Genomic DNA, 112,986 nt, shown 5'->3' on the forward strand with positions numbered 1-112,986 from the left:
CTCAGCTGTCGCCCGACGCCCTCGAGAGTGACGTCCGGAGTGCTCGAGATATCTGATTCTCGATACGGCGTCTCACACTCGGTAGCAGTTGATTTTCGGTCGCTCCCTGATGGTTCACTTGAAGAACGTACGAATCCGTCGAATCAGAACCAGAGGGGAATCCTCGAGCGACTCCCCAGCTACCCTATGCGACACGAAATCCGGGCTGTTTCAGGGATAACACCCCTTCCGTGGATAACGAATATAACAACGCAAACGCTAGTAACGGGCAGAGATGTCGATTGATCGGGAAACGTTCGAACGATCGAGTGAGGAGGAGCTCGAGGAACTCTCGTCGGTCGACCGGGTGCTCGGATTCCTCGCGACCAACGACGACAGAGCGTTCAAGGCCCGAACGATCGCTCGAGAGATCGAGCTGGACGTCGGGGCGGTGAGTACTGCACTCACCCGTCTGAAAAGCCGCGGTCTCGTCGAGCACAAGGGGACGTACTGGGCCGTCACGAGCGACGAACGACGGCTCACGAGCCACGAGGGGTACGCACGCGCAACAGCGTTATTCAACGAGCAGTTCGGCGAGGAGGATCGCGAGGAGTGGAAGGAGCACGCGCCCGACGAGCCGCATCCGAGCGTCGCGGACGAAGACCAGTGACGGGAAACGAAATGCCGGTTGTCGAACCCGGAGACGTCTCGAGTCCCTCGGGCGTAGCTTCGCCCGTAGCGGGCGTCCCTCGTTCACGTGCTCGCGTCGGGATCCGACCCGATATCGGACGTCGTTGGGCTATTCGGCGTCCCGCCGATACCGCTACTCGGACGGACCCTTCGACTCCGTCGAGTTCGACCCCGAAATCCACTGTGAAACCGGCGTGAGCTCGAGCCGCGGCCGAATCGCGAACCAGAACAGGACGAGCGTCGCACCGAGTGCGTTCGCGACGACGTCGCCGGGGTCGAACCCTCGGTCGGGAACGACGGACTGGCCGAGTTCGATCCCGGCCCCGTACAGGGACGTCAGTGCGACCACCAGCACGAACGCCCGCCACCGACGCCCGTCCCAGGTCGTACTGGTCGCGTACGCGAGCGCGTATCCGAGCGTCGCGTAGGCCACGAAGTGACGCCACTTATCCAGCGGGAGGAAACCCGGTTGTGCGGTGTCGACGACCGTCTCCGGCGGGGGCGAGAGGATCGACGCGTAGAAGATGAATGCCGCGACGCCGGCGACGAGCCCCCAGCGAACGACGGGAGGAAGGAGCGGAATCCGAACTGTCATGGCAGTAGTCGGCTTCGGAGCGTTTCACTGTCGGCTGGAATTAGACTTCGAGTCCGGTTCGTTCCGGCGGTCGCTCCGATTGGCCGGTCGATCCCGTGCCGATTCCGGCGGCTCCGGCGGTCCGAACGCCGCCCCAAGCGCCCGTGCGATCCTCGTCTCGAGCAACTCGTCCAGACTCGCACGCGAGCGAAGGCCGACCACAGCGAGACTGGCCGCGAGCAGGTGTGCGAGCACGAGGTCGCTCGAGAGCGAAGCCGCCGACAAGGTAGCCACCAGCGAACCGACTGCCGCCGCGAGGACGAACAGACTCGCGACCCGAATCGGGCGCTCGCGAACGCTCGAGGCGAACCGACGAGCGCCGGCGACGAGCAGCGACGTCCTCGCGGCGACCGACGCCTCGCGTTCGATTCGGTCGACGACCCGAATCGCGGGGCCGACGGTCCACGTCTCCCGGAGGTCGATCACGATCACGTCCGGCTCGGGTTCCGCGGTGAGCCAGCCGTAGACGAACGACGATTCGACGGCGCGTTTTCCCGCCTTCCCCAGCCCGACTAGCTTCGACGCCGATCCGATCCGGACGAGCGTCTCGCCGGAACGCGAGACGGCCGAGACGCCGGCCACGAGTCGGGAGCCGGCGAAGGGGGCCTCACGAGTCCGAAGACGCCTCACTCCTCCTCGAGACGAACGGTCGTCGGCGCGTCCGTCCAGTACGGCTCGAACTCGAGTGCGCACGCCGCTCACCGCCTGTATCAGGATCGATCCGTCGCGCGCACGGTGGAGCACAGTTTGCACGGTCGATCACCGACTCGAGTCGCTCGCCGGACCGTCGTCGATCCGGGTGATCTCGCCCTCGACGGTGATCGTCTCGAGCGCGAGTTCGATGGTGGTTCCGATCCCGATCCGTTCGTCCCGGAAGGTGAGTCCCGTCTCCGACTCGACCGTCTGCAGCGTGACGGAAAGCGTCACGTCCTCGTGTCGCGGATGCTCGCGCTCGTGGACGGTTCCGTCGTCGCTCTCGAGGACGACCGTCGCGGGCTCCCGGTCGACCGCCTCGAGCGTCGCGATCGTCTCGCCGCGCACCGTCTCGGTCAGACCGACCTCGAGTCCCTCGGCGACGGCGGGAGAGACGTCTCGTGCCTCGAGTTCGGCGGTGGTCGTCGTCGCGTCGATCGGGAGAGTCGGGTCGACTCCGACGTCGGTAACCGTTCCCGAAATCGCGTACGCGCCGAAGTCGAGACGCAGTTCGCGACCGAGTTTGAGCGGAACGCCGGCGAAGCGTTCCGTGGTTCGACCTCGATCGTTCTCGAGCACGACGTCGTCGAGTTCAGTCTGGATCGTCACGAGGGGGCGATCCGCGACGGGCGTGGCGTGGACGTCCGTCACCGTGATTTCCTCGTCCGCGTCCTCGAGGCGGGCGACGTCACCCGCCTCGAGCCGATCCACGACGTACGCCGGCTGCTCGCCGAGGTCGACGGTCGCGTATCTGGTCTCGAACTCGGACCCGTTGCCAGAAACAACCGCGACGCCAGCGAGCAACACGACGAGGAGCAATCCAACGGCGAGCGCGCCGGTAGCGCCGAGGTTCGTTCCCGGTCCGTCGCCGCCCGAGACGACTGCGATTCCCGCGACAATGATGGAGACGACCAGAACGATCGCGATCGCGTCGATGACATTGACGACGCCGAGGAGATTGCCGTCGTCGTCTATCATTAGTATCATTCGCCAGGGCACAGTTCGATGCGTTCACCATCGGCGGGTCGATGGCATCGTTCGTTCGAACGGTTCTCGTCCGGCGGCCGTGATCGGGGTCGGATCTTGAGCTTCGATGCGACGGGGAACATAGGCCGTTCCACAGTATTGGTCGCTAAATAGCTTGCCCGCTAGTTCGTCGTTTCGACGCTCCGTACGCTGGTACGTATCGATCCGTTGTGGTCAGTACGCCGTCTCGACGTCTCGCACTTCAGACGCTTTCGGTTCCACTCCGCGGAAGGCGGCGGCAAACCGACTCCCGTAGAGGGTACAGCACGCTTGAGCGAGAACGACAGAACGGATACGGCGCGAACAAAGAAGACGAAAACGAAAGCTCGAATACGTCAGGCGAACGGGTGCGAAGAGTTACGATGCGGCCCAGACGTTCGTCGCGGCAACGGAGCCGAACTGGACGTTCTCGTTCTCCTGCATGGTGATCTGGGCTGTGCCCGCATCACCGTCTTCAGCGATCGCGATTGCGCCCTGGTGTTCGACGATGTTCTCCTGCGTGATGAACTGACTCTGTGCGATCTGTGCGGTGGCGTACTGCTCGGCATCGTTCGTCTGCATCGCGTTACCTGCGTAGTCGAACGAGAGTCCCGGTGCACCCTCGACGTCGTCGCCGCCGACGTTCACGCTCGAGGTTTCGGTGTGGACGACGTCCTCGTAGACGTGAGCCGGGCTCGCGTACACATTGAGCGCGTCGGCGTATCCGACCTGTGCGTTGATGTTCTGCTGGTAGGCGAGCTGGACTGCGGTGGCGTTGTTTCCGTTCGTCGCGATCGCCATCGCGGTGTTCTGGAGGTTGACGTTCATCTGTTCGGCGCTCTGTTCCTGTGTCACTTCGGCGGTTGCAGACTGGATCTCGTCACCGTTTTTCTTGTGGTGGTCGTCTTTCTTATCACCGTGAAGGTCCGTTATCTCGCGTTCGACCTCGACGATCGAGCTGTCGTCACTGCCGGCGGTTGCGACGTGCATCCCTGCGAGTGAGGAGATGACGTTTTCGGCATCGGCGACACCGATCTGTTCGTTGAAGTTCGTCTGTTCTGTGATCTGGATGGCCGTTGCCGTGCTGTCCTCACCGACGGCGATGGCGACGGCACCGTCCTGTTCGTTGTAGTTCACCTGATCGGCTTCCTGGCCCTGTTCGACAGATGCGGTCGCGGACTGATCCTCGAAGGTTCCGTCGCCCGCGTAGACGTTGGTCGCGTTCGCAACGCCCTGTTGCAGGTTCTGGTTGGACTGTTGGGACTGCTGGAGAGCGGTCGCTTCGCTGCCGTCCTCTGCGATCGCGAACGCCGTGTTCTGTTCGTTGTAGTTCAGCTGGCCGACGACCTGGCTCTGGGTCACCTGCGCGTCAGCGGCCTGGTCGGGGTCGACCTCGCCTTTATCGCCTTTCTTGTCGGCGACGCCCCAGCCATCGAACTGCTCGCCGTCACCGTTGCCGATGACGACGTGGACAGTCCCGACGTCCTCGAAGTGGGTTTCCTGGACGTTTACGGCTGACGCATCAGCGAACTGTTCATTATCGTTGTACTGTGTGGCCTCCTGTACGGCGGTTGCCTCGCCACCGTCGATCGAGATAGACACCGCGTTTGACTGCTGGTTGATGTTTACCTGATCGACATCCTGGTACTGATTGACCTCCGCGTCAGCGACCTGGTCACCCGAGGCCATCTCCTCGATATACTCATCGAGCGTCATGTCCCCGAGGTCGGCACCGAACACCAGATACAACTCTTCACCGTTCTCGAGCGCGTGAACGCCATTGGAATCGGGGTCTTCACCTGCCGCGGCTGCCGGAGCGCCGGCAGCGATCATCGATAGGGCAACGATACACGCGAGAAGGACCGTCGTACACTGTGAACGTAACGTCGTCGTGGTAGTCATGGTTCGTTTGACATGAGCCGTGAGAGTCTTTTGTTTCTGTATCTCATCGGCGCAAACCGTCATATCCTGATGAGAGACTTTGTTATCTGTAAATTGAAGCGTCTGTGAACCGGCCTACTCGTTCGAAGTCGGATGCTTCGACATCGAAACCGAATACTTACGCCGAGAACGTACGAGTAGGCGGCGTGTGAAACGGTGGTGGCGCATCTCGAATGCAACACTCCTTCGGCCGAAAGCGGAGAAGGCTCGCGGCGGACCGATCGGATGTCGAAACTGTTTTGCCGGTCAACCGTCGTCTGTGATCGAGTGTCTCCTGGTCGCTCAGTCGACATCGACGGACTCGATTTCGCGACACAGTGGAGAACACTAACAATCGAGCGCAGCACAGCATAGGGTCGCCGTACCGACGACGAAAACACCGTCACCAGCTCTGGAATCTCCTGAAAAGCGACTGTACCGTCGTTCAGGCCCGCTAACCCGGTAATTCGGGCTGAAACTGTTCTTCGGGTTGAAGTGGGACTCTGTGTTGACTCCAATCGGGCAACGCGTCATAGCGGGAGAGTTATAGCCGGAAGACGGTGTTTATCGGGGCGAAACGGGCCTCTTCGGTCGGCTCCAGTTTCGTCACGGCCCGCGAAGGTGATGCGTGCCTATTGGATAACTATGACAACGAGAAAGCGCGCACTCACGATGACACTTACAGTAGCAATGCTCGGCAGCCTCATGTTTATGGGGTTCGCCGGAACTGCAGCCGCGTCGAACCACGACGTCGATCAGGAGACGGGCGATGCAACGGTCACCATCGAGACCGCCCAGCAAAACAACAACGCACAGGTCGGTATCGCTGAGTCCTCCTCGAGTTCGTTCTCATTCGGATCAGCAGCATCCGACTCGAAGTACGGAAACACGATCGGTGCCTCATCTTACAGCAGCTCGAACGCTGAAGTGAATCAGGTCCAGGTCGGTAGTCAGAGCAACTCCGCGAACATAGAGAACGTCGGAGCAGAGAGCGGCGATAACGTCAACTTCAACTTCGGCGGCTTCAACGGATAATCGCTGGACAGCCTTTCTGTTCGGATAAATCCACCTCATTTTTGACCAAAAAATTCCACCTACCAACAGCCGCCGGCCTGAAGGAATCGCACGTGTCGTTCCGCCGGATCGGGCATTCGTACGCTCGGCCATCGGTAGAACCGTGATTCACGTAACTACACCGGAATCGTTGTCATAGCTGGAGCTCATGTCGCACCCCTCACTACTGGTTCGAACGCTTTTGACCGACCCTCGAGAACTCTTTCCCTCGAGCTCGACGCAACGGTCGTGAAACTATCACTCGACGTTCAGCGGAAGTATTTCTGACGACGTAACCGTCGGAGTGCCGGTCGCTACCGGCGAGTAGTTCGCATTCACTCCCACCAGTCAGTTGCCGGCCGGGAAATTCACCAGATGTCGTGGGTGACAGAGACGGTCGGCCGGGCCTTTCCGGTTTCGAAAGTGCCACCCTAATCCACCGATGCCGACACTCCTATGTATTTCCCGGCCGAACTTAGAGGTGATAGCATCTCACACAATGGGGGCTAGCAAAAAACCTATCCGATCACGAATCGGAATCACTGACATCGCCGTCCATCCCGAATCATGAACGAAGTTCAACTGGAGGTTGCCAAGGCGTACCCGAACGACTCGGGCCGTGGTATCGCCCGACTCGATCCGGACACTCTGTTACATCTAAAGCTCAGTCCGGGCGACATCATCGAGATCGAAGGTGCGGACACGACCGCTGCGAAGGTGTGGCGTGCGGACCGACAGGACTGGAACACGGACACGGTACGTATCGACGGTTTCACCCGACAGAACGCCGACGTGGGGATCGGTGAACGGGTGACGATCCGAAAGGCGGAAGCGACCAAGGCGGACACGCTCGTGCTCGCACCGCCCGAGGAGGCGTCGGTCCAGTTCGGCTCCGACGCCGCCGGCATGGTGAAACGGCAGATCTTGAAGCGGCCCGTGGTCGGCCGGGACATCGTTCCGGTCATGTCCTCGACGAACCACCCGTTCATGCGCTCGCCGGGCCAGGCGATCCCGCTGATCGCCGTCGAAACAGAGCCCGAAGGCGTCGTTCTCATCACCGAGGACACGGACGTCGAGTTGCGCGAAGAGCCGATTTCCGGCTTCGAGAAAACGGGCGGCGGCATCACCTACGAGGATATCGGCGGCTTACAGAGCGAAATCCAGCGGGTCAGGGAGATGGTCGAGCTCCCGATGAAACACCCCCAGATCTTCAAGAAGCTGGGTATCGAGCCACCGCAAGGTGTCTTGCTCCACGGGCCGCCGGGGACGGGCAAGACGCTACTGGCCAAGGCCGTCGCCAACGAGACGTCGGCCAGCTTCTTCTCCATCGCCGGCCCGGAGATCATCTCGAAGTACTACGGCGAGTCCGAACAGCAACTCAGGGAGATCTTCGAGGACGCGAGCGAGGAGGCACCCGCCATCATCTTCATCGACGAACTCGACTCCATCGCGCCCAAACGCGAGGACGTCACCGGCGAGGTCGAACGCCGGGTCGTCGCACAGCTTCTGACCATGATGGACGGCCTCGAGGCCCGCGGACAGGTCATCGTCATCGCGGCGACCAACCGGGTCGATAGCGTCGATCCCGCGCTACGCCGACCGGGGCGGTTCGACCGCGAGATCGAGATCGGCGTCCCCGACGAGACGGGTCGCGAGGAGATCCTCCAGATACACACGCGCGGAATGCCGCTTTCGGACGACGTCAATCTCTCCCATCTGGCCGACGAAACGCACGGTTTCGTCGGTGCGGACATCGAGAGCCTGACCAAGGAAGCCGCGATGAAGGCGCTGCGACGGTACCTACCGGAGATCGACCTCGACGAGGAGGACATCCCGCCGAGCCTCATCGATCGAATGATCGTCAAGCGCACCGACTTCCGGGGTGCGCTGAACGAAGTCGAGCCCTCGGCGATGCGGGAAGTGTTAGTCGAGTTGCCAAAGATTTCCTGGGACGACGTCGGCGGCCTCCACGAAGCGAAAGACCAGGTCAAAGAGTCCGTCGAGTGGCCGCTGAACAATCCCGGACGCTTCGACAGGCTCGGAATCGATCCACCGGCCGGCGTCCTGCTATACGGTCCGCCCGGAACCGGAAAGACGCTCATGGCGAAAGCGGTCGCCAACGAGACCAACGCGAACTTCATCTCGGTCCGTGGACCACAGCTGCTCTCGAAGTGGGTCGGTGAATCGGAGAAGGCGATCCGTCAGACCTTCCGCAAAGCGCGGCAGGTCTCCCCGACGGTAATCTTCTTCGACGAACTCGACGCGCTTGCTCCGGGGCGGGGCGGCGAAGTCGGTTCGAACGTTTCCGAGCGAGTCGTCAATCAGTTGCTGACCGAACTCGACGGCCTCGAGGAGATGGAGAACGTGATGGTCATCGGCGCGACCAACCGTCCGGACATGATCGATCCCGCGCTCCTCCGATCGGGCCGGTTCGATCGACTCGTCATGATCGGCCAGCCGGACGTGGACGGACGCGAACGGATCCTCGAGATTCACACGGCGGACATGCCGCTTGCCGCCGACGTCACGCTGCGTGAAGTCGCAGAGATCACGGACGGCTACGTCGGCAGCGACCTCGAGTCGATAGCCCGTGAAGCGGCGATCGAGGCCCTGCGTGAGGATCACGATGCCGACGTCGTCGAGATGCGACACTTCCGACAGGCGATGGAGAGCGTGCGGCCGACCATCACCGACGACATCCTCGACTACTACGAGCAGATCGAAGAGGAGTTCAAAGGTGGCTCGAGCGGTCCGGACCCGACCGGCCGTCGCGGCAGCCGCATCGGCTTCCAGTAGGAAGTCGTTATCGACGGTTACGGCGAACCGCGTTATCGGTAATGCGATTTTACGAACCGGACAGAAGTCGTTTCTCCCGAGAGCGATCGGTGTAATCGAGTCTAGAACGGTCGTACTCGAGTGAATCACTCGCAAGCGATCGAAACGGTGTGGGTCGTATATCAGACGAGGTTCCCAACCGAGGGGGCAACACGGGTGTTTGGATGACCGATCCCTCGACGGTGCGTGAACGACAGGCCTCCGAAGAGGGAGGGCAGGCAACTGACGCCGATTCTCCCTCGAGAGCCGAGCGCGACCCAGCTCACGGCGCGCTCGAGCGCACCGTTCCGAACCTCGCTGGAGCGATCCGAAAGACGGGCTTCTGGACTGCGATCGTCGTTCCGTTTCTGTACGTTCCGATCCTCCTGAACGGATTGACGACGTGGATCGAGTCGACCACGTTTCTGGTGTTGCTCGGCATAAACCTCCTTGCACTCTACGTCGGCCACACTCACTGTCAGTGAGAACTCGAGTCGTCGAACACCGTACTCGAGCGGAGTGGTTCCGCGAGCGATCAGAAACGGATCCGATGGCGACGAACGCGTCCATCGTACACGTCGAACTGCTGTGCTCGGTATCGAACACGGGCGAGGCGTATTTATTCCGGGGTAGTCACCCTCTCTAGCCCAGATCGTCGTCTCTCGTGGCGAGCCAGCCGTGCACAGGAGGCGGATTAACCGATAGAAGGGGATACAGACGTTGAATAACCCGAAGCGCGCACAACACCTTCGCAGATCGGTACTCTCGCGTCCACGAGAGCTGGACTATCGCGAGGATAATGGACTGCGAACTGTCTCGGGGACTGAGGGCGGTTTTCGAGGACCAGAGAGCAGGACCGATATCGGAGCTGATCGGCTGGTCGGTACAGGAGCGCGGTCTCCGTTACGACCGGTACGGGTCCCGAACGGTCGGCACGTGACGATTGTACAGCGCCTCGAGACTGGTGAGTGGGCGGCGCCTCGAACGCGCGGCAGTACTTTTCTGTGCGTGAGTTCCCTATTCGGCTCCGGTCGGTGATCGAGTACCGAACTTACAAGGCCGGCCGCTGACGGATTTCCGGAACCTCCTCGGTCTGTCTGAACTGCTCGAGGAGCGGCTTGATGTCGTCGAATCCGTCGGCCAGAACGATCTCGTCGCTTCTGAGATCGTACTCGATGATGCCGTAATCAGCGAGACGCGGAAGGTGGTTGTGGACGAGGCCAGCGTAGATTCGCTGGCGACCCTCCGAATCTACCGTCGCCGCCGGTTGTTCGAGCTCCCAGGCCGCAACCTGCGTGACGAGATCCTCGAGGGACGATCCTCGACCCTCCGCAAGGAGGTAGAGCAAATACCGCCGCTCGGATTCGGCTAACAGGGAACACGCAGCTTCCATTCGAGTTGTGCTCCGTGGGTCCATACGGGGCAGTTAGGACGTCAGCCCTATACGCCTGCTGCCAACACAGATAGGGGAGCCGAGCACGACTATCGTAGATTTCGTAATCAGGAAACAAGAATACAGGCGGTAGCCGCTCCCTATCGGGACTCGTGGCATTTTTCTCGGAACCGTCGCGGACGAATCTCGATGTGAGGTGGTTTACGAGCACCGATTCGTCAGCTATCGATCTGTGTCTCTTACGAACACACCCGTTCCCCGCGTACCGATCGGTCCGCAATCGTGATACGCTGGCACAGGTTTAAGGTCTCGAGGATACCAACTATCGATCATGGCCGCTCATGGCCGGCCCGCTCTGCGAAACCTGTTCGACGAGTCACCGACACCTCACATCGCTCATCCTCCACGGACGCATCATCGAGACTTCTACGTCGCGACCGATGGATCGTTCCGGGAGTCAGGCGGCGGTCTCGGTGCCGTCATCGAAACGCGCGATGGGACCCGTGTCGCGCGCGTTGCGGCGGCGGATACACCGCCGGATAACAACGTAGCCGAGTACCGGGCGTTGCACCTGGGTCTCGACATCCTGGCTGCACGTGCCCCTCGAGACGCGTCCATCGGTGTCCTCGTCGATCACGACGCGCTCGCGAGCAACGTCAATAACTCCGTTCTCGCGACCAGACACCCCGACGGAAAGCCTCCGCGGCCCGTCTCCGTACCCACGGCGACGGGCTATCACTGGCGAGGGATTCGGGCCCGACTCAGCGGCTTCGACGAGGTTCGTGCCGCACGCATCGACAGCGACCAGAACCCCGCCCATCCGCTTGCGAACGAACCCGACCGGTATCGCCACGTCAATCGCGAGCCGGACCGCTGTGTCCTGCCTGATCCCCTCGAGTCCGCCACAGGCGAGTTTCCGCCGCCGTCGCGGGCCGACCGGAACAACGGCGGCAGTCGGGCGTCGGATTAGGGCCGTCGCTCCGAACCGTCATCGTTTTCTCATCGCTACAGAGAGTCGTGTTCGATGAGCCTTCGCGTTGCAGTCGCCGCACCGTTCATCCAGAACGGGACCGAACGCCTCGAGGAGAGCGAGTTCGTCGTTTCCCTCTCGCTCGACCGGGACTGGTTCTCGCCCGATCAAGCGAAACGGCTGATCGACGTCGCGACCCTCGAAGGACTGCTCGAACACGAGGAAGGCGACCTCGTCGTAGCGTTCGATCCAGCCGCGGTCACCGTTCCCGAGGAGTTCGTCCCCGACGAGGAACTGTTGTGCGAACGCTCCGCGTTCGAGCGGGTTCTCGATACCCTCGTCGCCGACGGAACCGAAAAACACGACGCCGTCGGGGCGATCAACTCGCTCCAACAGGAGCTCGGACTCACGATCGAAGCTGCGGCCGTGGTCTACGCCAGCCGCGAGGGCGTCGACGTCTCCGATCTCGTGCCGATCGCACGCTCGACGCTTACCGACGACGACGCCCACTGATCGTCGTTCATCGGCTGGCGACGTACCGACGAATCCACTCGTTGGAACTCACGATCGATACCGATCGATCAGTAACACTCGCCAGAGATACCCACGAACCGGCGAAATCACTCATTCACACTCACCGGCGATAACGGGCGCTCACCGATCAGTAACGCTCGCCGCGACATCCACCGACGGCACCTACGGACGGTGCCTGATCCAGCGTCGTCGGACGACACACGAAAACACCGACTCGAGGTCGAAGAGCGTTAGTCGGTGCCCGCTCGAGAGTCGGCATGGTCGAAGACCGGATCACCGACGGTCGGCGGATCGCACAGCTTCTCGCGTCCGAACTCGACGGCCGAGAGGACGGTGAACTCGACGCGGTTGCGGTCACGAACGTCGACCGCGACGTCGAGCCAAGCGCCGACGGTGCCCGCGCGTACGACGTCACTCGAGTACGGGACGGTTCGGAAAGTGGCCGTCTCGCTCGCGTCTTCGTCCACGAGGATCGCGTGCGACTCGAGTTCGAGATCGAACAGGAAATCGCGGCCGAGGCTGGCGAAGCCGTCGAATTACGGGTCAGACCAAAAGCGAGCGATCCGCCACGGACGCTCGTCTTCGTCGAGAGCGCCGCGGCGGTCAAGAGAGCGACCGACGTCGTTCAGGCGGTTCTTCAGGAGAGGCCGTGATCGCGTCTCGAACGGATCGTCGTCCGTCCCGAAAGTCGGTCACTCGAGGTCCGCAACGACGTCCGGAAGCGCCGTCGCGAGTTCGTTCTGGGGAACGTATGCGACGGCTCGTTGATCGGGATCGGGGCCGTCCTCGAGGAGAACCTGTATCGCCCGCATACCGGCGTTCGTCGCCCCGGAGACGTCGGCTTCGACTTCGTCACCGACGTAGACGGCTGCCGCGGGATCGACACCGAGTTCGCCCGCGATCGCTTCGAACGCCCGCGGATCGGGTTTCCCGGCCTCGAGTTCGCCCGTGACGAAGACGGCATCGAAGGCGTCGTTCCACCCGAGAACGTCGAGTTTGTCCCGCTGGGCGCGGATCGGTCCGTTGGTGAGCAACCCGACGCGATACTCCGCCCGGAGATCCGCGAGCATGGCTTCGACGCCGGAGAGCGGCTGGATCGTGTTCGCGATCGTCTCCCGGTAGACCGCCGCGAGCTCGGCCGGATCGACGTCGCTCTCGCGATCCGCGAGCAAGTCAGCGAAGATCGGCTCGCGCGTCTCGCGCGTGAGATTACTTCGATGGGCCTCGAGGTACTCGTCCCGGGTCACCTCCGGTGCGCCGGTGGCGTCGATCGTCTCCCGGAGGATCGTTGCTCTGTCGCGGTCCGGAACCGCGAGCGTGTAATCGAGATCGAAGACGATCGCCTGGAGCATGGTCGCCAGGGGGGACTCGAGGGAGTTGAAGGTGTCTGTTCTGATCGTCGACATCGCGTGTTGTCCGGTCGCAAAACGACCCCCTCCAGCCCCGAACCGAGTGGAGACTGTTTATTCACGGTTCGACCACAGACGAGTCCTGTTCTGAGACTGCGTTGGTTTCGGTGGAGGCGACATTGTCCGGCTCTACATTGAAAGAAGCAACATATATACGGCGGTTCGTCCAAGCGCCGAACAGATCGACTCTCCATGAACCAGATCGCTCTCGCTGCCGACTTTGCTATCATCATCGTCGTCGCGACTGCGATCGGTTTGATTGCGCGCCAACTCGGCCAGCCAACGATCATCGCGTACATCGTGACCGGCGTCGTCCTCGGTCCGGTGATGTTCGACGTCGTCACCGACGAGGGGCTCGTCGACGTGATGGCCGAACTCGGGCTCGGGTTCTTGCTGTTCTTGCTCGGGATGAAGATGCGATTCGACGATATCCGCGAAATTTTGAAGCCGATCACCAACATCGCGATCGGACAGACGGTGCTTCAAACCGCTCTCGCCTTCCTTATCGCCTGGGCTCTCGGCGTCTTTGGCACCGTCGAGATTCTCGTCATCGCCCTCGCGACCGTCTTCGGGGCGACCCCCGTCATCGTCAAGGTGCTCACCGATAAGGACGAGATTACCTCGCTTCCCGGAAAGATCGATGTCGGGGTGCTCATCGTTCAGGACATCTACCTCGTCGTCGTTCTCGCGCTCTTCGCCGCCGATTCGCTGGACAACGCCGGCGAAATCGCCCAGACGCTTGCAGTTATCTTCGTCATGATGGGCTTCATCGGCCTCTTCTCGATCGCCTCCTCTCGATACCTTTTGCCCCGCGTCTTCCGCCGAATCGCGGATAACAAGGACGTGTTCCTCATCGTGGCGATCGCCTGGGCGTTCTTTTTCATCGCGATCGCGGAAGGCTTCGACCTGTCGGTGGAAGTCGGCGCGTTCCTGGCCGGGATCAGTCTCGCTCAGCTCCCATACAGTAAGGAACTCGAGGATCGAATCACGCCGATTACGGACTTTTTCATACTCGTATTCTTCGCGAGCATCGGCCTCCAGATCGAGAGCGCGGCCAGTCTGTTCGCCTACTGGCGGGAAGCGATAATCGCCTCGCTCGTACTGATGATCGGCAACTTCTGGATTATGTTTTACCTCATCGACCGAGAGGATTTCAGCGTCGAGACGTCGTTCCTCGGCTCGATTAACATGGTGCAAGTGAGTGAGTTCTCGCTCGTCGTCGGAGCCCTCGCGATCACACAGGGATACATCGGCGACGATGTCCTCGGGTACCTCACGCTGATGGCGCTGTTGACGATGACGGTCTCGACGTACATCATCGCGTACAATCACGCGATCTACGAGCGAGTCGCACCGTGGTTTAGCCGGTTCGAATCCGCCGATCAGGAGGATCGGACGCTCCGGGAGTATCGTGACCACGCCGTCGCGATCGGGTACGACGAAGTGACCGAACGAGCCCTCCCCATTCTCGAAGAACGGTACGGGACCGTCGTCGTCGTCGACCGAAAAACGAGCCACATCGCTGAACTGGAAGAGGAGAGCCGGTACGACTACGTCTTCGGTGACTTCCGACACACCGAGGTCCGCAAGGCGGCCGGGCTCAAGAACGCGAGTTTCGTCCTGAGCTCGAGCGTCCAGACGGAGGTGAACGAGGCGCTCCTCGAGGAGGTAGACGACGACGCGACGGTCTTCGTCGAGGCCGAGCGAATCAACGACGCTCGCATGCTCTACGATCGTGGCGCGACCTACGTGATCATGAGCACCTACCTGACCGCGATGAAGTTGAACGACTACCTCGAGCAGTACTTTACCGACCGGGAAGCCTTCGACGAATCGATCGCAGCGGATATCGAGAGAATCGAACGCCGCGGCGGAACGATAGCCGAGCGTGAGGACCGAGAGACCGGTCTCGACGTCGACATCGACCCGCGAAAGCTCGGAGGGGGTGACTGAGCATGGCGGCCGAATTCATCATCACGCTCTCGGCGATGTTCATCGCTGCGGGGGTGCTTTTGTTGGTCGCGAACCACTTCGGGCTCTCCCCGATCCCGTTCTACATCATCGCCGGGCTGATTACCGGAACGTTCTTCGAAATCTCGGATCTCGTCGAACTCGCCCAGTGGGGAATCGCCTTCCTGGTGTTCGTCTTCGGGATACGCGTCGATATCGAGGACGTCCAGTCCGTCTTTCGGGACGCGGAGATCGTGGCGTTCATGCAACTTCTGATCGTCGGGACGATTGCGCTGGGTATCGGATACGGCTTTTCGGTCGTGTTCGGCTTCGAGTATCCGCTGCGAAACGCGATCTACTTCGCAGCGGCCGCGACGTTGAGTTCGACAATCGTCGGCGCTGGCGTGTTCGAACAGGAGATCCGAACCAACCTCGTCCACGGCCGGCTGGCGTCGTCGATCCACTTTTTCGACGACATAGTCGCCATCGGAGTGATCTTGATCCTCTCGGCCGAGACGCTGGGTGACCTCCAACTCGTCACGTCGAACATCGGATACGGTGTGTTGTTCCTGCTCGCCGGGCTCCTGATATATCGTCACGGCTTCCCGCTGCTGGTTCGGCTCGCGGAGGGATTCGAAGAACTCGTTCTGATGGGGAGCATCTCGATCCTCATCGCGTTCATCGCGGCCGCGGAGGCCGTTGGGCTTTCGATCGTCATCGGCGCGTTCGCCGCCGGGATCGCAATCCGAAACGAGGGGGCACAGGCACTGGGCGTTCGAAACGGGATCGAATCGATCAAGGACTTCTTCGTGGCCATCTTCTTCGTCACCGTCGGTGCGCTGGTCCAGGTCCCGTCTCTCGACGTACTCGTGCTGGCGCTCTCCTTGCTCGTGCTCGTACTCTTCGTTACGCCGCTGATTCACATGCAGGCGTTCCTCTTCGAGGGGTATGACGCGAGAACGGCGTTTCTCGCGAGTTCGAGACTCAATCAGATGAGCGAACTCTCGCTCGTGATCGCGATTCAGGCGTGGTTGATGGGAACGATATCCAGCCGACTGTTCGACGCGATCATCCTGGCTACGGCCGGAACGATGATCCTCACCGTCGTCGCAAAGCGGTACGAGGACGCCGTGTACGATTCCGTCGTCGAGCGGGTCGTCCGTGGCACGCAGACCCGTCGAATCGACGAGCGAAGCTACGTCGACGAGGAACTCGAGGATCACGTCATCGTGGTTGGTTACGGCAGACAGGGACGGTTGCTGGTCGATCGACTCGAGGAAATCGAGGTTCCGTACGTCGTCGTCGAGAACGATCCGGTGATCTCGGACTCGCTCGGACGGGAGTGTCAAAATTACGTGTTTGGCGACGCGATGGCGACGCATCCGATGAAGCGCGCCCGCGTCGACGATGCGAGACTTCTGGTTTCGACCGTGAATCACGAGCCGCTCTCCGAGCGACTTCTCGAGTTACCGACCGACGCGGAGATCATACTCAGAGCCGACACCTCCCGCGAGGCCACGCGTCTGCTCGAGGCCGGGGCGACGTTCGTCAACGTCCCGAGCGTACTCGCGTCGGACCAGCTCGTAGAGAACGTGGCACGCGTCGTCGCGGACAGACGAGAGTCAGCGACGTTGAGAGACGAACACCTCGAAACGCTCAGGGATCTCGAGCGTCACGGATTTACGACTCGATACGGGGGCGATTGACGTCTCTCCCCTCGACGAGCGATAGACGCGAACTCCGCGGAGACCGACTCTCGTCGATCGAATCTAACTAAGTGAGTTAGATCGGTCCGCCGAAAAACTCGTGGACGGCGACGACGAGCGCCAGTCCGAGAACGAAGAACGCACCCGAGAGCACGATCGAGAAGTCGATCGCATCCGCGAGTCCGAGCGCGCCAACCGCTGCGAGACCGACACCGATCGCGTACACGCCGAGATTTCGAATCGTTCCCAACGTATCGACGGACTCGAACATACTCCTGCGTAGGAGTAGCGGCGGTGATAATCCTGCCGGTCTCTCCATCGGAGTGGCCTGTTTTCGCGGTGTTCTCTGCGTGCGGTCGCCGTTTTCCTCGAGTACCGGCGTACGGTCGCGATCGGAGGGATCCGGTCCGACCGCCGAAAAGCGTCGGCGCTACACAGTAGCGGCTTCGACCGTTAGTTTGTGAGTCCCTCGATCAGAAACGCAGCCGACGAGAGATTCGTCGCGAGTGCCGTGTCGTGGACGTCACAGATTCGTAGCAGAGCCGAGATATCGGGCTCGTGTGGCTGTGCTCGCAAGGGGTCACGCAGGAATACGACGCCGTCGAGTGCCCCTTCTGCGACCTCCGAGCCGATCATCAGGTCGCCCCCGAGCGGACCGGACTCCTTGCGTTCGACCTCGAGCTCGGTCTCGTCCATCAGTCGTTTCCCGGTCGTTCCGGTCGCGATCAGCTCGTAGGAATCGAGCTGGGATTCGTGCGTTCGTGCGAAGTCGACGAGATCCGGTTTCTTTTCGTCGTGGGCGATGAGCGCGAGACGCGTCATACTCGTCCCATCAGTCCCGGTGAAGTTAACGGTGATCTCCGCCGGTCCCGTTCGCGACCGGCTACTTCCGTCGGTCGTCGACTCGGGATGAAACCGTTTACCTCGGTGGCGACTCGAGCCGACGTATGTCCGATTCGAACCTCAGCGCCCATCACGTCGGTATCGCAGTCGACGACCTCGAAGCAACCCTGGCGTTCTACCGGGACGCCCTCGGACTGTCGATCATCGACCGCTTTAGCGTCTCCGGCGAGGCGTTCTCGGACGGTATCGGCGTCGAGGACGCTAGCGGGAGCTTCGTCCACCTCGAGGCCGACGGGATCAGGGTCGAACTCGTCGAATTCGATCCGAAAGCCAGGGACTCCCCGGCGACGGGACTCAACCAGCCGGGAACCACCCACGTCGCGTTCGCAGTCGACGACCTCGAGGTGATCGCGAACGAACTCCCGGACGACGTTCCGACGATCAGCGAGCCGCGAACGACCGCGAGTGGGACCTCGATCCTCTTCGTTCGAGATCCGGAGGGGAACCTGATCGAACTCCTCGAAGCCTGATCGCGTGTCTCGAGGGTGTTTTAAGCCGTCTCCGTGGGTCGAAAATCAGCGGCGGATACGTCACAGCGCCGCTCGAGCCGTGCGTCGTTACTTCAGTGGATCGAACCCGCTCTCCTTGACATTGAACACGACTCATCCGTACGCTCCATATTTAGTACGGACAGCATTATTGACGGTCGAACAGGTGGCAGTGTATGCTGGATTGGGACGTCGGACGGCGTCACGTGTGCGGTACGACGACCTCGAGTCTCCGAGGAGAGCCACCGACAATTGAGGCGGATCCGGAGAGCGATCAGTCTCATTCGGTGACGGCCATCACCGGAATCATGATGGCGACCCCCAGTGCGACTCCAAACGCGAGTTCACGTCGCCCGCCGCCGGGGAGTTCCGAGCCGTGGTCGAGCGCTTCGGGGAACATATCGTGTACCACCAGATAGATCATCGCTCCGGCTGCAAAGCCGAATCCGAACGGAAGGAACTCCCTGGCGAATGTCACGAACAGGTACGCGATACCGGCACCGATCGGCTGTGGAATACTCGAGAACACCGCCCAGCCGAATATCTTCCAGTTGGACACGCCGTAGGTGTGAAGCGGAATCGCGACCGCAAGGCCCTCCGGGACGTTCTGGATCGAGATGGCGACCGTGATGAAGATCGCGAGTGCGGGAACCGTCAGCCCCGCGAGGACCAGATCACCGTCGACGCCGAGGTCTGCAAACGCCACGCCGAGTGCGACGCCCTCGGGAAAGCTGTGGACGGTCAGGACGCCCACGATCAGAACGAGTTTTCGGAAGTCGGCATCGGGCATCTCCCGCGGCGAGAACTCGTAGTCAGCGATGATCCGATCGGCCGCGATGACCAGTGCGATTCCCACGAGAAGCCCCAGTCCGACCTGGGTGAGCGTTCCTTCCTCGAGCCCTTCGACGACGAATCCGAACAACGACGCGAACAGCATGATTCCGCCCGCGAGTCCCCACAGCGCGACCGTCACCCGGTCGCTGATCTCGTCGACGAAGAAAAACGGAAGCGTTCCGAATCCACAGACGATCGCGGTGAACACGCCCGCGGCGACGACGAGACCGAGCCCGTCCGGGATCATACTGGCGGTCTCTGATACGGTCCGTTATGATTCGGTACCGGTGATCGCTCGGACGGGGGAGCGATCACCGGTGAAACGTTATAACGATCCGTACGAGTGGTGGGTACCGTCATCGTTCCGTGCTGGTGGACTGTCAACTGGGCCACCGTTACTCGACGCCGAGCAAGAGCGACTCACAGAGCGCATCCGGGCCCGTCGTCTCGAGCAACCGGCGCTGGCGTTCCGCTCCGCTCTCGCGCTCGTACACTCGTTTGATGCCGTCGATACCGAGCCGTTCGCACTCGCGGTCGACGAGTTCGCCAAGCGAGATCGTCCCCTCGAGATCGCGGTCGATGAACGACGCGTCGTGACCGTGACGGATCGCCCGCCACTTGTTCTCGTCCAGAAGCTCGCGTCGGTGGTCCGGTGCACGGCCCGTCGCGCCGTCTTCGTACTCCGCTGCGAGCGCTTCGACCAGCGCGTGGGCGTACTCGACGAACGCCAGGACGACGTCGGGATCCGCTTGACCGTCCGGCGTCCGGAGTTCGACCGTTCCGTGGGCCGTGTGCGGACGGACGTCGTACCAGAGTTCACCGCGGTCAGCGATCGAGTCGGTTTCGAGCATCCGTCGCTCGAAGCGATCGAAGGCCTCGTAGTCCTCGAAGTACGTCGGCATTCCGGTGTTGGGTAACGCCTCGAAGATCTTCGCGCGGGCAGATTCCAATCCGGTATCGAAGCCGTTCCAGTACGGCGAGTTTGCCGACAACGCGAGGATGATCGGGACGTACCACCGCAACTCGTTTGCGATCCAGACCGCCTTGTCGGCGTCATCGACCCCGACGTGGACGTGGACGCCGGCGGTCGTGTTGCGGTGTTGTGGGTACTGAATCCGATCGAGTTGCGAGCGGTACCGGGGCTTTTCGGCGTGTTCGAGTTCGCGCCACTTCGCGAGCGGGTGGAGGCCGGCAGCGGCGATCTGGTAGCCGTGTGCGTGGGCGTGTTCACTGAGCGCGCGGCGGATCTCGAGCAGCGCGTCGCGCGCATCATCGGGTTCTTCGATCAGGGGTGTCTGGGTTTCGATGACGAACTTGAACAGTTCGTGATCGAGGCGCTCCTCGAGGATTGCGGGTGGATCGTGTTCGTAGACTAGCTCGTCGGTACCGCTCGTCGGACGGCCCGTTTCGTCGACAACGAAACACTCCTCTTCGACCCCCAGCGTGCCCATGCGCGTGAACGATTCCGGCGACCCGCGTTCCATCGTCTCGGCGTTTCGGCTGCGACAGTAAATACCGTTTGGACTCGGCAGTACGCGGGCCCAGTCGCGCGTGACCTCGAGTCGCGTTCGATCACGGTCAGAGGGAGACCCCGACCGAACGCGGAAGTCGGTGACTTTTCCCGAACGGATCGCGCACTGTCGCGTATGATCGACGACGAGACGCCGGTCCTCGACAACCACCTCCATCTCGATCCGGACAACCACCGCGGCATCGACGCGGTTCGCGACTTCGCACGTCTCGGTGGCACTCACCTGCTCGTCGTCAACAAGCCGTCCTGGCATCTCGGCGTCGAGGCCGAGTCGGGTGCCGATTTTCGGCCGGTGTTCGAACGAACTCTCGAGATCGTCGCCGCGGCGACGGACGAACTCGAAGGGCGCGCCTGGCCCGTTCTGGGAGTTCATCCGGGACTCATCTCGCGCCTCGTGGACGAGCGAGGATACACGGCCGACCAGGCCCGCGAGATCATGCAAGGCGGAATCGAACTCGCCGCCGAGTACGTCGAAAGCGGCGACGCACTCGCAGTGAAGTCGGGACGGCCCCACTACGACGTCGACGACGAGGTCTGGGAGGCGTCCAACGCCGTCATGCGACGCGCGTTCGAACGCGCGGCTGATCTCGACTGTGCCGTCCAGCTCCACGCCGAAGCCAGCGAGGATATGACCGAAGTCACGGAGTGGGCCGACGACGTCGGTCTCCCGGCACACCGGGTCGTCAAACACTACGCGGGGGGCCGACTCGAGGGGCCCGTTCCGAGCGTGACGGGTCAGAAAGATCCGCTCGAAGTCGCCGCCGATCGAGGCGAGCCGTTCCTGATGGAGACCGACTACATCGACGACCCGGATCGTCCGGGAGCCGTCCTCGGACCCAAGACCGTCCCCCGGCGGGTCGCCTGGCTCCTCGAAACGGGGTACGACGACGCCGTCCGAAACGCTCACGTCGAGACGCCAGCGATGGTGTACGACATCGATACCGAAGGGACGCTCGAGCGCTCTCGAACGGAGTAGGGAGCCACCGGTCGCTCTCGAACGGAGTCGTCGACTATCGGCCCTAAATCGGCCGAACGGTCACGATCGGGCCTGTCCGGCACGTGCTCGGTTCGGTTGGATCGACGTACAGGTAGAGAAAGGCATTTCAAGCGGCCGGTGTAGGTGTCTGTATGAGCAATCCGCCGACCGAGTTCTACTCGGAGGAGCGCTGGCAGAACTGGATCGACCGAATCAAGGACGAAGAGATCGATCCAGAGGACGAGTCGTCGGCCCGCCTGCTGTTGAACCTCCAGGACGACACCGCGATCGCGATCGCAAAGATCGTCGCCGCCTACGACGACGACGAACTCGAGCGGGAGGATGCACTCGGTGAGATCGACGACGTTCGAACGATCGTCCTCGACGAGGTAGACATCGAAGACGAAGAGAAACTGATCCTCGTCGACGGCGTCCAGACGAGTCTGGTCTGTGTCTTCTTCGCGGCCGAAGAGTACATCGCGAACGGACCCGCCGAGGACGGAAGCGTCGGTGACTACCTCGGGGCCGCGGCCGACGCCGAAGCCGAAGAGGACCTGGATGCGGCACTCGGCTACGCCGCACAGGCCGGGACGCTCATCGTCGACGGCGACGACCTGGATATCTCGATCGCAGAGGACCTCGAGTACGGTCTGGTGACCGAATGGATCAACGGACTGGATAGCCTCCAGAGCGCGATGAGCGATCCGGAAGTCGTCGAAGAAGACGAATAGCGACCGGACCGGGCGAATTCTCTCGTCGACTCGACCCATCAGACGTTTACGCCGCTAGAACTATCCACGGATACGATTCGTGGCGGGGACGATCGGGCCGTTACGGTTCAGATCGGGGCAGTGTTACTGCTCGCGATCCACGGGAGAACTCTCGTTGACGATCCCGTCGTGCTGGACGAATCCGCCGAAAGCGTCTCGATCACGATGACGGCGACCGCCGCCGACGATCCGCTCGAGGCGAGGCGTGTCCGACAATCGTCGAACATTCGAACGACAATACCATATGGCTCGGCCAACAGTATCCGGGCATGACTGCAGTCGGTATCGACGCCATCGAAATCTGGACCGGGAACCTCAAACTCGATCTACCCGGGACGTTCGCTCCGGAGAAGGGCGAAGACCCCGAAAAGTATACGAAGGGGCTCGGCCTCAACGCCAGTTCGTTTCCCGACAGCTACGAGGACATCGTCACGATGGGGGCGAACGCGTCTCACCGGCTGATGGAACGCAAGGGCCTAGAGCCCGACGGTATCGGTCGTATCGACGTCGCGACCGAGAGTTCGTTCGACAACTCGAAGCCGGTTTCGACGTACGTCGCCGGCTGTCTCGAGGGAGTCTTCGAGGGTGACTTCCACCACGCGAACAAGGGTGAGCGGAAGTTCGCCTGCATCGCGGGGACACAGAGCCTCGACGACGCCTACAACTGGATTCGAGCGGACCGAAACCGCGGACGGTCGGCGCTGGTGATCGCGACCGACACGGCGCTGTACGCACGCGGTGATGCCGGCGAGGCGACGCAGGGAGCGGGTGCCGTCGCGATGTTGATCAGCGAGAACCCGGATCTCGTCGAACTCTCGACCGAACAGGGCTACGGCTCCGCCGACGAAACCGACTTCTTGAAGCCGAACCAGCAGTTCCCGAGCGTCGACGGCAAGCGGTCGGTTCAGGTGTATCTCGCTCGCATGCGCGAGGCGCTTACGGACTACGAGAGCGTCGCCGGCGACGTCCATCCGGACGACATCGCGTTTATCCCGTTTCACACGCCGTTTCCGGGGATGGTACGCAAAGCCGGCCTGCTGGGCTATCGCCACATCACTCGCGATACGACGATCGAAGACGATCTCGCTGACGAGATCGGCCGCCAGCCGCGTCGAGAAGCGTTCGACGACGACGAGGCGTTTCGTGACTCGGTTCGCGAGTACATGGATCTGCTCAAAGGAACTGACCGGTACAAAGCGTGGTACGATGCGACGATCGACCCCACGCTCACGCTCTCGAGGGAGGTCGGAAACTGGTACACCGGTTCCGTCCACATCGCTCGGGTGAGCGCGCTGAAAAACGCACTCGAAGCAGGGAGAGACATGGCCGGCGAGACGATACTCGTCGGCTCCTACGGCAGCGGTGCCCAGGCGGAGATTCACGCCGAGACCGTCCAGGACGGCTGGACGGACGAGATCGAGGCGCTGAACGTCGACGACCAGCTCGCAGACCGCTACGATCTCAGCTGGGCGGACTACGAGGAGGTTCACGACGTTCACAACCACGAGATGGACGTCGACGTCGAGGAGTTTACGACGCCAGACGGCGAGTTCGTCTTCGACGGCTGGGGGCGGATGGGCGAGCGCAAGTACCGCTACGTCGAGTGAGGGCGACAAGCGAACTCGATGCGGACGACAAGCGCCCCTTCGTGAGACCGACGGAGAATACCGAACGCCGAACCGGTTCGGCAGATATCGGCCTCCCGCCTGGACGGCCGGACAACGAAGGGCGGTTTCGGCGTCTCGAGCCGAAACACACTACCTCATCGGCTGACTAGGCCCGCTAAGAGCGAGCCTCGAGAGTCACTATGGACCCCCTTAGCCTCCTCGGTATCGACGTCGTCCTCTTTCTGGTCATCGGCCTCCTGGCCGGTGCACACTGTATCGGCATGTGTGGACCGCTCGTGACCATCTACGCGAGCCGGATGAGCGGCGAGGAAACGAGCGACGTCCCATCGGCCGGATCGACCGGAGCGTCCTCGAACGGACGGGCGGGGCATCTCACATCCTACGAAGTCCGTCAGCACGCCCTGTTCAACATCGGCCGAACGGCGAGCTACACGCTCCTGGGCGGTGCCTTCGGCGCGCTCGGTGGCGTCCTGTTCGTGACGACGGCGCAACTCACGCCGATCGTCGACCTCGCCCGCGGCGGAGTCGGCCTCCTCATCGGCGGCTTCGTCATCGCGACGGGCATCTACTACCTGCTCGGTCGAACTACCGGCGGCATTTCGTTTCCCGGCCTCGAGCGGGTCAGCGGCTGGCTGGCCGCCCGCGTCGACCGGCTTGCCAGCGGACCCGGAATCGTCGGTCTCGGCGCGGCACACGGATTGCTCCCGTGTCCGATCCTCTATCCGGCGTTCCTGTACGCGTTCGCGACGGGGTCACCGACGAGTGGTGCGGTCGCACTCGCCGCGCTCGGGATCGGAACGATTCCGGCGGTCTTCGCCTACGGAACCGTTATCGACGCGGTCGACGTGGTCCACCGTCGGCGCGTCCACCGGTTGCTCGGAGTCGCCTTCGTGGTGCTCGGATACGTCCTGTTCGCACACGGGCTGATGGCCGTCGGAATTCACGTTCCACACCCGGAACTCCCGTTCTACGAGGGGATCGACGCGCCCGGCGGACACGATCATCACTGAGACCCACGACTCGAGTACCGATCGATCACGAACCACGACACGGAACTTACGACAATGGACGAACGCTCCGACGAGGCCGGCTGTACGCTCTGTGACCTTCCCGTCGACGGAGGTGGGATCACCGACGGTGAAAACGATTTCTGCTGTGCGGGCTGTCGCGACGTCTACGACGTGCTTGGGGCGGTCGAGACCGTCGACGTGGACGACGTTCGACAGCGTCGGGCCCAGACACAGCCCGAGCGGGAGGTTCCGCCCGATCACGAATCGACGTTCCTCGAGGTCGACGGAATGTACTGTGCGAGCTGTGAAGCGTTCATCGAGTCGGCCGCGATGGAAACGGACGGCGTCAGTGCGGCCAGTTCGAGTTACGTCACCGAGACGGTCCGAATCGACCACGACCCCGAGGTCGTCTCGCTCGAGGAACTCGCTGAAGAGATCAGTCGGCTCGGATACAGCGCCTACGCTCGCGACGACACGTTTAGCCGCCGTCAGGCGGACAACTGGGAGATGGGGAGGGTCGCCGTTGGCGTCCTCATGGGAATGATGGTGATGCTCCAGTACGTGGTCTTCATCTATCCGATCTACTTCGGCGGGCTGTTTTACGACGAGCGGACGACGGAGTTCTTCGAAGCGACGCTCGCGAGCGATCTGGCGACGCCGTTTTACCTCATGATCGCCGCGCTCACGACGATCGTGTTGGCCGTGACCGGCAAGCCGATCCTGCAGGGAGCCTACGTCGGGATCACGACGCGGTCTCCGAATATGGATCTCCTCGTCGCGATCGCCGCCGTCAGCGCCTACCTCTACAGTACGCTCTCGATCGCCGTCGGCGGCGAGCACATCTACTACGACGTCACCGTCGCGATCATCGTCATCGTCACCGTCGGTGGCTACTACGAGTCAACGCTGAAACGGGAGGCGACCGAGCGCCTCTCGGATCTCACCACCGTCCAGGTCGACGACGCCCGGCGCGTTCTCGAGGACCGTGACGGGTCGGGCCACGAGGACGTTCCGGTCGGAGAACTCGAGGCCGGCGATCGAGTGCTCGTTCGGGCGGGCGAACGCGTACCGATCGATGGCGACGTCGTCGACGGCGAAGCCGCGATCGACGAAGCGGTCGTCACCGGCGAATCGCTGCCGGTTACCAAGTCGGTCGGTGAGGAGGTGGTCGGCGGATCGCTGGTCGCAGACGGCGCGATAACCGTCAGCGTCGGAGAAGACGCGACCAGCACCATAGACCGGATCACCGAGCTCGTCTGGGACCTCCAGAGTTCGAGCCACGGCATCCAGAAGCTCGCGGACAAACTGGCGACGATCTTCGTCCCGCTCGTGCTCGTCCTCGCTCTCGTCGTGACGGCCGCGTATCTCGCAGTCGGTGCCGGCGTCGCCGCCGCACTGCTCGTCGGACTGACGGTGCTGATCGTCTCCTGTCCGTGTGCGCTCGGGCTCGCGACGCCGCTCGCGGTCGCCGCGGGAATCCGGGACGCCCTCGAGCGCTCGATCGTCGTCTTCGACGACAGCGTCTTCGAACGAATTCGCGACGCCGACACCGTCGTCTTCGACAAGACGGGGACGCTGACCACCGGCGATATGACCGTCGTCGACGTCGATCTCGAGGACGATCTGCTGGAACAGGCAGCCATCCTCGAGCGTCGATCCGCACACCCGGTTGGACGGGCGATCGCCGCACGAGCGCCGGTCGCGGACGGCGGAACGACACCGGCAACGTCCGTCGGTGACGACGACCCCGACCGTGACGAACCCGACGATTCTTCCGGGGAGACCGACGACCGAATCGGATCGTTCGAAAGCCATCGAAACGGCGTCTCGGGCGTCGTCGACGGCGACGAGATCGTCGTGGGCCACCCGGACCTGTTCCGCACTCGCGGCTGGGAGGTTCCAGAAGCGATCGCCGATCGAATCGACGACTGTCGCGACACCGGCAGAGTTCCGGTCGCCGCGGGTCGGGACGGAACAGCCGACGGTCTCGTCGTCGTCGGGGACGACCTTCGGGAGGGATGGGGAGAAACACTGACCACGATCTCCGAATCGGGCGCGGACGTCGTCGTCCTCACGGGTGACGACGCTCGGTCGACGGTCCGACTCCGCGATCATCGAGCAGTGGATCGCGTCTTCGCCGGCGTTCCGCCGGAGGGGAAAGCCGAAACCGTCGAGCGCCTCAGTCGGACGGGCCGAACCGTGATGATCGGAGACGGGACCAACGACGCCCCGGCGCTCGCGGCCGCCGATCTCGGTATCGCGCTCGGCGGTGGAACGGCGATGGCCGCGGACGCGGCGGACGTCGCTCTCGTCGACGACAATCTGTCTTCGGTCGAGACCGTCTTCGAACTCGCCAGATCGACCGACCGGCGCGTCAAGGGGAACATCGGCTGGGCGTTCTGTTACAACGGAATCGCGATCCCGTTGGCCGTCACCGGGCTGCTCAATCCCCTGTTCGCCGCGATCGCGATGGGACTGAGCAGTTTGCTGGTGGTCACGAACTCCTCGCGTCCGCTCCTCGAGGAGTGAGATCGCTCGAGCGCCACGGTTGGTCGGCGGACTGATACGGATTACTGTAACGATTTACCGGCGAACCCGCCGCCCGGGTCGCGGGTGCGCCGGCAATGATTTACAGTAAACCGTATGAAACTCGGGAGCGATCGTTCATCGACCGAATCCATCAGTGGAATAATACGTTCCGACGGCGTAGCCTCGCGCATGTCCGACCGATCCGAGCTATCGGGGTGGCTCTCCGAACGGCCTGGGCTGACCGCGGTCGCGGCCGCGAGTGCCACTCTCGGTCTCCTGATCGTTCTCCCCTATCTCCAGTACGTTCTTCTCGGCCTCATCCTCGCGTACATCCTCGTTCCCGCCCAGCGACGGCTCGAACGGTACGTCGGGGCGATGATCGCCGCACTCACGCTGGTCGTCGTCGCGGTGCTCGCGATCATCCTCCCGCTCGCGTACGTCCTCGCGATCGCGTTCCGCGAGGCGCTCGAGATCGTAACCGCCGTCGAGGAGGGGAGTCTAAGCGTCGACGCGATCGAATCACGGCTCGAGGAGACGGGATACGCCGTCGATCTCGTCGAACTCTCTCAGACGTACCAGGAACCGATCGCGGGCGGGCTCCAAGGTGTCGTGACTCGCGGGATGGAACTGGTCACCGGACTTCCGAACGTCCTCATCGGACTGACGGTAACGCTGTTCGTCCTCTTTGCGCTGTTACGAGACCGCGAGGCGCTCGTGACCTGGTTCGAACGCGTTCTCCCGATGGACGACGACATTCAGCGCGAGCTACACACGGAGCTCAACCAACTCATGTGGGCCTCGGTCGTCGGAAACGTCGTCGTCGCCGGTATCCAGGCCGTGCTGCTCGGGGTCGGGCTGGCACTGCTCGGCGTCCCCGCCGTGATCTTTCTTACCGTCGCGACGTTCGTCCTCGCGTTGCTCCCGCTGGTCGGCGCGTTCGGCGTCTGGGTGCCGGTTGCGCTCTATCTGGTGGCGATCGATCAGCCGCTCGTAGCGCTCACGCTCGTCGTCTACGGCTCGCTCGTCAGCGCGTCGGACACCTACCTCCGGCCGGCGCTCATCGGACGCACGAGCGCGTTCAACTCCGCGATCGTCGTCGTCGGGATCTTCGGCGGAATCGTCGTCTTCGGCGCCGTCGGGCTGTTTATCGGTCCCGTCGTTCTCGGCGGTGCCAAGATCACGTTAGACGTCTTCGCTCGAGAACGCGCGAACGCGATCGGTCTCGAGGCGGAGGAGACGGCCGCCGATCCGGCCGTCGACACCGCCCCCGGAACCGGCGTGGAATCGGAGACGACGGCAACCGACCGGGATGAAGACGGTACCGAGACCGGCGACGACCCCGGAACCACGTCCGGCGGAGGCGGGACACGCGAAACGGATTCCGACCGCGGTCCCAAATCCACAGAGCGGGCGAGCGGAGATCACGACGAAGGGTAAAGCGAGGACGAACCGGCAGAAGTGAGACGGATACGACGGCGATCGAACGGGACGTCCGCCAATCTCGCACGGACCGCTGTCAACGCGACACGCGAGACGGAGTCGGACCGCTTCGGAGGGATCGCAGACAGTTGCCGGCCCCGTCACCGCCGGTACAGCAGCCCGTATCAGGCATCAACGCTCGAGTCGACGGCCGTTCCGTTGTCTCCGATCCGAACGAAGCCGTAATCACAGTCGGGACAGTGCCATTTGACCTTCTCACCGAGGTGGAGAGTGGTGCTCGCGGCGCGGTAAAACGTCCGTTCGACCCCACAGTCAGGACACTCGTGATCGAGTTCCAGAGCCATACTCGTAGCTTGTGCGTTGGGGGTGTTTAATGTATTCGTTCGCGATGACGTCGTCCCGCGACGGCACCAACGGGGAGACCGATCTCGTCGCTGGTCACGAGGTTCCGCGATCAACGCCAGTGAAACCGGCCGCGGTAATCGGCGGCCGACAGTATAAGTATCGCTCTACCGTCGAGTCAAGCATGTCTATCTACACCGGCCGCGGCGACGACGGGAAGACCGACCTCCGGGACATGACCCGCGTCTCGAAGACCAGCCCCCGAATCGAAGCCTATGGAACCATCGACGAACTCAACGCCCTGATCGGAACGATCCGATCGACCGGTTACGACGACATCGACGATCGACTCCGGACGATCCAGAACCACCTCCACGTCGTTCAGGCGGATTTCGCGAACCCGGATCCCGACGACGACGATCCGGCGATCGGTACCGACCACGTCGAGACGATCGAACGCTGGATCGACGAGTACGACGAGGAACTCGAGCCGCTGACCTCGTTCATCCTCCCGTCCGGGAGCGATCACGGATCCAGACTCCACCACGCCCGAACGGTCTGCCGACGCGCCGAACGGCGAGCCGTCGATCTCGCGATCCACGAGGAGGTCAACGAGAACGCCGTTCAGTACCTGAATCGACTCTCAGACGGACTGTTTACGTTTGCTCGCGTGGTCAACGTTCGGGAGGGAGAGCCCGAAGAAGCACCGGCGTACTGACCGCGACGGAACCGACGGCGATTCACCTGTCTCGATTCACCTGCCTACCCGCTGGCGTCGTCGACCTCGAGCCCGACCAGTGACTGGCCGAGCACGTCCGCGTATCCCGACGGCGTGAGCTTCAACGCGGGAACGCCGAGAAACGTCAACGTCTGGGCGGTCACCAGCGGCCGCTCGAGATCGCTGCCGCCCGCCGCGATCGCTTCGCGAAGCGTCTCGAATCGAGCGGCGATCTCCTCGAGTGGCATGTCAGCCGCGGTCGCCGCGACCGGCGCCGGGAGATCAGCGACGATCGCTCCCTCGCGGGCCACGGCGAAGCCACCCCCCATCGAGGCAACTCGATCAGCGGCGACGAGGCCGTCTTCGACGTCGGCTGCGATCGTCAGGAGCCCCGGCGTCTCCCAGGTCCCCGTCGTCGCGACGGCTCCGGCCTCGAGGCCGAATCCGGCGAGAAATCCCGTGAATCCGCGGTCCGCCGTTTCCGGGTCGCGGTCGATCAGCGTCGCCGTGAGCACGTCGGCCGCGGGATCGGGTGCCAGTCGCCGGTCCTCGGTATCGTAGCGACGTTCCGAGACCACGGCGGGCGATGCCGTCGTCTCCGTCGTCACGAGACCGTTCCCGACCGCCATCGCACGGACGACACCGTCCGGAGCGACCTCGTACGGCGCTGTAAAGCGATCGGCGGAGAGGTCGACCGCGACGGTGTCGTAGACGTAGTCGGGGTACGGCTCCGTCCGGGGCTCGACGGTCGGCCGTCCGCCAGCGACGACGACCTCTCCCCCCGTCAAAACCGTTTCGACGCCCATCGACTCGAGGTCGTCCACGAGGACCAGATCCGCGATCGAACCGGGCGCGATCACACCTCGGTCCTCCAGGCCGAAGTGGTCAGCGGGATTCCGCGTGGCCGCGTCGATCGCGTCCGCCGCCGGGACGCCGGCATCGATCAGCCGCCGAACGACGTCAGCCATCCCGAAGCCGTCGAGGAGATCGTCGGGCCAGACGCCGTCGGTGGATAGCGAAACGCTCGCGCGGTCGACGTCGGGAAGCGCCTCGACGAACACGTCGAGGTCGTCGCGAATCGAGCCACAGCGTCCGACGACGTGAAGGCCGTGTTCGGCCCGTCGTCGAACACCCTCGGCCGTGATCGCCTCGTGATCGTTGTCCACGACCGTCGCGAACGCCCTGAGCCGGTCGCCGCGACAGCCCGCCCCGTGGCCGACGATCGTCTCGCCGGCGTCGCGAACCCGCTCGTAGAGCTCCTCGACCGGCGAGTCGCGCCCGACAACGTGAACCCAGTCGATCTCACCGACGCCGACGATCCGATCGCGCTCGAGCAAGCCCGCGAGCGCCTCGAGTTCGTCCTCACCCCCTCGGGCCGGCTCGAACGTGTCGACCAGAACCTGCGGCGGTAGCGTGAGATACACCGACAGCGGCAGTTCGGCCGTCCGCTCGAGGGACGTCTCGACGCCGCGGCTCCCGAAGAGAACTCCCAGACCGGAGGTTTCGCTCACGATCGACGTCGTTCCGCTCGCGAGCAACGCCGGGACGGCGCGTTGGGGCGTGAGATAGATGTCGACGTGCGTGTGGGCATCGATCAATCCGGGAACGACGGTTCGACCGCCGGCGTCGACGATGGTCGTCTCGGAACCGGTAACCTTCGCTCCGTCTTCGAGGAGCGCTGCGATTCGATCACCGACGATCGCCACGTCGCGATCCAGAAACTCTCGACGGTTCGAACAGTAGACCCGACCGTCCCGAAGAATCGTATCGGCGCTCGCCCCCGTTCGCTCGAGGGCGACCTCCTGTAGCTCGTTCATGAAGTGGTGATTCTCGCGCAGGTTCTTAACTGGATTGCGCCACGGTAGTCTCGTTTCCACGACCGGTCGAGGTCGTGTCTGACTCTCGGACCTATTCTGTTTTCTGCGAAAGGACTATATTTACAGATCACCTTCCTCTCTCCGAGAGACGATGAACAAACACTTCCACGACAGTCTGTACTACCTCAAACGGGCGGGTGAGCACGCGAAACTCGGCGTCGAATCTCAGCTCGAGCCGGCCATCAAGCGGGTGCGCGAACGACTCGGCAACGAACCCGAGCCGGAACAGAGTCGACTCGAGGCGGTTCGAAGCGAGGTCGCCGGTCTCGAGGAACGGACGCGGGGAACCATCGGGGGACTTCGAGAGCGAGTTCCGGCCGTGCGTTCGACTCGAGAGTCGACCGGCGAAAGGAACGCTTAAGTCCGACGCACCGGAACGTCACCGTGCGGGTTGGTGATCTAGTCTGGTTATGATACCTCCTTCACACGGAGGAAGTCGGCAGTTCAAATCTGCCTCAACCCATTTTTGACGACACAACGACGACGAGCGTAGCGAGGAGTCCGTGTCGTCAAAAATGGTCGGAGATTTGAACCAGACGAGTCGCGCACAGCGAACACTGTGAGCGAGCACGTCTCGGCGAGGTTCAAATCTGCCTCAATCCACTGGCGTTCCTACTCCTGACGAGTTACGGGACGGCAGAGAGGTCCTTATGGAAGGTATGCGAACCGTTCTATGACACCCACTATATGGTATACTCCTAGATCTAACCACTGCTTCTTCCCAAACAATCAACCTACTACGTACTGAACTACTGTGTATGAGCGCTGACGGAACACATACCGTGACCGAGATTCCAGTGGAAGACGTGGCACTCGAGGGGGAGCTGTCGGTTCCGACGGAATCAGCCGGACTCGTCCTCTTCGCTCACGGTAGTGGCAGCAGCAGACATAGTTCGTGAAACAACCTCGTCGCGGAGACATTGCGTGAACACGGTCTCGGCACGCTCCTGTTCGACTTGCTCACCGAGATCGAAGACCAGGATCGGGAGAATCGATTCGACATTCCGCTGCTAACGGATCGACTCGTCGAGACGACCGAATGGGTCCGCGACCAAGCGGAAACAAGTGATCACTCGATCGGTTATTTCGGCGCCAGTACAGGAGCTGCGTCGGCCCTCCGTGGAGCGGCGCGCCCGGTTACGGAAATTGATGCGGTGGTTTCGCGCGGTGGACGTGTCGATATGGCGTCCGAAGTTGTTGACGCCGTGACGGCACCGACACTGCTGATCGTCGGCGGCGAAGACGAGTCGGTATTCGAACTGAATCGAGAGGTCCACGCTAAGCTCTCGTGTGAGAAAGACCTCCGGGTCGTGGAAGGTGCGGGCCACCTCTTCGAGGAACCAGGAGAACTCGAGATGGTCGCCGATCATGCTTCCGATTGGTTCACGGGACACCTCGGGTGAAACTCCGGCACCGGTCCGGAAGTACTTCTGAACGGAATCGGGTCGGCGAAACGATGAATCACGATGAAACAGTGATTTGCCCGCGATGAGGCACATTCAGGGTCGGAATTTAGGCACGGTGCAGGGGTATTGTCTGATATGGCTGAGATTCCAGACGTCGACAGCGTGGAATCGGAAGACGAGTACATTCATGTCCTGTTTCGTGATCCCGATAGATACGACGAGATTCGAACGCCGGACTGGGCGGACGATCCGGCGGAGTCGGTCTCAGTGGGCAGCGAGGTGCGTACCGGGGAGCTGGAGGGGAGCGACGATTGGGAGGTTACGAGTGTGCTGATTAAAAAGAACGTCGGCGAGGAGAAGGCCGAGGAGCAAGCGCGTGAGATCATCGAGAAGATCGAATCGTAGCACGCAAGCCACCTGCATTGAGGGGAGACGGTGAGTGATCGAGTATGGACGTCACCGAAGCCATCGAAACGCGCATCGAACTGAGAGAGTAACGCCGACGAGTCCGTCAACGAGGAGACGAAGCGCGCGACCCTCGGGCGGCACCCGCGGAATCAGGAACCGATCGGTTCGAGACTCTCGTGGTTGGCGTTCATGGATTCTCACGGACCCCGAATGAGTGCCGGTAGTACCTGAAACCGGCCGCGAAGACCTCGTTCGAACTTCGAGCGAGACCCGCCTCAACCCATACGAACTACGTACGGTCTGTAATCGTGCTTTCTTGGGCGTTTCAAGCGTTGTGCTGAGCGGACATAATTTTGGGTAGAGGATCAGGACCGTAGAACCCACTCGGTTGTTGTACGAAGGTCGTCTTCGTCTGGGAATTCCGATATAATTTCCGTCAGGGGATATATGGATTCGGCCCTCACAGGACATCTCCACCCGTACTCACGGCAACGTCGAAAGCTGGGAAGCACTTCCGGGTGGGACGAGTCGACTTCGATGAGCGGTCGATTAGCGGAAACTGGTTAGGGACTTTGAACGGGTTTATTACATATTAAATGTTTTACTGTATATGGATGGATTTACGTCGACAATCTCGTTTGAAGAGTTCGTCGATATGCCGGAGTTCTACGGGTCGGGCGCGGCAACGTATCGCCTGGCGATGGTAAAGGACCGTCGTGACTTCCTTGACTTATTCGAGGGCGCGCGTCACGTTGATGCAGTGACCTACGCGGAAACTCCTGAGTTACTGGTGGAGATGCTAACCGAGTACGAGATCGGCTCGTTGGACGTTCTTATTGGCAACTCCGACGATTACGCTGACCGAGTCAACGAAGTTTCGACGGCGCGCTCACTGGTGCAGCTTCGCCAGGATGGTCGGCTCACGGTTCGATTGAAAAACCAGAAGACCGTTCACTCGAAGATTTACCGGATCGTGATGCCAGACGACACGGTGAGGCTCGTCCACGGTTCCGCAAATCTCTCGCGGAACTCTTGGGAGTACCACACGAACCAGATATCTGTGTTTACAACCGATGTGGGAACCGAGCTAGATGAAGAGTTTGAGAAGTTTATCGACCAGTATCGGGAAGCGTACAGCGACCAGACGCTCCTCGAAGGACTCGTTGAAGCGCTTGAAGAGGCTGATTCGACCGAAGAACGAGAAAATCACATCGAGTACTGGGTCGGAGTCGGAGATCTCGACGTGAGCGACACGGCCGCACTGAATCAAGATGCTGTAGAGGACCTGAAAGACGCCGCGGACCGAGTCACTGCCGTCGTTGATGATCCGAAAAACGCCGACGAGACGGTCGCGTTCATCGAGGAACCCGAGAACGCAGACCGAACCATCGTCGGGCCAGAGGAATCAACAAGCGATGACGGAACAACCGAGTCAGACGACGGTAACGAGTCACCAGATTTCGGGCTCGTGGAATCCGATCACGAAACGAACCTAACTGAGACACTCGATCGCCCACGGGTCAAAGCACCGGATGAGAAGATCCGGATGGGAACGAGCAAAGTGGATAAGGCCACAGCTGATGAGTTCGGAGTTAGCCTCCGTGACCGTGGCGCGACCGTTGAGGATCACAGTATCACCGCACCGTTGAGCGCGTACAACAACCAGGTGAAAGAATCTACAGCGATCCCGACGATGTCTGTCCTGCCAGAGGCAGAGCAAGTCGTGATCGGCGAAGACGACGAGATGATTCTGGTTGCCACTGACGAACCAACGCCTGAGGTTCTGAACCACTGCCTCGAAACGATCGAGAACTACATCGAGACTGTCGAGAACCACGGTTACACGCAGTCTGAAACCGCAGTAATGGCACAAATGTACGAGGCGTTCCTCTACGGGTTCTGGGCTCCATTCGCTAACCAGTACGCCGAGGCACTCTCCTCGCCGTCACGGACACTGGATAACGTTCTTCAACACCTCTATATCGAAGGGAAAAGCGACGCCGGTAAAGACAAACTCACCGAATACATCCTTCGACTCATCTCCGATAACACGGTCATCTCCGGCGTGGATGCGGACGACGTCGGAGTCGGTGAGATCCGCGGCATCCGCGAATGGGATACGTGCTTCCCGTACGCCATCATCGACGCCGAGAAACGCAAAATCCAGAACTGGAGTCCGATCCGGAACTACTGGGGGGACTGGACACCGACCAGCGTTGACCAGCCGTGCTTGATCTTCACGACGAACGACGCGCTACCCAAGTCGGAGTTCCGGAACCGAATGAAGATCCTGAGTATGGACGTCTCGTTCCCGTCGAACCCAGAAGATCCGGGATTCCAGGAAGCTCAAGAAGACCTCGCGGCCGTGTTAGAGCGACAGAACCCGATCTTTAGTTACGTCGCTCGACGGATGCTCACCGAGCAACCGTGGACCGACGGTACCGGTACTATCGAAGACGTGCGCCGTATCGTTCGGGATTTCTACGAGGAAGCCGACCGAGACCAACCGGAGTACTTCCCTGCTGAGGAACCAGCCGAAAAAACGTACGACACGGGCCGGATAAAATGGCAGCGTGATATCCAGGGCGGCCGGGTCTCCTTCGAGCCCGAACCCAGTGCGATCACCGCAGACTTCGACCGGGAAGAGTACGAAGTATACGACTACGAGAAGCGTCTCCCGAAACGGTTTATGTCCGACAAGTCCGGATCCAGCGTCTACATCGGAGCCCCAGACGACTTTGCAGAGTGGATCGGATACCCGGTTGAGGAACTGTTGAACGGTGGTGCTGGAGAAACAGGCGACGGTGTTTCTCAGTTAGGAGACGGGGACGGAGACCATGAGAATGAGAGCGGTACTGAATCCAGTGGTATCCTCGCGCGGTTGCTCGGTAGATGACCATCGTTTGATACGGTCTATTGTACCGATTTACCGGTGGGACCGCAGACGGGCCGCGGTCCCACCGGCAATGGCTTACAATAGTCTACCCTGGTGTGCGAGGGCAATTCGAGCGTCGGAAGGTGCTACGGAAGCAGGAAACCAATTACCTCGAACGGGGTGAAGAAGAACGATACAGCCTCGAGGAATTCTGCCGAGTCATCTTTGACTCGCCCGAGTCCGTCCAGGAGAGATAACACGGTCAACGAATCAAATCGTGTCTCTCCCTCGGCGCCTAGCGCGAGCATCTCGACGACCACGACGAAACCGAAGAACTGTATAGACGTTAGAAGTGGTCTCCCATTCCTGGGACAGAAAGCTGGTCGAACGCTGTATCGATCACGGTCGGTAGCTCGTCGAATGAGTCAAAGAATCGATCGCTCAGAGCCGCTTGAAGCGATCTTCAGCACTCTTTAACTTGGGTGAGTACGGGAGAGTACACTGGTAACGCCACGAACGTAAGGTCGTCCCGCCAGATCCGTGGCGGCCGACACGTAAAAGTACGGTAATCGAGCCATCTTCGAATTCATCACATAACGGTACGATGAACTGTTTTGCGTGTTTTGCGGTCACGTACTCTTCGAGCCGGGCGAAAATCGATCGTCATCCCCGTGAGCGCGCTCAACAGACGCGTCCAACCGCGCTGTTCGGAGGGCTCGACGACCGACCGCCTGTCGCGGGGAAACCACGCGGCACCCGGCTCAACTTGCACAGGTTTCTGGTCTGATCGATGCAGACTACTGTGACGTCCATCTCCGTTCACGTTTTTTGAAGCCGTCGTTGAACTCACCTCGCTCCGCTTCGTGGGCATCTACGTCTGAACGCCGCGGTTTTTGATAGCTCAGCCCCGCCTCTTTCAGCAACCGACGACAACTCGGATAAGAGTACGTCACGCCGTACGTGTCTTCGAGAAAATCTTGGACCAGCGCCGGCGTCCACGCCGGTGCGTCGATACCGATCTCGGTCGGTGGTTCGTGGACAGTTTCCTCGAACTCTTGCTGCTGTATTTCCGAGAGCTTCCGTTTCCTTCCAGTTCGCTTGTCATCAGAGACGGCTTGCTCGAGCGGTTCGTCCGTGTCGAGTCGCATCAACCAGCTGTAGATCGTTCTCCGACCCGTACCGTACCACTCAGCGAGTTCAGTCTGTGTGACACCGTTTTTGTACGCAATTGCCGCCAACAACCGTTTCGTCGGCTTGTTTCCGTCAACACGGTCGAGAGCGTCTTGAAGTTCTTCGATGGAGATCTCATCGAGGTGGTCCATTACTGGAGTCTACGCTTTCTGGGCTGAAAGTTCTAACGACTACAATATTATGCGGAATTCGTAGATCAGATGTCTGAATGTTCCGGCATCACTGCGCTACGACCCGACAGTTCTACTATTGGTCGATTCAGTCGGTACCGAGAAAACCCGTCCGTTGATCCGAAAAGGCCAGAGAGTGTCTAGTGAACCAGCACGAGGCGACTCTGTTAGTCAGTCAGATGTGGTCGGTCGATTCGCTCCCTATGAACGGTCCGAACCAGCAGTTCCGGGATCGTCGAGAGGAACCAATCCAGTTGCCATCAATCGACGCACGATTGCGACGAGACCGTTATCGAATCCCCGACCAAACACCGCCTGTTCGTGCGACCGTTCACCCGTCTCTGCCTCGTGAAACGAACTCACGAGGATCGTACTCCGATCTACTAGCAGGATCCGGCTGATTTCCGTCTCGTCATCGGTCAGTGCTGCTCCGCTTAGCCATTCCAGGCCAGAGACGAACACCTCCGCGTTCGGAAGGCGGTCCTGCACGCGCTCGCGTAACGTCCCGGATATCGTGCCGACGATGATCGTGACCCCACGCTGCTGGGCCGCCTTGAGGGAGTCGAACAGGGTGTCGGTGACAACAGAATCGTGTCCGATCACGAAGACGAGTTCGTTTTCGGCTTCATCGAGTAACTGGTGTGCCCGATTCGTGATCGGAACGTTCCCGGATAATGCCCACACTTCGTGTGCGGTCCCCGCGTCACTATCGAAGTTCGCCGGTTCGAGATCTTGTAGCGTCTCGTGTAATAACTCGGTTCGCGATTCGTATTCGTCCCGAAGCGTTTCAGTCGCTTCAGCGAACGAGACGGAGCGAAACTGCTGAGGATTCGAGTGTTGGACTTCCACGAGTCCTTTCGTTTCTAAGACGCGAATCGCGTCGTACACACGAGTTCGCGGGACTTCGGAGATCTCACTGATGTCCTTGGCTGTCCCTCGTGGAAGTCGTGATAGCGCCACGAACGCCCTGGCCTCGTACTCTTTGAGCCCGAGCTGCTGGAGGAGTTCGACCGCCTGTTGCTGATCTGTAAGTTCATCCATAGGTCCCAACCTGGGCTACCAATTACTGGTAGCTCGTCTACCGTGTGGCGCTCTATCGGGAAGATGTTTCCCCTCCTCACTCACACGTCAGTTCTCGATTACGCAATCGGATTAGACGGTGTTCAGTGATTTTTCAAAACTCTGCAGGACAGGATGAGTTCGATTGTGATTCGTCGAGTGACAAAGCCGTCAAAGAATCGACCACCAGAATCGGCGTTTCGCTCTGTAGTCCATTCTTCACCCAGATAATCACAGTAAGTGTTTAGGGCACGGGCACCAACCTCGTACTGGCGCACAGTTACAGAGTAGGTCCCAACCACGCTGGCGCTGTGTGCCACCTCTCGAGGCAGATTCCCCGCCAGCAACATCGAACTGTACTCATGAACGAAAACCCATCAGATGAACCATATAAAGTCGCGATCAGTCAGCTCGAAGCGGTGGGACTGAGTGCGTACGCTGCTCGGACGTTTGTCGCTCTCGCCACACTCGGGGAAGGAACCGCACAGGACGTGAGTGACATCTCAGAGGTGCCCAGAACGCGCGTCTACGATGCCGTTAACGAACTGGAAGATCGAGGACTGGTCGATGTCCACCAGTCCACGCCCAAACGGTTCTGGGTGATTTCGTCGGAAACCACCGGACGAATCTTCGAACAGGAGTACTCACAGCGGGTTAGTGAACTCGTTGCCGCACTCGATTCACTCGAGCCGGTTGCGCGCTCGGACGAACAACGCGGAGTCTGGACGGTGACGGGGCGTAAGACGGTTGCAACCAGAGTGATCGACTTTATCGAGAGCGCAGACGAGGAAGTGGTCTACATGACCGTTGGAGACCTCCTTACTGGGGATACAATTGACAGCTTGCGCGCAGCGAGTGAGCGAGGCGTTTCGATCAAATTGGGGACGATGGAACAGACAATACAGGAGGACATTCGTGAAGCGATTCCGGAAGCTGAAATGTTCGAGTCGCTCTGGGTCTGGTCGGATACTCCTGCCGGACGGCTGCTCATGGTGGATAACGAGAAAACGCTCGTAAGCGTCCTCGCCGATGGAACCGGCGACAACCAACTGGAACGGGAAGATGAGACCGCAATCTGGGGGTCTGGAGGGACCAATAGTTTAGTTATCGTCCTCAAAGCGATGTTTACGTGGCAACTCAATGGGAATCGGACGTGAGCGAAGAGACTCCTGTCACCCGCCGGATCACGAAATGATTATGACCGATGTTAGCATACGGATTGCCACGGTCACTCTCCCGGTGGTCAGTGCGTGTCCATAACCCAGAGCCGGAGGGTGAGCACTGTCCAGAGGTGTATACAATGAATGAGGAGGATACTTCCGGGGGAACGGATGTACCGATTACAGAAACGACCCATAGTTCTGAGCCACCCGTCGGAACTGTGCGCGGTAATTGGATGGAGTCAGAGCACTCGAGTGTGGCTGTCGTCGAGGCGGTTGCTGCGGCGACGAACCGTGATCTCTTTTCGATACCACCGTTGTACGAACAGGTAGATCCCGACGCGCTAGATAGACTCGTGACAGCGGCGGAAACGGACGCTCAACGGACGCTTCACGTCTCGTTTCGGTACGAGGGGTGGAAGTAACCGTTTGGACAAATGGGAACATCGAGGTCTCCGTCGACGTAGATGGACGGGAATGAACGTGTCACACGTCTGCTGTAAGTCAGTACCGGCGCACCCGGCACCCGGTCTCCGGATACGCCGGTACTGACTTACAGCAGACCGTATCAGTCGCGACGATCCGTCACCGTAGTTCGTCGGTGATGAAGGCAATGAGTTTCTCTACGCGTGTGGTAGCGTGATACCGAACAGTATCACTTTGTGCATCATAATCAATAACGCCTGCTTCCGCTAGCTTTGGAAGGTGGGCGTGGTACAATGTCATCTTGAGGTGAGAGGGAGATCGATGAGGCCGCTCTGTACGTACGTTTGCGCTATTGATCCGATCCACCAACTCGTCGATATCCACGGCACCATCTTCGTTTTCGATGAGGTGGTGGAGGATCTGTTGTCTGCACTGGTCGGTGACCAGTTCTAGTGCTACCTCGGTCGTGACAGTTTGGGTGTTGACATTCATAGTAAGGTCCACCATGTTTCGTCTGGACCTCGGTACGCACGAACATGGATGCATACCGTAACAACGGCCACGTGGTAACCCCTGTCGTTAATCCAGATCATCACACAAACACTTTTCCGCTCGTCAACGGACACCACTCGAACGTACCGCTGATTCGGGTATCGCTTCCAAATCGCGTCCTCTTGAATTTAGATCTGTCCGAGATGGACGAGTGTGACGTTCATGAAACGATCAGAGATGATCCACAACTCCGATGAATACCTGCAATCGTACTCACGGGTTCCGAGGCAACAGAGGATATTACGAAGGGTAATAACGTAAGCATGAACGCGTATCTCACGAAGTCGACTGATCCAAACGAGTTCGACTAGATTGTGAGAGTCATGGAAAATCCCGGCTCAGACAGGTCCCACTTCCGCCGATTCGAGAATGATTTCTACAGCCCTCGGATAGGTGCCACTTCTGCTGAGAGATCCACATAAATCAGGAACTGCCGAAAGGTTGCGGGTTGTTCTGAATAAGAGGGTACACAGAGCGATCCTGAAAGAAAATTTTGGGTAGCGGTTACTGAATCATCCGTCGTACACATGTATTCAAACAGTAACGAGAATCAGTATACAGTCTGAGAACTGTGGAAAATATCCGTTGTAAAGAGAAGTGTCGGGAACTCATCAATTATTGGGTGCTGACTGGTGAACAATCGCAAGCCAGAACTCCTCGACTGACTGGACGAAGTCGATAAACTCATCCGGTTCAACCGGCTTCTGGATGTATTGATCTGCGTCGAGACCATGCGATTTAGCGATGTCTTCTTCCGTCTCTGAACTCGTGAGGATGACGATGGGGATCGCAGAGAACGCTGGCTCGTTGTTCAACTCGGCAAGGACTTCCATACCGCTCTTTCCGGGTAACCGTGGTTCAAGCAAGATCAGATCGGGGCGGGGTCTATCTGCATAATCATCGCGCTGGTTGACGAAATCGAGTGCGGCCTCACCATCGGAGACGACGTGGAGATTATTGACTATTTTTGCATCTTTGAACGATTCCGTAAAGAGACGACTATCTCCGGGATTTGGTTCAACTAACAAAATTTCAATCGGTTCCTGTGATTGTTCGTCCGCTGAATCTGAAGGCATTACAGCGGCTATCAGTCGAAGCGTTAAAAAGCTTAATTCACTCGTATTGATCGTTTATTTCCGCTGTCTTGAAGTGTAATACGGAAGTCATTCATGAAAGGTGGGATTCCCAGCGAAAAGTTCCCACATGCACGTGTCACAGCAAGAAAGACGGTACTCCCACCCGATGTGAGAGCCGTAGCGAAAGCGTTGGTCTGATGACGGAGATCGCGGGAAAGTGGTGAGATCGTTCGACTTACTTCGGAACCGGTCAGCGATCGAAACGAGCGATCGTGTATTTCGCCAGGTGCGGGTGGTAACGACGACACAGGATCCAGTCATTCGGTTCGCGTTCGTCCTGGTTGGGTTCTCGATAGAGAACCTCTAGGAGGTACCTCGATTGGCCTTCGTTTCCGGGTATCTCTGGCGCTCGGAATCGCGACGCCGTTGTACAGATTCGTGGCGACGGGAAGGCGGCCGCCCGTGGAATCTTGATGCGGAACGGGGACGTCTTCCATATCCTCACCGGCGAGGGGGTACGTTTCGCGTGGCATCTATGAGTGAGCAGTCCGTACTGCGTTCTATGGGCCGAAACATGCTCGTCGATGGTGAGTGGAAGACCGACATCGAACCGCACACCGACGAAGACGGAGCGTTCGACCGAGTCGAGACCTCGTTTCGCGACTGGATCCGCGACGAATCCGACGCACGGTTCCAGCCCGAGGACGATCGGTATCATCTGTACATCGCGCGAAACTGTCCGTGGGCTCACGGCACCGCGCTCACTCTCCAGTTGACCGGTTTGACGGACGCCATCTCGATAGATATTGTCGATCCGTGGCGCGAGGACGACGGCTGGAAGTTCACGCCCGAAAAAAACGGTTGCACCCCCGACACAGTCAGCGGCTGCGAGTACCTCCGGGAAGTCTACGTCAACGCTGATCCAGAGTTCACCGGACGCGTTACTGTGCCGGTACTGTGGGACAAACGGGAAGAAACGATCGTCAACAACGAATCGATCGAAATCATGCGGATGTTCGCCACCGAATTCGACGAGTACGCCGACGGAGTTGACCTGTATCCCGAGGGCTATCGAGACGAGATCGACCGGATCATCGACGACGTCTACGACTCGATCAACAACGGCGTCTATCGCGCCGGATTCGCCGACTCACAGGGGGCCTACGACGAGGCTGTCCGGGACGTTTTCGACGGCCTTGACCACTACGACGAGGTACTGGCCGACCGGCGGTATCTCGCCGGCGATCGCCTGACGCTGGCGGACGTTCGGCTGTTTCCGACGCTGATCCGCTTCGACGCGGCCTACCACACGGCCTTCAAGTGCGACAAACAGTACCTCCACCAGTACGACAACCTGTGGCCATATCTGCGCGATCTCTACCAGACGCCCGGCGTCGCCGAGACCGTCGTGATGGATCACATCAGGGACGAAGGGTACTTTCAGGGGGAGATCACGTCGATCGGCCCGGATCTCGACTTCGAGGCACCACACGACCGGGACCGGCTGCCCAGCCGCGAACCAGACACACGCTATGAACAGTAGCGATCGACACTGTCTCGGCGATGTTCCCGGACAGGATACTTGACCTTCGAAGATATCGCAACCGTGAACCCCGACGAGTGGACGATACCAGGTAAGCACGATGCGATCGATGTCGTACAATAAAACTTCTCGGAGTCGGGAGCGTTGCTGGTCTTGCAGGCTGTCTCGGCGGGGAAGACGACGATATCCCCGACGGCACCGACGACGGTAACGGGGACGACGAGATTGCCGTCTCGTTCGTTCCGATCAGTCCTCGTGGCACCGACGGTTCGGTCCTCACTGTTCGAGCGAGCGCGCAACGTCTCGATCAGAACGACTGTTGCTTTCGGACGTACTCGAGTTCGTTCGGACTGTCGCCACGATCGCTGTACCGGGGTCGTCCGATGGCGTCACGACGGACCCCGTTTAAGATCGCGAGTTCGAGGTCGCTCTGGCTCTCGTAAGTCTCGTGTCCGGAGGTCTCGAGGACGGCTTCCAGCGAATCGGTGCGATCTGGGTAGCTGATCGTCACGTCCGCGAACTCCGCTATGAGTTCGGCCGTCGTCACCGGAAACGTCGCCTCATCGAAGAGCCGACTGGCCGTTCCGACTCCCAGCGATCTGACTTCGTCGGTCGGGTCGCTCTCGGTCATCGGGGAGACTACTTCGATCACCTGGATAGATCTACAGCCTGCAAGCGAAGATACCCGTCGTCCGCGTTCGACTAGAGATCTCTCTCTCTCCTGCGATCTCGTTCCTATCGAGTCTCTTTTCGTCAATTTATGAGAAGACATATATCACGACAAAAACACGATCGCGTATGAACTATCGAGCGCTCGGTTCGACCGGTCGAGCCGTTTCTGAGGTCGGCCTCGGAACGTGGAATATCGGCGGCGACTGGGGCGAAGTCTCCGACGAGACCGGCCGCGAAGTCGTCCGTTCCGCCATAGAATCCGGAATCACGTTCATCGACACCGCGGACGTCTACGGTGACGGACGCAGCGAGCGCCACATCGGCCACGTCCTCGAGGAACGTGACGCCGAGGACGTGTTCGTCGCGACGAAAGCCGGACGTCGTCTCGAGCCACACGACGCCGAAGGATACGAGTACGACCGACTCTCTCCGTTCGTCGATCGGAGCCGTGAGTATCTCGGCCGGGGGACGCTCGATCTGCTCCAGTTGCACTGTCCACCGACGGAAGCGTACTACCAGCCGTCGACGTTCCACGCCGTAGAGCGCCTGGTGGACGAGGGAAAAATCGCCCACGCGGGAGTAAGCGTCGAACGGGTCGAAGAGGCGCTCAAGGCCATCGAGTACGACGTCGTCGAGACGATTCAGCTCATCTTCAACCCGTTTCGCCAGCGCCCACGCGAGCAGTTTTTCGATCGAGCGCGCGCCGAAGACGTCGGCGTGATCGTCCGCGTCCCCTACGCATCGGGGCTGTTGACCGGCGCGCTCGAGCGCGATCAGACGTTCCCCGAGAACGACCACCGAAACTTCAACCGCCAGGGGGAGGCCTTCGACGTCGGTGAGACGTTCGCCGGCATCCCCTACGAGAGTGGGCACGACGCCGTCGAGGCGCTCGATCCCCACGTTCCCGAGGGACTGTCGCTGGCCGAACTCACGCTCCGGTGGATCCTCGACCACGAGGCCGTCTCGACGGTCATTCCGGGGACGACGTCCCCGGAGCACGTTCGATCGAACGCGGCGGTTTCAGGCTCCGACCCACTCTCGAACCGCGTTCGCGGCGCTGTCCGGGACGTCTACGAAGAACACGTCTTCGATCACGTCCACCATCGCTGGTAGCGCTCGCCGCCATCAGCCGCTCCCCGCGAACGATCTCGGCGGAGGGAGATGCACCGGCCGGCGCTAGTCCGCGGATCCCCGGCCCCGCGACGTCTCGAGACTGCTGTTCGTTCGTCCGGACGGTCAGGCCGAACTCGAGCCCGACGGCCGACCGGCTCGAAGCGCTTTAATAACGCCCTGGGCCGCCAGGCCAATGACGGTCCACTTCCAGGCCACGACGGCGACGCCGAGCAAGACGAGCCCACGGGTCCGTCGGCCGCGAGCGAGCGCTCGTTTCGCTTCCATCAGAACGGAAACGACGGTCAACGATCGGGTCGCTTTCGAGCCGAGGAATCTCTGAAGTACCATACCCGTTCTAGCGAGGGCGACGGCAAGACGGATCGGCCGGAGGGCGCAAGGTCACCGGTTCGGGGGGTTCCGACGAACGGCCCGTCCGAGCGCTCGAGTCGAAACCCAAACGCCTACTGCCGTTCCTCGAGTCCGTTACGTATGGTCAGCTACGACATCGAACGCTACCTCAACGTTCGAAGCGCCTACGGCGCATCGTTCGACCCCGACGGGGACCGCCTGTCCTTTCTGATGGATACGACGGGGACGCCACAGGTCTGGACGATAGCGGAGCCGCGCGAGTGGCCCGAACAGCGGACGTTCTTCGACGAGCGGGTGACGTTCGCCTCGTGGTCGCCGGAGCGTCCCGAGTTGATCTTCGGCATGGACGACGGCGGCAACGAACGCGCCCAACTGTTCAGACTCGGCGCCGAGACCGGCGAGATCCTGAACCTGACGGCCATGCCCGACGCCAAACACCGGTGGGGCGGCTGGAGCCACGACGGCGAGCGGTTCGCGTTCACGTCAAACCGTCGCGACGAGTCCGTCTTCGACGTCTACGTCCAGGGTCGAGACGACCGCGGCGACGACGCGCGACTCGTCTCCGAGGGCGACGGCTGGCTCTCCCTGTCGGGCTGGAGTCCCGACGATTCCCGGCTGCTCGTCTCTCAGGCCTACTCTAACTTCGATCAGGACCTCTCCGTCCTCGACGTCGACACCGGCGATCTCGAGCACCTGACGCCGCACGAGGGCGATGTCCGCTATCAGAGTGCACGCTGGGCACCCGACGGCGACGGGCTCTACCTCGTCACCGATCACGGCGACGCGGACACGCTCTACCTCGCGTATCTCGACCTCGAGAAGGGGGACCTCGAGACGGTCGTCGACGGCTCCGGCTGGAACGTCGACGGGATCGCACTGGACGACGAGACGGGTCGGTTCGTCTACTCGCGAAACGTCGACGGCTACACGGAGTTGACCGTCGGGGAGTTCGAGGCGGACGAGCCGACCGCCTTCCGGACGTTTCCCGAACCCGATCTGCCGGGCGGCGTCGCGGGCGGGGTGAGTTTCGGTTCGGACGGAGACCGGTTCGCGATCTCGACCAGCGGAGACGCCGTCAATACGAACGTCTTCGTCGTCGACGTCGAGACCGGCGAGGCCGAACGCGTTACGGACGCGCCGACGGCCGGTATCCCGCCCGAGACGTTCGACGAGTCCGAACTGGTCCACGTCGAGAGCTTCGACGGGCTCCGAGTGCCCGCCTTTTTTACCCTTCCGGACGGCTCCGACGGCGAGCGATCGATCGACGAACGCGACAGCGACCGATCACAGTCGGACCGCGACGGCGTTCCGGTCATCGTCGACATTCACGGCGGTCCCGAGAGCCAGCGCCGACCCTCGTTCTCGAGCGTCAAGCAGTACTTCCTCGATCGGGGCTACGCCTATTTCGAGCCGAACGTGCGCGGCTCGGCGGGCTACGGTGGCGAGTACGCGGCGCTCGACGACGTCGAAAAGCGGATGGATTCGGTCGCGGACGTCGCGGCCTGTGTCGCGTGGCTCCGAGAGCATCCCGCCGCCGATTCGGATCGAATCGTCGCCAAGGGAGGCTCTTACGGCGGGTTCATGGTTCTTGCCGCACTGACGGAGTATCCCGACCTCTGGGCCGCCGGAATCGACGTCGTTGGCATCGCGAACTTCGTCACCTTCCTCGAGAACACGGGTGAGTGGCGTCGCGAACTCCGCGAGGCGGAGTACGGGAGCCTCGAAGAGGATCGGGAGTTCTTAGAGGAGATCTCACCGACGAACAACATCGAGCGGATCGACGCGCCGCTGTTCGTTCTCCACGGCGAGAACGATCCGCGCGTTCCGGTCGGTGAAGCCGAACAGGTCGCCTCTCGAGCCAGCGAACAGGGCGTTCCGGTTCGAAAACTGATCTTCGAGGACGAAGGTCACGGCTTCTCGAAGCTCGAGAACCGTATCGAGGCCTACTCGTCGATCGCCGACTTCCTCGACGAACACGCTTGATTCGCCCGACCGATCGGTTCAGAAGCCGGTCACCGTTGCCGACTTGCGGGTGTTAAGGGTTTCCCGTTCCAACCGGGCCGTATGCGCTGGCGACGAGCGGCCGGCGGGCTTGCACTCGCGGTCGGGGTCGTCGTCCTTCTCGTGTACGGAATCGGCTGGGAGACGGTCACCGAGACCGTCAGCGAGGCACACCCCGGCTTGTTGGCCGGTGCGATCCTTTCGGGACTCTGTATGCTCGCGCTTCGCGGTCTCGTCGTCGGACGACTCCTCGCCCCGGTTCAGGGCGGCGCTCGCGGGAACGCGTTCGTCGCGGCCTATCTCTCGGGATACTTCGCCCGGAGCGCGCTGCCCTGGGGACGATCGACGGGGACGCCGATCACGGCCTATCTCCTCGCTGAGGGGTCCAACTCGCAGTTCGAGGACAATCTCGCCGTCGTCGCCGCAGCCGAGGGCTTCAACGCCATCGCTAGCGTCGTCGTCGCGGTGACCGGATTCGTGGTTTACACCGCCGCAAGCGACAGCGATGCCCTGAACGCCGTGTCGGCTGCGATCACCGTCGCCGGCATCGTCGCAGTGGCTGCGACGGTCCTCGTCGTCGTCGTGTTCAACCGCGGCGTGGCTCGAAGGGTCGTCGCCAGAATCGCAGCCGGCGGGGAGGCGATCCTCGAGAAGCTACCGAGAGTCAACGACGTGAGGGGACGTCTCACCGATCGAATCGACGGCTTTTTCGACACGCTCGAGACGATCGGTGCCTCGCGACGCGCGCTGGCCGCCGCCATCGGGATCGCGATCGCGAGCTGGGTGTTCAACGCGTTGCCGCTGTACCTCTGCTTGCTCGCCGTCGGCGTCGACGCACCGCTCGCGGTGGCGTTGGTCTGCGCGCCGCTCGCCTCGTTCGGCGGTGTGGTTCCGCTCCCGGGCGGTAGCGGGGGAATCGAGGTCGTCCTGACGGCGCTGCTCGTCGCCACCCTCGGACTACCGACCGGCGTCGCTGCCGGCGTCGCTGTCCTCTATCGGCTGACGACCTACTGGACGCACCTCGTTATCGGGGGCTGTGTCGCGTCCGCCGTCTCGATGGTCGGAATGTCTCGATTCGGATGAACCGATCTCTCCGTCACGACCGCGTTCGGCTCAGGAGATCACGCCCGTCTTCCGTGCGACCTCTCGAGCCGCGCGCTCGTTCATCCCGTCACCGAGGATCGTATACCGGTCTCGAATCGCGTGACAGGTCGTCAGCGACTCGATTACGGTTTCGTCGTCGATGCCGAGTTCGTCGGCGGTCGTCGGCGCATCGATGCTCGAGAGCGCGTCCCGAATGTCGCGCCAGACGCCGCGTTCGCCGCCGTGGAGATAGGCGGTCATGATCGAGCCGACGCCGACTTGATGGCCGTGGAGAGCCGCTCCGGGTGCGAGACGATCTAGCTGGTGAGAAAAGAGGTGTTCGGCACCGCTCGCCGGTCGCGAGGAGTCCGCGATGGACATCGCGACGCCGGAGGACATGAGCGCCTTGGTGACGACCCACGCCGATTCCTCGAGCCCGGGCCGAACCATGTCGGCGTTGTCGACCAGAATTTCCGCGGTCATCTCCGCGAGTGCGGCGGCATACTCCGAATACTCGACGTCTTTGAGTCGCTTGGCGAGTCGCCAGTCCATCACGGCCGTATAGTTCGAGATGATGTCGGCACAGCCCGCCGTCGTTAGCTCCCACGGCGCGTCGGCCAGGATCTCGGTGTCAGCGACCACCGCGAGCGGCGGCTCGGCCGCGACGCTGTGGCGCGTGTCGCCGTCCGGAACCGAGCCGCGGTTGCTGACGATTCCGTCGTGACTCGCCGCTGTCGGAACCGAGAGAAACCCCATACCCAAGCGATCGCTCGCCATCTTTGCGATGTCGATGGCTTTCCCCCCGCCGATTCCCACGAGGTAGTCGACCGCCTCCGCGTCGGCTGACTCAACGACGGTTTCGACCGCCTCGAACGTCGCCGCTTCGATCGTCACGACGACAGGCTCGATCCCGGCGTCCCGAAAGTCTTCGACGACGGGGTCAGCGACGACGTCCCGTGGCGTGGGGCTCGTGACGAACAGCGGTCGTCCCTGTAAATGCAGATCGTCCACGACGTCGACGACCGCGGACCGAACGCCGTGGCCTACGACGACGTTTCGCGGGAGGCGAATCCACGTCGATTTCTCGAACATACCTCTACGTTCTCACGGAAGCGATAATAAATGCAGTTCCTCGATCGTTGCGTCGGTAGTGCATAATTCACCGGAGTTGTCACGTTGCTCGCCGTAGCTGTAACGCTACTTCGGACAGCTGTTCCCAGTACTTCTCTCGATCATTTGGCTCTCTCGTCATCACGGAAGATGAAAAGATCTTCCGAACGACCCCGAGGCACTCGGCCTGTTCCGCCTGTAGACCAGTGTGGATCCGCAGGCGGTGTTCGGGTGCGTCGGAACCGACCGACAGCAGTCGGTCTTAGTCCATCGCGATGTACGTTTTGGTCTCGGTTACGCCCTCGAGACCCTGCATGTTCGTCGAGACCGCCTCGAGAATATGGTACACTTCGTCGGCGTCGACCTCCGCGATAATGTCGTAGTTGCCGGCGACGATGTGGGCACTCGTGACTCGCTCTAAGTCCCTGATCGACGACAGGAGCTCTTCGGACTTTCCGGCAGCCGTCTTCACCATAATAAACGCGTGAACCATCGGTCGCCGGTGTGGTACACTCTGTCACGACTAAAACCTTTGCCCTGGGACTCTCCGTGCGGTGTGGTAGTCGGGGACAACCTTATTGACAGCGGACGCCGTACCGAACGTCATGCGCTTCGTGATCATCGGTGCTGGACGGGTTGGGCTGCGCACGGCCCGGGTTCTGCGGGACGAAGGCCACGAGGTGACGCTCATCGAACGCGACGACGGGATGATCAGGCGCGCCCGTAACGAAGCGTTTTCCGTCGTCGAGGGCGACGGCTCTCAGGAAACGGTCATAGAGGAGGCCGGCATCGCGAACGCGGACGTTCTGGGTGCGTTGACCGGCGATCTGAACGTCAACTTCACCGCGTGCATGATCGCCAAACACCACGGCTGTCGGACGGTCATGCGGATCGACGAGGCATATCGCGAGGGGATCTACCGCAAATACGCGGACGAGGTCGACGAGGTGATCTATCCCGAACGCCTCGGTGCTCTCGGTGCGAAAAACGCCCTTCTGGGTGGGACGATTCGTGCGATCGCGGACGTCGCCCCTCACCTGCAGGTCCTCGAATTGACGATCACCGACCAGGCACCCGTCAACGGCTACGCGATGGGCGAACTCCAACTCCCGGCCGACGCGACCGTTCTCGCGTTCGGAAAGCAAGACCGGACGCTTGGAATCCCGTCCGAAGACGAATCTCTCGAGGTCGGTGATCGACTCGTGGTATTGGCGGATTTCGACGTGTTGAGCGAGGTCAGACAGTTACTCGTCGGAGAAACTGCGAGCCGAGCACTCGTCGGCGCGGACGCGAGCGGCGACAGCGGAGGTGTCAACTGATGGTAACAGCATTCGTCATGATAAAGGCAAACACGGGCGAGGCGGATCGACTTCGGGACGAGATCAAGGCGATCGACGGCGTCGAATCGGCACACATCGTCGCGGGCGACGTCGACATCATCGCGAAAGCCGACGTCGGGACTCCTGCGGAGGTAAAAGACATCGCGGCGACCCGGATCCAGTCGATCGACGGAATCGAGGACACGCAGACGTACATCGCGATGGACTGAATCGGAATCTGCAGAGAACCATCCGGTTGGACCTCGTCCGGAGTATCTACTCCTCGCTGACCCGGAGTCAACCGGGGAGCTAGATTGTCGTTTCTCCCCTCGGGACTACTCGACGCGGACGGCCGGACCGTCCGCCGTATCGTTGTTGCGCACGGTGACCGTCCAGCTGCGAAACGGAAGTGTGTCGTCGGATCGGAAGCGTGTAGTCTCGGTACGGACGTTCAGGGGAGTGTGAACGCATGATCATACCCCTGGAGACCGTACGTTCGATATGGGCCTCGAATCATACTTCGACAATTTCGCACGTCGGGACTGGCAAGAGACCGATCCAGACGGAACCGTCAGAATGGCGATCGTCGGAATCGGGGGCTTCTCCCGGAACCGTGCGCTTCCCGCCATCGATACGGCTGACTACTGCGAAACGTCCGTCCTCGTGACCGGATCACCCGACTCGTCCGCCGAGATCGCCGACGAGTTCGACGTCGACACGCTCCTCAGCTACGAGGAGTTCCTCGATGGTCGGGCGACGGATGCCTACGACGCGGTGTACATCGCGACGCCCAACGCAACCCACGGCCAGTATGCCACTGCCGCAGCCGAATTCGGGAAACACGTCATCTGTGAGAAACCCCTCGAGACGACCGTCCAGGACGCACGGGAAGTGATCGATGCCTGCGAGGACGCGGGCGTTACGTTGATGACTGCCTATCGGCTCCAGTTCGAGCCGTCCATTCGACGTACCCGCGAGCTGATCACCGACGGCGTCATCGGCGACGTCGTCCAGATCCACGCCGGGTTCTCGAATCCGCTTCTCGAACACGCCGGAGCGGATACGTGGCGGCTCGACCCCGACCTCGCCGGTGGCGGTGTGCTCGTCGATCTGGGGGTGTATCCGCTGAACACGATTCGATTCTTGCTCGATTGCGACCCGACCGTCGTCACGGCGTGTACGTACTCGGTCGACGAGGCGTTCGCGGACGTCGACGAGCACGTCGCGTTCCAGCTCGAGTTTCCCGGCGCGGTGACGGCCTCGTGCACCGCGAGTTACAACGCACACGCTGCGAGCGGTCTCAGAGCGGTCGGGACCGATGGAATGGTCTCGGTTTCGTCCCCGTTCGGCGGCGTCGTCCCGCACGACATTTACGTCGAGTGCGGCGACGTCGGAATGGAGTACAGGGGCGCACCGAGCGACGAGGTCATCGAAGAGTTCGACTACTTCGGATACTGCGTCCTCACCGGAACTGATCCGGAACCGGACGGCGTCGATAGCCTCCGAGATATCGTCACCGTCGATTCGACCTACGAAGCGGCTGAGTCCGGCGTATCTGTCGAGATTCCGTATATTAGGTGAATCGAGGTGCTTTTGATCGGGCCGCTCGAACGAGTGTACGTGCTGTCGGTCGAACTCCACGTCCACTCGGAACTGTCCTACGACGGGCGAGATCCCGTCGACCTCATCCTCGAGCAGGCCGAAGGGATCGGTCTCGATGCGATCGCAATCACCGACCACGACGAGATCGACGCCAGTCTCGAGGCCGCCGAGCGAGCCTCCGAGTACGGACTCGTGGGCGTTCCGGGAATGGAGATCTCGAGCAAAGCCGGTCACATTCTCGGACTCGGGCTCGAAGAGCCGGTTCCGCCGGGGCTGTCCTACGAGTCGACGATCGAGCGGATTCACGCCCAGGACGGGCTCGTCGTCATCCCCCACCCGTTTCAGGAGTCGCGCCACGGCGTGATGGCGCGAATTTCACGCGACGAACTCTCCGAGGGGGATGCGATCGAGGTCTACAACTCCCGGCTCCTGACCGGGCGGGCGAACCGCCAGGCGGAACGCTTCGCCCAGTCGCGTGGCTTGCCGATGACAGCGGGGAGCGACGCACACATCAGCGAGATGGTCGGTCAGGCGGTCACGCGCGTCGACGCCGACGATCGATCCGTCGACGCGATCCTCGAGGCCATCCGGGAGGGCAAAACCTCCGTCGAAGGGAAGCGAACGCCCTGGCACATCAGTTTCAGACAGGCCGCAGGCGGGGTTCGACGCCGGTTCAGAAACGGCGTCGTGGGGCTGTTTCGATGACGAACGCTCACCCCCTCCGTGGTGGCGATCCGACGACGGTTCGACGGGCGCTCACCGATGGCGACCCGCTCCCGGGAACGAGCGGGTTCGCCGGCGAGGTCGACGGCCGACTCGTCCGGGACGTCCTCGGACGGGTTCCGCTGTTCGTCGAGCGAACCGGCGGCTCGGGGACTCGAGACTGGGAGTTCGAGCCGACCGAGCTCGAAGAGCCCGTAGCCGTCCCCGCCGGAGCCGTCGCGGACGTCGACGCGCTGGCGAAAGAACCCGACGTGAGCGCCGCCTTCGAGCGGCGCTGGTCCCTTCCCGACCCCGATCCAGATTCCAGCCACGACGACGCACTCGAGCGCCTCGAGAGCGCGATCCGAAGCGCGGCCGAGTCGGTTCGGTCCACGGATCGAGACGTCGCGGTCGCCTTTTCGGGCGGCGTCGACTCGGCGCTGGTCGCAGCGTTGCTCGATGCGCCGCTGTACGTCGTCGGCTTCCCCGACAGCCACGACGTCGAGGCCGCACGAACGGCGGCAGCCGCGATGGACCGCGAGCTTACCGTCGTCACCCTTGAGCCGGCCGATCTCGAGCGAGCCGTTCCACGGATCGTTCGAGCAACCGGGCGGACGAACGCGATGGACGTCCAGATCGCGCTCCCGCTGTACCTGGTCGGTGAGCGCGTCGCCGCCGACGGGTTCGACGCGCTCGCGGTCGGACAGGGAGCCGACGAACTGTTCGGCGGCTACGAGAAGGTCGTCCACCTCGATCACCGCGTCGAGGCCGAGACGACGCGCGACGCCGTCCGAGAACAGATCCGAAGCCTTCCCGATCAGCTACCGCGCGATACGCTCGCGGTTCGAGCGGCTGGCCTCGAGCCCGTTTCTCCCCTGATTCACGACGCCGTCGTCGATGCGGCGCTTCGGCTGCCGGACGGCCTGCTGGCCGACGAGGAGACCCGAAAGCGAGGGTTCCGTCGGGTCGCTGCGAGCCACCTGCCCGAGACGGTCGCGATGCGAGACAAGAAGGCGGTCCAGTACGGCAGCCTCGTCGCTCGCGAACTCGACCGGTTAGCACGGCAGGCGGGCTACAAGCGGCGGATGGACGATCACGTCACGAAGTACGTCGAATCGCTCTGTTCCGAGCGATCGGACGATCCGGAAGCGCTTCGATCAGGACGGTAACGGACAGAGACTCGCGGTGAAGACCACCGTCCCGTCGGTCTCGTTTTTCGCGCCGTGTTCGACGCCGCGGTCGTGACGGACGACGCCGGGTGCGTCGATCCGTTCGCGTTCGCCGTCTCTGATGACGGTCACGGTTCCCTCGAGGACGTGAAAGACGTTCGTGCTGTCGCCGTGTTCGTGGGGCTCGAGCGTGGCGTCCGGTCCGAGTGCGAAGGCCTTGACGAGGACGTCGTCGGTGACGACCAGCTCCGTGCTTTCGATCTCGCCGTCGGCCGGATCGAGATCGGCGATCGCGTCGGCGTAGCAATCGAGCGACATACCGCGTCGTTCGTGGTCCATCACCTAATACTTCGAGGATCGAATGAGGCGAGAGTCGTAGTTGGAGCGGAAGATCCGAGTCGAACTCGGACAGAATCGCGAACGTCAGCTAGTCCTCGAGGTCGGTCGGAAGCGCATCGTCGGGCGTATCCGAGGTGTGCTCGTCGACCGTCCGGCGGTTGATCTCGCCGATGCGGTTCGAGATCTCGGCAACGAGCGCTTCGACCGGTTCCTGGGCGGAGCTCTCGTCGTTCTTGACGATCGCGCCCGTGCTACCGTCGGCACCGAAGTCGGGGTTGATCGGAATGCGTCCGAGCAGCGGGACGTCGTAGGCGTCGACGATGCTGTCTGCGCCTTCGGTTCCGAACAGCCCGTGCTGGTCGCCACAGCTCGGGCAGATGAACGAACTCATGTTCTCGACGACGCCGAGGACGGGCGTGTTGTGCTTGTTGAACATCTGGATACCCTTTCGAGTGTCGTCGAGCGCCATCTCCTGTGGCGTCGTGACGACGACGGAGCCGGTGACCGGCATCGATTGTAACAGGTTCAACGTCGCATCGCCGGTTCCGGGCGGAAGGTCGACGATGAGGTAATCGAGACGGCCCCACTCGACGCCCTCTAAAAACTTCATCATGAACTTGTTGACCATCGGGCCGCGGAGGATGGCCGGGTCATCTTCTTCTTCCATCATGAAGCCCATGCTGATGACTCGAACGCCGTCGGATCGTGGCGGAACGATGTCCTCGTTCGGCGTGACGCCGGGTTCGCTCTCGATCGGAAGGATCCGCGGGACGTTCGGCCCGTGAATGTCTGCGTCGAGAATGCCGACCATCGCGCCGCGTTTCTCGAGGCCTGCAGCGAGGTTAGCTGCGACGGTCGTCTTGCCGACGCCGCCTTTCCCGGAGGCGACAGCGATGACGTTTCGCACCCGTGGGAGGACCTCGTCGTCGAACCCGTGTTCCTGGCCGACGTGGGCTCGAAGGTCGGCCTCGAGGCCGACCTCGTCGCAGAGTTCCCGAATCCGGTTGCCCAGTTCCATCTCGGACGGTGCGTAGGGTGCGTTGAACGCGAGCGAGATCCGTGCCGTCTCGTCGTCGATGGTAACGTCGTTGATCAGCCCGAGTGAAACGATGTCATCTCCGATATCCGGGTCCTCGATCCCCTCGAGTTTGATCTTGAGTTCGTGTTCGGTGATGCTCATAGTGCGTCGATGTGTTCTGTCCGAATGGACGGGACCGAACGGGATACGTGTGATGGTTCGGGTGGGCTATCGTCGGACGGTTTGGCCGGCGTCGGAACGCGAGCCAGCGAACGGACCCGCTACGGTCCCGGCGAACTGAACGGCTCGGGTGAACCGCCGAAAAAGCTGATTCCGATCAAGATTGTCAGTATCAGCATCGAAACCCACATCGTGACCGTGATTCCGACGAGGTAGCCGACACCGCGAACTCCGGCGGTGGATTCTCGAGGCGTTCCGACGAACCACGCGATCACCATCACGTAAACGGGGAGCAAGACGACGCCGAAGATGAGCCACGTGCCGACGTTCGGAAAGCCGGTGAGCCCTTCGGTTCCCTCGAACCCGTGGTAGAGAACGACGAAAAGTGCGGTTGATAATATCATTCCACACTCGAGAGTTCCACGTCGGCGGGAGTCGTAATACCGCCTGCACACTCATGGTCGTCGAATGCCACGGAGAAGTCCTACCCGAAAGAATCGACAAAACGGGCCGATCCGATTACGGCGGGCCGACGACACCGAACGGTTCGGGGAGTCCGCCGTAGAAGACGAGACCGATGATCATCGTCAGGAAGAACATCCCGATCCACATCTGTGCGGTGATTCCGACGAGGTAGACGACGCCCATCAGACCGGTCTTGGAGTTCCGTGGTTCACCGACGAACCACGCGACCACCATCACGTAGACGGGAACCAGGATAACCCCGAAGATGAGGTAGGTCCCGATGTTGGGGAATCCGGTCAGTCCCTCAGTCCCTTCGTAACCGTGATAGAGCACGAACGAGAGGGCGGACACGATCGACGCCGGCGCGATCATGCTTCCACCTCCGGTTCGGTCGCGGCGTCATCCGCGGGCTCGTGGTCGCCGCCGTGGCCGTGATCGCCACGAAGGTGTTCGACGGCGTGGAGTTCGACGACCGGAACCAGCTTCGAGACGACCAGGAAGATCAGCGTGACCATCCCGATCGTGCCGGCCAGCGACATCAACTCGATGGCGCTCGGGAAGTAGTCACCGGGGGTTCCCTCGTAGATGCCGAACGCCGGATACCAGAAGCCGGAGATGACGAAGTAGGTCTTTTCGACGAGCGTCGCGAACAGCACGAACACGCCGGCGACGATCGCGCGCTTCTTGCTGAACAGCGACGGTCGAATCGTCGTCGCGAAGATGTACGCGAGGACGCCGAGTACCATCACCATCGGGACGATGTACATCGGGTGCGAGAGCTTGGAGGCGGTCGCATCCGCGTGGTCGACAGTCGGCGCGAAGCTACCTGCGGTGAGCTGTTGGAGTTGCAACCAGAGGAACAACAGCGAGAAGAATCCGAGCCACAACAGGAGTCCACGGAAGACGTCGTCGGTGATGATGTGATCCCAGTCGTACGCGCGACGGAACGCGTATGAAATCAGGATAACGCCGCTGATAGCCGACGTCAGCGCGATCGTCAGGAACTGTGGTCCCTGGATCGCACCGAACCAGCCCGGATAGCTCGGCAGGACGGCGAACAGCCACGGAATCACGCCACCGTGGAGCAACAGCGGAGCCATGATGATGATGGCCAGCGCGAGCCACCAGACCATCCGCTGGATGATCTCGTCTTCTTTCTCGCTGTAGCCGACCGTCATCCCGTCGTAGATCAGTCCGTACACGTCCGGAAGCTGGCGGCCGCCGACTTCCGGCGCGAACGAGGGAAGCTGATCGCGAAGTCGCGAGATGTCGTATCGAAGCGTGAGACCGAGATAGGTCGCCGTCAGCACGAAGTACGCCGTGATGACGGTCACGTCCCACACCAACGGCGAGTTGTTCACCGTGATGTGATAGTGGCCCAGCACGCTCGTGACCATCCGGTCCGGACGGCCCATGTGAACGAGGATGTAAAACCCGGCCGCCGACAGGCCGGCGATCGTCAACAGTTCCGCGAGTCGGGCGACCGGCATGTACCGGTCCATCCCCAGCAGGCGAACCGCGGCCGACAGGATGATCCCGCCGTGGGCGATCCCAACCCACCAGATGAACGCGCCGATGTACAGTCCCCAGGTAACGCCGCCTCCGGTACCCCAGTCGGAAAGACCAGTGACGACCAGCCCCTGTTGAAGCTGGTACATCCAGCCGACCAGGAACACACCGAACACGAGGGCGCAGGCGCCAAACAGCGCGACGTACTTCTTCGTGAACGTGTGGGTCGGACGAAGGATGTCCTCCTCGGTCGGCGTCTTCGTGCTCATAGGGACACCCCGGCGTCACCGACGGTTCCCTCGTCGACGACCTCCTTGCGGTTGTCCGTCAGGCCGACGTCGTCGTAGGCGACCGGACCGTCGACTTGCTCCGCGTTCGGGCCGGGTTCGTTACCCAGGTAGACGACGTTCGGGTTGGTCCCGATGTCCTCGAGCAGCCGGAAGTTCGACTCGGGTGCACCAGCGAAGTTCTCGAGTGCGGTCTGAGCGTCGCTTTCGCTCGCGCCGTCGAACTCCTCGTCCTCGTCGGGTTCGTCAGCGAGACGCAGTTCAACGAGAACCTCTTCGCTCTCGAGGTCGAGGCCGTGCGCCTCGAGGACGTCGATGACCTCGAGGAGATTTTGTTCGTACGCGACGTACTCGGCATCGCCCTGTCCCATCTCCTCGGAGACGGTGTCGATCGCGAGAATGACCCTGAGCATCTCCTCGTCGAGATCCTCCGCGGCCTCGAGAACCGATTCGAGATCGTCGTCGGCACCCTCGAGTTCTTCTGTGAGCGCGTCAGCCGACGGTCCTTGCGAATCGACCTGAACGAGCGCACGGCCGCGGCTCGGATTATCGACGTACGTTTGTGGGTCGCTGTCGGGATCGTTCATGTCTCCGAACTGGATCGCATCCGGTGGACAGGCCTCCTCACAGGCCGTGGTTCCGACGTACTCGTCGCCTTTGAATCCGTCCTGACGGGTCGGACACATCGTACACTTGCTCATCACACCGCGTGGCGCGCGACTGTCGACCCAGCGATCGCGCTCGTCGTACATGTGCTCGTTCTCCGCGCCCATCTGCTCTGCGTGTTCGCGAACCTCCTCGACGCTCGCATCGGGTTCGTCCCACTGGAAGTAGTTGACGCCGTAGGGACAGGCGACCTGACAGTACCGACAGCCGATGCAGACGTCGTAGTCCGTCAGAACGAGCCCGTCGTTCTCGCGGGTGTGGCGGGCCGTCGTGGGACAGACTTTCTCACACGGTGCGTCGGTACAGTGCTGACAGGGACGCACGAGTCGGTTGCGACTCGTATCCGCGCCACCCCGTGGCTCTTCGTAATCGAGGATGTACATCCAGTTGACACCCTGATCCAGGTCGTTCTCCTGGGAACAGGCGGTAACACAGGAGAGACAGCCGTCACAGCGCTCGAGATCGATCGCCATTCCCCACTGAATATCACCTTCACGGGAGGATTCGGTCACCGAGTCCGCGTCAGCGACGTTCGGTTCGGGGTCGCCGCCGTCGGCGGTACCCCAGGCCCCGAGTCCAACAGCGGCCGCGCCGGCACCCATCTTCTTCATCGCATCCCGGCGACTGTCCTCGCCGTCACCCTCGAACTTCGAGAGCATCCGGGACATGGTCCCCTCCTCGGCCGCCTTCATCTCTTCGAAGGCTTCCTCGGTCGGACGGTCGTCAACGCCGAACTCATCCATCACGTCGTCGTGATACATCTCGTGGAATTCGGCTTCGGATAGTTCGCCTTTGGTGACGCGCATCGCGTCTTTGGCCATCTCCAGTCCGAGATCGCTGTCGTACTCGGTGTCGTCCAGCATGGCCTCGAGTTCCGTCTCCCACTCCTTGCCGAGCGGATGGAACGATTCGTCGTCAGTGCTCATCGACTCAGAACACCCCCTGGGAATTTCATATCTCTCACAGAAGGGATACTCAGCGACAGATACTTGAATACGTTCATTTGTGATCCACTGGTCCGGACTCACAACTAGATCGGGTTGAAGTGTGGACTCGATTTCCACGACGTGAGAATTGCCACGAACATGTTCGATAATATAAATTGAACACTCGCTCCCAAAGCCGGTAAATGTCCGATCAAAGCGTCGAGCCGACGTCAGCTCGGTGCGAGCTGTTCTTCGAGCGAATCGTCATCCTCGAGTCCGGGAACGTCCTCGAGGAAGCGCTTGACGATCGCTTCCTCGGCCCGGTGGAGAGTCTCACTGCAGGTCGATTTTGCGATGTCGAGATGGTTGGCGAGTTCCGTAAGCGACGAGCGGCGGGGAGTATCGTAGTAGCCGACCTCGACGGCGGCGGCGACGACCTCGAGCTGTCGGTCCGAGAGGAGTTGGCCGTCGTGAAGTCGTTCGCTCACGCTCTCGATGCGGTACTGGAGCCCGAACTGCTCGAGCTGTCCGGCGAGTTCCGCGAGACGGTCTCGCGAGCCGGCCACCTCGAGCGTCGCTCGCCCGTCGCGAATCTCGACCGGAAGTTCGATCGGCATTCCCGACGCCCGCGAGGAGAATAAAAGCAGGGGAGCCGTCGTCTCGAAGTGGATCGTCGCTTCCTCGTCACTCCACTGAACGATCGACAGTTCCAGAATCTGTGAGTGATTCTCGATGTCGGTGACGATCTCTCGAACGGCGGGTCCAGCGATCCGGACGAGCGCGAAGCCGGTCTTGGCGTCCGGGACGGCAGCCAGCACTCGAAACGTCGCGTCCGGATATCGCGTAGAGATCTGTTGAACCCACACCTGCTCTGGCAGCGTGACCGTGAGTGTCGCCTGGGCCATGTGAATACCTTCTGTGCGAAATGACGACTCGTGTCCACGAATAGATTCCCGGGATTCCTACGAAGTGGGAATGCGACCGGGACGGCTCCGGCCGCTCCATCAGCCGTCGAAGCGCTCGAGCAGGACAGCAACCATCGGTGAATCGCCTCGAGATCAAGCCCCGGGGCAGTCTCCCTGTACTCCGTAAAACGGTACAGCGCTCTCGGGCAGCAAGAGCGACGTCCGACACGGGAGATCGTCTCGAGCGGGCGGCGATCGGCATTCGAACGGGGCAACGACGGTGTATCAACGGCCGAACGAACATGTTCGCAAGTGTTCTTTGAGGGAGGGAATCGTCGGAGAAGTTGATTAGATAGGTACCATTGTCCCAAACGAGGTGGAATACAATGACGATATCCACAGCAACTCGACGAACGTTCATGCAGGCGGCAGGCGCAACCGGTGCCGTCGCAGTCGCGGGCTGTCTCACCGGTGAACGCGTCGAAAACGATCCGGAGCCGGAAGCGAGCGACGCCGACGAGGGACTTCGACCGGCGGAGGCGGTCGACGTCGACCGCATCGGTGCGGATCCGGCGGACGTACCGCCCCCTGTCGACTGGAACGAACCGCGAACCCACGAGTTCACCCTCGAGACGGTCGAGGTGACGGCCGAGATCGAACCGGGCGTGACCGTGGAGTACATGACTTACGAGGGACAGATTCCGGGTCCGATGATTCGGGTTCGGGAAGGAGACACGATCGACCTCACGTTCGAGGTTCCGGACGATCTCAACAGGACCGTCCACAACGTGGACTTCCACGCGGTCTACGGCCCCGGCGGCGGTGCAGAGGCGACGACGATCAGACCCGGTGACGAACCGGCCAGACTCCAGTTCGAAACGAGGTATCCCGGAGTCCACATCTACCACTGTGCCGTCCCGGCGATGGATCAGCACATCAGCCTGGGAATGTTCGGGGCGATCCTCGTCGAGCCGAAAGATGGTCTCCCCGAAGTCGACCGCGAGTTCTACTTCGGCCAGCACGAACTGTACACCGACGGTGAGATGGGCGAGGAGGGACACCACCACTTCGACTTCGACGCCTCGGCCGACGAGGAGCCGACGTACGTCCTCCTGAACGGCGAGGCGTACGGCTTCACCGAGGACGGCCAGCACGGCCCCGTCGAGGCCGAAGTCGGGGAAACCGTCCGGGTCTACTTCGCCAACGGCGGCCCCAACTTCACCAGCGCGTGGCACCCGATCGGCAACGTCTGGTCGCGGCTCTACCGCGACGGCGACCTGCTGACGGAGCCGGCCAGATACGTCGAGACGTCCCCCATCGCACCCGGGACCGTCGTGGCGGGCGAGATGGAACTCCCCGTCCCGGGTCCGATCAAAATCGTCGACCACGCACTCTCGAGAGTGGTCCACAGGGGCGCACTCGCGACGATCGACGTCGAGGGCGAGCCGAACCCCGACGTCTACGACGAAGATCCGTGATCCGTCGGTACCCGCCACCGCGACGCGTCCCGTTTGAACGTCGGTTCTGGAATTTCTCCGCACCGACCCGTCGCGAACGGTTGCCGAACCGCGCCGGCCGACGACGACGGCTCGTCTGCCGTCGACGGTCACTCACTTCGCTCCTACGAGCCGACGTGAGAGCGACGGCGCTCTGGCTCGCGAGCGACCGCCTCATACGGTTTACTGTAAATCATTGCCGGCGCACCCGCGACCCGGGCGGCGGGTGCGCCGGTAAATCGTTGCAGTAATCCGTATCACGTCCAGACGCGCAGGCAATCGTTCGAGCAGAAGTGGAGATCGACCTGCTCGTCCGACCCATCGTCGACGTACGTCCGGAGCGTGTAGGCGATCTCGTCGTCTGACTCGCAGTTGTCGCACGTGGCGGCGACGCACTCGCCGCGATCCGCGCGGACGGTCGTATCGGCGTACATATCGATCGAGGGCACCGACTACCCTCTTCAGTATGCTCCGGTTAGAACGATTCAGCGCAAAGAAAGGCGAGATTAATGCGGATCGATACTCCCGACGGATCGCCACAGTCGAGAGCGTCTTTCGAGTGTCGCGAAACCGGCGGACAGCGGTCCGTAATCAGGCCGGCGCGCCGCCTTCCGCCTCGAGAAGTTCGTGATACCGGTTTCGAATAGTGACTTCGGAGATGCTCGCGACGTCGCTGACCTCGTTCTGGGTGACCTTCTCGTTGGTCAACAGCGCGGCGGCGTAGACGGCGGCCGCGGCGAGGCCGACCGGTGATTTACCGCTGTGTATCCCTTCCTCTTTGGCCGTCTTGAGCAGCGTTCTGGCACGCCGTTCGGTCTCGTCGGAGAGCTCGAGATCGCTCGCGAATCGGGGCACGTAGCTTTCCGGATCGGCGGGTTTGACCTCGAGGCCGAGTTCGCGGATCACGTACCGGTAGGTGCGAGCGATTTCGTCCTTCTCGACGCGGGAGACGGCCGAGATCTCGTCGAGACTTCGCGGAGTGCCGGCCTGGCGGGCGGCGGCGTACAGCGACGACGTCGCCACCCCCTCGATCGACCGGCCGGGAAGCAGGTCCTCCTCGAGGGCGCGGCGGTAGATGACGCTGGCAGTTTCGCGGACGTTCTCGGGGAGGCCGAGCGCGCTGGCCATGCGGTCGATCTCGCCGAGCGCCTGTTTGAGGTTGCGCTCTTTGCTATCGCGAGTTCGGAAGCGCTCGTTCCAGGTGCGCAGGCGCTGCATCTTCTGGCGCTGGCGGCTCGAGAGGGACTTGCCGTAGGCGTCTTTGTCCTGCCAGCCGATGTTGGTCGAGAGCCCCTGATCGTGCATCATGTTGGTGGTGGGAGCACCGACGCGGCTCTTGCTGTCCTTTTCGGCGGAGTCGAAGGCGCGCCACTCGGGGCCGCGATCGATCTCGTCTTCGTCGACGACGAGGCCACACTCGACACAGACGGTTTCGCCGTGTTCGTCGTCGCTGATTACGCGACCGCCACACTCGGGGCAGCGCTCGCGTTCGTCGGCCTCCTCGAGCGATTCCTCTCGCTCGGTCTCGCGGCGCTCGTCGCTGTGCGTTCGGATCGTAGAGTCGGTCATTGTGTTGGAACTGATCGAAGGACGGTGGAAAACGTTCTCGCGTGTATACTGTATAATGGGTCGGCAATCACTTAAAAACACGGGTCGAATAACGGGCGAAAACGGAGTTCGCCCGGAGGAACGAATCGATACGACAGGAACGCAGGCGTTCTCCCGACCGGTATATCGAAACCCTTACTCTCCGGAGGCCGGTCCGAACAGGTATGAGCGACGACGCCGTCAGTCCCGAGGAGGTCCGCCACGTCGCGGAGCTGGCTCGTGTCGACCTCGCGGACGACGAGGTCGACCAGTTCACCCGGCAGTTCGCGGACATCCTCGAGTACTTCGATACGCTGGACGAGGTACCGGAAATCGACCGTGACGCCGACCTCGTGAACGTCATGCGACCCGACGAGGAACGCGATTCGTTCGAAAGCGACGCGGCGCTTCGGAACGCGCCCGAAACCGAAGACGGCTACTTCAAAGGACCGAACGTCTCCTGATCATGTCGAATATTTTCATCACCGAGGAGACGATCGAAGGGGCCGCCGACGGTCCCCTCGCGGGCCGAACAGTCGCCGTCAAGGACAACATCTCGACCGCCGACGTCCGGACGACCTGTGGCTCGACGATGCTCGAGGAGTACGTCCCGCCCTACGATGCAACCGTCGTCTCGCGGATCAAAGACGCCGGCGCGACGATCGTGGGCAAGGCCAATATGGACGAGTTCGGGATGGGGACGACGACCGAAACGTCCGCGTTCGGAGCGACGGACAACCCGACCGCGCCCGGCCACGTTCCGGGTGGCTCTTCGGGCGGCTCTGCGGCGGCGGTCGCCGCCGACGAGGCGGATCTCGCACTCGGCTCAGACACCGGCGGATCGGTTCGCTGCCCGGCCGCATTCTGTGGCGTCGTCGGCATCAAACCGACCTACGGGCTCGTTTCGCGATACGGACTCGTCGCCTACGCCAACAGCCTGGAGCAGATCGGTCCCTTCGGAGAGACCGTCGAGGACGCCGCCGCGTTGCTCGACGTGATCGCGGGACCGGACGACCGCGATGGGACGACCCGCGAGCCACCGGGGAGTTCAGAGCGCCCGACGAGCTACGCCGACGCCGCAACGGGCGACGTCGACGGGCTCTCGATCGGCGTCCCCACCGAGCTACTCGAAGGTGCCGACGACGGCGTTCTCGAGACGTTCTGGGACGCGATCGGTGAACTCGAGACCCGCGGCGCGAAGTACCACGAGGTGTCGCTGCCGTCGGTCGAACACGCCGTCGAGGCCTACTACGTGATCGCGATGTCGGAAGCCTCCTCGAACCTCGCGCGGTTTGACGGCGTCCGCTACGGTCACTCGGGCGGCTACGACGGCAACTGGAACGAGGCGTTCGCCGCGGCTCGGCGGGAGGGATTTGGCGACGAGGTCAAACGACGCATCCTGCTCGGCACGTACGCCCTGTCGGCGGGCTACCACGACAAGTACTACAAGAAAGCACAGGACGCTCGCGCCTGGGTCAAACAGGACTTCGACGAGGCGCTGTCCGAGGCCGACGTGCTCGCGTCACCGACGATGCCCGTGCCGCCGTTCGAACTCGGAGAGAGCCTCGACGATCCGCTCCAGATGTATCTGGCGGACGCGAACACCGTCCCGGTCAACCTCGCGGACCTGCCCGCGATTTCGGTCCCCGCGGGCGAGACCGACGGTCTTCCCGTCGGACTTCAGCTGGTCGGTCCGTCGTTCGGCGAAGAGCGCCTCGTGCGTGTCGCAAGCGCACTGTCCTGACTCGACGAGCGCGGACCGTCGGTCGAACCGAACTGCAACGGAGCCGGTTAAAAACTCGTTCGGGAGCTCACGCGATGCCGTAACGATTTTCCGGCGGGACCGCAGGCGTATCGCGGTTGTGCCGGTACTGACGCACAGCAGACCGCATCACTCCTCGTAGGCGAGATTCATGATCCACTGCGAGAAGGCGTCGCTGTTCGGATCGACCTCCTCTTCCCCGATGAACGGCGAGAGCATATCCCCTGCCATCAAGAGCGTGAACTCGAGGTCTCGGGCCGTCGGCGTAATGTAGTAGGTGTTGTGTCCGTCGTAGACCGTGTCCTCGCGGTCGACCAGATCCTTTTCGACCAGCGATTCGACGATCCGACTGCCTTTGCGCGAGGAGACGTCGAGTTCCTTCCAGAAGTCGCTCTGGTGGATACCGCCGGTTTCGCGGACGAGTTCGAGTCCGTTCCACTCGTCGTCGGAGAGTTCCGCTTCGGCTGCGGTAACGCTCACGGAGACCACCTCGCCATGCTCGCCGCTAGGGGCAGGAGTGCGTCCATGTGCGTATGAGAGAGTGCGAGCCGCTTAAATGTGCCCTTCGACGTCACCGTCGGCATCAGAACCGGCGGAATCGGTCGGTGATCGAACGCCTTCGTAGCTGGTTCGACAGGGCGGACCCGGTGCGAACCGGTACGTCGACGTCCCGCCGAGTGCGATCAGCGACGAAGACCGCGTTCCGAACCCGTCCTCGTGGAGACAGACGCCGTACTCGTGATCAGCGAGGACGGAGCCGGCCCGCTCGAGCCAGGCCTCGACCGGCTCGCCGGGATCCGTGGTATCGACCGAGAGAGCGCGTCGCACCCGGCGAGCGTTTCGAGCCTGCTCGCGGGCCGCATCGGGCCGGCTCGGTGGGACGACGACCTCGTCATCGACGGCGGCGTTGACCACGACGTGAACGCCGGGATCGAACGCCGTTCGGTCCAGGTGGCCGTCCCACCGGTAGCAGACCGCGTCCTCGGCGTCAGCGATGACGAGATTGAACGCGTCGTACTCGTCGGCGGCGACCGCGTCGGAGAGCACCGCGTTCGCAGCCAGGACCGATTCGGCCTCGAGAACGTCCGCGACGAGCAGGCCGCGCGAGCGCTCGCCGGCGAGATCCGCGTCGGTCCAGCCGTTGGTGATCCCCGCGAAGACGCCGAACTCGTTGTAGCCGATCCAGGTGCCGCCGGCGGCCGCGTCCGTCGGCGCGACGACGAGCGGGTCCGTCCGGTAGACGGCGGGTGGAAGCGAGTCGCGCTCGAGCGCCTCGTCCCGGTTCGCTGCGACTGCCACCGGTGCGTCCTCGAAGACCTGCCAGGCGAGAGTGAGGGTGCACACGATCGAAGAAAGCGGTTCCAGCACCTTAACACCGATTCTCACAGGACCGTCTCACCCCTTGACGGTGATCGTCACCGTCAGGTCCGCCCCGTCGGCGAGCGCCTCCACGAGGTCGCGATCGAACCCCTCGGCTGCGAACGCCGCCTCGAGCAGGATCGTCCGCTCGTCGACGTGCTCGCTCGTCCGGCCGACGGCGCTGCGGTCGCTCTCGAACGCGAGATCGGGATCGCCCCGTCCCTCGACCGAGTCTCGGTGGCCGTCCGCCTCGAGCGTGACGGCGATCGTCGCGTCGGCGTTCCGACACGCCCGGACGAACGCGGGGTCGAAATCGGCGGGTGCGCGGTCGGCGTCGATCGCGAGGATGCAGTCGCCGGCCGGGGTGAGATAGTCGTCGGTGGTCACTTCGAAGGTGCTCGCGTGCGCCGCGCTGACGTGTTCGTGTCCTCGAGCGTGGATGACTTCCTCCATGCGACGTCGGTACGTTCCCGGGGGGAAAACGGACTCGGATCGGAGACGATCCGCGCTGACGGTCGGTCGACGTCGCTCGAGGACGACAGCCGTGACGCTGCACTCGAAGACGGATTCGATTCGAACGACGCGGCGGAAAGACGTCCCGCTAGGTACGCCGGAGGGCGAACCGTCCGCGACGTTCTGAGTGGAGCCGCCGAACCGACGTCACACCAGACTTGCGCCGTCGAACTCGCCACGGCTGTACTCGACGTCCATCAGGTCGAGGATCGTGGGCGCGATGTCGAAGAGATCCGCGTCGTCGATGGAGGCATCCGGATGGTCGATGTACAGCGCGGTGTCGTCGAAGCTGTGCATTCCGTTTCGCGGTCCGGTGTCGAACACCGTGGAGTCGGCCTTGAATCCGGATTTGAGGTCGAAGCCGTGGGTCGGGATGGCGACCAGATCCGGCGCGATATCGTCGTGATCGCCCCGGAACGCCGCCTCCTTCTCGACGACGCGTTCGACGACGTTTCGTCCGTCCGGTCCCTCGAGCGCCTCGAGATCGGCTTTGAGTTCGTCGCGGACGTCGTCGTACTCGTCTTCCGGGACCGAACCCCGCGGTTCGCGTCCCTCGAGGTTGATGTAGAATCGACCGGGGATGAACGAGTATGCCTTCGTCTCGGTCGCGATGTCTCCGAGTTCCTCGGGTTCGTCGGTCTCGAACGAGAGCCAGCCCTCCTCGCGGAGCCACTCGTTGAAGTGGACCTCGTAGTCGAGGCTGGTAAAGCCGTGATCGGAGGCGACAATCAGCGTGACGTCCTCGGGGAGCGCCTCGCGAATGCGGCCGATGTAGTCGTCGACGGTTCGGTAGAACTCGATGAACTCCGCTCTGTACTCGCCGTCGCGCTCGTAGTCCTTAAACAGGAAGTGATTGACCCGGTCGGTCGTCATGAAGACGCCGAAAAAGAGGTCCCAGTCGTCCTCCTCGATGTAGTGTTCGAACGCCTCGTAGCGGGCGTCGATGGTGGCGTGGGCGTCCTCGATGAACGCCGATTTGTCGTCCTGGTGGCCGAGTTTCGGGTTGACGTCGATGCGATAGTCGATCGACTCGAGATAGTCGCGAACGTCGTCCGGATAGGCGGCCTTGTCGAGGCCGGGAGAGAGAAAGCCGGAGACCATCCGCTGGACGCTCCGTTGTGGCGGGAAGGTAACGGGAACGTTCATCACCGTCGCCCGACGGCCGTCTTCGTGGACCCGGTCCCAGACTCGATCGGCCTGGACCTCTTGGCCCATCGGGACGTACGTATCGTAGGTGCCGGCTTCCCGATCCTGAAAGCCGTAGACGCCCGTTTCGCCTGGGTTTGTCCCGGTGGTTAGCGACGGCCAGCAGGCGCTCGATTCGGGAGGGACGATACTCGAGATCTCGCTTGCGGTTCCGTCTGCGGCGATCGCAGCGAAGTTCGGAAACAGTTCTTCGTGTTCCGATAAGAGACTGAACGGCACGCCGTCAACCCCGATAAAGGCAACCCGTGGGTTTCCGTCGCCCCGCAGTCGATCGAACAGACCCATGGGCGGTCGTAGTTCGACCGCATACAAGAAGGTTCGTTTCGAGACACTGTTTTGAGAGACGCCGATTCGACCGGCGAACGGGCGCGAGAATGGATCAATCCGTCCGCTCGCGACGCTCCGGATCGTAGTTGGTCGGAACGATCGTCGGGTGAGCCATCCCGACGCCGAATTCGACGCGGTCATCGATCTCGGTCGGCTCGTTGGCGGACGGTTGGGATGTCGCCATGACGTCTCGAGGTACGCCACGAACGCGGATAAAATTACTCATGCTCATAATGCATGAGTCCGAGCGGCCGAATTACTCCGGTGAATTCGTCCGCGGACGGGAGGGATGGTGGATCGTCATCCAGACAGGTTGGACGAGTTACTCGAAGTGTTCCTCGTAGAGGTCCTGTGCGTGTTCGATCGCGTCGTAGGCGGCCTGTTTGTCCTCCCAGCCGAGCGTTTCGACTTCCTTTCCGGCCTCGAGGTTTTTGTACGTCGAGAAGAACTCGTCGATCTCGTCGCGCCGTTGCTGTGGAATGTCCTCTAAGTCCTCGATGTGATCGTACCGCGGGTCCTCGATCGGGACGGCGATGACTTTGTCGTCCTGTTCGCCGTCGTCGTCCATCTTCATCAGTGCGACGGGGCGGGCCTCGATGACGCAGCCGGGGAACGTCTGGTCCTCGACGAGGACGAGCACGTCGAAAGGATCCTCGTCGTCGTAGTACGACCGCGGGAGAAAGCCGTAGTCGCTGGGATAGTGAACGTTGCTGTGGAGGACGCGATCGAGGACGACACCGGGAACGTCCTTATCGTACTCGTACTTGTTTCGCTCGCCTTTGAGACACTCGACGACGGCGTAGATCTCTTCGGGCGGGTTCGGTCCAGTTTCGAGGTCTTCCCAGAGGTTGACCATTGTACCTGAATCTCGACGGTCGATCAAAAAGTACTTTCGTAATCACGTTTGAAGGTAAATTGACGGCTACCAGACAGCCGACAGACGCGAGCGTTAATCGTGATCGAAGTCGGTGCAACCGGCTCATCACTGCCGATTAGACGCCGTCTACACGACCGAAAGACCAAATAGTTGGCAAGTCTTAAATAGTCTGGTGACATTTGAAGACGTATGTCAGAGGCACAATCAATCACCGGCGAACAGAGCATTGCGCGCGAACTCACCGCGTTCCAGAACAACATCCTCGTTATCCTCGCCAAAGAGCCGATGTACGGGCTGGCGATCAAACGCGAACTCGAGGAGTATTACGGAACCGAAGTGAATCACGGCCGACTCTACCCGAACCTGGACGAGCTCGTCGAGCTCGGCCTGGTCGAAAAGAGCGAACTCGACAAACGAACCAATCAGTACTCGCTGACCGACGACGGCTACGATGCCGTTCTCGACGGCGTCAGCTGGGCGCTTTCGAACGTCGTGACCGGCGACGACCGCGCGGATGAAGTCCGCGATATCGTCGACGAGAGCTACTGAAGCGGGCAGGTGCGGGCGATCACGGATTCCGGAATTCGGGCACCGGTTCACCGGCCGTCTCGTACACTAACTCGATCGATTTTTCGACGACGTCGCGCTGTCGAGCCGACGGCCAGGCGTTCCGAACGAAGTACTCCGAGCGGAACTCCGACAGCTCCGGTCCGGTCAGCGACTCGATTCGTTTCGCGTAGTGATTGCCGACGAAATCCGCGAGCGCGCTGGCGGTGTCACCGTGGACGTCGCCGTGGCGGTCTCTGACGCGAGCGACGAGCGTTCGGTTGTGGGCGTCGACAGCCGTCCAGTCGTCCGGATCCTCCGCCCCCTCGAGTGATATCTCGATCGCACGCGAGAGATCGTCGATTCGGTCGGTTCGAATGACGCCGTCCTCGTGCCAGGCCGCCGGATGGAGAACGAGAGCCGCGTCGCCGTCGTCGTCGCGAACGCGAGCGGTAAATTCGTGGGGTGCGAGGAGATCATCGCGCCGCTCGAGACGGACCTCGCGTTCGCGTTCGTCCGTCGCGGATCGTGCGAGCCGGGTGAGCCGTTCGGCCTCGTCGACGACCGATGTCGGGAGTTCGTCGTCCCCAGCGGTGCCCTCGTCGTCGGTTCCCGAGTCGCCACCGTCGGAGCCGGTGTCGACGGTCGGACCGTCAGTGTCCTCGAGATCGCTCATACCGGATCGTTCGTCCTCGAAGGCTTTTCAGTTCTGGTCGAGCGCCTCGTTGGCCAGTCCGTCCGCGCGGCCGTTGACCTCGCGCGGGACGTACTCGAGCGTCCACTCGTCGAACGCGGAGAGGAGTTCGTGGACGCTCACGCGCCTTTCGCGCAGCTCCGGGTTGTTCGTATCGTACTCGCCGCGAACCTGCTTGACGACGAGCTCCGAGTCGCCTCTGACGTGTATCTCGTCGTAGCCGTAGTCGCGGGCGGCCTCGAGCGCCGCGATGAGCGCCTCGTACTCGGCCTGGTTGTTGGTCGCGCGGCCGATCCGATCGTTGCCTTCCCCGACGATGCCGTCGCCGGTGACGATCACCCAGCCGATGGCCGCCGGACCCGGATTTCCGCGGGCCGCGCCGTCGAAGTAGACGTGTGCGCGCCCGCCGCCGTCCCGGAGCACCGCCTCGAGGTCCCGTGGATTGCCTCCCTGGATCACGATTTTGTCGTCGTAGGCGACGGCCGTCGCGTCCCCTCGAGTGGCGCGCCAGCGCTCGTGGTCCGTGTTCCCGGCGTCGATCTCGACGCCCGCGTTCTCGAGACGGTCGCGGGCCGCGTCGACGTCGCACTCGATGACTGGCATTCGGTCCGTTCTTCGCCCAGTTCCGGATAAAGTCTTTCCGGTTTCAAATCGTAAACCACCACCGTGAAACGCTATACACGCCAAAATCGGCGGATACGGACCATTACGTTTGAATCGCGGCGAAGGACTTATATACTGTGGTGATACTACTATAAAAGTGCGATGACACGGTCCACCCGTCAGCGGGAGCGAACGCGCGAGAAGGACGAGACCGAAGACCAGGAGGGGGTACGTGCCTGTCCCGAGTGCGAATCGGACAATCTCGTCAAGGACTCCGACCGGGGTGAGCTCATCTGTGAAGACTGTGGGCTCGTCGTGGAAGAAGAAAAAATCGATCCCGGTCCGGAGTGGCGGGCGTTCAACCACCAGGAACGGCAAGAGAAGTCCCGCGTCGGCGCGCCGACGACCCAGACGATGCACGACAAGGGACTGACGACGACGATCGACTGGAAAGATAAAGACGCCTACGGACGCTCTATTTCCTCGAAAAAGCGCAGCCAGATGCATCGGCTGCGCAAGTGGCAAGAACGGATTCGAACGAAAGACGCCGGCGAGCGAAACCTGCAGTTCGCACTCAGCGAGATCGACCGAATGGCGAGCGCGCTCGGCGTCCCGCGGTCGGTTCGGGAGGTCGCGTCGGTGATCTACCGGCGCGCGCTCAAAGAGGACCTCATCCGCGGCCGATCCATCGAGGGCGTCGCCACGTCGGCGCTGTACGCCGCCTGTCGAAAGGAGGGCATTCCGCGCAGCCTAGAGGAGATCTCGGAAGTCTCGCGCGTCGAACGAAAAGAGATCGGTCGAACGTATCGCTATATCTCGCAGGAACTCGGCCTCGAGATGCGACCCGTCGACCCGAAAAAATACGTCCCCCGCTTTTGTTCTGAACTCGAACTGTCCGAGGAGGTCCAGACCAAGGCCAACGAGATCATCGAGAAAACGGCCGAAGAGGGGCTTCTCTCGGGCAAATCACCGACCGGATACGCCGCGGCAGCGATCTACGCCGCGTCGTTGCTCTGCAACGAGAAAAAGACCCAGCGCGAGGTCGCAGACGTCGCACAGGTCACCGAAGTCACGATCCGGAACCGGTATCAAGAGCAGATCGAAGCGATGGGGATTCACGGCTAGCCGGCGTTGGGTTACGTCCGGAACGTTTCGGAATTATCACGGTAAACGATGTACGTCGCCGTTTCGCTTCGCTGGGGTTTTTAGAGTCCGACTCAATTGGCGTGATATGCAACTTCACAACAGGGGTGTGCGTCAGGACGTCCGCGAGCTCGGGGCGTTGCTCGGGGAGGTTCTCGAAGAACAGACGTCACGAAAGGCGTTCGAGCGGGTCGAATCCTGTCGACGAGCCGCAATCGACTACCGTGCGGGCGACATCGAGTCGCGCGATCCGCTGATCACGGAACTCGAGGGGCTCTCGCCACACCAACAGCGAATCGTCGCCCGTGCGTTCACGACGTACTTCGAGCTGATCAACCTGGCCGAAGAACGCGAGCGCGTCCGTTCGATCCGGACCGAGTCGGACGAGGAAACGCTCCAGGACAGCCTCGAGACGGCGGCCGAAGAGCTGGGAGAGGCGGACGTCGACACGGTCGAACAGGTGCTCTCGGACGTGCTGATCGAGCCAACGTTTACGGCTCACCCGACCGAGGCCCGCCGGAAGACGGTAAAATCGAAGCTGCGGACGATTTCGACCTACCTCGAGCGCCTCGATGAGTGTCTGTTGACCGAGAAAGAACAGAGCCAGATCTGGCGGGACATCGACGCCGAGATTACGAGCCTCTGGCAGACGCCCCAGGTTCGCAATCGCCAGCCCGAACCCGAAGACGAGGCGCGAAACGTCCAGTGGTACCTCGAGAACACGCTGTTCGACGTCGTCGGGGAGGTCTACGACGAACTCGCTGATGCGATCGACGGGGAAGTCGAGAACAATATCGAGGTTCCCAAGCTGTTCGAGTTCCGTTCGTGGGCTGGCAGTGACCGGGACGGGAACCCTTACGTCACCCCGGACGTCACCGCGAACACGCTCGAGCGTCAACGCTCGGTCGTCATCGACCGATACCGCGATCAGTTAAAACGCCTCTCGGGCGTGTTGAGCCAGGACGGCAGCCGGATCGACGCCGGCTCGGCGTTTCAGGCCTCACTCGAGCGCGACCAGGAGCGACTGCCCGGCAGCGCCCGAACGGCCGAGGAGCGCTACCCCGGCGAGCCCTACCGCCAGAAGCTCAAGTTCATGCGCGAGCGTCTGGAGCGCGTCGGTGACGTTCGGCCCGGCGGCTACGACGACGTCGAGCAGCTTCTCGATGATCTCGAAGTCATCGCGATGAGCCTGCGCGAAAACGGCGGCGAAAGCGTCGTCGAGTCACACGTCGATCCGATCCGACGACAGGTCGCGACCTTCGGCTTCTCGCTTGCCAGCCTGGACCTGCGCGAACACCAGCAAAAACACACCGACGCCATCGCTGAAGCGCTCGAGCGTCAGGGAGTCGACTACCACGCGCTGACGGAAGACGAACGCGTCGAACTCCTCACCGACGCCGCCTTGCAGGACGAGCAGGTGATCGACCTCTCGGACACCGACGGTCTCTCGGAGGACTCGACGCGCGTCCTCCAGCTGTTCGACACCCTCGCGGACTGGCAATCCGAGTACGGCGTCGAGGCCATCGACACCTACTGTATCTCGATGACCGACGAGCCGAGTCACGTCCTCGAGGTGCTGTTCCTGGCCGACCAGTCCGGCGTCGTCTCCCTGCCCGAACACTGCGGGATCGACGTCGTCCCGCTGCTCGAGACGGAGTACGCCCTCTCCGGTGCGCGACGAATCATGGGGACGCTCTTCGAGAACGAAGCCTACCGTCAGGCGCTCGAGGCGCGCGGGCGAACCCAGGAGATCATGCTCGGGTACTCCGATTCGAACAAGGAAAACGGCTTTCTCGCCGCGAACTGGTCGCTGTACAAAAACCAGCGCAATCTCGGGGATATCTGTGACGACTACGACGTGACGATGCGGCTGTTCCACGGTCGCGGCGGCTCGATCTCCCGGGGCGGCGGACCGATGAACGAGGCGTTGCTTGCGCTCCCGAACTCCACCGTCACGGGTCAGGTCAAGTTCACCGAACAGGGAGAAGCGATCGCAGAGAAGTACGGCAACCCCCGGATCGCAGAGCGCAACATCGAGCAGATGCTCAACGCACAGCTTCGGTCCCGGTTCCAGGCGATGAACCAGCCCGAAGAGGAGATCCGCGAGGAGTGGATCGACGCCATGGACACGATGGCCAACGCCGCGAGACAGGAGTATCGCAACCTGCTCGAGAGCGACGGCTTCGTCCAGTACTTCGAACAGGCGACGCCGATCACCGTCATCGAAGACCTCGATCTCGGCTCGCGTCCGGCGTCGCGCTCGGGCGAACGGACCGTCGAGGACCTCCGGGCGATCCCGTGGGTGTTCTCCTGGACGCAGTCGCGGTGTATCCTGCCGGGCTGGTACGCCCTCGCAACCGGCATCGACGCCTACCTCGACGAGGGCGGCTCGGTCGAGACGCTCCAGGAGATGTACGACGAGTGGGCGTTCTTCCGGACGACGCTCGACAACGCCGCGCTGTCGCTGTCGCGAACCGAACTCGAGATCGCAAACCAGTACGCCGACCTGGCCGATCCGGACCTTCGCGAGCGGTTCTTCCCGCGCGTCACCGACGAGTACGAGCGCGCGGTCGATCTGGTCACGACGATCGGCCAGCGCGACGAACTGCACACCCGCGACTGGCTCGGCGAGAACCTGGAGCGACGAAACCCCTATGTCGATCCGCTGAACGTCCTCCAGACGTACCTGCTCGACCGCACCCACCGCACCGACGTCGAGGAGCGAACGCTCCGGCTGACGGTCAAGGGAATCGCCGCCGGGATGAAAAACACAGGCTGATCCGCGGCGGATACGCGTCGTCCCGGGTGGTCGGTTCGGTTCCGTACCGGCCGTAAGTGGGCGTCATCGCTCGGGACGGGGCGCTTCCGACCCAATCCTTATTCGGGCCGATCTCCTATTTCGAGCGATGGGTCTGTTCAGCAAAGCGGGGAAAACGTTCGAGGAAGCGAAGCAGTCGTACATGTCCAGCAAGGGGGCGACGTACGTCTGTCGGTCCTGTGAGGAGAGACTAACCGAAGAGTACGACTACTGTCCACACTGCGGCGAGGACTCCGTCGAAAAAGTCGAGTAACCCGGTCGGTGGCCGTGTGGTGGTCGAAGTCGACATCTCCAGCGTCTCTCGGTAGTCGGATCGGGACGGCGGATTCGATTAACGACGGATCTATCTTCGGACGGCGACCGGCGAAGATCGAACGCGGTCGGACCGGCCTACGCCTCCGCCGGCTCCTCGAACTCCTCGTGGATTTCCGCCCACTCGAGTAGCGGGTGCAGTCGCTGGCGGAGCTGTTCGCCGGTCATCGTCAGCTCGTACTCGACGCGCGGCGGGATCTCGTCGTACTGCTCGCGCTCGAGGTAGCCCGCTTCGACGAGCTCCGAGAGCCGCGACGAGAGCGTGGAGCTGCTGATCTCCCCGAGGGCGTCTTCGATTTCGCCGTAGCGAACCGGTCCGACCGCGCCGACGAGACAGATCACCTGGATCGCGTGTCGGCGGCTCAACAGCTCGAGCACGCCGCCGAGTCGACAGTAACAGGACGGATCGATTCGAGACGGCTGGTCCGGATCGACACTCTCGTTGCGGATGTCTTCCATTTCTGTGACTCACCGAAGCTACTCCTATACTTCGGAGTTCAAAGTATAAGCACTTTGGAAATCAAAGTGAAGAATATGACGCCCCGATTCGACGGCTGTGGCGGAAATAGTGGCTGCGGCTGTGAGAGCGCCGGTCGCAAGAACGGTTCGGCCGACGACGCGGAGCGGCCGACCCCGATCGAGTCGGAACCGACCGGATCGGGTTCGAACGCGACCGAAGACCGATGGGTCGAAGATCCGACAGACTCGGCGGCAACGCTTCCCGAGGACGTGCAAACGGCGATGGAACGATTTCTCGGGACCGAACCGCTCGAGACGATGGTCGACTGCCTGCCGGCCGTTCGCCGGCGAGTTTTCGGAGATACAGTCGACGTAGTGGACCTCTGTCACGCGGACGGGGAGACCGATCACCGTGCCGTTCTCGAGGGAGAGACGTATCACTTCAGGTGCTTTTACGACGTCATCCTCCTCGCCGCGCTGACGTCGTCACCCGTCGAGATGCGAACGGTCGCGCCGGACGGGGCAGCGGTCACCGCGCGGGTGACCGGGACAGGGAAGCCGACCGTCTCACCCACCAGTGCGGTCGCGTCGTTCGGGATCGAGACGGACGTCGAACCGCTGTCGGCGTCCGATCGGCCGCTCGAGGTCAGCTACGCGGCGATCTGTCCGCACACCAACGCCTTCCCGAGCCGTCCGGAATACGAGGCGTGGGCGGCGACGGCTTCGGCGGCGACGATCGGAATGCCGCTTGCGAACGCGACGGAGCTGGCTGAGCTGCTCCTCGAGTGACGCTCGCCGGATCGTTCGGGCCGGTCGTCGAATCGGCGGCGTCACCGGTGGAACTCTGGGAGTCGCCTCCGTGGCTCCCGACCGGAGCGTGGCCGATCGGCTCGAGACGCGGCGTGGCTGTGGGAAGTCGGAACTGTGAGGTGGTCGCCAGAGCTGTGTCGTCGTGCGAGACCGTTTTGTCTCGGTGGCGATATTGAAAGCATGGTACCAAACGCGTCGTGTTTGGTAGCCACTTGCTTCGGGAGTCTCAGCATCCGGGGCGTTTCCGTACGCTCAGCGTCCGTTTTGGAGCGAGCAGCCCCTGTCCTGACAATATATATGTTGGTGTGATTCTAGTGGTGTTCGAAGGAAGTGGAAGAAATCGAGCGCTCGAGGCGATTTAGCTGAATCGAGGCGCTAAGCCCCCTTCATCAGCCGACTCGTTTTCCCCAGCCGTAGCCTCACCCTCCCCAACCGACTCGTTCGCTCACAGGCTCGCTCACTCGCCCCTCGCACGGCGTCGTCGATACGTCCTCGCGTCGCTCGGACGCATCGCCAGCGTGCGCCGCGTACCGGAAATCGGATCAGTCTGAACCGGCGTCCGCGGTCGCCTCGAGCGTCGGCACGGGCACCGACTCGAGGACGTCGTCGACGATCCGTCGCCTGTCGACGGCGTTGACCGTCGCGTCGGGCGTCAGGACGAGCCGGTGGGTGAGAACGGGGTGGGCGACGCGTTTGATGTCGTCGGGCGTGACGAACTCCCGGCCGACGACGGTCGCGTACGCTCGCGCGGCCTCGAACAGTCGCTGGGTGCCCCGCGGGGAGACGCCCACCTCGACGCGGCCGTCGGTTCGCGTCTTCCGAGCCAGGGCGGCGACGTACTCGAGGAGGTCCTCGTCGACGCGGATCGACTCGGGAACCGACCGGAGCCGGTCGACCTGCTCGGGCTCGAGAACCGTCTCGACGCTCGGGCTGGTCGTCTCCCGGCTCGCACGTCGCCGCAGGAGTTCGATTTCGCCCTCCTCGTCTGGATATCCCATCGAACACTTGACAAGAAAGCGATCGACCTGCGCTTCGGGCAGCGGAAACGTGCCCTCCTGTTCGACCGGGTTCTGGGTCGCGATGACGAAGAAGGGGTCCGGGAGCGCGCGCGTCTCGCCGTCGGTCGTCACCTGTCCTTCTTCCATCGCCTCGAGGAGGGCGGCCTGGGTCTTCGGCGGCGCGCGGTTGATCTCGTCGGCCAGCACGACGTTGGCGAAGATCGGTCCCTCGTTGAACTCGAAGGCGCGCTCGCGTTCGTCGAAGACGTGGGTGCCGGTGACGTCGGAGGGCAGTAAGTCGGGCGTAAACTGGATGCGCGAAAAGGAAAGTCCGAGCGCGGCGGCGACGCTCCGGGCGGTCAGCGTCTTGCCCGTTCCGGGCACGTCCTCGACGAGAACGTGGCCGCGTCCGACGACCGCGACGAGGATTTCCTCGATGAACTCCCGGTCGCAGATGACCGACCGGCCGATCGTCTCGAGGATGGCCGTACACTCGTCGCTGGCCTGCGTGACGTTCATGGGAGGTGAGTCGGCCGCTCGTGCCAAGTCAATTTCGCTCTTCGAGTCGGAACCGATCGCAGGCAACGAGACGAATCGAAACCGGTAAAAACGTCTCCCGGGTAGGTGGAGGTGAGCCGAGATAGCCTAGCCCGGCCAAGGCGGCAGATTCGAAATCTGCTGTCCTCACGGACTCGGGAGTTCAAATCTCCCTCTCGGCGTTTTCAGCAGCACAAATCGGCGAGCGTAGCGAGTCGACCGTGCTGCTGAAAACGAAACAGGGGAGTTTGAACGAGAGAAGACGCAGCACTCGAGCGAACGCGAGAGTGATCGTCTTCGCGTTGTTCAAATCTCCCTCTCGGCGCTTTTCCGCGAACAACATCTCCGAGCACCGCACAGCGTGTTCTCGGTATCCGTGAGCGGAGAACGCGGAACAGAGATTACCACCTCGAGCGGCGATCCGCTCGAAAGCGCCCCTACCCCGTCATTCGCAGGGCTGTCTCTTATTTCCGTCTCGATGGACAAACTGACGTGGTAGTGACACACATGAGGGTGGATGCCAGCCGTTCGGTTTCTCGAGGTGACGGTATTCGATGAGTTCGAACGACGACGACAGGACCGGTGACGACCGAAAGAACGGTGACGACGGCCGGGGCGAAGAGCCGTTTCACCCGCTCGGAACCGAGGCGGAAGATCGGTACGAGGCCATGCTCGAGGAGGGAGAGTACGACGCGGAACTCGGCATGGAAATGGCCAAAGACGCCATGGCGCTTACGAAAGGGGAGCTCTCCGAATCGGAGTTCTACGACCGCCACCACGAGGCCATCCTGGAGGAGTTCGGGGAGGACGACCGACCGATGGCCGAGCGAGTCGAGTCGGCTCGAGAGGAGGGACGACTCGAGGGAGCGCTCTCCCGACTGGGTGCGGACGACGAATCGCGACGCGCGGTGATGAAGAAAATGGGCGCGGGAGCCGGCGCCCTCGGGTTGGGTGCGTTCACCGCGACCGACGACGGTACCGAGGCCGATCCGAGCGTCGCGGCCCAGGATGACGACGCAGACGACACCGCAGACGGCGACGACGTCCAGTGGGGGATGGCGCTCGACCTCGAGAGCTGTGACGGCTGTCTCTCCTGTGTCGTCGCCTGCAACGCAGAACACAACTGGAACGAGGGGGCGAACTGGATGTACATTCTGGCCTACGACGACGGAACCGTCGAGTCGCCCGAGCCGGAGCAGGCGGACACCGCCCGCGATTTCAACTACCTGATCCGGCCCTGCCAGCACTGCACCGACGCACCGTGTGAGAAAGTCTGCCCGACGACGGCCCGTCACACCCGCGAAGACGGCGGACTCGTTTTGACGGACTACGACGTCTGCATCGGCTGTCGGTACTGTCAGGTCGCCTGTCCCTACGGCGTCAACTACTTCCAGTGGGACGACCCGGAGGTTCCCGACGAGGAGCTCAACGAGGACATGATCTACGACGACCGGGACCGGTGGGTCAGCAGCCGCGGTCCACGCGGCGTCATGGAGAAATGCATCTTCGACCCCGCCCGACAGGACGGCCAGATGGGCGAAGACATGGTCGGGACGACCGCCTGCGAGGACGCCTGCCCACCCGGTGCGATCCAGTTCGGCGATATGAACGATCCCGACAGCGATCCGCGACAGTACCTCGAGAACGTCCCGCTCGCCCGCGCCAGAGAGCAAGCCCCCGACGATGACGACGAGCTACAGGAGGCGATCGCGATCCTCGACGGAGACGAAGAGCCGGACGAGATGGACGAAGAGGACGCGATGGAACTTCTCGAAGCCGAGTTCGGCGACGACGGCTCGCGATTCAAGCTCCTAGAGGAGTTCAACACCAATCCGAACGTCACGTACATCGGCAACGAGCCGGGCGCGAACGCCGAGCAGGTCGAGGGGCCGGTCGCCTACGCGGACGTCGGGCAGGTCGACAATCGAAAGACGGTTCTCGACGAGAAAACAGTCGGGTTCAACGAACTATCACTGTAGCGCCGGAGTTCCGTCGAATCCAGAGCTGTCACGCCGAGTCGACCGTCACGCCGAGTACGCCCGATCGACACGCCGGCCGGCGGTCCGACTCGAGAGGATGGATTCTTCGTTCCGCGGTCGAACGGTGCCGTATGGAGCGTCGCCAGCGGATACTCGTCGGTTCGATCTGGATCGCGGTCGCGGCACTGATAGCAACGACCCTGGAGCCGGGAGTTACGTCCACCAGCGGCGTGATCGCGCGGCTGTTCGTCGTTGCGCTCGCGCTGTTTCTCGCGGCGGTGTACCTGCTCGATCCATGGGATCTGATCAGTCGAAAGCCCTTCTAGCGGCGAGAAAGCGCTTGGGACAGGGGACCGTATCAGTCGTCGGCCGGCGCGAGCGGCTCGGCTTCGACCGCGAGTAGCCGGTCGAGGGCGTCGACCATCGCCTCGACGCTCGCGCGGGTGATGTCGGCTTCGCTTCGTGCGACGGTCACGGAGCGGTCGTCCTTGGCCATCGTGACCTCGACGGTGACGACGGCGTCCGTTCCGCCCGTCACCGCGTCGACGCGGTAGGACTCGAGTTCGGCGTCGGCCGCCGAGCCGAGCGCTTCTCGCACCGCGGAGACGGCCGCGTCGACGGGTCCCGAGCCGGTGCCGCTGGCGACGCGTTCCTCGCCGGCGACCTCGAGTCGGATGCTGGCGGTCGGGACGGCCCCGCCGCTGGTGGCGGTGAGATCGAGCAGTTCGACGACGCGCTCGCGGTCGTCGCCGGTAACGTCTTCAGCGACGGCGAGCAGGTCGGCGTCGGTGACGCGACGGCCGCGATCACCGAGTTCGGTCACGCGCGTTGCGATCTCGGCGATCTCGTCGTCGCCGGCCTCCACGTCGTGTTCCTCGAGCGTGGCCTTGACCCCGGCGCGGCCGGTGTGCTTGCCGAGTGCGATTCGGCGTTCGCGCCCGACCGTCTCGGGAGCGTAGGGCTCGTACATCTTGTCGTCTTTGAGCGTGCCGTCGGTGTGGATGCCGCTCTCGTGGGTGAACGCGTTCTCCCCGATGACGGCCTTGTTCGGCGGCAACTGCACGCCCGTCGAGCGCGAGACGATCTGTGCGAGGTCGTACAGTTCCTCGAGTTCGACGGTGTCGACGCCGTAGACGTGCGAGAGCGCGATCGCCACCTCCTCGAGAGCGACGTTTCCGGCGCGTTCACCGAGTCCGTTGACTGTGCAGTGAACGAGGTCGGCACCGGCCGAAATCGCCGCGAGCGCGTTGGTCACGCCGAGTCCCAGATCGTCGTGAGTGTGCGCGCTGACCGGGCCCAGCTGGGCGAGCCTCTCGACCGCCTGTGCGGTTCGTTCCGGACCCGTGTGGCCGACGGTGTCGGCAAAGCAGGTCCGGTCTGCGCCCGTCTCGAGGGCGGTCGTGCCGAGTTCCTCGAGATAGTCGAGATCGGCACGGGAGCCGTCCTCTCCGATGACCTCGACCCAGAGATCGTGAGACGTGGCGTACTCGACGAGTTCGGCGGTTCTCTCGAGGTTGTCCTCGCGGGACGTTCCGACCTTGTCCTCGACATGACGGTCGCTCGCGGGGACCACGATGTGAACCCCGTCGACGTCGCAATCGAGCGCGAGATCGATGTCCGATCGCATCCCGCGACAGAAGCTGGTTACGGTCGCTTCGAGATCGAGATCGGTGACGCGTGCGATGGCCTGGCGTTCGCCCGCGCCGGTACAGGCGCTGCCAGCCTCGATGACGTCGACACCCGTACGCTCTAACGCGCGGGCAATTTCGACTTTCTCGTCGGGCGACAGCGAGACGCCCGGTGCTTGTTCGCCGTCGCGAAGCGTCGTATCGAGAAGACGGACTGTGCGATCCGATGGAATCGTCTGTTCGGTGGAGTGTTGTACAGGCAAGAGTGATGAACTGCGATCAGTGTCGCCGCGGAATTTCACGCCCAGCCGGGTTGCCCCGACTTCCTCTATCCTCGTCGTCCGGCGTAGAGAACGAATCTCGAGCCATGTAACTCGAGTTATCGAACGGCCGCGACTTAAACCCGCCGATTACGCTCGTTTGCTCGCGAGTCGACGCCGACCGGAGCGAGGACGATCACAGGACTCTGCCACGGGTGCACCGACGATGGAACGACCAATACACCCATGCACGTTGGTACCATTGGGCTCCGTATGGATCCGAGCCTGGAGCCGCTCACGCGGTCGCTTCGGGAGGCACCTATCGTCGATCGCAACGGCTACGAGTACTTCGTCCACGGCGTCACCGACGGCATCCTCTCCGTCGAACCCGACGTCTTGCGTGCGGTGGCCGATGCGATCATCGATCGGGTCGATCTCGAGTCCGTCGACAGGCTGGTCGTCCCCGAGGCGATGGGCATCCACCACGGAACGGCTCTCTCGCTCGCGACCGACATTCCGTTCGTCGTCGTCCGCAAACGCTCGTACGGCTTTCCAGCGGAGGTCGCGATCCATCAGGAAACCAGCTACGGCGAGGACGAGCTCTTCGTAAACGGCGTCGACGCCGACGACCGGGTGGTGATCGTCGACGACGTCCTATCGTCGGGCGGAACGGTCGACGCCGTCTGTGCGGGACTCGAAACGATCGGCGCGGAGATCGTCGACGTCGTGACCGTCCTCCGACGAGTCGACGTCGATCGAGCGGCCGACTCTCGAGACGTGACGAGCGTACTCGACGTTCGAATCGACGACGGCGAAGTCGTCATCGTCGACTGACCGGGCCGGCTATCGATCCTCGAGTACGAGCCGATCGCCCGGATCGACTTCCTCTGCAGCTCCGGCCGGAAGCTCGACGATCAGATCAGCCCTCTCCCGAGCGAACCCGCGCCAGGGCCTGAGACGTTCGACGCGCCGGACGGTACCGTCGTCGACCCAGACGACGTCAAGCGGGACGAAGACGAACAGCATGTGGACGTCCCGCGTCGACGGCGCATCGAACCGGAACGCGAGCGCGTACTCGTCGGGGAGCGACCGACGAAACATCAGCCCACGAGTCTGGCTCAGCACGGAATCCGCGAGGTCGACTCTCGAGGCGAGCACCGCCTCCTCGCCATCATCGGGCTCGTGGACCAGTTTCACTCCTTCCGGTCGACGGCGTGTCAGCAAAAAACCTGTGACTCTTCGCCTCGAACCGCGAGCACCCGTCCGGTTGCGCCGTCGTTCCGGTGTTGCCGAGCATCGTGTACTCCAAAGGGCGTCTACGGACTCTCGAGGGTAAACGGTACGTGGCTCGGCAATCGACGATCGCGACACGGTCTCGGTGCCGCCACGGATCGCGAGACAGCCGCCCGATAAATACAAGTTGCTACGGAAAGGAATAAATACCGCAGGTTAAAGTCGGTGGTCGATGAAACAGAAGTCGTGAATGAAGGTTACCGATGGACTGTCCGCTGATACCGTGCCCGTGATTTCGTCCTGATCTATGTCTGTCCAGACGAGTCGTTCCGACTCACTTGCAGAAAGCGAGGTGTTTCATATCCTCGGAAACGACAGGCGGCGAGCGATCGTTCAGCTGCTCGCCCGCGAAACCGGGCAAGTCGACGTCTCGGATATCGCGACCGAGATCGCGTCGAGAGAATCCGATTCGTCGTCCGTACCGAGCAACCTCTATAAGAGCGTCTACGTTTCCTTACAACAGACCCATCTGCCACAGCTCGAAGAAGATGCCGTCATCGAATACGATTCCGACGCGAAAACGATCACGGCAGGTCCCAACTTCGAGAGTGTCCTCAGATACATCAACGGACACGACGATCAGTATTCGACGATCCTCTGGATTCATCTCACGGTCTGTGTCATCGGGCTGCTCGTCATCGCTCTGGCCGGACCGAACCTTCCGGTGGTCTCGCGTATCGACCCCGTGCTCTCGAGCGTTCTGGTGTTGCTCGCGGTTGCGATGAGCAGTCTCTATCGGTTGCTCACCTGAGGAGTACTCGTCGTGGGTAACTGATGTGCCGTATAAATCAGAACGCAAAACGCTCCGTCCGCTAGATGGGATGTTATCGGGCCGAACTGACCATCGGTTCAGCCGTGTCGTTGCCGTTGTTCTCGTCGACGTCACCGTCATCAGCGACATCCTCTCCGTCATCAGCGACGTCGTCACCGTTGGCCTGCTCGAGCGTGACGATCGCGTCGTCGGTCACTGGTTCGCCAGCGACTTCGTACGGAACGTCCTCTTGACCGTCACTCTCGACGAAGTCGAGTTCCTGGTTATCGTTCGTATCGCGGTGTGCCATCGCGATCAGCGTCTCGTCTTCCTCGAGCGGTTGCTCGAGCGTTACCTCGACGTTCTCGTGAGTCCCCGGCTCGAGGTAGTCGGATGCCCCGAGAATGCTACCGAAGACGTCACCGACGAGGAGACTGCTATCGTGAACCACCACGAACCCGCCACTGGCCATCGTCACTTCGTCCACGACGACGGTCTGACCGTCAGTGGCCTGATCTTCGAACGTTACGTTCGCGGGCACCGGCTCGTCGGTGTCTTCAGGATCTTCCTCGGGTTCTTCCTCGACTGGTTCCTCTTCAACCGGCTCTTCCTCGACTGGTTCCTCTTCAACCGGCTCTTCCTCAACCGGTTCCTCTTCGACCGGCTCTTCCTCAACCGGTTCCTCTTCAACCGGCTCTTCCTCAACCGGTTCTTCCTCGGTCAATTCGAGAACGGCGACCTCACCGAACTCGTCCGTTAGAACCATGTGGAAGTACTCACCGGCTTCGAGACCCTCCGTCTCGATATCGAATACCACATCGTCGGTCTCGTCCGCCTCGAGTGTTACGTCCTGTGACTCGACGAGGTCGCCGTCGAGTCGGAACTGCACGTCCTGCGTGTCTTCGGAGTCGCCCGGATTGGAGACCGTTGCCGTGACAGTGATCGGTTCACCGACCGTTGCGTTCTCGGGTGCATCGAGCGCGTCAACGGTGAAGGATTCCGATGGTTCCTCCTCAACAGGGTCCTCCTCGGGCTCTTCATCGACCGGCTCCTCTTCGACTGGGTCTTCTTCAGGTTCTTCGTCAACCGGCTCCTCTTCGACTGGGTCTTCTTCAACCGGTTCTTCCTCGATCTCGTCGTCAGCTTCTTCGAGATAGACGAAGATCGTTGCCTGCTCGATAGTGACTGTGATTTGGTCACCGTCGGCCGCATCGCCGTCCTCGAGTCCGTTATCGTCCGCGTCGTCGTCCTCGAGTCCGTTGTCGTCCGCATCGCCGTCCTCGAGTCCGTTATCGTCCGCGTCGTCGTCCTCGAGTCCGTTGTCGTCCGCGTCATCGTCCTCGAGGTCGGTATCATCAACTGGTGAGACTGCCGGGAGCTGATCGAGATCAACCATGACGATGATCGTCGCCTGTTCGATGCTGATCTCGTGGCCCTCGACAACCGATTCGTTGTCATCGACGTCGTCTACCGCATTGGCATCGTCGTCGACACCATCCTCGTCGAGTTCGTCATCAGCTTCCTCGTCAGTCAGTTCTTCGTCAGCGTCATCATCGAATTCGTCAATAACGACGAAGACCGTTGCCTGATCGATGTCGACGCTTTCGAGGTCGTTCTCGTCTGCATCGTCGTTCGGTAGGTCACCGTCTTCGATAACGACGAAGACCGTCGCGTGCTCGACGGTCACGTCTAACTCGTCGCGATCTACAGCGTCGTCGTCCTCGAGTCCGTTATCGTCTGCATCGTCGTCCTCGAGTCCGTTATCGTCTGCATCGTCGTCCTCGAGTCCGTTATCGTCCGCATCGTCGTCCTCGAGTCCGTTATCGTCCGCATCGTCGTCCTCGAGTCCGTTATCGTCCGCATCGTCGTCCTCGAGTCCGTTATCGTCCGCATCGTCGTCCTCGAGTCCGTTATCGTCCGCATCGTCGTCCTCGAGTCCGTTGTCGTCCACGTCGTCGTTACCATTCTCGTCCGCGTGGGCACCGATCTGCGTGATCGATGCCTGCTCGATCGTTACCTCGAGCTCTGCGTCCGAGATTTCGACGTACTCGTCCTCGTGGTCATCGGTATCGTACTCGTCGTCCTCGAGTCCGTTGTCATCCGCGTCGTCGTCCTCAAGGCCGTTGTCATCCGCGTCGTCGTCCTCGAGTCCGTTATCGTCCGCGTCGTCCTCGAGTCCGTTATCGTCCGCGTCGTCGTCCTCGAGTCCGTTATCGTCCGCGTCATCGTCCTCGAGTCCATTGTCGTTCACATCGTCGTCCTCGAGTTCATCGTCGGGGACATCGTCCATGTCGTGAACGACGAAGATATCCGCGTGTTCGATCGTTACTGTCAGCGATACATCGTCGAGTAGCTCGTGCTCACTCGCGTCGGTGTCGTGCTCGTCGACGGTCGTAGCTGGTGCCGCCCCAGCAACCATCGCCCCGCTCGAGCACACCATCATCAGCGCAGTGAGTACTACGAGTAACTGATTGCGTGCGTTCATTATTGTGCCATGAAGGCACCGGATCAACGATGTTTCGGCGCATAAACCGGCGCAACCATTTCGCGGAGAAACAGGAGCATACGTCTCGAGGCCTGTGTTAGGCAGGCCGTTCAACTCGAGAAAAGCACAATTATACGACCGATCACACGGCCTAACGAGTTCGATTGAGAAACTGTCATGCAATCAAATACGATTCGGTGAATCGAGCCGATGGGATACGAGCCAGTGAGAGACGCTCCGACGATGAGCCACGCTGCAGCACTCTCACTCGTTGCTCGAGTGCTCCGGTGACCGTGTCGCTGACGGTTCGTTTCCTGGCAGACAGACCAGATTCTCACGCCCGAGTCGAAGCTTCGTGACCTGGTCGTCCTCTTCGAGTTCGGCTAGCAGCCGACTCACTTTCGCTTTGGACCAGTCGACGGAGTCGACGATGTTCGACTGCTTCATCCGTCCACCGTTTTCACTGAGGAGCGTTCGAATCCGCTCGCGGTCGGTCACGATTTCTTCTCTGGGGAGCTCGCCGGCGGTCGAAAGCGACGACCGGTTCTCGAGGCGGTTTCGAATAACGAGAACGCCACCGAGCAAGGCGAGTGCGACGATACCGACCAGTGCGGCCAGGTGCGGGTCTCCACTGACGGCAAGCGGAGATCGTGGCTTTAGTCCGAGCGGGTGCCAGTCCTCGATCGAATAGACGGCCGTACCGGTAGTCGTAGCGACAACGTCGACGGCGCGAATCGAGTGCTGAAACTGAATTCTCATTGGGTCTGGAACCGAACGTCTCTGGCTTACTCGTCGGACAGTCGCTGTCGTTCACCAAAGTATTTTTTATAGAACATATACTGGTGTTTTGCCGTTGTATGTCGGGTCTGGCTGACGGTCAGCAAATCCGAAGGGGCGGCCGGAGCCCGTTGGAACATGGAACGTCTACTGCTCTGACATGCTGTTCTCGCAGGTTCCAGATAAACTCGCTCGGACGTTCACAACGATTTGTTCGAATTTATCCCGCGCGTAACGAGTAAGAGGCGATTTGTGACAAACGCTTACGGAGCCACTGGAGTAAGATGTCGGTGCAGCTGTTACTAGACTCACTATCCGTCGACAGAAGCAGAGCACGTCGATCAGACGCCCGGAACCCCGACGGCGTCGAAGCCGGTGACGCCGAGGAACGCGAGCACGTAGAGCACGACAAGTACCGAAAGCCACGCGACGATCGTGATCGCGGCCGCATCCACCCATCCACCGGGATACCTGGCGTTGACTACCGCGAGGTACGCGACGAAGACGAGAAGCGGACCGAGGAGCGGAACCCATCCGAAGAAGAATCCGACCAGCCCCCAGACGATCGCGCCGATAAGTGCAGTGATTATCGCGTACGTGTAGTCTTCGGCGTCGACGATGACTTTCGCGCCGACGTAGATCCCGAGCGCACCGATCAGGAGGCTGACGCCGAACACGATGAGGCTATCGATCATACCATTTCGTGAGGCGGGCGATACCGATAGTTATCTCTCACGTACACGGATCAGTTTCGCCGCTCGATAGATCGCATTCACGCCTTTTCGACGAATCCGTCGGAACGACTCGAGCGAAATGACTCAGTACCCCCCACAAAGTTATTTTGGTGGAGAGCGCGCCCCACACTCGTCCGAATCGGTCGGGACGGATCAGACAATCCGTGGCGTGAGTTCGGTCCCGTCGACGAGCGCACGAACGCCGGATTCGAGACCGACGCGAGCGTCGAATCCGAGTTCGTGTTTCGCTCTGGAAACGTCTGCGCCGCTGTGCCTGATATCGCCGGGACGCGAGTCACGGTGAACGATCGGTGATGAGGAGTCAGTCGCCTCCCGAATCGTCTCTGCCAGCTCGCGGATCGACGTTCGCTCACCGGTCCCGACGTTGTACGCCGCCCCGATGGCGGCCGTGGTCCCGGCCTGAATATTCGCCTGGACGACGTCGCTGACGTGGACGAAGTCCCGGGTTTGTTTTCCGTCCCCCTCGATCGTGATCGGTTCGTCCGAACGCGCCTGCTCGAGAAACGTCGAGATGACGCCGCTGTACGGGCCCTGTTGGCGAGGGCCGTAGACGTTGAAATACCGCAACGCCACCGTTTCCAGTCCGTACAGGTCCGCATAGAGACGGGTGTACTGATCGAGTGCGAGCTTCTGGACGCCGTACGGCGAGGTCGGATCGCGAGAGGTCGTTTCGCTCACCGGGAGCTCGTCGGGATGGCCGTAGACCGCTGCGCTCGAGGCGACGACAACGCGGGCGTCCTCCCGTCTGGCTTGCTCGAGAACGAGCAGGCTCGCATCGAGATTGGTTCGATTGCTCCGTCGGGGGGCGTCGACGCTCTGGGCGACGCTGACGAGCGCCGCGTGGTGAAAGATGATGTCGACGCCGTCCGCCGCTCGCTGGAGGGCGATCGGGTCACCGATGTCGCCCTCGATCACGGTTGCGCTGTCGGGAACGTGTGCGCGATCGCCGCTCGAGAAGTTATCGAGCACCCGGACGTCGTTGTGCGGGTCGAGTGCTTCGACGAGATGGCTCCCGATGAATCCCGCGCCGCCGGTCACGAGCACCGTGCTGTCGCGAATCGCTGGCGAACCCATTGGTTTCGGAAAGTTTCCAGTGGCGTTTAGTATGACACGTCTACCGGACGGTAGTGGCCCCCTACAGGAAGTGAGACGGTGACAATCCACAGGCCGCGGATCAGGACGGTGACAGCCCGCGGATCGTGGGGAACCAACAGAAGCATATATGCACGAGCCTCGGCAACGCCACAGCAATGAGCGTCGACCTCGTCGTGCGCAACTGTACCGTCGTCACACCCGCGGGCCGATCGTCGAACGCGGGCGTCGCGGTCGAGGACGGAACGATCGTCGCCGTTGGCAAAAGCGATCGACTCCCGGACGGGGATCGGACCCTCGACGTGGACGGCGCAACGGTGGTTCCCGGTATCGTCGACTGCCACATCCACAACCGCGAGCCCGGCCTCGAGTACAAGGCGGACTGGGAGTCTGCGACCCGCGCGGCCGCAGCCGGCGGCGTGACGACCGTGGTCGGAATGCCGAACACGGATCCCGTCATTGACAGGCCGGAACACCTCGAGTTGAAGTACGAACGCGGCGAGACCTCGGCCCACGTCGACTTCCAGAGTTACGCGGTCGTCACCTCTGAAAACCTCGATCTGATTCCGGAACTGGACGAGGCCGGCGTCCTCGGATACAAGATCTTTCTCGGCTCGACGGTCGGTGACGTTCCACCGCCGAGTGACGGCGAGATCATCGAGGCGATGGAACGGATCCGTCGAACTGGCAAGCGACTGGGCTTTCACGAAGAAAACGGCGAGATCATCGAGTACTACACCGAACTGTTCAAAGCCGAGGGGAGGAACGAACCGATCGATCACTCTCACTCACGGCCGGTGATCGCAGAGCGGGAGGCCGTCGAGCGGATGATAACGTTCGCTGAGGGGACGGAAACGAAGATTCACATGTTCCACGTCTCCTCCGGCTCCGCGGCCGAGGCCGTCGCCCGCGGCAAGGACCGCGGCGTCGACGTGACCGCGGAAACGACGCCGCACTACCTCTGGTTTACCGAAGAAGTGATGCACGAGAAGGGAAATCCGGCGCGGATTCAGCCGCCGATCCGCGACGCAGACGAGCGCGACCGTCTCTGGAAGATCGGTATCGACGATGGGGTCATCGACTGTATCGCGACCGACCACGCACCCCACACTGACGAAGAAAAGCTAGTCGACGATCCCTTCGGAAACACCTGGGACGCCATCTCCGGGTTCGTCGGTCTCGAGACCGAGGTGCCGGCGATGCTCACGTTCGTCGATCAGGGACGCCTCACGCTCGAGGAGTGGGTCCGTCGTCACTCGACCCGTCCCGCACAGGTCTGGGGAATGTACCCACAGAAAGGATCGCTCCAGATCGGAACCGACGCCGACTTTACGGTCGTCGATCCCGCCGCGACGTGGACGCTCGAGGATCGACACGAACTGCACTCGAAAAACTGCGTGACGCCGTTCGAGGGCGAATCGTTCACCGGTAAGCCGGTCGCGACCGCCGTCCGCGGTGAGATCGTCTTCGAAGACGGTGAGGTCATCGGTGAGCCGGGGTACGGAACTCGAGTCGTCGTCGAGTGAGACTCGAGCGGAACTGACGACAGCGCCATCACCACCCGAGTCAGAAACGCGTTCAACCGCGACTAGCCGGCACGTCGAAGCCGGTTCTCGAGGAGGCGGGTTTTTCCAGTCCACCGATCGACGTCACTCGACCGTCGGTTCGACCAAACCCCCATATCCGTGGCACCCGTACGAGAAGATGATGACGCGGATCCAGCGAACACGGACGCAGGACGGACGTCGACTCGAGGTCTCGCACGTGTTCGAAGCGCCGCCAGCGGAGGTCTGGGACCTTCTCGTGGATACGACTCGGTGGACCGAGTGGTTACCCATCGTCGGCGTCGAATCGACCGATCGCCGGATTCAGGCGGGAACGTCCGGTCGAATTCGCGTCCCCGGCGTCTGGCTGCCGTTCGTCGTCACGGATCGAGCGGATCGTCGCTGGACGTGGCGGATCGCCGGTGCGATGGGAGCCACTCACCGGGTCGACGACCTCGGCGCGAAGCGCTGTCGTGTCGCCTTCGAACTACCGCCTCATGCGGTGGGATCAGCTCCCCTCTGTCTCGATGCAGTGGAACGAATCGAACGTCTGTGGGACGCCGAACGAAGCGAGACAGCCGAAGCTGGAACCGACTGACAGCAGCCTGTACGACCCCCGACCTCACGACGGCGGTCGTCGACCAAAAGGTAACATGATGTTACCTCGTTCGATACCGAACTGCTATAGTGGTCCGCGCCGAACGAACGGACAGAGACAGATGGCATCCCCACAGACGACAGCGAGCGAACGACCTCCCGACGCCTGTCCAGTCATCGAATCGTTAGAACAGATCGGCTCGCAGTGGCGACTGGCCGTTCTCCACGAACTCCTCTCCGGCGAACAGCGGTTCAACGAACTCAAGCGCTCGACCGGCGCGAACGCTCGAACGCTCTCGCGCGTCCTCGACGACCTCGGCGAGATGGGATTCGTCGAGCGACGAATCGAAGAGGACGCCCCCATCGCAACGTATTACAGCCTTTCTCCGAAGGGGCGATCGCTCGAGCCCGTCTTCGGTGAAATAGAGTGCTGGGCGGGAACCTGGCTCGAGAACGAACCCGAGGAAGACCGTCTCGAGAGCGACGCGAACGCGGGCCGCCTGGAGGACGAGCTCAAAACCGAGTGATACGGTTTGCTGTGACTTTTTACCGGAGCGACCGCGAGCCGTCCTGCGGTCGCTCCGGTAACGACTTACAATAGACCGTATGAGTGGGTCGGCCTCCCGGCAGAGTACTGGGGCGATTACTGCAGAGCAGGCACAAAGCCTGTCCGTTCACTCGCCGGGCTCGAGTTCGACGAGTTCCAGCGAGCGATCGAGATGACAGACGTCGTGTGGCGGATCGCCGACGATTTCATCGATCCGATACTCCGCGTCGAAGGCGAGACCGTCAGGCTCGCAGTACTCGTGGCTCGGGCACTCGACGTAGGGACACGGACCGGGAAGGCTCGCTTTGCTCCCGGCGAAGGCTCCCTTCGACGGAATGGTCGCCCGGATCGAAACCGGCTCGACCTCGACTGCGCGAACGCCGCCGTCGTGCATGGCACACTCGAGGGTCTGGGCGTTTTCTCGAACGGACGTGACGCGATATCGGGTGTCGGCCGACAGGTTGAGACACTGACTTCGGTACGGACAGCCGGCGCAACCGTCGGCTTCCCCCTGATAGACGAACTCGGTTCCCGGCTCGGCTAATCGGGAACCGACGAGAGTAACTGTCGACATGCGTCCGTCTACTCGGTACCGCGGGTTAAGCCTCACGCGTGGCGGTGACTCACGGCCGTCGTGGTCGGTGTCGGTTCCAGTGATACTTCAGCGGTGTACTTATCCGCACTTCGGCCGATACTACCGGTATGGCAGACCGACCCGAAGTTTCGGACGGGTCGTTTTTGGATCGGACGGACGAACGCACGGCCCTCACGGCGTATCGATCGCTGGCGGACGCGGTCGACACCGGCATCTACCAGCTCGACGCCGACGGGCGGTTCGTCGCAGTTACCGATCGCTTCCTCGAGGAGACCGGCTACGGCCGGGACGAACTCCTCGACGAACACGTCTCGACCGTCCTCGAGGAGGACGACGTCGACCGGCTCGAGCGTGCCATCGACTCTCGACTCGAGGCGGACGTCGACGACGAAACCGACGATGACGGCGACAGCGCGCTCGACCTCGAGATCGTGACTGCGGACGGCGAGTACGTCGCCTGTGAGTTGCGGTTTAGTCCCCTCTCCTCCGACGGCGAGTTCGACGGAACCGTCGGCGTCGTTCGAGCGCTCGAGGATCACCCTCGGAAACGCCGTGTCGATTCGTCGACCCGAGGGACCGACGAATCGCTCGCCTCGGTCATCGACGAAGCGGACGTCGGCGTGTTCGTCCTCGACGAGAAGTTCGACGTCGCGTGGGTGAACGAAACCACGGAAACGTACTTCGGCGTGGATCGGGCCGACGTCATCGGCCGAGACAAGCGAGCGGTGATCGAAGAGACGATTCGGGATCGGTTTGTGGAGCCCCAGACGTTCGAAGAAACGGTGCTCGCGACGTACGACGACAACACGTACGTCGAGCAGTTCGAGTGTCGGATCACAGCCGGCGACGGTCGTGAGGGGCGCTGGCTCGAACACCGGAGTAAACCGATCGAGTCCGGACAGTTCGCCGGAGGACGCATCGAACTCTACTACGACGTAACGGATCGAAAAGCGTCCGAGCGGGCCAGACGAGAAAGTGAGTACCGGTTCCGAATGCTGGTCGACGCGGTCGACGAGTACGCGATCTTCATGCTCGATCGCGACGGACGTGTCGTCAGCTGGAACGAGGGTGCCGAACGGATCAAAGGATACGAGCCGGCGGAGATTCTCGGAGATCACTTTTCGCTGTTCTACACCGATACTGACCGAGAAAACGGTGTCCCGGAACGCAATCTCTCACGGGCGAGACAGACAGGGTCGGTCGAGGACGAAGGGTGGCGCGTCCGCGCAGACGGATCCACGTTCTGGGCGAACGTGACGATCACAGCTATCCGAAACGACGGCGAGTTGCAGGGATACGCGAAGATCACCCGCGATATGAGCGATCGCTGGGAACGGGAACAGCAGTTACAGCGCGAGAGAGATCTGACCGAGCAAATCCTGGAGACGAGCCCCGTCGGTATCGCCGTCGTGAATTCGGACGGATCGACGAGCAGAGTCAACGAACGGATGGCGACGTTGCTCGACGTCTCGTCGGACGACGTTTCGACAGCGACCAGCGACCAACGGAACCTGTTCGAGGAGTCCCTCGGAGTCGAGACGCATCCCGCAACCCGCGTGTTCGAGACCGGTGCCCCACTGTACGATCAGGAGATCCTCCTGGATCGGCCGGACGGACACCGCGCTTGGCTCTCGATAAACGCCACGCCGATCACCGACGAGGCGGGCGACCCCGAACAGGTCGTCGTAACGGCGACGGATATCACCGATCTGAAAGCGCTGGCACGGCGTCGCAAGCGAGACCTCGAAGAACGCAAAAAGGAACTCACCGCCGTCCAGCTCGCCACGAACCTCTTCGAAGTCGACGACCAGCCGATCGACGAGCTCCTCTCCGAGTTCGCAACGAAACTTCTTCAGTCGTTTCGCTATCCGGACCTGACCGCTGCGCGCGTTTCGGTCGGCAAGCACGAAGTGGCCACCGACGGGTACGGACCGCTCGAGCGGTCGATCGCCACCCATACGAAGACAGCCAGTGGAACGCCGATTACGATCGAAGTCGTCCTCACGGAGACGCCGACAGAGCGAATCGAGGAACCGTTCGTCGACGAAGAGCGAGCGCTGATCGAGACGCTCGCGACGCTCGTGAAATTCTACTTCGACCGTCGGGAATCCGTCGAAGAACTCCGGGCCGAAACCAGACGTCTCGAGCAGTTCGCCTACGCCGCGAGCCACGACCTGCAAGAGCCCCTTCGCATGGTCTCGAGCTACCTGCAGCTTATCGAACGGCGATACGAGGACGCACTCGACGAAGACGGAACGGAGTTCCTCGCGTTCGCGATCGACGGTGCAGAGCGAATGCGCGAGATGATCGACGGCTTGCTCGCGTACTCCCGGGTCGAAACGCAGGGGAACGCGTTCGAACCGGTCGATCTCGACGCCGTCCTCGAGGACGTACTCGTCGACCTCGAAGTGAAGATCCAAGAAACCGACGCCGAGGTCACGACAGCGGGACTCCCGACGGTCGAGGGGGACGAGAGTCAGCTCCGACAGGTGTTCCAGAACCTCCTCGACAACGCGATCGAATACGGCGGCGACGCTCCACGAGTTCACGTCGCGGCCGAACGAAGCGGATCCGCCTGGACCGTTTCGATCCGAGATAACGGGATCGGAATCGATCCCGAACAGGACGAACAGATCTTCGAAGTGTTCGAGCGGCTTCACGGCCGGGACGAACACGGCGGTGTCGGGATCGGACTCGCGATCTGTGAGCGCGTCGTCGAACGCCACGGCGGCGAAATCTGGGTCGAATCCGAACCCGGTGACGGAACGACGTTCTCGTTTACGCTTCCGGCGTGAAACGGAGCCATCAAGGATCTCCCCGGCGGATAGCCCGTTATGAGCGATGATCGACATGCGTTGGCGGGCGATCTCGACGAGTTGGCGGAGATCATCCAGACCAGTATCGACGATAACCAGGAGTTCCTCTCGTGGCTCGGGACGACCGTCGACGGCGTCGACGAGGGAACGATGACGTTGTCGATTCCGTACGATGAGAAACTGACTAACACCAGATCGAACGCACCGAACGACAGACGAGCGGATATCCACGGCGGCGTCGCAGCGACGCTCATCGACACCGTTGGCGGCCTCGCGCTTCGAACGGAACTCGAGGATCCGCTTGCGGCGAGCATCGCGACGATCAACCTGAACGTCAACTACCTCCGACCTGCAACTGGCGATCTCGTCGGAACGGCGACCGTTATTCGAGCGGGCTCGAGCATCGGCGTGAGTGAGGTCGTCGTCGAGAGTACGACCCCCGACGGGCGAACGCGGGAAGTGGTAACCGGGCAGGGATCGTATCGGCTCTTTCGAAACGACTGATACGGTTTACTGTAAATCATTGCCGGCGCACCCGCGACCCGGGCGGCGGGTGCGCCGGTAAATCGTTACAGTAATCCGTATGATACGGACCGCAGTCAGTCAGTTCCGTCACACTCCGAAGTGGGATTGGGATGTGGCGATACCTCGACGCGGCAAGCCGTACGAGATCGATCGGGAGGGACGTTATAGTTTGCCGACTATTCGGTGTGTCGACGAATTCGGCGTCGGGGTCCGTCTCAGTGTGAAACGCCGTCTGCGTCGTCCTGGATCCGTCGAGCGAACCAGATTCGAAGCGAGAGCGCGGTCCCGATCGCAGCAACGACGATGAAATAAAAGTAGACTGCTAGCTCGACGAGCGGTGGAACCGGTTCCATACCATCACCTCATCGGGATGGCCGATACCTCACTCGCTGAACGAATCCACGTTATAAGACACGGATAGTACGGACGAACACGATCGGTCGAGAACTGGAAACACTCGCTGAAAACGAAGCCATGATTTATGATGGATGAAGTGGTACTGATCCGAACAATGTTAGACAATCACTACCAATCAAGCGAGTACGAGATTCGGTTCGAGGATCACGAAGAACGCCGCCCTGAACTCTCGCCCGGGGACGTATTCCGCCTTCTTGCAGACGATCACCGACGATACGCCGTCCAATATTTTGCGACGCGGACATCGACCGTCGCGACGGTCGACGACCTCGCGACGTTCGTCGACGATCACGCTGACGACGCCGACCGGCGGACGATCGAAATCGAGCTCGTTCACACACACCTCCCGAAGCTCGCCGCTTCAGACGTCATCCTGTACGATTCGTCCACGAAAAGAGTTCGATACGTTGGCGAGACGTTCCTGGAGACGTGCCTCGACTGGGCCTCCGATCGTGATTTCGATTAGCGCCGCTTCGGTTCGTCGTTTCCGAAGCTACCTCGTCTCCGTAGATTCGGGTGTAGCGTTGGCCAGTTCGATTTCGATGTCGTCCGGGCCGGCGACGCGGATCGTATAGTCCTCGTAGCGAAACTCGAGCGAAATCGACCGGTTGTCGGTAGCGTTGTCACTCGGCCGAAATAGCGCATTGAGCGCATCCGTATCGATCGCGTCGTAGAGCGGCGGATCGAGTTCCGTAGGACGGACTCCATCGTAGGCTGCGACCGCCCGAGTGATCGTGACACTTATTGACTCCCCGTGCCCCATACCGGGCTTCCAACGGATCAACGGAAAAACCCCGAGGATCCTTTTCTGACGTGCGTCTGTCGCTCGTCAGACGACGGGCCTCCCGAGGCGTAGCTCCGAGCCGCGTCACGGATCTCGCATCCGAATGCCGTCCTGAACCAGTCGGACGTTCCGTTCGCGCTCGAGGTGCTCGGCGAGTTCGTCGTGTTCGTAAAGCTGGGCGATCACGTCCGCGTACAACGTTCGCCAGGCGATCGCGTAAATCGGGGACTGCCCCCACGCACGCAGTTCAGGGACGAGCTCGTCGTAGGTCCGATAGCGCTCTTCGAAGCGGTCGATCGCCTCGAGCGCCCGCTGTGCGGCTTCCTGGTCGTCATCGGCCTCCCCAATCGCATCGTTCAGGTGGCGCTCCCAGCCCGCGACCGCCTCCTGCATATCCGGTGCGGCGACGTCGTCGTCGGCCGGCAGTCGCTCGAGAACCGGTTTCGGAACACCCAGTGACAGTTCGTCCATGCGTGAACAGTTGTGAGCCACCGGCAAGAAACCACGGACACGGATCAGTATCGAGACGGTCGCTCGACGGTGGCACGAATCTCGACGGCGTCTTCTGGATCGCTTACCGCGTGAGACGAGAGACCCGTTTTTGTAGATCATCATACGGTTTATTTGTTGCCGTATTCCGCGCTGACCGGCGGGTCGTTCGAACAACGAGAACGGAGACGCGGTCAACGTACCACTGAACACGACAAAAGCCCGGGTCGGAGATCCGATGAATCCCGGTCGTCCAACGGTCGCTGATTCGCTGATGGTGAACACGCATTCGAGCGCCTCGTCGAGTGAGTTTACCATCAGTTACTCGCGCGTGTGCGAGACAACGAGGGCGCTCAGTTCGGTTGGCGGTTTTTCTGCGCAGGACCGATCCCCGTCAGTGTCGACGCGGATATCCCGTAGAAACGGCAGTTCCGAAGCGATCCGCACTCGAGGAGTTCGAGTAGCGGACGGTCCGGCGTGAAACGAGAGGAACGACGTGACGGCTCCGACCGCATCGGAGGACAGAACCGGAACATCCCCCGAACCGGCTCGTAGAACAGACTCTCGAGAGTATTCCATCGAGAACGTAATCGGTTCAACGCTACTCCTGGGACCGGATCGATGGCCACGTTGCCAGCTCCCCGACCACGGCCGTACCCGAAATCGATGACGAGTGAGACGCGACCGCGCGACGACGATAGCTGATAGGGATTATCGTAGCCAACCGCAGGGTTTGACGTCCGTCCGTCGACGCTGTGTCTCGGTACGTTGAGGGAGAAACTATGAACTCCTACGATAATCCCTATGAGTGATCGACGTCACGGCAACTAGCACGCGTCCGGTAGGAACGGACGAACGACGAACACGTGGGTAGACGAGAGGTGGTGTCGACCGTTTTCGTCGTCGAGACGAGAGGGCCATTCGGATTTCGACGGACATACCGATTCTCATCGTTCGAGAGCCGCTCAAGCTCCAGAATATAGCTCAAAGCCGACTGATAAATCATATAAGGCAATATCAAATATTTCAGAAGGTGCCCGACACTACCCAAATCCGTCGACGTTACAGTCGTAGGCGCGCGGGCCGCTGGGATCGGTACCGGTGTCGCCCTGTCGCTATCGGTTTGGAGATGGTAATCCTCGAGCGCGACGGGACCGAACCCGCAAACGGATAGCAGGGCACTATCGGGTGCGCTAACCAAATGCTTCGGAAAGCGAAGTAATGGTGAATTCACCGTTCGCGGGATCGAGATGCGCCAGCGAACGCAGACGGTAGCGGCACTCGAGTGATCGTCACGAGAGGGAGGTCGCCGGCAACGATGCTGACGTTCGGATCGAGACACCGATACTCAAATCGACACGCGGTACCGACGCGACGCGCAGTACCGCCGTTCCGAACGTGATAAATTCGAGCACCACGTTTATCGTCTACAGACGTCTTGAAGACGGCAGTCTATCATGAGCCAAAGCAAGGGGGCGGAAAACCACGTACGCATCGGCACTGGGAGAGGGCATAGAGACGTTCCATCGATCGAAACTGTCCCGAGATGTGAGGAGAGCGCACGTATATCCGTATTCACCGAGAACAACGAACGAATGCGGCCGACACGGATCCACGATCGGGACCGCGACAGAGACCCCGACAACACGGGCTATTCCCACGAGAGACGGAACACCGCACTCGATACCGACGAGTGGAACGGAACTGAAGCCGGGACGAAACAACCATGAGTACTGCTGGATCCACACAGCCCGAACGAGCACAGATCCTGTTAGTCGAGGACAATCCGGGTGACGTCAGACTAACCGAAGAAGCGTTCAAGCGGGGACGAATCGACAACGACCTCCACGTCGCCTCCGACGGGAACGAAGCGCTCGATTTTCTCTCCCAGCGCGGTTCCTACGCCGACGTCCCACGACCCGATCTCATCCTGCTGGATCTCAACCTGCCGCGAACGGACGGCGAAGAAGTCCTCAAAGAACTCAAAGACGATCCCACGCTTCGATCGATTCCGGTGATCGTACTAACGAGTTCGCGGGCCGAAGAGGACATCGCGAGATCGTACGAGCTACACGCCAACGCCTACCTGACCAAGCCAGTCGATCCCGACGAGTTCATCAAGACCGTCAGGGCGTTCGAAAAGTTCTGGTTTTCGGTCGTTCGCCTCCCATCGGAGGTCGAATAACCGTGAGCTTCGACGACTGGAGCGGCGTGAACGGGCGTCCTTCCCGGTCCGACGACGACACAAAGACGCTTCGGATCCTCCTGGTCGAAGACAATCCGGGCGACGCCCGACTCATCGAGGAAATGCTCGACGAAACCGACGAACTCGTACAGCGGGTCGGCTCGGGCGGTGCGACGCAGGCCACGGAGATGAATCGCGAGGTGCGACTCGAGGACGGACTCGAGACGCTCGGGGACGAGCCGATAGACATCGTCTTGCTCGATCTGAATCTGCCGGATAGCGAGGGGATACAGACGCTCGAACGGATTCACGAGGAGAACGAAGCGGTACCGATCGTGGTCCTGACCGGACTCAGAGATCAACAGGTCGGCGTCAGGACCATCCAGCGCGGTGCACAGGATTTCCTGGTCAAAGACGAAGTCACGAGCGAGTTGCTCGTCCGAACGATCCATCACGCGATCGAACGGGCGCGCCAGGAGCACGAGCGACGCCATCAGCGCGAACAGCTCGAGGCCCTCAACCGGCTCAACCGGATCGGTCACGACATCACGCACGCGGTGATCACGACCGAAACGCGTGCGGATCTCGAGCAACGCGTCTGTGAGCGACTCGCGAAGTCCGATGCCTACCGCTTCGCCTGGATGGGAAGCGTCAACCCGGGGAGCAATCGCGTGGTTCCGAAGGCCGCAGCCGGCGTCGAAGATGGTTACCTGGACGATATCGAGATTACGGTCGACGAGGACGATCCCGAAGGTCAGGGACCCTCCGGATCCGCGATTCGTACCGGCTCGGTCCAGGTCATGAGCGACATTCACTCCGAACCCGACTACGAACCGTGGAGAGAGCAGGCCACAGAACGAGGCTACCAGGCGTCCGTCGCGATCCCGATCATCCACGAGGACCTCGTGTACGGCGTTCTCAACGTCTACTCGTCGTCACCGCACGCGTTTACCGGCCCCGAAACGACGATTCTCGCACGGATCGGGGACGTTATCGCACACGCGATCACGGCGATCGAACGACGCGATGCGCTGGTTAGCGACGCCGTCATCGAACTCGAGTTTCGGGTCGAATCGTTCGCAGAGCCGCTCGTTTCGCTCTCGAGTGTCGAATCGTGCGTGATCGAGATCGAACAGCTGATCCGCGGCGACGAGACGTTACTGGCGTACGGGTCGGCACACGACGTCCCCCAGGAGGCGTTTCAGGAGGCAGTCGACGACACGGAGGGCGTAGACGAGGTTCGGTTCCTCTCGGTCAGACGAAACGGGTTCGAGTTCGAGATCGTCGCTCCGGTTGCCGCGTCGCTCCTCGAGGCCATCGCGACCCACGGCGGCCGAGTCGATTCCGCGACGATCGCAGAGGGGGAGTTCCGGTTCGTCGTGGAGCTGCCCCAGGGACGGGACACTCGACAGATGATCGAAATCATCAACGAACAGCGCGACGACGTCACCTACCTCGCACAGCGGACCACCGACCGGAGCGACCGAACCAACGCGGATTCACAGTCGGTTCTCGAACGTGAGCTGACGGAAAAACAACGGGCCGCACTCGAGACGGCGTACTTCGCCGGCTACTTCGACTGGCCGCGAGAGAGTACCGGAGAAGAGATCGCGGACCGACTCGGCATCGCCCCGGCGACGTTCAATCAGCACTTGCGAACTGCGGAGCGGAAGTTCTTCGATTCGATCTTCGGTGAATAGCTCGATCGGGAAAATACCGGAGGATATGCGGACGAACGGCCGTCGTCGAAAGCGACGAGCCGCGAGTTACAATCGCTATCGGGAACGGGCGTCCGGCGGTGTGCCTACGCGCCGCGTGGTTCGGTCGCCCCCGACATCGTTTCGTCGGCGTTTCTGCCGTTGATCGCGACGATACCCATCGAGAGTCCGGTGGCGAGGAGACCGATACCGACGAGCAGTCCGATCGCCCAGGCCGCATCGGCCGGGAATCCAGCCCAGAGCAGACCGGCGAGGACGAGCGAGAGGACGCCGCTCGCGGCAACGGACAGGCGTCCGGGCCGGTCCGCCATTCGCATCGACAGCCAGAGTTCAGCCACGGCGTCGACGAGGAGGTACGCGATCGCCAGGATCGTGAGGGTCGCGAGCCCGATGACGGGGTTTGTAAGCAGGACGATCCCGGCGACGATCGAGACGACCGCGAGCGTAAGCTGCCAGAGAGAGCCGCTCCAGCCGCGTGCGGTGTACGCGTGTGCGCCGTGGACGATTCCACCCACGACGAGAAGCGCGCCGAGACCGATCGTTACCGAAAGACCGGTCGCGAGCGGGAACGCGATCGCGATCAATCCGATCAATCCAACGGCAACGCCCGCGATCGCGAGCGTTCGCCATCCTCGCTCGAGGGAGTATCCGCTCGGTTCATCGTCTACTGTTGCTGTGTTCATCAGAATCACCGTATGAACGTACGGCGCGTGAGTAGTTAAAGACGATACGCGATTGTGCGGTAAGTCAGAAACATAGATCCGTCCAAATAGTGGACAAACGGGCACGTATCTTTGAGAAACGTGATCGAACCGGTGTCGAGTCGATCCCGACCAGCGTGATTATGATGTCGCGCCGTGCTCGCGCAGTTCCACGTACTGGCCGTCGACGATTCGAACCTCGAATCGCTCGAGCGAGAACTCGACGATACCTCGACGGGTCGTCGAGTTCGTATCGACGAAGAGGCGGTCGAGCGATTCGGGTGAAACGAACTCGAAGAGCGGACGCATCTCGGCCGGTTCGTCGCTGGTCGCTTGTTCGATCGCGCGGATGACGGCTACTGACGGCTGTTCGTGTTCGTCTACCTCGACTCGAACCAGACACTCGTTGACGGAACGGTTGCGTCGGTACTCGGTCATCGGTATCCTCCAGTTCTAGACACGGAGTACGTACTCGAGGGCGCTCCCTCAACCGAACCGTTAGTCGATTCGGACGTTTAAATCGGGATTGGTATTCGACCCGACCGAACCGATAATCGGTGGTCTCATACGGTCTACTGTAAGTCGTTACCGGAGCGACCGCAGGACGGCTCGCGGTCGCTCCGGTAAAAAGTCACAGCAAACCGTATCACTCGATGTCGGTTCCTTCTCTTCGCATCACCGTCTGCGACAGGAGGTTCGCCATTCCTCGACGAAGCCGCCCAGTCGCGGCTGCATCCGAGATGTCGAGTTCGGCACCGAGTTCTGCAAGCGAGACTTCTTTCGGGTTTTCGAAAAAGCCGTATTCGAAGGCGGTGACGAGCGTTTCGTACTGTTTGTCGGTGAGATCGTACTCCATTCCGGGATCGACCTCGAGTTCGGTCGAAAGACGCTCGAGTTGTAACTCGAGGTCGTACTCGAGTACGAGTTCCTGAAACTGCTCGATCCGCTCCTGGTCGCGAAACCGAATTTCGAACGTCCAGCGATCGTCGACGCCGACGGCTTCGATCAGCGTGGCACCCGACTCCCGGATCGCCGATGCGAGGCCTTCGACCGAATCGTTCCAGGCGACCCTGTAGAGTCGGCCATCCTCGAATCGCTCGACCTCGTCGACTCGATCGATCGTGGGGTCCGAGCGGATCTCGGCCTCGATTTCGTCGTGTTCGTCGCCGTCCCAGATGAATACGAACGGCATCAGTCCGCGATGAGTCGGCACGACGCTCTCGAATTCGATCAGAAGATCGTCGTGGTCTGCGAGGACGGCCCCGAAGGAAAAGTTCGATGCCGAAATCGAAAACTCGGCAAGGAGTGTCATTGGCCACCAGTACTCGATCGCGACCGATATACTGATCGCCGGCTATCAGCGTTCGAATCGGGCAACTCGGGCGGGCGGTGGCTGTCCGATCGGTTCGTGGCCACTGTCGTGCGGATCGTCGTACCCGAGTCCCGACCCGTAGCCGGGGGGGCTGTGTCGGATTCGTCCGAAAGCAATCCGTCACTGAGTCGCCTCCCTTTCCTCGTAGATCCGCTCGATCCGGTCGTCGAATCGATCCATAATAACGCGACGCTTTTTTTTCATCGTTGGAGTGAGCATCTCGTTTTCTTCGGTGAACTCCCGTGGGACGAGTTCGAACCGTTTGATCGTCTCGTGAGCTTCGAACGACTCGTTGACGTCGTCGACCTCCGCTCGAACGTACTCGCGGACGCGTTCGTCCTCGACGATCGCCTCGGGATCGTCGGGGAGATCGATTCCTTCCCGGTCGGCCCACTCTCGGATGTGTGGCGTGTTCGGAACCAACAACGCGCCGACGAACTTCCTTCCGTCCCCGACGACCATACACTGTTCGACGCGTTCGCTTGCTGCAAACGCGTCCTCGATCGGAGCGGGAGCAACGTTCTTGCCGGTCGAAAGGACGAGTATCTGCTTTGCACGGTCGCGAAACTCGAGGTAGTCGTCCGGGCGGCGGTGTACGATGTCGCCGGTACGGAACCAGCCGCCGTCGGTGAACGAACGGTCGGTGGCACCGGGTTTGTTCCAGTAGCCGTCGGAAACGTTCGGCCCCCGAACGAGGAGTTCGCCTACGTCGCCGGGATCATCGAATGCCTCCTGATCGACGGTGGTCTCGTCGATCTCGAGTTCGACGCCGGGGAGCGCCGGACCGATCGTTCCGATTTTCGGCGCTTCCGGCGGGTTGACCGTGACAACGGGTGCGGTCTCAGTCAGGCCGTAGCCCTCGTAGATCGGCAACCCCATCGCATAATAGAGCTGACAGAGGTCGGCAGAGAGACTGCCGCCGCCGCTGATGAGGAGGTCGATATTTCCGCCGAGTGCCTCCCGAACCGTCGAGAAGACGAGCCTGTCCGCGAGCGTCTGTTTCACGGTGAGTATCGGTCCGGGCGAGTCCGCCTGCTGATACTCGACCCCGACGTCGGTCGCCCACTCGAAGATCCGTTGTTTGACGGATGACTCACTCGCCTGCTCGCGGATCGCATCGTAAATCTTCTCGTAGACGCGCGGCACGCTGGTCGCGGTATTCGGCTGGACCGCACTGAAATCCTCCTGGAGCGTTTCCGGGTCCTCCGCGTAGGCGACACAGGCTCCGCTTGCAAACAGCGTAAAGTGTCCCGCGGTCCGTTCGAAGACGTGTGCGAGCGGGAGGTACGACACCGATCGAACGTTCTCGTCGATTACGGGAAGGTCCTCGTCTTTGTCGGGTCGCGGGCCGTAGCGCTTTCGAATCTGATTGACGTTCGATCGAAAGTTTCGGTGCGTCAACTGCACGCCCTTCGGTCTGCCGGTCGTACCGCTCGTGTAGATCAGACTCGCGAGGTCGTCCAGGCCGGGTTCGTCGACCCACTCTCGGTACCTCTCGAGGTCGAACGTCTCCGCACCACGCTCGCGGAGTTCACCGAGTGTCAACACGTCCGGACGATCGTCGTATCCCTCGAGTTCGTCGATCGAGACGACGAATTCGAGTTCGAGTTCGTCCTCGACCGCGAGCACGTCCTCGAGACACTCCTGATTCTCGACGACGACGCCGGAGGCGTTCGGATCCGAGAGGAGGTACCGAATCTGATCGGTCGAGGAGCCCGTATAGACGGTCGTCACGACCGCACCGGCACCGAGGAGAGCGAAATCGCACTGGGCCCACTCCATCCGCGTATTCGCGAAGATAGCAACTCGATCACCGAGGCCGACGCCCAGATCGCGGAATCCAGCCGCGAGGTGACGGACGATATCACGCATTTCGGCGTACGAGAGCGTCCGAAACGTTCCGGGTTTCGCCGCTGGAACGAGGTCGTCCGTCAGCGATCTATCGTAAACACCACCCTTGTATCGCTGGGCGGGACGGTTCGGGTTGCGCTCGGCTGCATCCTCGAACATGCGACCGATCGTCGTCTCTTCGATCACCGCGTCGACGTATTCGCGTTCGGCGTCCCGCCAGTTCATATCCGTATGTCAACGGGTCCCGTACGATAAAACGTGATGAAACGTGTCCGATCGGAGACACTGTTTATTCTCGGTCATCGAGATAGCCAAGCGCGCCTCGAACGTTCATCACAGCCTCGGCGCTCGCCTTTCGTTCGCCCCAGACGTCGGCCAGCTCGTCGGAATCCGCGAAGTACTCAATCACCAGTTCGTCGTCTCCGAGGTCCGCTCGCGCGGCGTCGACCGCAGCGACCCACTCCTCGAGAACCGTCGAGTACTGCTCTAGCGCGTGGGACGCATCGTCACCGACCGCCCGCGGGCCGAAGTGAGTGTAGCACAGTACGTCGGGATCGATGGACTGGAGCATCTCGACGTCAGCGAGACACTCCTCGAGGTCGAAATCGGACGGCGGCGAAGTTTCGACGATTTCCTCGCGGGCAGGCACCCAGATCCCCGCGGCGTCACCGGTAAAGACCGTTCCGCGTTCGGGCGCTTCGAATACGACCTGATGGAACGCGTGGCCGGGTGCCTCATGGACGCGGAGTTCGTGATCGCCGAGATCGATCGCGTCCCCGTCTTCGACGCCGACGATCCGATCCTCGGGGACCGGCTTCGGTTCGACGTACCACTCCCATTGCTCCCCGACGGCGGCTTTCGTTCCGGCGACCAGTTTCGCGGGATCGACGAGGTGACTCGCACCGACGTCGGGAACGTAGACGTCTGCGTTCGGGCAGGCTTCCGCGAGAAATCCCGCACCGCCCGCGTGATCGAGGTGGATGTGCGTTACCGCGATCGCGGCGAGTTGCTCACGGTCGATACCGACCTCCGCGAGCGCCTCGAGAATCCGCTCGTGGTTGGTTCCGATTCCACTTTCGATGACGGCGGGCCGTTCGCCATCGAGTATGTAGACGGCACCGTACTCGCTCGTCCCGAACATGCCGGTATCGACGTAGGAGAGGTCAGCCCAGTCGCCGGCCGTCACGTCGTAACAGTCTCCGATTCCCATACCGATACCCGGAGGGCGGACGGATTAAAACTCACGCCCAGGTTCGCGTGAGGAGCGTCGGGAATGGTCTCCGCCGCCGCGTCACTCTGCCGTCGGAGCGCGTAGTCCACCAAGCGCGGCCGTTCGAACCGGCTGTAACCCCATCACGTCACCGGATTGGTCGATCGGTGAGGATAGCGCTATATCCCGTTGGCCCGATCTTTCCACTCACCGATCCCCGACGGGTCGAGGTGGACGTGTGCATCACCAACCTCGTCGACCTCACGAAGCCGGGAGACGAGGTCGGACTCCACGTCGTGTGCGTGACGGAACGGGATATCGCCGTCGACTTCGACGTGAACTTCGACCTCGAGGACGGTTCCATCGTAAAAGACCGTCAGGTCGTGGACGCCTTCGACGTCGGGATGGCTTCGCAGCGTTCGCGTGATCTCGTCGTACTGGTCGGGATCGGCCGCGGCACCGATGAGGTAATCGACGTTCTCCCGGCCGATCTCGACGCCTTGATAGATGACGAGTACGCTGACGAGTCCGCCCGCGAGGGGATCGAGAATCGGATGGCCGAGCAGGACGCCGATCACGCCGACGACGGCGGCCATCGAGGTGTAAATGTCGTTCAGACAGTCCGTCGAGAGCGCCGAGAGCGCTGTCGACTCGAGCGCTGCGTTGACGTACTCCGTGTACCGGTAGACGAGGTACATATCGACGATTGCGAAAGCGAGCGCGCCGAGCAACAGGGGATTCGCATCGGGCGGATCGCTGACTGCGAGACCCTGAACCGATTCGTAGAGGAGACTCAATCCCAGCAAAGCGAGCACAGCCCCGACGAACAGCGCCGTCAGGGGTTCGATCCGGTCGTGGCCGTGCGGGTGAGTATCGTCCGGTTCGTCGAACGAACTCCGCCCCCAGATGAGGACGACCACGCTCGCGACGAGGTCCGCCACGGAGTGTGCCGCGTCCGCGAGCAACGCAATGCTGCCGAACGCGAGCCCAGCAGCCCCTTCGACGGCGATCTTCGCCGCGTTTCCGACGACGTTCACCGCCGCTGCTCGCGTGAATTGTGTCTGCTCGTCGACTCCGGCGGCGGTCATGCAGTTTATTAGACCCAATCTAAACTTGGGTCTTTTCCTTTTCGGTCACGCTCTCGACGCGGTCTCTCGTCCCCCTGGCATCCGAACCGTGAGAAGAATTACGACCGCCATGATAACGGCCAGAACGATGTACCCCTCGTCGAAGTAGCCGTAATCTGCGATCACTCCGAACAGAAGCGGACCGCCAGCGCCGAGCGTTGCGGTCGTCGTTCGAACGACGCCGAGTCCCGTCCCCTTCATCTCTTCGGAAAACGAGTCCGCGAGATACGATTGCGTGACCGCGCCCGATCCGAGCATCGTGCTGATACAGGCCGTCAGCCCGACGAGAAGCCAGACGTTGTCGACGAACGGAAGGAGCGAAAATCCGAGGACTGGCGGGAGGAGGATACTGATGAGCGATCCGCGCATTCCGATCCGATCGTAGGCCCCACCTGCGACCGGTTTGACCACGACGCCGACCGCGAAGAAGAACCCGAACAGCACGCTCGCTATGGCGGGCGATAGCTCTTTGACGTTCGTCAGATAGGTCGGATAAAACGCCGTAAACGACTGCCAGATGAAGATGTAGAGAAACAAAATCACCGTCATAAACCCCATCTCCGGGTTTCGAAGTTCTCCAAAGATCGCCAACGTCTCACGCATCGACTGCGGGTCCCTCTCAGATTCAGTCGAGGTCCGAACGGGAACGGTGAAGTACATTGTTATTCCGACGAGCAAGAGCAGCGGGGCGACGAAGCCAAGGCCGACCTGCCACGCGATAGCGACGGCGAGAACGGCTGCAATCGGCGGAAGGACCGTCTGTCCGATATCCCCCGTCGCCATCGTCACGCCGAGTGCACTCCCCAGACGCTCGGAATAGAGGTTCGACAGGAACGTAATCCGGGCGATCGGATACAGCGAGTGGCCAAGCCCCCAGAGTGCCGTCGCGAGAAACAGAACGACCGGCGTCGAGGCGGTGACCACGAACCCGAGAGCGACCGCAACGACGATCGTACTCGCGGCCATCAGCGTGCGCTCGTTGTATCTGTCGGCGAGCATCCCACCCGGCAGCTGGCCGATCGAGCCGAAAAGCCACAGAACGGTCACCAACAGTCCCGCAACCGACAGACTCAGCCCGTACGTTCCCTGTAGGTACGGAAGCACGATCGGGTAGATCATACGCGCACCGACCAGGAGCCCCCACGCGGTCGCGACCGTAACGAGGGACGACCCCTTGCCATCCGCCCACAACGCCGTCAGTTCCCGTCCGAAGGCTGTCCGAACATCCATTGAAGCAGTTGTCGACGAAGGATCGGTGTCTCGTCCCCATAGTAACTGGTCTTTCCCTCGGCGTTTTCCTGTTCCGTCTCACCCATCCGTCCTCGAGCCCCACCTCTACACTCTCACTTCTACTCTACTCTGCTCGTCCGCACGCGCGCCCTCCGTCCCTCACGACCGTCGATTGCGGTCCTCCCATCGCTTTCCTCTCGATCGATCAGCGTTTTCGAAACGCTCATGGCGATTCCTCGAGAACTTCGCCGTATCCGAACGTCAGGGCGAGAAATCCGGATACCGCCCCGTCAACGATAGCTTCCATCGGATCGGTGTCTGTCTCTCCGATCAGGTGGCCAGTAACCGATCTCGAGACGACACACGCATGCCAGACGATCATCCTCTCGTTCGACTCGAGACGCTCGCGTTGATCGTGATCGGTGGCTTCGCCGGGGCGAACCTCCGTTTTTTTGCCCTCGGTCTCGTCTCTGATATCGTGGCGGTGTTGGCCGTCAACGTGCTCGGAAGCTTCTTGCTGGGTTTTCTCGTCTACGAGGCCGAGTACATGGACGTTCTCGAGCGCAACTCGCGATTGCTCTTTACCACCGGGTTTCTCTCGTCGCTGACGACTTACAGCACGTTTGCGATCCAGACCGCGGTGAATGCGGGACCGGCGGAGCCGCTGTTGCTCGCCGCGGTCGTCGTCGGTAACTACGGGCTCGGATTCGTCGGCGTTCTCGCCAGCCGGTCGCTCGCACGCCGGGTCGCCGCTGAGACAGCGCATTCAGCCGGGGGTGAGACGGCGTGACCGGTGGCGGAGCGCTACTCGAGATCTCGCTCGCCGTCTGGCCCTCCTTGACGGACGTCCTCGCCGCGTTCGATCCCGAGCCGGCACATCTGGTCGGAACCGGCGGGGCGATCGGTGCCGTTCTTCGCTACGGCGTCTACCGGCAGCTCTCGAGCGAGCGGTTCCCGTGGCCGACGCTCGCCGTGAACGTGATCGGAAGCTTCGTCTTCGGGCTGGCGATTTTCGCGGGGGCCAGCGAATCGACTATTCAACTGCTCGGAATCGGCATCTGTGGCGCGTTTACCACCTTTTCGTCGTTCTCGGTCGAGACGATTCAGTTGTACGAACGCGGCGACCGATCACTCGCCGTTGCGAACGCGGTCGGAAACCTCGTTCTCTCGGTCGCCGGTATCGGTCTCGCCTGGGTCGTCGTCACCCTGGTCTAACCGGGTCCGAATCCGACAGAAAACCTATACGAGGAGCCGTCGAAGGAGGGTTCGAATGCGCATTACGAACACCGAAACCGTCCCCGACAGAGAGATCGTCGAAACGCTCGGAATCGCCCGCGGAAACACCGTCGAGGCCAGAAACGTCGGTCGAGATATCACACAGGGAATTCGAAACGTCTTCGGCGGCGAACTCAAAGCCTACTCCGACCTCCTTACCAAGGCCCGCGACGAGGCCATCTCGAGAATGGAAGCGGACGCCGAAGAGATGGGTGCCGATGCGGTCGTCAACGTTCGCCTCGAGACCTCCCAGATCACCGACGGCGGCTCCGAAGTGATGGCCTACGGGACCGCCGTTCGACTCCGGTAGGCCCGCGAACGTCGACGAGTCGTCCTCGAGCATCTTTCTCGGATGTTTCGAGAAAGCGACCTCGAGCGTCCTCCTCGCGCCGAACTCGACCGCGATTAGACTGCGCCCCCGGCCTGGTACTCTCCGAACTCGTCGCGAAGAACGTTACATATCTCGCCCACCGTCGCGTAGGCTTTGACCGCCTCGACGATGGCCGGCATGAGGTTCTCGTCGCTGCGGGCCGTCTCGCGCAGGGCCTCAAGCGTCGCGTCGACGGCCTCGTCGTCGCGGTCGTCCCGTACGGACTCGAGACGATCGATCTGTCGTTGCTGGTCGTCCTCGGTGACCTCCTGGACGTCCATCTCCGGCTCCTCGTCGATTTCAAACTCGTTGACGCCGACGATGATTCGCTCGTTATCTTCGATTTCTTTCTGACGGTCGAACGCCGTATCCTGGATCTGGCGCTGGACCCACTGTTGGTCGACGGCCTCGAGCATGCCGCCGCGTTCGTCGACGTCCTCGAGAATATCGTAGGCGTCGGCCTCGACCTCGTCGGTCAGCGACTCGACGTAGTAACTCCCTGCGAGCGGGTCGACCGTATCCGCCGCGCCGGACTCGTGGGCCAGAATCTGCTGGGTTCGAAGGGCCGTCCGAACGGATTGTTCGGTCGGAAGCGCGAGCGCTTCGTCCTTGCCGTTGGTGTGTAGCGACTGCGTTCCGCCGAGCACCGCGGCGAGGGCCTGATAAGCCACTCGAACCACGTTGTTCTCGATCTGCTGGGCGGTGAGCATCGAGCCGGCGGTCTGGGTGTGGAACTTCAGCTGTTTGGATTTCGGGTTTTCGGCCTCGAAGCGGTCATCCATGATATCGTGCCACATCCGTCTCGCGGCGCGGAACTTCGCGACCTCCTCGAAGATATTGTTGTGGCCGTTGAAAAAAAAGGAGAGCTGTGGCGCGAACTCGTCGACGTCGAGTCCGGTACCGAGAGCCGCCTCGACGTACTCGATGCCGTTGCCGAGCGTAAAGGCGAGTTCCTGTGCGGCGGTCGATCCTGCCTCGCGGATGTGGTAGCCGGAGATCGAGATCGTGTTGAACTTCGGCGTCTCCGCGGCACAGAACTCGAAGATATCCGTGATGATCCGCATCGACGGCTCCGGGGGATAGATGTAGGTGTTGCGTGCGATGTACTCTTTAAGTAGGTCGTTCTGTATCGTTCCTCGAAGTTCGGCTCTGTCGACGCCCTGCTGGTCACCCACGGCGATGTACATCGCCAGCAACACCGATGCCGGTGCGTTGATCGTCATCGATGTCGATACCTCGTCAAGCGGAATCCCGTCAAAGACGGTCTCCATGTCCGCGAGCGAGTCGATCGCGACGCCGGCTTTCCCGATCTCGCCGGCGGCCATTTCGTCGTCCGAATCGTACCCCATCTGCGTCGGCAGATCGAACGCCATCGAGAGACCGGTCTGGCCCTGATCGAGCAGATAGTGATAGCGCTCGTTCGTATCGCCGGGCGTCGAGAAGCCGGCGTACTGTCGCATCGTCCACAG

At 61.7% G+C, this 112,986-nt stretch carries 113 protein-coding genes, 2 tRNA genes and 3 pseudogenes (2 of these 118 running past the window's edge); 60 read left to right on the forward strand and 58 right to left on the reverse strand.

All coding sequences use genetic code 11. The features are described 5' to 3' along the window. Positions 1–56, forward strand: partial view of a hypothetical protein gene (locus EA462_RS06065; RefSeq protein ID WP_394341818.1) — the end only. It extends 205 nt beyond the left edge of the window; 56 of the gene's 261 nt are visible here — the last part of the coding sequence; the start codon falls outside the window, past its left edge; the stop codon is at positions 54–56. Between the two features lie 218 nt (positions 57–274). Then, positions 275–649, forward strand: a complete 375-nt coding sequence (locus EA462_RS06070; RefSeq protein ID WP_124177666.1) for a MarR family transcriptional regulator — start codon at positions 275–277, stop codon at positions 647–649. 153 nt (positions 650–802) lie between these two features. Here the strand turns inward: EA462_RS06070 and EA462_RS06075 are convergent, their stop codons facing one another. From EA462_RS06075 to EA462_RS06090, 4 genes are all read right to left on the reverse strand, one after another. After that, positions 803–1,264, reverse strand: coding sequence for a VanZ family protein (locus EA462_RS06075; RefSeq protein ID WP_124177667.1), 462 nt, complete (start codon positions 1,262–1,264; stop codon positions 803–805). A 24-nt stretch (positions 1,265–1,288) separates the two neighbouring features. Next, positions 1,289–2,056: a hypothetical protein gene (locus EA462_RS06080; protein ID WP_124177668.1), complete on the reverse strand. Its 768-nt coding sequence runs from the start codon at positions 2,054–2,056 to the stop codon at positions 1,289–1,291. A 6-nt stretch (positions 2,057–2,062) separates the two neighbouring features. Next, a complete protein-coding gene (locus EA462_RS06085; RefSeq protein WP_243641371.1) occupies positions 2,063–2,974 on the reverse strand; it encodes a DUF4330 family protein in 912 nt (303 codons plus the stop codon). 405 nt (positions 2,975–3,379) lie between these two features. Continuing rightward, entirely contained in the window at positions 3,380–4,903 is a 1,524-nt protein-coding gene (locus tag EA462_RS06090) for a hypothetical protein (RefSeq protein WP_243641372.1), read from the reverse strand. Positions 4,904–5,593: 690 nt separating this feature from the next. On the opposite strand from EA462_RS06090, the gene EA462_RS06095 reads away from it, so the two are divergent. From EA462_RS06095 to EA462_RS06105, 3 genes are all read left to right on the forward strand, one after another. Further along, on the forward strand, positions 5,594–5,956 hold the full coding sequence (locus EA462_RS06095) for a hypothetical protein (RefSeq protein ID WP_243641373.1): 363 nt from the start codon (positions 5,594–5,596) through the stop codon (positions 5,954–5,956). A 585-nt stretch (positions 5,957–6,541) separates the two neighbouring features. Next, a complete protein-coding gene (locus EA462_RS06100) occupies positions 6,542–8,770 on the forward strand; it encodes a CDC48 family AAA ATPase (protein ID WP_124177671.1) in 2,229 nt (742 codons plus the stop codon). A gap of 203 nt (positions 8,771–8,973) precedes the next feature. Continuing rightward, positions 8,974–9,273 (forward strand): hypothetical protein, encoded by a 300-nt coding sequence (locus EA462_RS06105; RefSeq protein ID WP_124177672.1) that lies wholly within the window; start codon positions 8,974–8,976, stop codon positions 9,271–9,273. Between the two features lie 566 nt (positions 9,274–9,839). On the opposite strand, the gene EA462_RS06110 is transcribed toward EA462_RS06105, so the two are convergent. After that, complete coding sequence (locus EA462_RS06110) at positions 9,840–10,205, reverse strand: DUF7344 domain-containing protein (protein ID WP_124177673.1); 366 nt, start codon at positions 10,203–10,205, stop codon at positions 9,840–9,842. Positions 10,206–10,512: 307 nt separating this feature from the next. On the opposite strand from EA462_RS06110, the gene EA462_RS06115 reads away from it, so the two are divergent. From EA462_RS06115 to EA462_RS06125, 3 genes are all read left to right on the forward strand, one after another. Further along, the gene (locus EA462_RS06115; protein WP_124177674.1) at positions 10,513–11,151 is read left to right on the forward strand and encodes a reverse transcriptase-like protein; all 639 of its coding nucleotides are present in this window, start codon (positions 10,513–10,515) and stop codon (positions 11,149–11,151) included. A 54-nt stretch (positions 11,152–11,205) separates the two neighbouring features. Beyond that, on the forward strand, positions 11,206–11,664 hold the full coding sequence (locus EA462_RS06120) for a DUF2240 family protein (RefSeq protein WP_124177675.1): 459 nt from the start codon (positions 11,206–11,208) through the stop codon (positions 11,662–11,664). Positions 11,665–11,942: 278 nt separating this feature from the next. Further along, a complete protein-coding gene (locus EA462_RS06125) occupies positions 11,943–12,338 on the forward strand; it encodes a hypothetical protein (RefSeq protein ID WP_124177676.1) in 396 nt (131 codons plus the stop codon). Positions 12,339–12,377: 39 nt separating this feature from the next. Here EA462_RS06125 and EA462_RS06130 read toward each other — a convergent pair whose 3' ends face one another. Continuing rightward, on the reverse strand, positions 12,378–13,037 hold the full coding sequence (locus tag EA462_RS06130) for an HAD family hydrolase (RefSeq protein ID WP_124177829.1): 660 nt from the start codon (positions 13,035–13,037) through the stop codon (positions 12,378–12,380). 249 nt (positions 13,038–13,286) lie between these two features. Between EA462_RS06130 and EA462_RS06135 the strand changes: the two genes are divergently transcribed. Then, positions 13,287–15,047: a cation:proton antiporter gene (locus EA462_RS06135; RefSeq protein ID WP_124177677.1), complete on the forward strand. Its 1,761-nt coding sequence runs from the start codon at positions 13,287–13,289 to the stop codon at positions 15,045–15,047. Positions 15,048–15,049: 2 nt separating this feature from the next. After that, on the forward strand, positions 15,050–16,750 hold the full coding sequence (locus EA462_RS06140) for a cation:proton antiporter (protein WP_124177678.1): 1,701 nt from the start codon (positions 15,050–15,052) through the stop codon (positions 16,748–16,750). A gap of 76 nt (positions 16,751–16,826) precedes the next feature. Here EA462_RS06140 and EA462_RS06145 read toward each other — a convergent pair whose 3' ends face one another. Both EA462_RS06145 and EA462_RS06150 read right to left on the reverse strand, forming a co-directional pair. Further along, positions 16,827–17,021 (reverse strand): hypothetical protein, encoded by a 195-nt coding sequence (locus tag EA462_RS06145; protein ID WP_124177679.1) that lies wholly within the window; start codon positions 17,019–17,021, stop codon positions 16,827–16,829. A gap of 182 nt (positions 17,022–17,203) precedes the next feature. Further along, positions 17,204–17,572: a methylglyoxal synthase gene (locus EA462_RS06150; protein WP_124177680.1), complete on the reverse strand. Its 369-nt coding sequence runs from the start codon at positions 17,570–17,572 to the stop codon at positions 17,204–17,206. 125 nt (positions 17,573–17,697) lie between these two features. Between EA462_RS06150 and EA462_RS06155 the strand changes: the two genes are divergently transcribed. Next, positions 17,698–18,123, forward strand: a complete 426-nt coding sequence (locus tag EA462_RS06155; protein ID WP_124177681.1) for a VOC family protein — start codon at positions 17,698–17,700, stop codon at positions 18,121–18,123. A gap of 298 nt (positions 18,124–18,421) precedes the next feature. Here the strand turns inward: EA462_RS06155 and EA462_RS06160 are convergent, their stop codons facing one another. Next, a complete protein-coding gene (locus EA462_RS06160) occupies positions 18,422–19,222 on the reverse strand; it encodes a ZIP family metal transporter (protein WP_124177682.1) in 801 nt (266 codons plus the stop codon). A 148-nt stretch (positions 19,223–19,370) separates the two neighbouring features. After that, on the reverse strand, positions 19,371–20,459 hold the full coding sequence (locus EA462_RS06165) for a glutamate--cysteine ligase (RefSeq protein ID WP_124177683.1): 1,089 nt from the start codon (positions 20,457–20,459) through the stop codon (positions 19,371–19,373). Positions 20,460–20,621: 162 nt separating this feature from the next. Here EA462_RS06165 and EA462_RS06170 point away from each other — a divergent pair, with 162 nt between their 5' ends. Both EA462_RS06170 and EA462_RS06175 read left to right on the forward strand, forming a co-directional pair. Continuing rightward, positions 20,622–21,482: a TatD family hydrolase gene (locus tag EA462_RS06170; RefSeq protein WP_124177684.1), complete on the forward strand. Its 861-nt coding sequence runs from the start codon at positions 20,622–20,624 to the stop codon at positions 21,480–21,482. Between the two features lie 152 nt (positions 21,483–21,634). Next, positions 21,635–22,213, forward strand: coding sequence for a DUF2150 family protein (locus EA462_RS06175; RefSeq protein ID WP_124177685.1), 579 nt, complete (start codon positions 21,635–21,637; stop codon positions 22,211–22,213). Positions 22,214–22,336: 123 nt separating this feature from the next. Here EA462_RS06175 and EA462_RS17705 read toward each other — a convergent pair whose 3' ends face one another. Further along, the gene (locus EA462_RS17705) at positions 22,337–22,468 is read right to left on the reverse strand and encodes a hypothetical protein (protein ID WP_279387004.1); all 132 of its coding nucleotides are present in this window, start codon (positions 22,466–22,468) and stop codon (positions 22,337–22,339) included. A gap of 53 nt (positions 22,469–22,521) precedes the next feature. Between EA462_RS17705 and hmgB the strand changes: the two genes are divergently transcribed. From hmgB to EA462_RS06195, 4 genes are all read left to right on the forward strand, one after another. Continuing rightward, positions 22,522–23,859: a hydroxymethylglutaryl-CoA synthase gene (hmgB, locus tag EA462_RS06180; protein WP_124177686.1), complete on the forward strand. Its 1,338-nt coding sequence runs from the start codon at positions 22,522–22,524 to the stop codon at positions 23,857–23,859. 200 nt (positions 23,860–24,059) lie between these two features. Then, positions 24,060–24,890, forward strand: coding sequence for a sulfite exporter TauE/SafE family protein (locus EA462_RS06185; protein ID WP_124177687.1), 831 nt, complete (start codon positions 24,060–24,062; stop codon positions 24,888–24,890). Between the two features lie 54 nt (positions 24,891–24,944). Next, entirely contained in the window at positions 24,945–27,419 is a 2,475-nt protein-coding gene (locus EA462_RS06190; protein ID WP_124177688.1) for a heavy metal translocating P-type ATPase, read from the forward strand. Positions 27,420–27,608: 189 nt separating this feature from the next. Beyond that, on the forward strand, positions 27,609–28,856 hold the full coding sequence (locus tag EA462_RS06195) for an AI-2E family transporter (protein ID WP_124177689.1): 1,248 nt from the start codon (positions 27,609–27,611) through the stop codon (positions 28,854–28,856). 167 nt (positions 28,857–29,023) lie between these two features. Here EA462_RS06195 and EA462_RS06200 read toward each other — a convergent pair whose 3' ends face one another. Next, positions 29,024–29,203, reverse strand: a complete 180-nt coding sequence (locus EA462_RS06200; RefSeq protein ID WP_124177690.1) for a DUF7838 family putative zinc beta-ribbon protein — start codon at positions 29,201–29,203, stop codon at positions 29,024–29,026. A gap of 182 nt (positions 29,204–29,385) precedes the next feature. On the opposite strand from EA462_RS06200, the gene EA462_RS06205 reads away from it, so the two are divergent. Next, positions 29,386–29,919: a cob(I)yrinic acid a,c-diamide adenosyltransferase gene (locus EA462_RS06205; protein WP_124177691.1), complete on the forward strand. Its 534-nt coding sequence runs from the start codon at positions 29,386–29,388 to the stop codon at positions 29,917–29,919. Between the two features lie 44 nt (positions 29,920–29,963). On the opposite strand, the gene EA462_RS06210 is transcribed toward EA462_RS06205, so the two are convergent. After that, positions 29,964–31,736 (reverse strand): adenine deaminase C-terminal domain-containing protein, encoded by a 1,773-nt coding sequence (locus EA462_RS06210; RefSeq protein WP_124177692.1) that lies wholly within the window; start codon positions 31,734–31,736, stop codon positions 29,964–29,966. A 151-nt stretch (positions 31,737–31,887) separates the two neighbouring features. Between EA462_RS06210 and EA462_RS06215 the strand changes: the two genes are divergently transcribed. From EA462_RS06215 to EA462_RS06235, 5 genes and pseudogenes are all read left to right on the forward strand, one after another. Further along, positions 31,888–32,157 (forward strand): DUF7553 family protein, encoded by a 270-nt coding sequence (locus EA462_RS06215; RefSeq protein WP_124177693.1) that lies wholly within the window; start codon positions 31,888–31,890, stop codon positions 32,155–32,157. 27 nt (positions 32,158–32,184) lie between these two features. After that, positions 32,185–32,259, forward strand: a tRNA-Val gene (locus EA462_RS06220). Between the two features lie 295 nt (positions 32,260–32,554). After that, a pseudogene (locus EA462_RS06225) lies at positions 32,555–33,199 on the forward strand (dienelactone hydrolase family protein). Positions 33,200–33,337: 138 nt separating this feature from the next. Then, positions 33,338–33,607: a hypothetical protein gene (locus EA462_RS06230; protein ID WP_124177694.1), complete on the forward strand. Its 270-nt coding sequence runs from the start codon at positions 33,338–33,340 to the stop codon at positions 33,605–33,607. 613 nt (positions 33,608–34,220) lie between these two features. Beyond that, the gene (locus EA462_RS06235; protein WP_124177695.1) at positions 34,221–36,506 is read left to right on the forward strand and encodes a phospholipase D family protein; all 2,286 of its coding nucleotides are present in this window, start codon (positions 34,221–34,223) and stop codon (positions 36,504–36,506) included. A gap of 325 nt (positions 36,507–36,831) precedes the next feature. Here EA462_RS06235 and EA462_RS06240 read toward each other — a convergent pair. Continuing rightward, positions 36,832–37,807: pseudogene (locus tag EA462_RS06240) on the reverse strand (IS630 family transposase). A gap of 240 nt (positions 37,808–38,047) precedes the next feature. Then, entirely contained in the window at positions 38,048–38,887 is an 840-nt protein-coding gene (locus EA462_RS06245; RefSeq protein WP_124177696.1) for a TrmB family transcriptional regulator, read from the reverse strand. 437 nt (positions 38,888–39,324) lie between these two features. Here EA462_RS06245 and EA462_RS06250 point away from each other — a divergent pair, with 437 nt between their 5' ends. Continuing rightward, positions 39,325–40,062, forward strand: coding sequence for a TrmB family transcriptional regulator (locus EA462_RS06250; protein ID WP_243641374.1), 738 nt, complete (start codon positions 39,325–39,327; stop codon positions 40,060–40,062). 239 nt (positions 40,063–40,301) lie between these two features. Beyond that, complete coding sequence (locus tag EA462_RS06255) at positions 40,302–40,490, forward strand: HalOD1 output domain-containing protein (RefSeq protein ID WP_124177698.1); 189 nt, start codon at positions 40,302–40,304, stop codon at positions 40,488–40,490. Positions 40,491–40,650: 160 nt separating this feature from the next. On the opposite strand, the gene EA462_RS06260 is transcribed toward EA462_RS06255, so the two are convergent. Then, a complete protein-coding gene (locus tag EA462_RS06260) occupies positions 40,651–40,998 on the reverse strand; it encodes a DUF7344 domain-containing protein (RefSeq protein ID WP_124177699.1) in 348 nt (115 codons plus the stop codon). 656 nt (positions 40,999–41,654) lie between these two features. Next, positions 41,655–42,119 (reverse strand): response regulator, encoded by a 465-nt coding sequence (locus tag EA462_RS06265; RefSeq protein WP_124177700.1) that lies wholly within the window; start codon positions 42,117–42,119, stop codon positions 41,655–41,657. A 196-nt stretch (positions 42,120–42,315) separates the two neighbouring features. Between EA462_RS06265 and EA462_RS06270 the strand changes: the two are divergent. After that, positions 42,316–42,483: pseudogene (locus EA462_RS06270) on the forward strand (ISH3 family transposase); the annotation flags it as partial. Between the two features lie 198 nt (positions 42,484–42,681). After that, entirely contained in the window at positions 42,682–43,662 is a 981-nt protein-coding gene (locus EA462_RS06275) for a glutathione S-transferase family protein (RefSeq protein ID WP_124177830.1), read from the forward strand. A 307-nt stretch (positions 43,663–43,969) separates the two neighbouring features. Here the strand turns inward: EA462_RS06275 and EA462_RS06280 are convergent, their stop codons facing one another. Further along, a complete protein-coding gene (locus tag EA462_RS06280; protein WP_124177701.1) occupies positions 43,970–44,293 on the reverse strand; it encodes a DUF5789 family protein in 324 nt (107 codons plus the stop codon). Positions 44,294–44,460: 167 nt separating this feature from the next. On the opposite strand from EA462_RS06280, the gene EA462_RS06285 reads away from it, so the two are divergent. Next, the gene (locus tag EA462_RS06285; RefSeq protein ID WP_124177702.1) at positions 44,461–45,447 is read left to right on the forward strand and encodes an aldo/keto reductase; all 987 of its coding nucleotides are present in this window, start codon (positions 44,461–44,463) and stop codon (positions 45,445–45,447) included. Between the two features lie 123 nt (positions 45,448–45,570). Here EA462_RS06285 and EA462_RS06290 read toward each other — a convergent pair whose 3' ends face one another. Then, on the reverse strand, positions 45,571–45,795 hold the full coding sequence (locus EA462_RS06290) for a hypothetical protein (protein WP_124177703.1): 225 nt from the start codon (positions 45,793–45,795) through the stop codon (positions 45,571–45,573). 141 nt (positions 45,796–45,936) lie between these two features. On the opposite strand from EA462_RS06290, the gene EA462_RS06295 reads away from it, so the two are divergent. Together EA462_RS06295 and EA462_RS06300 are read left to right on the forward strand one after the other, a co-directional pair. Then, a complete protein-coding gene (locus EA462_RS06295; protein WP_124177704.1) occupies positions 45,937–47,799 on the forward strand; it encodes a S9 family peptidase in 1,863 nt (620 codons plus the stop codon). Between the two features lie 81 nt (positions 47,800–47,880). Further along, positions 47,881–48,900, forward strand: coding sequence for a lysylphosphatidylglycerol synthase transmembrane domain-containing protein (locus EA462_RS06300; RefSeq protein ID WP_124177705.1), 1,020 nt, complete (start codon positions 47,881–47,883; stop codon positions 48,898–48,900). A gap of 30 nt (positions 48,901–48,930) precedes the next feature. On the opposite strand, the gene EA462_RS06305 is transcribed toward EA462_RS06300, so the two are convergent. Further along, positions 48,931–49,992 carry an NAD(P)-dependent glycerol-1-phosphate dehydrogenase gene (locus tag EA462_RS06305; RefSeq protein WP_124177706.1) on the reverse strand — a complete coding sequence of 354 codons (1,062 nt, stop codon included), beginning with the start codon at positions 49,990–49,992 and terminating at the stop codon, positions 48,931–48,933. A gap of 280 nt (positions 49,993–50,272) precedes the next feature. Then, complete coding sequence (locus tag EA462_RS06310) at positions 50,273–50,503, reverse strand: Lrp/AsnC ligand binding domain-containing protein (RefSeq protein ID WP_124177707.1); 231 nt, start codon at positions 50,501–50,503, stop codon at positions 50,273–50,275. Between the two features lie 112 nt (positions 50,504–50,615). Between EA462_RS06310 and EA462_RS06315 the strand changes: the two genes are divergently transcribed. The 5 genes from EA462_RS06315 (at position 50,616) to EA462_RS06335 (ending at position 54,802) form a co-directional block, all read left to right on the forward strand. Beyond that, positions 50,616–51,329: a potassium channel family protein gene (locus EA462_RS06315; RefSeq protein ID WP_124177708.1), complete on the forward strand. Its 714-nt coding sequence runs from the start codon at positions 50,616–50,618 to the stop codon at positions 51,327–51,329. Continuing rightward, positions 51,329–51,559: an Lrp/AsnC family transcriptional regulator gene (locus tag EA462_RS06320; protein WP_124177709.1), complete on the forward strand. Its 231-nt coding sequence runs from the start codon at positions 51,329–51,331 to the stop codon at positions 51,557–51,559. The genes EA462_RS06315 and EA462_RS06320 overlap by 1 nt, the downstream gene beginning before the upstream one ends. A gap of 271 nt (positions 51,560–51,830) precedes the next feature. Further along, positions 51,831–52,910, forward strand: coding sequence for a D-xylose 1-dehydrogenase Gfo6 (gene gfo6, locus EA462_RS06325; RefSeq protein WP_124177710.1), 1,080 nt, complete (start codon positions 51,831–51,833; stop codon positions 52,908–52,910). Between the two features lie 39 nt (positions 52,911–52,949). Next, positions 52,950–53,636 (forward strand): PHP domain-containing protein, encoded by a 687-nt coding sequence (locus EA462_RS06330; RefSeq protein ID WP_124177831.1) that lies wholly within the window; start codon positions 52,950–52,952, stop codon positions 53,634–53,636. Beyond that, positions 53,633–54,802: an asparagine synthase C-terminal domain-containing protein gene (locus EA462_RS06335; RefSeq protein WP_124177711.1), complete on the forward strand. Its 1,170-nt coding sequence runs from the start codon at positions 53,633–53,635 to the stop codon at positions 54,800–54,802. Before EA462_RS06330 ends, EA462_RS06335 begins: the two co-directional genes overlap by 4 nt. Here EA462_RS06335 and EA462_RS06340 read toward each other — a convergent pair. The 7 genes from EA462_RS06340 to EA462_RS06370 all read right to left on the reverse strand — a co-directional run bounded on the left by EA462_RS06340 (position 54,791) and on the right by EA462_RS06370 (position 61,097). Further along, positions 54,791–55,120: a cupin domain-containing protein gene (locus tag EA462_RS06340; protein WP_124177712.1), complete on the reverse strand. Its 330-nt coding sequence runs from the start codon at positions 55,118–55,120 to the stop codon at positions 54,791–54,793. The genes EA462_RS06335 and EA462_RS06340 overlap by 12 nt on opposite strands. Positions 55,121–55,229: 109 nt before the next feature. Beyond that, the gene (locus tag EA462_RS06345) at positions 55,230–56,321 is read right to left on the reverse strand and encodes an Mrp/NBP35 family ATP-binding protein (protein ID WP_124177713.1); all 1,092 of its coding nucleotides are present in this window, start codon (positions 56,319–56,321) and stop codon (positions 55,230–55,232) included. A gap of 119 nt (positions 56,322–56,440) precedes the next feature. Continuing rightward, on the reverse strand, positions 56,441–56,743 hold the full coding sequence (locus EA462_RS06350) for a hypothetical protein (protein WP_124177714.1): 303 nt from the start codon (positions 56,741–56,743) through the stop codon (positions 56,441–56,443). 115 nt (positions 56,744–56,858) lie between these two features. Next, a complete protein-coding gene (locus EA462_RS06355; RefSeq protein WP_124177715.1) occupies positions 56,859–57,176 on the reverse strand; it encodes a hypothetical protein in 318 nt (105 codons plus the stop codon). Next, the gene (gene nrfD, locus EA462_RS06360; RefSeq protein WP_124177716.1) at positions 57,173–58,582 is read right to left on the reverse strand and encodes an NrfD/PsrC family molybdoenzyme membrane anchor subunit; all 1,410 of its coding nucleotides are present in this window, start codon (positions 58,580–58,582) and stop codon (positions 57,173–57,175) included. The genes EA462_RS06355 and nrfD overlap by 4 nt, the downstream gene beginning before the upstream one ends. Continuing rightward, positions 58,579–60,192, reverse strand: a complete 1,614-nt coding sequence (locus tag EA462_RS06365) for a 4Fe-4S ferredoxin N-terminal domain-containing protein (protein WP_124177717.1) — start codon at positions 60,190–60,192, stop codon at positions 58,579–58,581. Before EA462_RS06365 ends, nrfD begins: the two co-directional genes overlap by 4 nt. A gap of 230 nt (positions 60,193–60,422) precedes the next feature. Next, a complete protein-coding gene (locus tag EA462_RS06370) occupies positions 60,423–61,097 on the reverse strand; it encodes a helix-turn-helix domain-containing protein (RefSeq protein ID WP_124177718.1) in 675 nt (224 codons plus the stop codon). 386 nt (positions 61,098–61,483) lie between these two features. Between EA462_RS06370 and nirK the strand changes: the two genes are divergently transcribed. Then, a complete protein-coding gene (gene nirK / locus EA462_RS06375; protein WP_124177719.1) occupies positions 61,484–62,575 on the forward strand; it encodes a copper-containing nitrite reductase in 1,092 nt (363 codons plus the stop codon). A 275-nt stretch (positions 62,576–62,850) separates the two neighbouring features. Here nirK and EA462_RS17235 read toward each other — a convergent pair whose 3' ends face one another. Together EA462_RS17235 and EA462_RS06380 are read right to left on the reverse strand one after the other, a co-directional pair. Beyond that, a complete protein-coding gene (locus tag EA462_RS17235; protein ID WP_165872025.1) occupies positions 62,851–63,027 on the reverse strand; it encodes a hypothetical protein in 177 nt (58 codons plus the stop codon). Positions 63,028–63,184: 157 nt separating this feature from the next. Beyond that, a complete protein-coding gene (locus EA462_RS06380) occupies positions 63,185–64,162 on the reverse strand; it encodes a transcription initiation factor IIB (protein ID WP_124177720.1) in 978 nt (325 codons plus the stop codon). 203 nt (positions 64,163–64,365) lie between these two features. On the opposite strand from EA462_RS06380, the gene gatC reads away from it, so the two are divergent. Next, positions 64,366–64,644 (forward strand): Asp-tRNA(Asn)/Glu-tRNA(Gln) amidotransferase subunit GatC, encoded by a 279-nt coding sequence (gene gatC, locus EA462_RS06385; protein WP_124177721.1) that lies wholly within the window; start codon positions 64,366–64,368, stop codon positions 64,642–64,644. Continuing rightward, positions 64,644–65,924 (forward strand): Asp-tRNA(Asn)/Glu-tRNA(Gln) amidotransferase subunit GatA, encoded by a 1,281-nt coding sequence (gatA, locus tag EA462_RS06390; RefSeq protein ID WP_124177722.1) that lies wholly within the window; start codon positions 64,644–64,646, stop codon positions 65,922–65,924. Before gatC ends, gatA begins: the two co-directional genes overlap by 1 nt. A gap of 147 nt (positions 65,925–66,071) precedes the next feature. Here the strand turns inward: gatA and EA462_RS06395 are convergent, their stop codons facing one another. The 6 genes from EA462_RS06395 to EA462_RS06415 all read right to left on the reverse strand — a co-directional run bounded on the left by EA462_RS06395 (position 66,072) and on the right by EA462_RS06415 (position 70,203). Beyond that, positions 66,072–66,422: a helix-turn-helix transcriptional regulator gene (locus EA462_RS06395; RefSeq protein ID WP_124177723.1), complete on the reverse strand. Its 351-nt coding sequence runs from the start codon at positions 66,420–66,422 to the stop codon at positions 66,072–66,074. Positions 66,423–66,494: 72 nt separating this feature from the next. Next, positions 66,495–67,286 carry an NRDE family protein gene (locus tag EA462_RS06400; protein ID WP_124177724.1) on the reverse strand — a complete coding sequence of 264 codons (792 nt, stop codon included), beginning with the start codon at positions 67,284–67,286 and terminating at the stop codon, positions 66,495–66,497. Positions 67,287–67,337: 51 nt separating this feature from the next. Next, positions 67,338–67,754: a DUF371 domain-containing protein gene (locus tag EA462_RS06405; protein WP_124177725.1), complete on the reverse strand. Its 417-nt coding sequence runs from the start codon at positions 67,752–67,754 to the stop codon at positions 67,338–67,340. Between the two features lie 207 nt (positions 67,755–67,961). Further along, on the reverse strand, positions 67,962–69,305 hold the full coding sequence (locus EA462_RS06410; RefSeq protein ID WP_124177726.1) for an alkaline phosphatase family protein: 1,344 nt from the start codon (positions 69,303–69,305) through the stop codon (positions 67,962–67,964). A 94-nt stretch (positions 69,306–69,399) separates the two neighbouring features. After that, positions 69,400–69,531, reverse strand: a complete 132-nt coding sequence (locus EA462_RS17710; RefSeq protein ID WP_279387005.1) for a hypothetical protein — start codon at positions 69,529–69,531, stop codon at positions 69,400–69,402. Between the two features lie 138 nt (positions 69,532–69,669). Further along, positions 69,670–70,203, reverse strand: coding sequence for an inorganic diphosphatase (locus EA462_RS06415; protein WP_124177727.1), 534 nt, complete (start codon positions 70,201–70,203; stop codon positions 69,670–69,672). 210 nt (positions 70,204–70,413) lie between these two features. Between EA462_RS06415 and EA462_RS06420 the strand changes: the two genes are divergently transcribed. After that, positions 70,414–70,773, forward strand: a complete 360-nt coding sequence (locus EA462_RS06420) for a PadR family transcriptional regulator (RefSeq protein ID WP_124177728.1) — start codon at positions 70,414–70,416, stop codon at positions 70,771–70,773. Between the two features lie 19 nt (positions 70,774–70,792). Here the strand turns inward: EA462_RS06420 and EA462_RS06425 are convergent, their stop codons facing one another. After that, a complete protein-coding gene (locus tag EA462_RS06425; RefSeq protein WP_124177729.1) occupies positions 70,793–71,446 on the reverse strand; it encodes a DUF7108 family protein in 654 nt (217 codons plus the stop codon). A gap of 27 nt (positions 71,447–71,473) precedes the next feature. Then, positions 71,474–72,067 (reverse strand): ribonuclease HI, encoded by a 594-nt coding sequence (gene rnhA, locus EA462_RS06430; protein ID WP_124177730.1) that lies wholly within the window; start codon positions 72,065–72,067, stop codon positions 71,474–71,476. Between the two features lie 162 nt (positions 72,068–72,229). Between rnhA and EA462_RS06435 the strand changes: the two genes are divergently transcribed. From EA462_RS06435 to EA462_RS06445, 3 genes are all read left to right on the forward strand, one after another. After that, positions 72,230–73,192, forward strand: a complete 963-nt coding sequence (locus EA462_RS06435) for a transcription initiation factor IIB (RefSeq protein ID WP_004213785.1) — start codon at positions 72,230–72,232, stop codon at positions 73,190–73,192. A 106-nt stretch (positions 73,193–73,298) separates the two neighbouring features. Beyond that, a complete protein-coding gene (gene ppc / locus EA462_RS06440) occupies positions 73,299–75,989 on the forward strand; it encodes a phosphoenolpyruvate carboxylase (protein ID WP_124177731.1) in 2,691 nt (896 codons plus the stop codon). Between the two features lie 127 nt (positions 75,990–76,116). After that, positions 76,117–76,281, forward strand: coding sequence for a zinc-ribbon domain-containing protein (locus EA462_RS06445; protein ID WP_124177732.1), 165 nt, complete (start codon positions 76,117–76,119; stop codon positions 76,279–76,281). 137 nt (positions 76,282–76,418) lie between these two features. On the opposite strand, the gene EA462_RS06450 is transcribed toward EA462_RS06445, so the two are convergent. Continuing rightward, the gene (locus EA462_RS06450; RefSeq protein WP_124177733.1) at positions 76,419–76,799 is read right to left on the reverse strand and encodes a winged helix-turn-helix transcriptional regulator; all 381 of its coding nucleotides are present in this window, start codon (positions 76,797–76,799) and stop codon (positions 76,419–76,421) included. Between the two features lie 75 nt (positions 76,800–76,874). On the opposite strand from EA462_RS06450, the gene merB reads away from it, so the two are divergent. After that, entirely contained in the window at positions 76,875–77,588 is a 714-nt protein-coding gene (gene merB, locus EA462_RS06455; protein ID WP_124177734.1) for an organomercurial lyase, read from the forward strand. A 563-nt stretch (positions 77,589–78,151) separates the two neighbouring features. On the opposite strand, the gene EA462_RS06460 is transcribed toward merB, so the two are convergent. Continuing rightward, complete coding sequence (locus tag EA462_RS06460; RefSeq protein WP_124177735.1) at positions 78,152–79,126, reverse strand: AAA family ATPase; 975 nt, start codon at positions 79,124–79,126, stop codon at positions 78,152–78,154. Between the two features lie 115 nt (positions 79,127–79,241). Here EA462_RS06460 and EA462_RS06465 point away from each other — a divergent pair. The 3 genes from EA462_RS06465 (at position 79,242) to EA462_RS06475 (ending at position 81,449) form a co-directional block, all read left to right on the forward strand. Continuing rightward, positions 79,242–79,326, forward strand: a tRNA-Ser gene (locus EA462_RS06465). 372 nt (positions 79,327–79,698) lie between these two features. Further along, positions 79,699–81,123 (forward strand): 4Fe-4S ferredoxin N-terminal domain-containing protein, encoded by a 1,425-nt coding sequence (locus tag EA462_RS06470; protein WP_124177736.1) that lies wholly within the window; start codon positions 79,699–79,701, stop codon positions 81,121–81,123. A gap of 131 nt (positions 81,124–81,254) precedes the next feature. After that, on the forward strand, positions 81,255–81,449 hold the full coding sequence (locus EA462_RS06475; RefSeq protein ID WP_124177737.1) for a hypothetical protein: 195 nt from the start codon (positions 81,255–81,257) through the stop codon (positions 81,447–81,449). Positions 81,450–81,481: 32 nt separating this feature from the next. On the opposite strand, the gene EA462_RS06480 is transcribed toward EA462_RS06475, so the two are convergent. Then, on the reverse strand, positions 81,482–83,014 hold the full coding sequence (locus EA462_RS06480) for a (R)-citramalate synthase (protein WP_124177738.1): 1,533 nt from the start codon (positions 83,012–83,014) through the stop codon (positions 81,482–81,484). 270 nt (positions 83,015–83,284) lie between these two features. On the opposite strand from EA462_RS06480, the gene hpt reads away from it, so the two are divergent. Next, entirely contained in the window at positions 83,285–83,845 is a 561-nt protein-coding gene (gene hpt / locus EA462_RS06485; RefSeq protein ID WP_124177739.1) for a hypoxanthine/guanine phosphoribosyltransferase, read from the forward strand. A gap of 9 nt (positions 83,846–83,854) precedes the next feature. On the opposite strand, the gene EA462_RS06490 is transcribed toward hpt, so the two are convergent. Continuing rightward, a complete protein-coding gene (locus EA462_RS06490; protein WP_124177740.1) occupies positions 83,855–84,208 on the reverse strand; it encodes a DUF192 domain-containing protein in 354 nt (117 codons plus the stop codon). Positions 84,209–84,551: 343 nt separating this feature from the next. On the opposite strand from EA462_RS06490, the gene EA462_RS06495 reads away from it, so the two are divergent. Then, positions 84,552–85,055: a DUF7344 domain-containing protein gene (locus EA462_RS06495; protein WP_124177741.1), complete on the forward strand. Its 504-nt coding sequence runs from the start codon at positions 84,552–84,554 to the stop codon at positions 85,053–85,055. A 73-nt stretch (positions 85,056–85,128) separates the two neighbouring features. On the opposite strand, the gene EA462_RS06500 is transcribed toward EA462_RS06495, so the two are convergent. The 4 genes from EA462_RS06500 to EA462_RS06515 form a co-directional block, all read right to left on the reverse strand. After that, positions 85,129–87,540, reverse strand: a complete 2,412-nt coding sequence (locus EA462_RS06500) for a DUF7282 domain-containing protein (protein WP_124177742.1) — start codon at positions 87,538–87,540, stop codon at positions 85,129–85,131. Positions 87,541–87,804: 264 nt separating this feature from the next. Continuing rightward, positions 87,805–88,299 carry a helix-turn-helix transcriptional regulator gene (locus EA462_RS06505; protein ID WP_124177743.1) on the reverse strand — a complete coding sequence of 165 codons (495 nt, stop codon included), beginning with the start codon at positions 88,297–88,299 and terminating at the stop codon, positions 87,805–87,807. 359 nt (positions 88,300–88,658) lie between these two features. After that, positions 88,659–89,012: a hypothetical protein gene (locus EA462_RS06510; protein ID WP_124177744.1), complete on the reverse strand. Its 354-nt coding sequence runs from the start codon at positions 89,010–89,012 to the stop codon at positions 88,659–88,661. Between the two features lie 192 nt (positions 89,013–89,204). Beyond that, positions 89,205–90,146, reverse strand: coding sequence for an NAD-dependent epimerase/dehydratase family protein (locus tag EA462_RS06515; protein ID WP_124177745.1), 942 nt, complete (start codon positions 90,144–90,146; stop codon positions 89,205–89,207). A 176-nt stretch (positions 90,147–90,322) separates the two neighbouring features. Here EA462_RS06515 and EA462_RS06520 point away from each other — a divergent pair, with 176 nt between their 5' ends. From EA462_RS06520 to EA462_RS06530, 3 genes are all read left to right on the forward strand, one after another. Continuing rightward, positions 90,323–91,690: a dihydroorotase gene (locus EA462_RS06520; RefSeq protein WP_124177746.1), complete on the forward strand. Its 1,368-nt coding sequence runs from the start codon at positions 90,323–90,325 to the stop codon at positions 91,688–91,690. Positions 91,691–91,871: 181 nt separating this feature from the next. After that, positions 91,872–92,306 (forward strand): SRPBCC family protein, encoded by a 435-nt coding sequence (locus EA462_RS06525; protein ID WP_124177747.1) that lies wholly within the window; start codon positions 91,872–91,874, stop codon positions 92,304–92,306. A 121-nt stretch (positions 92,307–92,427) separates the two neighbouring features. Then, positions 92,428–92,832 (forward strand): winged helix-turn-helix transcriptional regulator, encoded by a 405-nt coding sequence (locus tag EA462_RS06530; protein WP_124177748.1) that lies wholly within the window; start codon positions 92,428–92,430, stop codon positions 92,830–92,832. A 147-nt stretch (positions 92,833–92,979) separates the two neighbouring features. Here EA462_RS06530 and EA462_RS06535 read toward each other — a convergent pair whose 3' ends face one another. Then, positions 92,980–93,426 (reverse strand): UPF0179 family protein, encoded by a 447-nt coding sequence (locus EA462_RS06535; protein WP_124177749.1) that lies wholly within the window; start codon positions 93,424–93,426, stop codon positions 92,980–92,982. 128 nt (positions 93,427–93,554) lie between these two features. Between EA462_RS06535 and EA462_RS06540 the strand changes: the two genes are divergently transcribed. Beyond that, complete coding sequence (locus EA462_RS06540; RefSeq protein WP_124177750.1) at positions 93,555–96,242, forward strand: PAS domain S-box protein; 2,688 nt, start codon at positions 93,555–93,557, stop codon at positions 96,240–96,242. 39 nt (positions 96,243–96,281) lie between these two features. Beyond that, on the forward strand, positions 96,282–96,767 hold the full coding sequence (locus tag EA462_RS06545; RefSeq protein WP_124177751.1) for a PaaI family thioesterase: 486 nt from the start codon (positions 96,282–96,284) through the stop codon (positions 96,765–96,767). A 236-nt stretch (positions 96,768–97,003) separates the two neighbouring features. Here EA462_RS06545 and EA462_RS17240 read toward each other — a convergent pair whose 3' ends face one another. Beyond that, on the reverse strand, positions 97,004–97,141 hold the full coding sequence (locus EA462_RS17240; protein ID WP_165872026.1) for a hypothetical protein: 138 nt from the start codon (positions 97,139–97,141) through the stop codon (positions 97,004–97,006). A gap of 158 nt (positions 97,142–97,299) precedes the next feature. On the opposite strand from EA462_RS17240, the gene EA462_RS06550 reads away from it, so the two are divergent. Then, positions 97,300–97,671 carry a DUF7344 domain-containing protein gene (locus EA462_RS06550; protein WP_124177752.1) on the forward strand — a complete coding sequence of 124 codons (372 nt, stop codon included), beginning with the start codon at positions 97,300–97,302 and terminating at the stop codon, positions 97,669–97,671. A 27-nt stretch (positions 97,672–97,698) separates the two neighbouring features. Here the strand turns inward: EA462_RS06550 and EA462_RS06555 are convergent, their stop codons facing one another. Further along, the gene (locus EA462_RS06555) at positions 97,699–97,968 is read right to left on the reverse strand and encodes a HalOD1 output domain-containing protein (RefSeq protein ID WP_124177753.1); all 270 of its coding nucleotides are present in this window, start codon (positions 97,966–97,968) and stop codon (positions 97,699–97,701) included. Between the two features lie 105 nt (positions 97,969–98,073). Continuing rightward, positions 98,074–98,460 (reverse strand): hypothetical protein, encoded by a 387-nt coding sequence (locus EA462_RS06560; protein WP_124177754.1) that lies wholly within the window; start codon positions 98,458–98,460, stop codon positions 98,074–98,076. 1,613 nt (positions 98,461–100,073) lie between these two features. Here EA462_RS06560 and EA462_RS17715 point away from each other — a divergent pair. Genes EA462_RS17715 through EA462_RS06570 form a run of 3 tightly spaced genes read left to right on the forward strand, consistent with a single transcriptional unit; the run spans position 100,074 to position 102,363 of the window. Continuing rightward, a complete protein-coding gene (locus tag EA462_RS17715; protein ID WP_279387006.1) occupies positions 100,074–100,208 on the forward strand; it encodes a hypothetical protein in 135 nt (44 codons plus the stop codon). Continuing rightward, the gene (locus EA462_RS06565; protein ID WP_124177755.1) at positions 100,205–100,663 is read left to right on the forward strand and encodes a response regulator; all 459 of its coding nucleotides are present in this window, start codon (positions 100,205–100,207) and stop codon (positions 100,661–100,663) included. The genes EA462_RS17715 and EA462_RS06565 overlap by 4 nt, the downstream gene beginning before the upstream one ends. Positions 100,664–100,689: 26 nt before the next feature. Next, positions 100,690–102,363 (forward strand): bacterio-opsin activator domain-containing protein, encoded by a 1,674-nt coding sequence (locus EA462_RS06570; protein ID WP_124177832.1) that lies wholly within the window; start codon positions 100,690–100,692, stop codon positions 102,361–102,363. Positions 102,364–102,467: 104 nt separating this feature from the next. Here EA462_RS06570 and EA462_RS06575 read toward each other — a convergent pair whose 3' ends face one another. The 7 genes from EA462_RS06575 to EA462_RS06605 form a co-directional block, all read right to left on the reverse strand. Beyond that, positions 102,468–103,064, reverse strand: coding sequence for an HdeD family acid-resistance protein (locus EA462_RS06575; protein WP_124177756.1), 597 nt, complete (start codon positions 103,062–103,064; stop codon positions 102,468–102,470). Positions 103,065–103,223: 159 nt separating this feature from the next. Further along, on the reverse strand, positions 103,224–103,520 hold the full coding sequence (locus EA462_RS06580) for a HalOD1 output domain-containing protein (protein ID WP_124177757.1): 297 nt from the start codon (positions 103,518–103,520) through the stop codon (positions 103,224–103,226). A gap of 208 nt (positions 103,521–103,728) precedes the next feature. Continuing rightward, entirely contained in the window at positions 103,729–104,394 is a 666-nt protein-coding gene (locus EA462_RS06585; RefSeq protein WP_124177758.1) for a helix-turn-helix domain-containing protein, read from the reverse strand. A 180-nt stretch (positions 104,395–104,574) separates the two neighbouring features. Further along, positions 104,575–106,530: an AMP-dependent synthetase/ligase gene (locus tag EA462_RS06590; protein ID WP_124177759.1), complete on the reverse strand. Its 1,956-nt coding sequence runs from the start codon at positions 106,528–106,530 to the stop codon at positions 104,575–104,577. Positions 106,531–106,594: 64 nt separating this feature from the next. Continuing rightward, a complete protein-coding gene (locus tag EA462_RS06595) occupies positions 106,595–107,515 on the reverse strand; it encodes an MBL fold metallo-hydrolase (protein WP_124177760.1) in 921 nt (306 codons plus the stop codon). Positions 107,516–107,694: 179 nt separating this feature from the next. After that, positions 107,695–108,603 (reverse strand): cation diffusion facilitator family transporter, encoded by a 909-nt coding sequence (locus EA462_RS06600; protein ID WP_124177761.1) that lies wholly within the window; start codon positions 108,601–108,603, stop codon positions 107,695–107,697. Positions 108,604–108,648: 45 nt separating this feature from the next. Next, complete coding sequence (locus tag EA462_RS06605; RefSeq protein WP_207891630.1) at positions 108,649–109,872, reverse strand: MFS transporter; 1,224 nt, start codon at positions 109,870–109,872, stop codon at positions 108,649–108,651. Positions 109,873–110,239: 367 nt separating this feature from the next. Here EA462_RS06605 and EA462_RS06610 point away from each other — a divergent pair, with 367 nt between their 5' ends. From EA462_RS06610 to EA462_RS06620, 3 genes are read left to right on the forward strand one after another with little or no spacing between them, the layout of a single operon-like run. Further along, positions 110,240–110,662, forward strand: a complete 423-nt coding sequence (locus tag EA462_RS06610) for a fluoride efflux transporter FluC (protein ID WP_124177762.1) — start codon at positions 110,240–110,242, stop codon at positions 110,660–110,662. A gap of 23 nt (positions 110,663–110,685) precedes the next feature. Continuing rightward, positions 110,686–111,087: a fluoride efflux transporter CrcB gene (crcB, locus tag EA462_RS06615; RefSeq protein WP_124177834.1), complete on the forward strand. Its 402-nt coding sequence runs from the start codon at positions 110,686–110,688 to the stop codon at positions 111,085–111,087. Between the two features lie 55 nt (positions 111,088–111,142). Next, positions 111,143–111,457, forward strand: coding sequence for a YbjQ family protein (locus EA462_RS06620; protein ID WP_124177763.1), 315 nt, complete (start codon positions 111,143–111,145; stop codon positions 111,455–111,457). 95 nt (positions 111,458–111,552) lie between these two features. Here EA462_RS06620 and EA462_RS06625 read toward each other — a convergent pair whose 3' ends face one another. After that, positions 111,553–112,986: the 3' portion of an acyl-CoA mutase large subunit family protein gene (locus EA462_RS06625; RefSeq protein ID WP_124177764.1), read on the reverse strand. It continues 249 nt past the right edge of the window; 1,434 of the gene's 1,683 nt are visible here — the last part of the coding sequence; its start codon lies beyond the right edge, outside the window; the stop codon is at positions 111,553–111,555.

Origin of the sequence: Natrarchaeobius halalkaliphilus, assembly GCF_003841485.1 — an archaeon.
GTDB classification, from domain to species: domain Archaea; phylum Halobacteriota; class Halobacteria; order Halobacteriales; family Natrialbaceae; genus Natrarchaeobius; species Natrarchaeobius halalkaliphilus.

Bases quoted from the DNA above. Each gene is read 5' to 3' on its own strand.
- EA462_RS06070 (WP_124177666.1), top strand. From the start codon at position 275: ATGTCGATTGATCGGGAAACGTTCGAACGATCGAGTGAGGAGGAGCTC.
- EA462_RS06075 (WP_124177667.1), bottom strand. From the start codon at position 1,264: ATGACAGTTCGGATTCCGCTCCTTCCTCCCGTCGTTCGCTGGGGGCTC.
- EA462_RS06085 (WP_243641371.1), bottom strand. From the start codon at position 2,974: ATGATAGACGACGACGGCAATCTCCTCGGCGTCGTCAATGTCATCGAC.
- EA462_RS06090 (WP_243641372.1), bottom strand. From the start codon at position 4,903: ATGACTACCACGACGACGTTACGTTCACAGTGTACGACGGTCCTTCTC.
- EA462_RS06095 (WP_243641373.1), top strand. From the start codon at position 5,594: ATGACACTTACAGTAGCAATGCTCGGCAGCCTCATGTTTATGGGGTTC.
- EA462_RS06100 (WP_124177671.1), top strand. From the start codon at position 6,542: ATGAACGAAGTTCAACTGGAGGTTGCCAAGGCGTACCCGAACGACTCG.
- EA462_RS06105 (WP_124177672.1), top strand. From the start codon at position 8,974: ATGACCGATCCCTCGACGGTGCGTGAACGACAGGCCTCCGAAGAGGGA.
- EA462_RS06110 (WP_124177673.1), bottom strand. From the start codon at position 10,205: ATGGACCCACGGAGCACAACTCGAATGGAAGCTGCGTGTTCCCTGTTA.
- EA462_RS06115 (WP_124177674.1), top strand. From the start codon at position 10,513: ATGGCCGCTCATGGCCGGCCCGCTCTGCGAAACCTGTTCGACGAGTCA.
- EA462_RS06120 (WP_124177675.1), top strand. From the start codon at position 11,206: ATGAGCCTTCGCGTTGCAGTCGCCGCACCGTTCATCCAGAACGGGACC.
- EA462_RS06125 (WP_124177676.1), top strand. From the start codon at position 11,943: ATGGTCGAAGACCGGATCACCGACGGTCGGCGGATCGCACAGCTTCTC.
- EA462_RS06130 (WP_124177829.1), bottom strand. From the start codon at position 13,037: ATGCTCCAGGCGATCGTCTTCGATCTCGATTACACGCTCGCGGTTCCG.
- EA462_RS06135 (WP_124177677.1), top strand. From the start codon at position 13,287: ATGAACCAGATCGCTCTCGCTGCCGACTTTGCTATCATCATCGTCGTC.
- EA462_RS06140 (WP_124177678.1), top strand. From the start codon at position 15,050: ATGGCGGCCGAATTCATCATCACGCTCTCGGCGATGTTCATCGCTGCG.
- EA462_RS06145 (WP_124177679.1), bottom strand. From the start codon at position 17,021: ATGTTCGAGTCCGTCGATACGTTGGGAACGATTCGAAATCTCGGCGTG.
- EA462_RS06150 (WP_124177680.1), bottom strand. From the start codon at position 17,572: ATGACGCGTCTCGCGCTCATCGCCCACGACGAAAAGAAACCGGATCTC.
- EA462_RS06155 (WP_124177681.1), top strand. From the start codon at position 17,698: ATGTCCGATTCGAACCTCAGCGCCCATCACGTCGGTATCGCAGTCGAC.
- EA462_RS06160 (WP_124177682.1), bottom strand. From the start codon at position 19,222: ATGATCCCGGACGGGCTCGGTCTCGTCGTCGCCGCGGGCGTGTTCACC.
- EA462_RS06165 (WP_124177683.1), bottom strand. From the start codon at position 20,459: ATGGAACGCGGGTCGCCGGAATCGTTCACGCGCATGGGCACGCTGGGG.
- EA462_RS06170 (WP_124177684.1), top strand. From the start codon at position 20,622: ATGATCGACGACGAGACGCCGGTCCTCGACAACCACCTCCATCTCGAT.
- EA462_RS06175 (WP_124177685.1), top strand. From the start codon at position 21,635: ATGAGCAATCCGCCGACCGAGTTCTACTCGGAGGAGCGCTGGCAGAAC.
- hmgB (WP_124177686.1), top strand. From the start codon at position 22,522: ATGACTGCAGTCGGTATCGACGCCATCGAAATCTGGACCGGGAACCTC.
- EA462_RS06185 (WP_124177687.1), top strand. From the start codon at position 24,060: ATGGACCCCCTTAGCCTCCTCGGTATCGACGTCGTCCTCTTTCTGGTC.
- EA462_RS06190 (WP_124177688.1), top strand. From the start codon at position 24,945: ATGGACGAACGCTCCGACGAGGCCGGCTGTACGCTCTGTGACCTTCCC.
- EA462_RS06195 (WP_124177689.1), top strand. From the start codon at position 27,609: ATGTCCGACCGATCCGAGCTATCGGGGTGGCTCTCCGAACGGCCTGGG.
- EA462_RS06200 (WP_124177690.1), bottom strand. From the start codon at position 29,203: ATGGCTCTGGAACTCGATCACGAGTGTCCTGACTGTGGGGTCGAACGG.
- EA462_RS06205 (WP_124177691.1), top strand. From the start codon at position 29,386: ATGTCTATCTACACCGGCCGCGGCGACGACGGGAAGACCGACCTCCGG.
- EA462_RS06210 (WP_124177692.1), bottom strand. From the start codon at position 31,736: ATGAACGAGCTACAGGAGGTCGCCCTCGAGCGAACGGGGGCGAGCGCC.
- EA462_RS06215 (WP_124177693.1), top strand. From the start codon at position 31,888: ATGAACAAACACTTCCACGACAGTCTGTACTACCTCAAACGGGCGGGT.
- EA462_RS06230 (WP_124177694.1), top strand. From the start codon at position 33,338: ATGGCTGAGATTCCAGACGTCGACAGCGTGGAATCGGAAGACGAGTAC.
- EA462_RS06235 (WP_124177695.1), top strand. From the start codon at position 34,221: ATGGATGGATTTACGTCGACAATCTCGTTTGAAGAGTTCGTCGATATG.
- EA462_RS06245 (WP_124177696.1), bottom strand. From the start codon at position 38,887: ATGGATGAACTTACAGATCAGCAACAGGCGGTCGAACTCCTCCAGCAG.
- EA462_RS06255 (WP_124177698.1), top strand. From the start codon at position 40,302: ATGGAGTCAGAGCACTCGAGTGTGGCTGTCGTCGAGGCGGTTGCTGCG.
- EA462_RS06260 (WP_124177699.1), bottom strand. From the start codon at position 40,998: ATGGTGGACCTTACTATGAATGTCAACACCCAAACTGTCACGACCGAG.
- EA462_RS06265 (WP_124177700.1), bottom strand. From the start codon at position 42,119: ATGCCTTCAGATTCAGCGGACGAACAATCACAGGAACCGATTGAAATT.
- EA462_RS06275 (WP_124177830.1), top strand. From the start codon at position 42,682: ATGGGCCGAAACATGCTCGTCGATGGTGAGTGGAAGACCGACATCGAA.
- EA462_RS06280 (WP_124177701.1), bottom strand. From the start codon at position 44,293: ATGACCGAGAGCGACCCGACCGACGAAGTCAGATCGCTGGGAGTCGGA.
- EA462_RS06285 (WP_124177702.1), top strand. From the start codon at position 44,461: ATGAACTATCGAGCGCTCGGTTCGACCGGTCGAGCCGTTTCTGAGGTC.
- EA462_RS06290 (WP_124177703.1), bottom strand. From the start codon at position 45,795: ATGGTACTTCAGAGATTCCTCGGCTCGAAAGCGACCCGATCGTTGACC.
- EA462_RS06295 (WP_124177704.1), top strand. From the start codon at position 45,937: ATGGTCAGCTACGACATCGAACGCTACCTCAACGTTCGAAGCGCCTAC.
- EA462_RS06300 (WP_124177705.1), top strand. From the start codon at position 47,881: ATGCGCTGGCGACGAGCGGCCGGCGGGCTTGCACTCGCGGTCGGGGTC.
- EA462_RS06305 (WP_124177706.1), bottom strand. From the start codon at position 49,992: ATGTTCGAGAAATCGACGTGGATTCGCCTCCCGCGAAACGTCGTCGTA.
- EA462_RS06310 (WP_124177707.1), bottom strand. From the start codon at position 50,503: ATGGTTCACGCGTTTATTATGGTGAAGACGGCTGCCGGAAAGTCCGAA.
- EA462_RS06315 (WP_124177708.1), top strand. From the start codon at position 50,616: ATGCGCTTCGTGATCATCGGTGCTGGACGGGTTGGGCTGCGCACGGCC.
- EA462_RS06320 (WP_124177709.1), top strand. From the start codon at position 51,329: ATGGTAACAGCATTCGTCATGATAAAGGCAAACACGGGCGAGGCGGAT.
- gfo6 (WP_124177710.1), top strand. From the start codon at position 51,831: ATGGGCCTCGAATCATACTTCGACAATTTCGCACGTCGGGACTGGCAA.
- EA462_RS06335 (WP_124177711.1), top strand. From the start codon at position 53,633: ATGACGAACGCTCACCCCCTCCGTGGTGGCGATCCGACGACGGTTCGA.
- EA462_RS06340 (WP_124177712.1), bottom strand. From the start codon at position 55,120: ATGTCGCTCGATTGCTACGCCGACGCGATCGCCGATCTCGATCCGGCC.
- EA462_RS06345 (WP_124177713.1), bottom strand. From the start codon at position 56,321: ATGAGCATCACCGAACACGAACTCAAGATCAAACTCGAGGGGATCGAG.
- EA462_RS06350 (WP_124177714.1), bottom strand. From the start codon at position 56,743: ATGATATTATCAACCGCACTTTTCGTCGTTCTCTACCACGGGTTCGAG.
- EA462_RS06355 (WP_124177715.1), bottom strand. From the start codon at position 57,176: ATGATCGCGCCGGCGTCGATCGTGTCCGCCCTCTCGTTCGTGCTCTAT.
- nrfD (WP_124177716.1), bottom strand. From the start codon at position 58,582: ATGAGCACGAAGACGCCGACCGAGGAGGACATCCTTCGTCCGACCCAC.
- EA462_RS06365 (WP_124177717.1), bottom strand. From the start codon at position 60,192: ATGAGCACTGACGACGAATCGTTCCATCCGCTCGGCAAGGAGTGGGAG.
- EA462_RS06370 (WP_124177718.1), bottom strand. From the start codon at position 61,097: ATGGCCCAGGCGACACTCACGGTCACGCTGCCAGAGCAGGTGTGGGTT.
- nirK (WP_124177719.1), top strand. From the start codon at position 61,484: ATGACGATATCCACAGCAACTCGACGAACGTTCATGCAGGCGGCAGGC.
- EA462_RS17235 (WP_165872025.1), bottom strand. From the start codon at position 63,027: ATGTACGCCGATACGACCGTCCGCGCGGATCGCGGCGAGTGCGTCGCC.
- EA462_RS06380 (WP_124177720.1), bottom strand. From the start codon at position 64,162: ATGACCGACTCTACGATCCGAACGCACAGCGACGAGCGCCGCGAGACC.
- gatC (WP_124177721.1), top strand. From the start codon at position 64,366: ATGAGCGACGACGCCGTCAGTCCCGAGGAGGTCCGCCACGTCGCGGAG.
- EA462_RS06405 (WP_124177725.1), bottom strand. From the start codon at position 67,754: ATGGAGGAAGTCATCCACGCTCGAGGACACGAACACGTCAGCGCGGCG.
- EA462_RS06410 (WP_124177726.1), bottom strand. From the start codon at position 69,305: ATGGGTCTGTTCGATCGACTGCGGGGCGACGGAAACCCACGGGTTGCC.
- EA462_RS17710 (WP_279387005.1), bottom strand. From the start codon at position 69,531: ATGGCGACATCCCAACCGTCCGCCAACGAGCCGACCGAGATCGATGAC.
- EA462_RS06415 (WP_124177727.1), bottom strand. From the start codon at position 70,203: ATGGTCAACCTCTGGGAAGACCTCGAAACTGGACCGAACCCGCCCGAA.
- EA462_RS06420 (WP_124177728.1), top strand. From the start codon at position 70,414: ATGTCAGAGGCACAATCAATCACCGGCGAACAGAGCATTGCGCGCGAA.
- EA462_RS06425 (WP_124177729.1), bottom strand. From the start codon at position 71,446: ATGAGCGATCTCGAGGACACTGACGGTCCGACCGTCGACACCGGCTCC.
- rnhA (WP_124177730.1), bottom strand. From the start codon at position 72,067: ATGCCAGTCATCGAGTGCGACGTCGACGCGGCCCGCGACCGTCTCGAG.
- EA462_RS06435 (WP_004213785.1), top strand. From the start codon at position 72,230: ATGACACGGTCCACCCGTCAGCGGGAGCGAACGCGCGAGAAGGACGAG.
- ppc (WP_124177731.1), top strand. From the start codon at position 73,299: ATGCAACTTCACAACAGGGGTGTGCGTCAGGACGTCCGCGAGCTCGGG.
- EA462_RS06445 (WP_124177732.1), top strand. From the start codon at position 76,117: ATGGGTCTGTTCAGCAAAGCGGGGAAAACGTTCGAGGAAGCGAAGCAG.
- EA462_RS06450 (WP_124177733.1), bottom strand. From the start codon at position 76,799: ATGGAAGACATCCGCAACGAGAGTGTCGATCCGGACCAGCCGTCTCGA.
- merB (WP_124177734.1), top strand. From the start codon at position 76,875: ATGACGCCCCGATTCGACGGCTGTGGCGGAAATAGTGGCTGCGGCTGT.
- EA462_RS06460 (WP_124177735.1), bottom strand. From the start codon at position 79,126: ATGAACGTCACGCAGGCCAGCGACGAGTGTACGGCCATCCTCGAGACG.
- EA462_RS06470 (WP_124177736.1), top strand. From the start codon at position 79,699: ATGAGTTCGAACGACGACGACAGGACCGGTGACGACCGAAAGAACGGT.
- EA462_RS06475 (WP_124177737.1), top strand. From the start codon at position 81,255: ATGGAGCGTCGCCAGCGGATACTCGTCGGTTCGATCTGGATCGCGGTC.
- hpt (WP_124177739.1), top strand. From the start codon at position 83,285: ATGGATCCGAGCCTGGAGCCGCTCACGCGGTCGCTTCGGGAGGCACCT.
- EA462_RS06495 (WP_124177741.1), top strand. From the start codon at position 84,552: ATGTCTGTCCAGACGAGTCGTTCCGACTCACTTGCAGAAAGCGAGGTG.
- EA462_RS06500 (WP_124177742.1), bottom strand. From the start codon at position 87,540: ATGAACGCACGCAATCAGTTACTCGTAGTACTCACTGCGCTGATGATG.
- EA462_RS06505 (WP_124177743.1), bottom strand. From the start codon at position 88,299: ATGAGAATTCAGTTTCAGCACTCGATTCGCGCCGTCGACGTTGTCGCT.
- EA462_RS06510 (WP_124177744.1), bottom strand. From the start codon at position 89,012: ATGATCGATAGCCTCATCGTGTTCGGCGTCAGCCTCCTGATCGGTGCG.
- EA462_RS06515 (WP_124177745.1), bottom strand. From the start codon at position 90,146: ATGGGTTCGCCAGCGATTCGCGACAGCACGGTGCTCGTGACCGGCGGC.
- EA462_RS06520 (WP_124177746.1), top strand. From the start codon at position 90,323: ATGAGCGTCGACCTCGTCGTGCGCAACTGTACCGTCGTCACACCCGCG.
- EA462_RS06525 (WP_124177747.1), top strand. From the start codon at position 91,872: ATGACGCGGATCCAGCGAACACGGACGCAGGACGGACGTCGACTCGAG.
- EA462_RS06530 (WP_124177748.1), top strand. From the start codon at position 92,428: ATGGCATCCCCACAGACGACAGCGAGCGAACGACCTCCCGACGCCTGT.
- EA462_RS06535 (WP_124177749.1), bottom strand. From the start codon at position 93,426: ATGTCGACAGTTACTCTCGTCGGTTCCCGATTAGCCGAGCCGGGAACC.
- EA462_RS06540 (WP_124177750.1), top strand. From the start codon at position 93,555: ATGGCAGACCGACCCGAAGTTTCGGACGGGTCGTTTTTGGATCGGACG.
- EA462_RS06545 (WP_124177751.1), top strand. From the start codon at position 96,282: ATGAGCGATGATCGACATGCGTTGGCGGGCGATCTCGACGAGTTGGCG.
- EA462_RS17240 (WP_165872026.1), bottom strand. From the start codon at position 97,141: ATGGAACCGGTTCCACCGCTCGTCGAGCTAGCAGTCTACTTTTATTTC.
- EA462_RS06550 (WP_124177752.1), top strand. From the start codon at position 97,300: ATGTTAGACAATCACTACCAATCAAGCGAGTACGAGATTCGGTTCGAG.
- EA462_RS06555 (WP_124177753.1), bottom strand. From the start codon at position 97,968: ATGGGGCACGGGGAGTCAATAAGTGTCACGATCACTCGGGCGGTCGCA.
- EA462_RS06560 (WP_124177754.1), bottom strand. From the start codon at position 98,460: ATGGACGAACTGTCACTGGGTGTTCCGAAACCGGTTCTCGAGCGACTG.
- EA462_RS17715 (WP_279387006.1), top strand. From the start codon at position 100,074: ATGCGGCCGACACGGATCCACGATCGGGACCGCGACAGAGACCCCGAC.
- EA462_RS06565 (WP_124177755.1), top strand. From the start codon at position 100,205: ATGAGTACTGCTGGATCCACACAGCCCGAACGAGCACAGATCCTGTTA.
- EA462_RS06575 (WP_124177756.1), bottom strand. From the start codon at position 103,064: ATGAACACAGCAACAGTAGACGATGAACCGAGCGGATACTCCCTCGAG.
- EA462_RS06580 (WP_124177757.1), bottom strand. From the start codon at position 103,520: ATGACCGAGTACCGACGCAACCGTTCCGTCAACGAGTGTCTGGTTCGA.
- EA462_RS06585 (WP_124177758.1), bottom strand. From the start codon at position 104,394: ATGACACTCCTTGCCGAGTTTTCGATTTCGGCATCGAACTTTTCCTTC.
- EA462_RS06590 (WP_124177759.1), bottom strand. From the start codon at position 106,530: ATGAACTGGCGGGACGCCGAACGCGAATACGTCGACGCGGTGATCGAA.
- EA462_RS06595 (WP_124177760.1), bottom strand. From the start codon at position 107,515: ATGGGAATCGGAGACTGTTACGACGTGACGGCCGGCGACTGGGCTGAC.
- EA462_RS06600 (WP_124177761.1), bottom strand. From the start codon at position 108,603: ATGACCGCCGCCGGAGTCGACGAGCAGACACAATTCACGCGAGCAGCG.
- EA462_RS06605 (WP_207891630.1), bottom strand. From the start codon at position 109,872: ATGGATGTTCGGACAGCCTTCGGACGGGAACTGACGGCGTTGTGGGCG.
- EA462_RS06610 (WP_124177762.1), top strand. From the start codon at position 110,240: ATGCCAGACGATCATCCTCTCGTTCGACTCGAGACGCTCGCGTTGATC.
- EA462_RS06620 (WP_124177763.1), top strand. From the start codon at position 111,143: ATGCGCATTACGAACACCGAAACCGTCCCCGACAGAGAGATCGTCGAA.